Source organism: Rhodoluna sp. (genome assembly GCF_024639375.1).
Taxonomy (GTDB): domain Bacteria; phylum Actinomycetota; class Actinomycetes; order Actinomycetales; family Microbacteriaceae; genus Rhodoluna.
This window is the reverse complement of sequence record NZ_JAHEIM010000002.1, coordinates 1-111,691: the sequence shown is the minus strand read 5'-3', so window position 1 is coordinate 111,691 and position 111,691 is coordinate 1. Positions and strand designations below refer to the sequence as shown.

Here is a 111,691-nt window from a genome sequence, read left to right as displayed (position 1 = left end):
ACGAGGTGCACCGCTTCAACCACGTGCCGGCTTCAAACACCTCGGTGGGCCACCTGATTCTTACTCCGAAAGATAACTAATGACTGTGAACATCGCTGTGGTAGGCCTAGGCGCTTTTGGTATCAAGCACCTTGATGCTTTGGCAAACATTGAAGATGCAAACATAAAGTACGTTGCGCACTCGAAGCTGCCGGTAGCCGAAGAAGTGGCTGCTAAGTACGGCGCCGAGCGTGCATTCACTGACTACGCAGAGTTGCTGGCGCAGCCAGATCTAGACGGCGTGATTCTTGCTACCCCAACGCAGATGCACCACAGCCAGACCCTGCAGGCCCTGAATGCCGGCAAGCACGTTGAAGTTGAAATTCCAATGGCCGACAACCTGGCCGGGGTTCAAGAAATTGTTGATCTGCAGCAGAAGACCGGTTTGATTGCAATGGCGGGGCACACACGTCGCTTCAACCCATCACACCAATACCTGCACAAGATGATTCAAAAAGGTGAGTTCAACATTCAGCAGATGGATGTTCAGACTTACTTCTTTAGACGCACCAACATGAATGCTCTCGGTCAGCCACGCTCTTGGACAGACCACCTGTTGTGGCACCACGCCGCGCACACCGTTGACCTGTTTGCCTACCAAACCGGTTCAAAGATCGTGAAGGCAAATGCGGTGCAGGGGCCAAAGCACCCAGAGCTCGGCATCGCCATGGATATGTCGATTCAGTTGCAGGCCGAGAATGGCGCAATCTGCACACTGTCACTTTCGTTCAACAACGATGGGCCGCTTGGTACCTTCTTTAGATACATCGGTGACAACGGCACATACATTGCTCGTTATGACGACCTAGTCACCGGCAAAGAAGAGCCAATTGATGTTTCCATGGTTGATGTATCAATGAATGGAATCGAACTCCAAGACCGCGAATTCGTTGCTGCAATCAAAGAAGGCCGCGAGCCGAATTCATCCGTGGCGCAGGTTTTGCCTTGCTACATCGTGCTTGACCAGCTTCAGAAACAGCTGGCTTACTAACAAAAAAGCTTAAAAAATTAGCGGGGTCAACGAAAAAGTTGACCCCGCTAATTTGTTTTTGACTAGAACGGGTACGGTGCAATCTCGGCGCGAACTGTCAACCACTGAGTTTCGGTGAAGGCTTCGATGTTAGCCTCGCCACCGAATCGTGAACCGTTGCCTGAGGCACCCACACCACCGAACGGAATGTTGGCTTCGTCGGCAACAGTCTGCTCGTTGATGTGGATGATGCCTGAAGGAACTGAGTCAGCAATCTTCATTGCCAAACCAACTTCACCAAGAATCGCAAGAGACAAACCGTACTCGTTGTCTGAAGCGATTTCGATGGCCTCATCGATAGTGCTGAACTTGATGACTGGAGCCACCGGGCCAAACACTTCTTGAGAGTAGGCAGCCATTTCCTTGGTGACGTTTGCCAACACGGTTGGGCGGTAGAACAGACCTTCGTAGGTACCGCCGGCAACAAGTGTTGCTCCTTCGGCAACCGACTCCTGGATGATTCCGTCGATGCGCTTTAGCTGCTTCTCATCGATGATTGGGCCCAGGGCAACCTGCTCGGTTGCTGGGTTACCAACTGGCAAGTGCGATGCCTTTTCGCCAAGCACCTTAACGAACTCGTCGTGCAGTGATTCGTGAACAATCACGCGACCAGTAGCCATGCAAATTTGACCTTGGTGCAAGAATGCACCGAATGCTGCTGCGCTGGCTGCCTTCTGAATGTCGGCACCAGGCAAAACGATAAGTGCGTTGTTGCCACCGAGCTCTAGGTGAACTCGCTTTAGGTGCTTTGAAGCCAACTCACCAACGTGACGACCAGCCTGGGTTGAGCCGGTGAAAGAGATGATGCGAACCTCTGGTGCAGTCACAACAGCCTGGCCAATGTCGGCACCACCAGGGATGACGTGTAGCAAGCCCTTAGGTAGGCCGGCTTCTTCGAATACGCGGGCAATTGCATAGCCGCCCGAAACAACGGTGCGTGGGTCTGGCTTAAGAATTACCGCGTTGCCCAAAGCTAGGGCAGGTGCAACTGATCTGATCGACAATATCAACGGAAAGTTGAATGGAGAGATGATTGAAACCACACCTGCTGGCATGCGACGAGCAAAGCTCCAGTGCTCTTCATTAGAAGGAAGCACTGAACCCATTGCGTGGCCAGGAAGACCTGAGGCAGTGAAGCAAATCTCTGCAGCCATGTGCTGTTCGAGGCCAGCCTTTGGGGGAATAGCGCCAGTCTCACGAATAACCCAGTGAGTGACTTCGTCGGCGTACTTGTACCATAGGTCGCCAGCCTTGCGCAGAATTGCAGCACGTTCTTCAGGCTTTGTTTTAGCCCAGGCTTTTTGAGCTTCGGCCGCTTCTTTTGAAGCACGAAGCACATCGCCTACTGAGCCCATACCAACGGTGGTTAGCACTTCACCGGTTGCCGGTTCGTGAACATCAATGTTCTCGCCGCCACCAGCTACCCAGTCACCATTAAAGATCTTGCCCGTCCACACCGACGTATTTAGCAGCTCCATTTTGTTTCTCCTTTTATCTTTTATTTCATAAACGGCTGGTGACCGTTTGAATCCTATTTATTTCTTCTTCAGCTTGATGCCAGGAAAAAGGGGCTGAACCTGGTGACCAACTGGAAAGACTTTGAAATTGAATCGGTGCGAGATTTCGCCCCAAACGCCACGAGGCAAGAACAGCATGATGAGAATCGCCAACACACCCAAGACAACCATGTACCAAAGTCCCATTTGGCTGAAGTAGTAATCCATCAAGAAGTAAATGATTGCGCCAATGATTGGGCCTTCAATTGTTCCGATGCCACCAATTAGAACCATGAAGATCATGAACGCTGAGTAGTTGACACCGAAGATAGTGTTTGGCGATGCAACGCCTAGGCCCTGGAGGCAAATAATTCCGCCGGCAGCAGCTGCACCCATGGCAGCAACGACAAATACGATGCGCTTGGTTTGGCTAACTTTGATGCCCATCGATTTTGCCGCAACTTCGTTGTCGCGAATGCTCTGCAAAGCCACACCCAAACGGCTGCGTAGCAAATAGAAAGTCGCGACAATTGCAAGGCCCATAATCGCCAGAGCAACCCAATAGGTAAACAGGTTTCGATAAATCGCATCTTCGGTATAGGTGGTGATGCTGCGGCCACGACCTGAACCAAGCGAATCAAAACGAATCACAATTTGGCGAGTTGCTTCTGCAATCACCCAGGTGCCGATTGCGAAGTAGCCGCCTCGCAAGCGGAAAGCTACGTATGAAATTGGAAATGCGATTATTCCCACAGCAACCGATGCAACCAACACGCTCGAATAAGGGTCAAGGCCCATGTCATTGAAAACAAATATGCCATAGGCGCCCAAACCGATATATGCCTGTTGACCAACCGAAACCATGCCTGCATAACCAGCAAGCAGGTTCCAGGTGGTTGCCAAGCTAATCAAATAGAAGAGCTTGATCCACGCCGAAGTTACATCCGTAGCAAAGATGTAAGGAGCAACGGCTGCGAATAGAAAGACCGCTGCACCGACTAGGCCAACAACGGTGGCTTTCTTTTGAAAGTGGTCAACTTTGTAATCAGCACTCAATTGTGAAGTCATCAGCTTGCAACCTTGCTCTTAACGATTCCTGTTGGGCGAAGCACTAGTACCAATAGGAACACTAGATTGCCCACAAGCAGTGGAAGTTCTGGGCCAAACAGACCCGCAACAGTTTGGGCCAGACCCAAAACAATGCCGCCGGCCAACGTGCCCCAAGGTGAACCCAAGCCACCAATGATCACGGCTTCAAAGGCGAACAACACGGTTAGTTGGCCGTCAAACGGGGTCACGCCGCCTTGGCGAATTCCAAAGAACACACCGGCTAGGGCAGCAAGGGCAAAAGCCAGACCCATGGCCATGGCATAAACGTTGCGGTAGTTCACGCCCATCAAACTCAAAGTTTGTGGGTCGTCGGCTGCAGCACGCATGTTTCGACCAGGTCGGGTGCGAGCCAAGAATAGCTGCAACAGCACAATAAGAATCACGGCGATTGCCAGGGTTAGCAATGGCATTACACCGATGCTGATGCTGTCACTCACTTGGATGCTGGCCACGGCTAGGTCACCGATTGGAATCTGCAATTTGTTGTTTGTGAACACGCTGATCAGCACGTTTGGAATGATCACCGAGAAACCGAAGGTGATCATCAAAGGCGCAAGTTCACCCATTCGAAGTGCGCGCTGCAACATGGTGCGCTGCACCACATAACCAATTGCAAACATTGCTGGCACAACAATCAAAATGCTGAGCCAAACATCCATGCCAAGCGATGTCAAAGTCATCACCGAGAAGTAAGCACCAAGAGTCATGATTTGACCGTGTGCCAAGTTCACAACTTTTAGAACACCAAAAGCCAATGACAAGCCAAGTGCCGAGATAGCAAATAAGCCACCAAGCAAAACTCCCTGAATTAACGCATTAACAATGTTCACTTTGTTGCGCCGCCTTTCTTAGTTGCGTCATCAAAGCTCTCAATCGAGTGACCAAAGTACGCTGCGGTGATTGACTCGCGGCTAAGTTTTGCAGCCGCACCTTCAAGAACGTTGTGACCCTCAAGCATGCAAACGATGTAGTCGGCAACTTTGATTGTGCGGCTTAGGTCTTGTTCAACCAAAACTACGCCAAGCCCAGATTTGCGAACAGTGCTTAGCGATTCATAAATTTCATCAACGATGATTGGTGCCAAACCTAGTGACACTTCGTCGAGCAAAAGCAACTCTGGGTTCGACATCAGGGCACGGCCAATTGCTACAGCCTGTTGTTGACCACCAGAAAGTCTCGAAGCGTTTCGTGAAAGCAGTGGCTTGATCATCGGTAGGGCTTCAACCACGGAGTCAAGGTTCCAAAGCCCAGGGCGACGCGCAGCCGCACCCATGTTTAGGTTCTCTTTCACTGTGAGGCTGGCGAATAGTCGGCGACCTTCGGGCACCAACGAGATGCCTTGACGAGCGCGCTCAAAATCTTGCGTTGCGGTTATGTCTTGGTCGTGAAAGCTGACAGAGCCGCCCCAAATTTTGTGGGCACCAGCAATAACGCGCAACAGGGTTGATTTGCCGGCACCGTTGGCGCCAACCAGGGCAACCAGCTGGCCAGGCTCAACCGAAAAACTTACCCCGCTCACTGCGGGTGCATCGCCATAGCCGGCGCTGATGCTTTCAATCTTCAAAAGGCTCATTTGATGCCTCCACCTAGGTAGACCTCTAGAACCTCTGGGCTCTGCATTACTGTCTTTGGGTCGCCGTCGGCAATCAAGGTTCCAGAGGCTAAACAAACTAAACGGCTAACCACCGCGGTCAAGGCTTGCACTACGTGCTCAATCCAAACGATCGTGATTCCTGAATCACGAAGTTGGCTAATGGTCTGCACCAAGCTGTCGCATTCTGCCTCTGTCAGTCCACCGGCGATTTCATCCAAGAGCAAAATGCTTGGGTTTGTTGCGAGTGCTCGAGCAAGTTCTAGACGCTTGCGAGCTAGCAACGGCAACTGGCCGGCCGGTGTGTTTGCGTATTGCATCATTTCAGCAATTTCAAGTGCTTCAAGTGCTTTGTCTTCGGCGGCTTTGCGCTTTAGGCCAGCACCAAAGGTCGCACCCGAAAGTGCGTTTTCAAAAACTGTGAGGTTGGTGAATGGGCGAGGAATCTGAAAGGTTCGACCGATTCCCATTCTGGTGCGATCTTCTGAACCAACCGAGGTTACGTCGCGGCCATTTATAAGAACAGTGCCCGCGGATGCCTTTTCGGTTCCACTGATAACGCTTAGCAAGGTTGACTTGCCGGCCCCGTTTGGACCGACGATGCCAATCGCTTGGCCGGCAGGAACAGTGAATGTCACTTCTTCAAGAACTCGCAAACTCGCGTACGACTTTGCAATTCCTTTTATTTCTAATGCGTTACTCACTGTTCCTGCCCATCCAAACTATTTGGTGATTACTTCAGCGGCAAAAGCTTGCGCGCTACCGGAACCGCTGGGTAGTTGGTGTTGTCTACAACAACCCACTCCCACTTTCCGTTGGTGATCTGCCACTGACCAACAACTGTTGGAATTGTAGCGATACCAGGGAATGGCCCACCAGTGAAGTCAATCTGACCGGCAAGTGTCATGATGTTGACGCTGTCGAACGCCTTGGTAACTTCTGCCTTGTTGAATGGGTCAGTTACCTTGGCTAGCGCTGCGTCTACAAGCTCAAACATTGCATAGTTTTCTGCAGTTGCCTGGTTCCAAATCAAACCCTTACCTTCTGGGCTTGCTTCGAAGTTCTTGATCCACTGGTCAGGAGTTGTGCCATCCCAGCTTGACTTGAATGGGAAGGTTGGACCCCACCAGGTGCCGAAGGCTAGACCTTGACCAATGTTGTTTGGAAGTGAAGGAACAAGCTGAGGGAAGAACAATGCCTTACCAACAGTGGCTACCTTAGGAGTGAAGCCCTGCTGCTTTGCCTGAGTCCAGAAAGTTGCGAAGTCAGGTGGAATTGGAACACCAGCGATGATCTGAACGTCTGCTGCCTTGAACTTCGAAATGATCGAAGTGAAGTCCTGGTTGCCATCTTCAAATGGTCCTGGGTCTACAACTGTGTAGCCATACTTCTTAACCAACTGGGCATAGCCAGTCTTTGCATCGCGGAATGCCTGACCGTCAGCGTCGTTTGGCCAAAGTACGCCAACCTTCTTGTTGGTTGCGATTTGATCCCAAGCGTGTGGGTCGGTGTCGCCGAAGCCTTCGATGCCAAAGAAGAAGTGGTGTGACCACTTCATTGGCTTTTCAGCGCTAAAGCCGCCACCGAATACAACTGCTTGCCAAGGGGCAATAGCTGAAAGACATGGAACCTGGTTAGCCTCGCACTGAGCGATAACTGGGTTTGTAGTCTCTGGGGTAGAGGTTGACAGCAATAGGTCAACCTTGTCTTGGGTAATTAGTTGCTGAGCAAGCTCGCCTGCTTTGGCAGGGTCTGAACCAGAGTCGCGGTCAAGAATCTCGACCTTGTAAGTTTTGCCCCCAATGGTGATGCCATCGGCGTAGTGCTCACGAACAACCTTGAGCATGTAAGGGTCACCGTCGGTGAAGCCTGCATAGGCACCAGTCGCTGGGTGAACATAGCCAATTTTGATTGTTTCTGAAGTGCTGCCACCACTGCCGGCAGGAGCACAACCGCTGAGCGCAAGAGCCGCAGCTGAAACCATAGCTGCGACAAACGCAACCTTGGCTAGCTTTGACTTCTTAGCTCCGTTGCTAAAAAGGTTTTCCATTTGTCTCAATCTTTCTTTTCAAAGCTTTTTGAGTTGGTGCACTCCAGAACGGAGTTGTTGATGAGTTTAGGCATTATTTTCAAGAGATGAAATAAATATGTCGATTCGTTATCTATCTGAGACATTTATGCGTTGTAATAGTTTGCAACGGCCTAAACAACAAAGGAGTTGGCATGAAGGTAACAGCAGCAGTACTTAATTCATACAATGAACCATTCGGCATCGAAAGCCTGGAACTGGGCGAACCCGGCCCAGGCGAAGTGGTTATCAAGATCGTTGCAGCGGGCATTTGCCACACCGATGGCCTTGCCCAGCATGCCGACCTGCCGTTTCCGACTCCTGGCGTTCTAGGCCATGAGGGCTCAGGCATAGTTCATTCAGTAGCCTCGGATGTGACTGACTTCAAGCCAGGCGACGCAGTAATCATTGGTTGGCCTTGGTGTGGCGAGTGCGAGCATTGCCTAAGCGGCCAGCCTCGTTACTGCGACCAACTTGGCCCACTTTTGGCTGGCGGTGGCCGTGCCGATGGTTCGACTGCCCTTTCTCGCAACGGCGAAAAGATTCACTCGCACTTCTTTGGTCAGTCATCATTTGCCACCTACGCAGTGGCTCGAGCTGCCAGCCTGGTGCGTGCCCCCGAAGGCGCTGACGTTCGCAAATTGGGGCCGTTGGCCTGCGGCATTTCAACCGGCGCTGGTGCAATCTTCAACGCTCTAAAGCCTGAGCTTGGTTCAACGATCGTTATTTATGGCACCGGCGCTGTTGGTCTGGCAGCCATCATGGCGGCAAAAAATACGGGAGCCAAGGCAATTATTGGAGTTGACCTAAATGACTCTCGCCTAGCGCTTGCCCGCAAATTTGGTGCAACCCACACCATCAATGCCGGCACCAGCAATCCGGTTGAAGAGATCAAAAAGATTCTTGGCGGCCTGGCTGACTACGCCGTTGAATGCACCGGCAATATCAAAGTGGTTCGCCAGGCAATCGACAGCGTTGGCATGTTGGGCACCACTTGCTTGATTGGTGGGGCACCGGCAGGCGCCGAATTTACCGCTGATCACATCACTACCCTTTGGGGCAAGCGCATCATCGGCATCCTCGGTGGCGAAGGCACCAGCAAAAAACTAATCTCCGGATTACTTGCGCTAAATGCCCAGGGTCGATTCCCTTACGACGAATTGGTGGTTGAGTTCCCTCTCGACCAAATCAACGAGGCATTGGCCGCTTCTTATTCAGGGGATGTTTTGAAGCCTGTTTTGATCATGCCTCACGAAGGCTAGTTGAGGATTTTCAAGTGACGAACCTAATGTGGGATGCTTTCTCAATGGGTTCTCAGGATAATCAGTTTCGCTCTCCAGCAAGAGTCGACGGCGCTGATCTTCGTGAGCGCAACCTTGCGGTGGTTTTGCATGACTTGCTGTTTGCGCAGCCAACTTCGCGCTCCGAAATCGCTGACCGCACCGGCCTAGCCAAAGCAAGTTTGACCGGCTTGATTCCAGAGCTTGAGGCTCTGGGGTTAGCGGTTGAGGCTTCAACTTCAAAGCCTGCCGCTGGTCGGCCTAGCAAGTTGCTCACCTTCGACGGCAAACAATTAGCGGTTGTAATTTGCGAGGTTAGCGAAACAGAAATCATCACAGAAAGCCTTGATCTAACCGGTCGAATCTTGCGTGTTGATCGCGAACCGCACAAGGCCAAACTTGGCGATGTCGAAACCGTTGTAAAGGTGATGGCAAACACCATTCAGCAACACCGCGAAAGCATTGCCAATAACGGCAGCCGGCCAATTCACATGGTGCTAGTTGTGGGCGCTGCGGTTCGAGGCGAGAAGCCAATTGTTTTGCAGTCTAAAGAATTGGGTTGGAACGGACCAGTTGACCTAGTTGGTCTCATGGAGGCTCGCATTCCACAAATGCGCGATTCCATTTCTTTGGTCTCTGGCGTCAACGTTGCTGCAAAAGCCGAGTTTGAAGCGCTCAAGCGTTTGCGCCTTGGTTATCCGAAGTCTGTGGTTTATCTGAAGCCCGACACCGGCATCAGCTCGGCAATTATTCTTGACGGCAATTTGCTGGTTGGCGCTCAGGGCATGAGCCCAATCTTGGCTCACATTGAAGTTGATTCAAATGGTGAAATTTGTGACTGTGGTCGCAGGGGCTGTTTGGTGGCGCAGGTTGGGCCAAGGAAGGTGCTTGAACTTGCTGGCCTCGGCAGCCAAATCACCGAGAGCGGATTGCAAGGTGCGTTGCAGGTATTTGTGGACAATCTCAAAAATGGCGATGAAGCCGCTGTTGAAGCCAGTCGCAAAATACGAAAGCAACTCAACAAATTTGCCGAGACTTTGGCTCTTCTTTATGATCCAGACTTCATTGTTCTCGGAGGCTATTGGGCAGAGATCTTCGAGATTCTCGAGCTCAACTCTGAAGACCTAACCCGTCGCCCAAATTTCTTTCAAACCGTTGAAGGCTATGTTGAACAAGACGGCCGCTCGGTGTTTCGCCCGGCTGCATTCGGGGCTCGCGCTGCTCGCGTTGGTGCCCTTCAAGAAGTGTTCATTCGAGTTCTAAACAGGCCGCTCATGTTGAAGGATAACGGCATGGTGCCTGCGCTTGGCCCAATTGCCGAGGGCCCGACCTACATTTGGTAACTACTTATTCTTGATCGCTGAACGGCACCTTTTTTAGGTGGTAGATCTTGTTGTAAATCAGTTGATTCGGTGCTGCAAAAAGACTTTGGTAATTCACGCCTTCAAGCATTTCAACCACATCCATCATTTCGATTTCGCGGCGCTTGGCATGTTTCACTGTGTCAACAAGGTGACCCTTGGCGGTTGCTGCAGTCATTGAGTCAAACTCTTGTTGAAGTTCTTCGAATGCCCAATCCTGCAAGCCCAGTTGTTCTGCCGCCCACATGTAATCAATAACGGCACCGGCAATATTTTTCGCCAGCATGTTGCTCAACAAATTGCGAGCGGCGGCTTCGCCGGGCACATCCGAAACATACGTGAGATTCATATCTAGGCTTTTGAAAAGTGCCATGAACTTTTCTGCGCCTGAGCCTGCAAACGAAAGAGGCACCTTTTCGGCTAGCCCAGCAACTGGCTTCATCACGGCCACATCGACGAATGAGCCTTCAGGAAACATCTCGCTAAGTTTGCGCTTTAGCGCGGGAGTGCTGACGTTCAGGTCGCAATACAAAGCACCTGCCATTAGGTGGCTCGCAACCTGCTCGGCATACTTGGTTGCCAAGGTGGACGAGTTGAGTGAAAGCACGACGTCGGCATCGGAAACGGCATCCGCAGCGTCGTCAATTTGAGGCACCACTGGGTTGTCTTTTTGGGCAAAGTCAAAGGCCACGACTTCAACGCCCTGTTCGGCTAAACCTTTTGCAATTAGCGAACTGGCCTCGCCGAGCCCTAGCACCGTAACCTTCATGGCTAAAGTTTAGGTGCCATGCGCTCGGATGCCCTTTCCCATTGAATGGGAATGCTGATACTCTTTCGGCATGAAACAGCCCAAGCAAGGTGCGGTTGCGGTCACCGATCGATTGCTAAGTGTTCTGGCTGCCTTTGAGGGCACATCGTTTCCGCTCACAATTTCTGAGATTTCGAAAAAGACAATGATTCCGTTGTCGACCACATACCGCATAGTTGGTGACCTTGAGCTTTGGGGTGCGTTGTCTAAAAACCAAGACGGCACTTACCAAGTGGGTGTGCGAATTTGGGAGCTGGGGCAGTTGGCCGGCATCAGCCAGCGCGAGCATGTGGTTCGCCCTTTTTTGCAGGATCTATTTGAGTTGGTTCACGAAAACGTTCACCTCGCCATTCGCCAAGGAGCAACCGCGCTCTATGTCGACAAGATCTATGGTTCAAAGAAGATGCCAACAGCAACCAGGGTTGGCTCCAAGATTCCGTTGCACGCAACCGCGGTTGGTCGTGTTTTATTGGCTGCCGAGCCTGAATGGTTTGTCGGCGCCTACCTTGATAAAAAGCTGGCGGCTCCAACCCAAAAGACCACGCTAAACCGTGAGAGTTTGGTGGTTGAACTGCGGATGGTCGCGCGCCAGGGCTTCTCGATTACGGTTGAGCAGCTGCGCCTGGGTGCCTCTTCAATCGCTGTGCCCATTGTGATTGGCGGCGAGACGATTGCCTCTGTTGGAATCGTTGTGGAGTCATCCAGAGCGGCTGAACTTCAGTCTTTGCTGCCTTATTTGAAAGGCACCGCCGAGCGCATTCAAAACGCCTTAAAGCCCCAGCACAAGCGGTTTTCCAGGGTTAACCTTCGCTAGGCGTTTATAACGCATTGGCAACTTCATCTCACTCAGTGAGAATACGTTTCCGGTTCACCTCGCGGTGAGAAAGTATTCCAATAAGCGAAATACTTTTGAGGAGACATAGATGTCAGACGCAGTTTGCCCAGCTGGATACCACGGGTTCGAACCGTTCGATATGAACAACCCTTTTCCTTCATACGAAGAGTTGCGCAAAGAGCAGCCGGTTATGTTTGATGACCGTGTTGGCTACTACGTAGTCACTCGCTATGACGACGTGAAGTCGGTTTTTGAAAACTGGCAAACCTTCTCATCTGAAAATGCCCAGGCTCCGGTGCGCCCAATTAGTGCGGCAGCCAAGAAGGTGATGGATGACGGTGGCTTTACTGCCTACTCAGGTCTTTCAGCGCGCATTCCGCCAGAGCACACTCGCATTCGCGCAGTTGCTTCAAAGGCTTTTACTCCTCGCCGCTACAAAGTGCTTGAGCCTTTCATTCGCGACAACACAAACATCATGATTGGCGAAATGTTGGCCAAGGGAGATGCCGGTGGCGACATCCTTGCAGACATCGCTTACGAACTTCCGGCAATCACAATTCTTACCTTGCTTGGTGTGCCAGTTGAAAAGATTCCAGAGGTTAAGGCGTGGGCTACTAGCCGTGCGGTTATCACCTGGGGTGAGCTAACTGACGAAGAGCAGATTCCTCACGCTCACAACTTGGTTAAGTATTGGTCATTCTGTCAGGAGCTTGTAGCGAATGCTCATGCCAACCCAGGTGACAACTTGGTTTCAGACATGGTTGCTTTGCAGCAGGCCGGCGATGAAATCAGCGACCACGAAATTGCATCTGTGCTTTACAGCATGCTTTTTGCAGGTCACGAAACCACCACAACTTTGATCTCAAACGCCGTTCGTGTTTTGCTTCAGCACCGCGTGGCATACGAAGCGTTGGTTGCCGACCCAGAAAAGATCCCTGGTGCAATCGATGAAGTTTTGCGCTACTCACCAAGCATCGTGGCTTGGCGCCGCAAGGCAGTTCAAGACGGCGAAATCGGTGGCGTGAAGATTCCAAAGGGATCTGAGATTTTGCTAGTCATGGGCTCTGCAAACCGCGACGAGAACGTGTTTGATCAACCAGATGCTTTTAACATCGACCGCGAGAACTCACGCAACCACCTGGCCTTTGGCTATGGCATTCACTACTGCCTTGGCAACATGTTGGCCAAGTTGCAGGCAAAAGTAGCACTTGAGGAGATCACCAAGAATGTGCCTTCACTGCGCCTCAAACCAGAAACTGAAATCAAGTTTGGAGAAAATCTCTCCTTCCGAGTACCAACAGCAGTACCAGTGGAATGGAACTAATCCTTCGGGGTTAGTCAACACAATCAGCTCAACCAAAAGGAAACCTACAACGATGTATACATTCCCTTTCGACAGTGCAGAGACACCTCAGCACGAGCGTCTAGGCGGCAAGTGCACCAGCCTCGCCATCATGACCAAAGCAGGCGCGCCTGTTCCTCCTGGTTTTGCAGTCACCACGGATGCCTACGACGAGGTGATGCGCGGAACCGATTTGTTCGAAAACATTGAGGCTCTTCTGGCCAACATTGACATCAATGATGTTGCGGCAGTAGACCAGGCATCGGCCAAAATTCGCGACATGATCATGCAGCAGCCTGTTCCTTCAGATGTGCACGAGGAAACACACAAGGCCTACGACGAACTCATGCAGTTGTGTGGTGGCGAGGTACCTGTAGCGGTTCGTTCAAGCGCTACCGCCGAAGACCTTCCAGATGCATCATTTGCCGGTCAGCAAGACACTTACCTATGGATTATCGGTCGCGACAATGTGATGCAAAAGATTCGCGAGTGCTGGGCCAGCCTTTACACATCTCGTGCAATCACCTACCGCAAGGCAAACAACATTGCCGATGAAGGTTTGTCCATGGCTGTTGCCGTTCAAAAAATGGTGAACTCACGCACCTCTGGTGTTGCCATGACCATCGACCCAAGCAACGGTGACCGCTCAAAGATTGTTATCGACTCAAGCTGGGGCCTAGGCGAAATGGTGGTTTCTGGTGAAGTCACTCCAGACAACTTCGTTATCGACAAGATCATGTTGCACCCGGTAAAGACCATCATTAGCGACAAGCACGAAGAACTTATCCCAGATGGCAAGGGCGGCATCATCAAGCAAGAAGTTGATGAAGCTCGCCGAAACAAGCCATCACTTAGCAGCGAAGAAATCATTGCTGTAGCCCGCCTAGCCAAGAGTGCCGAAAAGCACTACGGATGTGTGCAAGACATCGAATGGGCAATCGATGCAGATCTTCCAGACGGTCAAAACGTGTTGCTACTGCAATCACGCCCTGAAACCGTTTGGTCGCAAAAACCAGCAGAGGTGAAGTACACCTCAATGGGGTCGGGAATTGAAGCGATCACAACTTCGCTCATGGCTCAGATATCCACCGACCGCGCCGGCAAAACCGGTAGCTAGCACTTATCGCGTCACAACACTCTGCAACTCCTCAACGAAGAGAACTAAGAAAGTGATTAGACATGTCTCAAAAGCGCAAAAGTTTTGACTCCCCATATGATCTAGCTGCACCGGCTGGCGCTGAGGGTTGGCAAGAGCTTTACCCCTACAACATGGTCTTTCGCGACAACCTGCGCGAAAAAGAAGACCAGAAATTTTGGTTCTGTGACAGCCAGCACTGGCCTAACGTATTCAAGCCATTCGAAACCATTGGTGTTGAATACGCAGTTCGCTGTCTAGGTGCCTACAACACCCGTCACTACATCATCCCGCCAGCCAACGGAATTGAGTTCCGCATTCACAACGGCTTCTGCTACATGAGCCCGGTTGGTGTTGCGCCAGAACTTATTGCAGATCGCGTGCCTCACTTCTTGCAGCGCGCCGGTCACTACTTCCAAAACTGGGAGAGCTTGCTTGAGAACTGGAAGAAGAAGGTTCACGCAACCATCGAAGAGATGGACGCCATCGAATTCAAGGCACTGCCAGAGATGGTGGATTGGGCCGACATCGAGTCAGGTGCGGGCATTGACCCAACTGCAAAGATGATGGCTGACTACGATCGCCTAATTCAGCTTTGTTACCGCAACTGGGAATACCACTTCGAGTTCCTAAACCTCGGCTACGTTGCTTACCTTGACTTCTTTAGCTTCTGTAAAGAATCGTTCCCAAACATTCCTGACTTGGCAGTTGCCAAGATGGTTATGGGTGTGGACTCTGTTCTATTCCGTCCAGACGATGAACTCAAGAGCTTGGCAATGTTGGCGAGCAACCTTGGTCTTGGCGATGTATTTGCTACCAAGAACGGCGCGGATGACATTCTTGCTGAGCTTGCTAAGACCGAAAAGGGTCGCGAGTGGGTTACCGCTTGGAACAACGCACAGGACCCTTGGTTCAACTACACCTCGGGCAATGGTTTCTACGGTTCAGACGTCTACTGGCGCGATCACCTAGACCTGCCTATGGGATACATCCAGGACTACGTAGCGCGTGCGGTTAAGGGTGAGCAGCTACACCGCCCTAAGGATGCCCTAATCGTTGAGCGTGACCGAATCGTCTCTGAATACGGCGAACTGTTGAGCCCAGAGGCTTTGGCAACATTCGAAGGCAAGCTTGGTCTTGCTCGCATTGTTTATCCATACGTTGAAGACCACAACTTCTACATCGAGCACTGGACAATGGGTGTGTTCTGGCGCAAGGTTCGCCAACTATCCCGAGTGCTTCATGGCTACGGATTCTGGAACAACCCAGATGACATGTTGTACCTAACCCGCGATGAAGTTCGACCAGTGTTGTTCGACCTTGCCACCGGTTGGGGAGTGGGCGCAGACTGCATCGCGCCAAGCTACTGGCCAGAAGAGATCGAACGCCGCCGCAAGATCGTTGATGCTTTGGCAACCGCTCGTCCGGTTCCGGCATTCAACGAGCCACCTGCAGAAATCAACGAGCCATTCACCATCATGCTTTGGGGTATCACCACCGAGCAGGTGGCGCAGTGGTTGGGCAGCGACGACGATGACCCGAACCAATTGAAGGGCATGGCCGCATCACCAGGTGTTGTCGAGGGCATCGCCCGCATTATCACCGGCCCAGAACAGTTAGACCAGTTGCAGCAGGGCGAAATCCTCGTTGCGCCAGTTACTGCACCGTCATGGGGTCCGGTATTCGGCAAGATCAAGGCAACTGTTACCGACATCGGCGGCATGATGAGCCACGCAGCCATCGTTTGTCGCGAATACGGCCTGCCAGCCGTGACCGGAACCGGTTCTGCGTCAACAAAGATTAAGACAGGCATGATGCTTCGCGTTGACGGATCATCAGGCACAGTCGAAATCATTGGTTAATTTCTAGAAAGCAGCAGACAAATGGCAGCATCTCGCGAAGTAGTTAATTACTTAGGTCGTGAAGTCACGGCTAAATTGCCAGCACCAGAAATGGTGCCTGGGCTAATTCAACTCACCGATCGTGATGCTGCCATTTGGCAGCTTGCCAAGGATTACCTAAAGACTCGCGATAATGACGCACACTGCCTGTATGCCTATGGCATTGCAAATGCTTTGCTGTCGCAGATTCCAGAAGCACAAGAAAACATTGTGTTGCCAGCAATTCTGATTCACGACATCGGTTGGTCAACCGTTGACGAGCGCGAAAACCTTGAGGCCATCGCGCCAGACAAAGACGGCTCACGAGCTCACCTGATCATTCAGCACGAAAAAGAAGGCGCCAAGATTGCTCGACGCATTCTTACCGAGGTTGGTTTGCCTGCCTCAGACATTGATGAGATTTGTGACATCATCGACGGTCACGATTCGCGCTTGCAACCGATCAGCTTGAATGACTCGCTAGTGAAAGACGCCGACAAAATTTGGCGAGTCACCCCGCACGGCCGTCGCGTTGTAAACGACTGGTTCGGCCTCAACGATGAGCAGTCATTACGACTCTGCGCTTTTCGCGCTTACAACGAGCTTTTTACCGATGCTGGTCGCGCCATGAGCCGAGTGCTCGTGAGCCTGGCTTGCATTGATCAGACCCCGCAGCTTTCTAAAACGTATCGACCAAAGGAATAGAGATGGCAGTCGGATTCGAACTGAACGACAAAGTAGTCATCATCACCGGCGCGGCCGGTGGCTTGGGTCGCGAATTTGCCCTGGGCTTTGCGGCCGAGGGCGCCAAGATAATTGCGGCTGACCTGCAAGAGGCTGGCCTAGCAGAAACCGTTAAGTTGGTTGAAGCTGCAGGTGGTCAGGCTAAAGCTATTCAGGTTGATGTCACTAAGAAGCAGTCAACCGACAACCTTGCCGAAGAGGCAATCAAAGCTTTTGGTCGCATCGATGTGCTGGTGAACAACGCAGCAATCTACGCAACCATCAAGCGAGAGAAATTCACCGACATCGACCCAGACGACTGGGATCGCGTGATGGCCGTGAACGTCAAGGGTGCTTGGCTATGTTCTGCTTCGGTCTACCCAAAGATGACTCAACCGGGTGGACGCATTGTGAACATCGCTTCGGCCACTGTGTTCAGTGGTTCACCTCTTTGGATGCACTACGTTGCGTCGAAATCCGCGGTGATTGGTTTGACCCGCGTGATGGCCAAAGAAGTTGGCGCAAGCGGTGTGACCGTGAACGCAATTGCCCCGGGGTTCACTTTGACCGATGCCAGTCTCTCACTCATTGAGAATGCCGAGAATTACGGAGTAGACCGTGGTGCACTTAAACGAGCAAGTCAACCAGAAGACATCGTTGGCGCAGCAATCTTTTTAGCTTCAACCAAAGCCGATTTCATCACGGGTCAAACCCTGGTGGTCGACGGCGGCAAGCAATTCATCTAACCAAACAGAAGCACAACAGAAAGTAGCCATAATGCCAAAAGTCACATACATCCTTCCGGATGGTTCAGAAACTACTCTGGACGCTCGCGATGGCGATTCAGTAATGGAGACTGCAGTTAAGAATGGTGTTCGCGGAATCGTTGCCGAGTGTGGCGGCGCTTGCGCCTGTGCCACCTGCCATGTTTTTGTAGCGGATGAATTTGCAGACGTAGTTGGTGGCCCGGGTGAAGTCGAAGATGACATGCTCGATGGCGCAGTAACCGATCGTCGTGAACACTCACGCCTAAGCTGCCAAATCAAGATGTGTGCAGATTTTGATGGCCTTCGAGTAACGATTGCACCGAAGCAGGTCTAATCATGACAAACAAAATTCTCATCATTGGTGCCGGCCAAGCCGGCATGCAGATTGCCGACAGCCTTCGTGAAGAAGGATTCACTGGTTCAATCACGATGATTGGCGACGAGAGTCAACTTCCATATCAGCGACCTCCGCTGTCGAAGGCATTTCTTTATGGCGAGGCCGATGAAGAGAGTCTTGAGTTTAGAAACCAAAAGTTCTATGCCGACAACAACATCGAGTTGGTTTTGGGTGATGCCGTGGTTAACATCAGCACCACTGAAAACGGCGGTGTTGCCACCACCGCTTCGGGCAAGACCATTGAGTTTGATCGCATGGCGCTAACCCCAGGGTCGGTCCCACGCAAGCTGGAGATCGCAGGCTCAGACCTTGATGGTGTGCTCTACATGCGTTCGTTGGCAGATGCCCGCAAACTAAAAGAGCGTTGGGAAGCTGCCAAAAACGTCGTGGTTATCGGTGGTGGTTTCATTGGTCTTGAGGTTGCTGCAGTGGCCACCAAGGCTGGCAAAAATGTGACAGTGCTTGAAGGCGCAGATCGCATGATGGCCCGCGCAGTTTGCCCATTCACCAGTGAATACTTCAAGAACGCCCACGAGCGTCGCGGCGCGAAGATCACACTAAACGCGCGAATCAGTCACTTCGAAGGTGCCAACGGCAAAGTCAGTGGTGTTGCCCTCGAAGATGGCTCAGTGATTCCAGCTGAAATCGTGATGGTTGGCATTGGTGTGCTGGCTCGCACCGAAGTGGCTAACCTACTTGGTCTCGAGTTGGCAAATGGCGCAATTCTGGTTGATGAATTTGCTCAGACTTCGAACCCACTTGTTGTTGCAGCCGGCGATGCCGTGATGTTGCCAAACCCAACTGGCTCAGAAGGCTTGGTTCGACTCGAGTCGGTGCAGAATGCGGTTGACCAGGCTCACGTTGCAGCCAAGACTCTGTTGGGCAAGCGCGAGAGCTACCACGCGTTGCCATGGTTCTGGAGTGACCAGGCCGACATCAAACTTCAGATTGCTGGCCTTTCTACCGGTTATGACCAAACGGTTGTACGTGGCAATCCAGATGAAGATTCATTCAGTGTTTTGTATTACAAAAACGGTCGACTCATCGCTGTTGATGCGGTCAACCACGTTTCCGATTACATGGCAGTTCGCAAATGCCTCACCAATGCTCAAACAATTCCAGCGGATGCCGCTGCGGATTCTTCGGTAGCTCTAAAAACCCTAGTCACCGCTTAACGAAAGTTGAACAAGATGTCTTACACGATCGAAACTGTCGCCACTGTTGCCGGCGGTAAAAACCCAAGTGGCACCTGGACAAACTTGGATGACCTGTGGCGCGCAGTGGAGCAGCCGTTGCGTTCTCGCGGCAATGACATTCACACTCCGCTTTCGGTGATGTTTGCCGAGTTTCTTCTGGATGCACACCCAGAAGCTGACCCGCTGGTCACTCGCACCGCAATTCTGTTGCACGACACCGGTTGGTCTCGTTGCGATGAATCGAAGATTTTCACCGAGGGTTTTCAAGGTGATTGGCGCAAGAGTGACATTCGTCGACTTCACGAACTAGAGGGCTGCAACATCGCCCGGGAAGTGTTGCCTGGCTTGGGATACGACGAAGAAACCATCAAGCGCGTCACCGACATTATCGATGGTCACGACACACGCATGGAGTCTTACAGCATCGAAGACTCACTGGTGCGTGACGCAGACCGACTCTGGCGCTTTACTCCTGCTGGCATTGCTTTGGCCAGCGGTTGGTTCAAAAAGACTCCAAGCCAGTACCGCATTCAACTTCAGGAAACCACTTATCCAGAGTTGATCACCGAAACCGCGCGTGCACTTGCCTCAGCGGAGTTGGCGCGTTCTATCGAACTTCTAAAGCTCGACGTTATTTAGGACTAAGCATGAAACTTCAAGAGTTCCACGATGACCTCTTTATTGGAGGTCAGTGGGTAAAGGCTCACTCGACCGAACGAAACCGAGTTGCCAACCCAGCCACCGAAGAAATCTGGGGCGAGGTTCCAGTTGGCGATGAGGCCGATGCCGATGCTGCGGTAAAAGCTGCACGTGCGGCTTTTAAGAGTGGCGTGTGGAGCGAAATCGGCGCAGCCAAGCGTGCCGAAATTATGTTGAAGTTTGCCGACGAACTTACTGCTCGTGGTGATGCAATGGGTCGCATGATCACCACAGAAAACGGAACACCTATTTCTGAAAGCTCGTCGGCTGCCTCGCACTCGGCTGGCATTTTGCGCTACTACGCATCGCTGGCTGATTATGTCGACCAAGATGATCGTCGTGACTTTCCGGGTTCGCCAAATAAATACACGGTAGTTCGTCGCGAACCGCGCGGCGTTTGTGTGTTGATTGCTCCTTGGAACTTTCCGCTAACACTTGTGATGGTGAAGCTTGCGCCGGCACTGATTGCTGGTTGCACAGTGGTCATCAAGCCAGCTTCCGAAACTCCACTTGACTTGCGCGTTCTCATTGAAGCATCAGTTGCTGCAGGTATTCCAGCAGGCGTAATCAACCTAGTCACTGGTAATGCAAAAACCGGTGGTCTACTGGTGCAGCACCCGTTGGTTGCCAAGGTTGCCTTCACCGGTTCAACCGGGGCCGGCCGCACGATTGCCGAACAGGCTGCAAGATTGCTTCGCCCAGTCACTCTCGAACTTGGCGGTAAGTCAGCGAGCATCATTCTGCCTGATGCCAAGCTCGAAGATTTTGCCAGCATTTTGAATCGCACCTGTTTGCGCAACACTGGCCAAACTTGCTACAACTCAACCCGCATCCTGGCACCAAAAAGCATCTACAAAGATGTCGTCGATGCAGTGGCTGCAACTGTGGCAGCAACCAAAATTGGCGACCCGTTTGACCCGGCCACCGTTTATGGCCCGTCAGCCTCGAGTCGCCAGCGCGACACCGTTGCTGAGTACATTCGCATTGGCATTGCCGAAGGCGCTCAGGTAGCCGTTGGCGGCGAGGGAATGCCGGAAGGCATTGAGCGCGGTTTCTATGTGAAGCCAACCGTGTTTGCCAACGTCGACAACAGCATGCGCATTGCTCAAGAAGAAATCTTTGGCCCGGTATTGGTGGTCATTCCTTTTGAAGACGAAGACGATGCAGTGCGAATTGCTAACGACTCAGCCTTCGGACTCGGCGGTTCGATTTTCACCAGCGACCCAGATCGCGCCGAAAAGTTGGCGCACCGAATCGAAACTGGTTCGGTTGGCATCAACTTCTACGGTTCAAACCTGGCCGCACCGTTTGGTGGCTGGAAAGACAGCGGCATGGGCATGGAATATGGCCCAGAGGCCATTGGCGCGTATGTGCGCATGAAGTCAATTCACCGCGAGCGTTAAAAAAGAAAACCTCATCGTGGAGGATGAGGTTCTCGTAGGCCCCGTCGGGATCGAACCGACGACCCACGGATTAAAAGTCCGTTGCTCTAACCAACTGAGCTAGAGGCCCATGCTGCCAAAAGGCAACGCCTATTAGTCTAACAAGCGCGGCTGGATAAGTTCTTCCCGCACCTCTTTTGTTGGCCACTCCACAATCAACATGGCAGCGATCATGATGGCACCGCCAATCACGGTCTTGAAAGCTAGGGATTCCTGGCCAATCATCACAGCGATAACTGCCGCCCAAACCACTTCACTGGTTAGCAGAATCGCCACTCGCGAGGCATCCATAATGGATTGCGACCAGGTCTGCACCAAGAAGGCAATTGCCGTTGAGAACACAGCGGTGAACAGAACCGCGAACCAGCCGGCGCCATCCGGGGGAGATTGGTAAGCACCATCGGTGAATGCCCCGACCCAACTAACCGCGCCAACCACCAAAAGCTGAACCAGGGTGAGTGCGTAAACATCTTTGCCAGGGCTCCAAACACCTAGGCCAACAATGTGGGCGGCAAATAGCACGGCACACAAAACAACCCACAGCTGCCCTATTTCAAAACTCACGCCATTGATAGAAATGAGTGCCAGGGCCACTGTTGCCAGGGCAACGCCCCAGATAAGTTGCTTGCCAACTTTTTGCTGAAAAATGAGCCAACCAAAAAGGGGAGTCAAAACCACGTAAAGGCCGGTGATGAAACCGGTGATGGCTGCAGTAGAAAGTTCAAGACCAATTGTTTGAGTGATGTATCCCGACGCCAAAAGTAATCCCAGGGGAATGCCGTGCTTAAGCATGGTTTTGTCGATGGCTTTGAAAACACGAGGGCGAAAAGCAATCATCACCGCTGCTGCGATTGTGAATCGAATCGCAAGAAAGTCATAAAACGGCTGCGCGTTGATTGCGTCTTTCATTAGAACGAATGCTGCGCCCCAAGAAACTGCAACCGCTGTAAGCGCAATTGCGGCCCAAGTGGTTTTCTTCATCAAGCCAGTCTATTTAGAGAAAGGTTTTATTTCTTGCCTTGTGCGCAGTAGCGAGCCATTGAAGGAAATACCAAACCGTGCATTGGCCAGACTGCCCACCAATAGGCGTGCCCCAGCAATCCGCGCGGAGCATAGATTGCCACCTGGGTGAGAATCGAACCACTTGTCTCAGGGTCTGGTTCAACTGCAAATTCCAACCAGGCTAGACCTGGCATTTTCATTTCGGCACGCAAGCGAAGCAACTGATTCTTGTTGAGTGCTTCCACACGCCAAAAATCCACGGCGTCACCAACCTGCAAATGATTTGGATCACGTCGACCGCGGCGCAAACCAACGCCACCAATCATGCGGTCGGCAAGGCCGCGCAATTCCCAAGCCCAAGTGGCAGTTGAATAACCGTGATCGCCACCAATGCTCTCGATGCGTTTCCAAACTTCTGCAACTGAGTCGCTGGTGTGCACCACGCGAACATCTTTATAGAGCGTGCCACCGGCCCAGTCGGGGTCAGTAGGTAGCGGCTCAGATGGTGTGCCCGGCACCGAAGCGTCACTCCAACGAGTTTCAACTCGTGCGTCTTTGATCTTGGTGAGCGCCAATCGCACTGCGCGCTTAAAAGGGGTTAGGCCATCAGCTGGGTCTGCAATTAAACCTCGGATGCGATCATCCGCAGCAACCACTTCGTTCTTAAGGCTCGCCACCAATCGCTTGGCCAGCGTGTAAGGCACGGGTGTCACAAGACCAACCCAGCCACTTGAAAGTCGCGGTGTCAACACCGGCACCGGAATGATGATTCGACGACGCAGACCAGCGGCTTCGGCGTATTGCTGCATCATCTCTTTGTAAGTGAAAACCTGTGGCCCACCGATATCGAATGCGTCTGAAATTTCTGGCGGCAACGCTGCGGCACCAACTAGGTAACGCAACACATCGCGAATGGCGATCGGCTGAATGCGCACGTTTACCCATTTTGGAACAGTCATGATTGGCAAACGCTCAGTCAAGTAGCGCAACATTTCAAACGATGCTGAACCCGAGCCAATCACAACGCCGGCGCGCAACTCGATGGTTGGCACACCTGACTTGCGCAAAATTTCACCGGTGTCGGCGCGCGCCTGCAGGTGAGGTGACATGGTTTGGTTTGGCGCAATGATTCCACCTAGATAAACAATGCGACGCACTTTGTTTTGCAACGCAACACGACTGAAAAGTTCAGCCATTTCGTGCTCTTGTTCTTCAAAGTTGTCTTTCGACATCAGTGCATGAAGCAGGTAATAGGCGACGTCAACGCCGGTCAACGCATCTTTGAGGGCGAGTTCATTCATGGCGTCGCCTTCAACTACTTCAACCTGGTCAATCCACGGATGTGTTTTGAGGCGGGACGCATTTCTAGCCAGCACACGAACTCGATAGCCGTGCTTCAGCAGCTCGATAATCAGACGGCCGCCAATATATCCGGTGGCACCGGTGACAAGGCACAGGGCAGGTTTGCCATCGGCACTGCGCAAGAGTGGAAGGCCAGCGCTCGCTGAATCGTTCATGCCTTCACCCTACGGCTAAATCTTGTCTGGCGGGGTCTCGGTGGTGTGACGTTCAACCGACACAATTTTGCGCTTGTCGCCCTTTTTAGCGATGTGAACTACGAGCATCTCGGCTGGCTTCAAATCGGTAGCCTCTTTGATTGCAGCGACATGTTGCCATTCGCCATGAGGCACAAAAGTTTCGAGAATGGTTGGCAGTGCTGGGCGGTGCGAGCACACAACCGCCGAACAATTTTTAGCAATCAGATCTTTGACCACCTTTTGGGTGCGCTTCGGGCCTTTTTTGTTGCCGAGTTCACTTAGCTGTGAGCGCTCAACAATTGTGAGATTGCGGAATTTGGCATATGGGTAAACCGTGGTGAAGCAGCGCTCCCAGGGGCTGGTGACTACTCGGGTTGGGCCGAAGGCAGAAATCAATGGAACAAGTTTTTTTGCCTGATCAAAACCGGCCGGAAGCAGCGGACGCATTCCGTCTTCAACGTTTTTGCCACCCTTCCAATCAGATCGTGGGGTTGCCTTAGCATGGCGCAAAATAATAATCGGTTTGGTCCTGTGCAGTTCAGCTGCGTGCAACACTAAAAATTTATCCAAAACGTTGTGATCCACCGAATAGGTAAGCAGCGCGCGCGCTTCTTCGGGAGTTTTCCATTCCACCTTGGCCACTTCTTCGCCCGGCTCAAACGTTGAGCGCCTCAGCGCAGCGTCGGTTACGCGCGCAGACCAATAGTGAACTTCTTTTGGTTGGCCAGATGGAACGTGGTACTTCATCACATCTAGAAACGGGCCGAGTTTGATTTTCAAACCAGTTTCTTCGTGAATTTCGCGCACAGCAGTTTGAGGCAGAGTTTCACCCGGGTCAAGTTTGCCCTTAGGCCAGCTCCAGTCGTTGCGACGGGCGCGGTGAATCATTGCAACAAGAAGTTCCCCATTTACTTCGCGCCACAGCAGAGCTCCAGCAGCATAAATCGGCATTAGCTACGTTGCTTCCTCTTCGCATACACGTCAGCCATGATCTTGTCTTGCACGTCAACCAGGTTGGCGCCATCACGGTCGTACTTGAATCTACTCCACTTGCCATCTGGGCCAAGGTGCCAAGAAGCCGAACCGTCATCCATTGCTAGATCAAACATAGAGTTCATTTCGCGAATGTGGTCTGGCTGCGACAAACGAACCAAAGCTTCAACTCGGCGGTCTAGGTTGCGGTGCATCATGTCGGCAGAACCGATAAACACTGCTGGGTCGCCGCCACCCAAGAAGGTGAACACGCGTGAGTGCTCAAGGTAGCGACCAAGAATTGAACGCACGGTGATGTTTTCACTTAGACCAGGCACGCCTGGGCGAAGTGCACACATGCCGCGCACCAAAACCTCAACCTTTACGCCCGCCTTTGAAGCCTTGTAAAGCGCATCGATAACTTGCTCATCAACCAGCGAGTTAACCTTCACGCGAACGCGTGCATCTTTGCCGGCTTTCTTAAATTCAATCTCGCGATCAACGCGTTCAAGCAAGCCATCGCGCACACCGTTTGGTGAAACCAGCAGTGATTTGAACTCGGCTTCAGGCGCATAGCCAGAAAGCTGGTTGAACAACTTGGTTAGGTCTTCGCCAACCGATTCGCGAGCGGTAAGTAGGCCGTAGTCCTCATAGAAACGAGCGGTCTTCGGGTTGTAGTTTCCGGTGCCAACGTGGCAGTAGCGACGCAACTGGCCAGCCTCTTGACGAATAACCAAGGCCAACTTGCAGTGAGTCTTCAAACCCACGATGCCGTAAACCACGTGCACGCCGGCCTGCTCAAGCTTTCGAGCCCAAGCGATGTTGTTCTGCTCGTCGAAACGTGCCTTGATTTCAACCAATGCCAGAACCTGCTTGCCAGCCTCTGCGGCAGCAATCAAAGCGTCAACAATTGGTGAGTCACCCGAGGTGCGGTAAAGGGTCTGCTTGATTGCCAGAACCTTAGGGTCGGCAGCAGCCTGCTGAACGAACGCCTGCACCGAAGTTGAGAATGACTCGTATGGGTGGTGCAGCAGAATGTCGCGCTGACGCATCGCCGAAAAGATGCTTACGTCTTTGTCTTCAACCGGTTGCAAGAAGCGGTTGGTGATTACCTGGTGCGCTGGGTAGTGCAACTCAGGGCGCTTGATGCCAGAGATTTCAAAAAGCCCGCGAAGGTCAAGCGGTGAAGGCAAGTTGTAAACGTCTTCTTCAGAGATGTCTAGCTCACGAACCAATAACTCAAGAATTTGTGGGTTGATGTCGTTTGCAACTTCTAGACGAACCGGTGGGCCAAAGCGACGGCGAAGCAATTCTTTTTCTAGAGCAAGAAGCAGGTTCTCACCTTCGTCTTCGTCAACCTCAAGGTCTTCGTTGCGAGTCACTCTAAAGGTGTGGTGTTGCAGCACCTGCATGCCAGGGAACAGCAATGACAAGAATTCGCCAATTACATCTTCTAGTGGAACAAAGCGCACATCGTTGACGCCAGTGTTGCCTGGGATGCGAACAAAGCGAGGAAGAAGTGGCGGAACCTTTACACGAGCAAAGTGCTCCTTGCCGGTTTCAGGGTTCTGCACTACAACTGCAAGGTTTAGTGACAATCCAGAGATGTAAGGGAACGGGTGAGCCGGGTCAACTGCAAGTGGAGTTAGCACCGGGAAGATTTGGTTTTGGAAGTAATCGTGCAAAGCCGATTTTTCGGTTGCATCTAGCTCAGCCCAACGCACCAAACGAATTCCCTGCGCCTCAAGCGCCGGCTTTACATCTTTGATGAATAGGTTTGCGTGACGCTCTTGCAGTGCGTGCGCCTCGCGGCTAATTTCGCTAAGCACTTCTTGAGGTGAAAGACCAGAGCTTGACTCAACTGCCAAACCAGTTGCAATGCGGCGCTTTAGGCCGGCAACGCGAACCATGAAGAACTCGTCGAGGTTTGAGGCAAAGATCGCCAAGAAGTTAACGCGCTCTAGCAAATAAAGCTTTGGATCCTCGGCCAGTTCAAGCACGCGCTGGTTAAAAGCCAACCAACTGAGCTCGCGGTCTAGAAAACGGTCGGCTGGGTACTCGAGGCTTGATTCGGGCACAGAGATGGCCATGGTTTCTTCAGAAGACATGTGAGCAATCTTGTCATCTTATGGTTGCCACAAGGTAAACGAATTAATACCCGGCGTCGGCCATTTCGGCGTCTTCTTCAGACAAATTGAAGCGGTAGCCCACGTTTCGAACGGTGCCAATCAAGGTATCCAGGTCTTCGAGCTTCGCTCTTAGGCGACGGATGTGGACATCCACAGTGCGGGTGCCACCAAAGTAGTCGTAGCCCCAAACCTCGCTGAGCAACTGCTCGCGGGTGAATACGCGGCCTGGGTGCTGGGCCAAAAAGCGCAAAAGCTCAAACTCTTTATATGTGAGGTCAAGTGAGCGGCCATGCACTTTGGCCGAGTAGCTGGCCTCGTCAATCACAACGCCCGAGGCGTGAATCTTGTCTTGGCCCTCAGCAATTAGGCGGCGGCTAAGCGCCAAGCGAATGCGGGCATCGATTTCACCAGGGCCGGCGTTCTCAAGAATTACGTCGTGCACGCCCCAGTCACCCGAGACTGCAGCCAGGCCGCCTTCGCGAAGCACCAAGATGAGCGGTGCGGTTAGGCCGGTGGTCACCAGAATTTTGGCTAGGGATTTTGCGCCGGCGAGATCGCTGCGGCCATCCAAGAAAATGAGGTCGTGGCCAGGGGCGCTAACCAGGTTGGCTGGTTCGGCGGCCATGTAGCGAATGCGGTGGCTCAGAAACCCGAGCGCAGGCAAAACTTCTTTGTCGGTCGATGCCGACAGAACTAGAAGCTGGGCCATGTCTCTCTCCAAACTGGTGCTGTAAGTCTAAGCCAGTTGGCCTGAGGCGTAGGGCATGATGGTTTTGTGAACTCAAAGTGGACTGAGATCGTTTCGATCTGGATTTTGGTGGCAATTGTCACCGTGGCTCTGATTTGGCGCTTTCCGGCTGAGGGCCATCTGATTGAAGTCTCTTTTGGGGCCATCTTGGCTGGTTCAACCGCCTTGGTTTCAGTGATTCACCTCTTCAAAGCCGATGTTGAAGGCTTTGTGCGCAAGTTGATTTATGTGGGCGGCGGCAGCACCTTGATTCTGGCAATTGCCACGGCCTACATTTTTTTGAGCCGATAGACTTTTTGCATGATTAGTCTTCTAGCTCTCGAGATTTTCTTCACCGGCCTCTTGGTTTTGGCTTCATTGGCCATCGCTGCTGTTTCAGCCCTCGTGCTTTACAAGTTGTTCAAGGGTCAGAAATAAGTTGTTCGTACTTCCAGAAGGTCTTCCTCTGGAGCTCACCCCATTCGCCTTTCTAGTTGGCAAATGGGAGGGGACCGGAGTCATCAGCTATAAGTTGAATGATTCTGACGAGGCCCCAATTGAACAAGAGTTCAAACAGCGCATGGAATTTGCGCACGACGGCTCGAATGCCCTCACCTATGTTTCTTCGGCCGAACTAATCGCCGACTCCAGCACTCCGTTGCCAAGTGAACTTGGCTACTGGCGCTTGGCTAGACCAGCCGAACCTGCCGATCACGGCCCAGGCCTTTTGGTAGGCACCGGCACTCCAAGTTTGCAAACCCACGAAGACCTCGAAAAGTTGCGCAATAAAGAAGGTGGCTTCGACATTCAGGTTTCAATGTTGCACCCGGGTGGAATGGCCGAGCTTTACAACGGAAAAATCAAGGGTGCTCGCATCGACCTTGCCTCAGCACACGGTGCTGCATTCGAAGGTGCAAAAACTTATCGACACTCAACCAGACTTTTCGGTTTGGTTGAAGGTGCACTGTTGTGGGTTTGGGAAATCGCGTTACCCGGCGGCGACCTAAAGCCGCATGCATCTGCACGCCTTGAACGAGTTGAGTAAACATGAGTGTTGCCGCACATTTTGGTAACCCAATGATTGAGCAACGCAATTTAGTTGCCGGCACAGCAATTGTTGAACTCGGCCCTCGGGGCATCATCACCGTGAGTGGCGAAGATCGCCTAACTTGGTTGCACTCTTTGCTCTCGCAAAATCTTTCAAACCTGGCGCCTGGAGTTTCTGCCGAAACATTGTTGCTAGACCCGAACGGTCACGTCGAACAGGTAATCCACTTCTTAGATGACGGTCAAACTTCTTGGTTGATTGTTGAAGCAGAAGGCCGCGAACCATTGTTGTCCTGGCTTAACAAAATGGTGTTTCGCAAAAAAGTTGAAATTCAAGACCGTTCGGATGACTTCGCAGTAGTTGGTCACCTAGGTGCGGCATTGACTGAGGCCGAGGTTTCTAATGGTGTGCCCTTGGTTTGGCAGGATCCGTGGCCGGGCGTAGTCGCCGGTGGAGTTCGTTATTCAATGGCTCGACCTGCAGTTTGGCCTTGGACCGAAAACCTAATTGCGGCTAGCAACATCGTTGCAGTTGCTGCAAATTACGAAGCCGCCGGACTAATGGCTTATGACGCGGTGCGCGTTGCAGCGCATCGCCCGCGCCAACTCACCGAAGTTGACGACAAGGCTCTGCCTCACGAATTTGATTGGCTTTCAACCGCGGTGCACATGAGCAAGGGTTGCTACCGCGGCCAAGAAACGATTGCCAAGGTGCACAACCTTGGTCACCCGCCTCGTCGCTTAACTTTCTTGCACCTCGATGGTTCGGGGCACGCAATTCCCGATGCGGGTGATGCGGTTCGAGTTGCTGGCGATGAAGCCATCCGAGGCAAGATCACCGTTGCGGCCAACCATTATGAGATGGGCCCGATTGCATTGGCGCTGTTGAGTCGAAGCGTGCCCGAGGCAGCTCACCTGGTTGTTGAAAGCAGTGTTGGGGCGATTGCCGCGAACCAAGAAGTAATCGTGCCGGCTAGCGCTGGCAAGGCCGCGGATTTGCCGAAGCGCAATTTGTTGATGGGCGGAAGGCACAAATGAAAACTCCAAAATTGCACTGGAGTTTGCGCGAATCAACATCACGCGTAATTCAATCGGTGCCACCGATTTTGCAAATTGTTCTGGGTGCCACCGCCGCTTTTTCGATTGCTCATTTTTTGCTTGGGCACACCAATCCAATCTTTGCGGTTACGGTCACCATTGCTTCGCTAGGTTTTTCGCGTGATGCCAGACCGAAGCGTGTGCTGCAAACAGCCTTTGGAATGATTCTGGGAATTGCACTCAGTGAAGTTTTGCTTTGGGTGATTGGCTCAGGTGTTTGGCAAATGGCACTCGTGCTGTTGATTTGTCTCACCGCTGCAAGATTTATCAACGGTTCTGCTGCGTTTGCACTCACGGTTGGCATTCAGGCGATGTTGGTTTACATCATGCCGGCGCCCGAGGGCGGTGCATTTATCCGTAGCCTTGATGGTTTGCTCGGTGGTGCAACTGCATTACTTTTCACCGCGTTGATTCCGCGTGACCCGCGCGGCTTGGCCAAGCACGACGGTGAAGCTTTGTTCTTTGTTTTTCTTGATTCACTAAAGGCACTCGAGATTGCAGTGCGCCGAGTTGATAACCGAGTTGCCGACGCGGCACTCGCGCAGATGCGCAAGTCTCAACCGCTGGTAGACAACTGGCGCCTCTCGCTCGACAGTGCAATTGCCGTTTCGCGCATCTCGCCGTTTCTTCGCAAATATCGCGATGAACTTTCGGGACAAGTGCGCTTGATGCGTGGCATGGATCTTGCGACTCGCAATTTGCGCGTAGTGGTTCGTCGCGTTGACTTTTTAGTTGACGACGGCAAGGCCAGACCATACCTGGCTGACTTGTTCGATCAGATTGGAAGCGCAACCACGATGTTGCAGCGTGGTCTCGAGGACGAACAAGCTCGTGGCGATGCTCAAGAAATGTTCGTTGAAATTATTCACCAGCTTGACCCAAAGCGCTTCGGCATCGCCAACGAAATTCGCGAGGCAAGCGTTTTGCTGTTGCTGCGCCCGTTATTGGTCGACCTGTTGTGTGCCAGTGGCATGACTGAGGATGCCGCTCGCACCGAATTGCCGACTATCTAGGCAGCTCAAAATCTAGTTTGGCTGCACTGCTTTCCAATCCAAACTGATTTCACCCAAGCGCCAACGTTTGTGATCGCCAACAATTGGCCAACCCGCTTCAACCAACTGTTTGCAACTGGCAACCCAGCGTTGGGCTGCCCCAAATGCGCCAATGCCTGAATTCGTTTGCCACGCCATGTCGAGGGCACTCAAAAACTCGTGAATCTTTTCACCGGGTTGGTTGTGGTGAATCAAAATCTTGGGCAGACGCTCGGCAACTTTGCTCGGCATTTCCAGGCCACTCAGTCGAAGTGAAATTGTGAAACTAATCGGGCCGGTGGCATCCAAGGTGACCCAGCTGGCCAGTCGGCCAATTTCATCGCAGGTGCCTTCAACAATCACGCCACCCGGCGTAAGCCTCTTTTGCATTAGCGCCCAAGCCGCTGCCACTTCGCTCTCGTCATACTGACGCAACACATTGAAGGCGCGAATCACTGTGGCGCTGTTAGCCAGCGCAGCAGGCAAGGGCACTTCGAAGCCGCCGTGGGTGAAGTGCAGGTTGGGGCCGGCCACGGCAAGCCCTCGCTCAACTCGCTCGCGGTCAATCTCGATGCCAACCACGTGTGTGCCACGATTCACTTTTTGAAGGCGCTGCAGCAACTCGATCGCGGTTATTGGGCTGGCACCAAAGCCAAGGTCAACCACGATTGGCTCATCCGCGGTTCGAAGAATAGGCAGGGCAGCAATGTACCGATCGATTCGTCGAAGTCGGTTGGGGTTGGTGGTTCCCCGAGTGATTGTGCCAATTGGCTTTTTTGCTGCCACGAAACCAACCTAGTCGAACCTCTAAACTTGAGCGCATGACCGCTAAATACACATTGATCCTGTTGCGTCACGGAAACAGTGACTGGAACCAGAAGAACTTGTTTACCGGATGGGTAGACGTAGACCTAAGCGACCAAGGTCGCGAAGAAGCCAAGCGTGCAGGTGAACTGCTAGCCGAGTCAGGCCTAAAGCCAGACCTGCTTTACACATCACGCCTAAAGCGCGCAATCAACACCGCACACATTGCGTTGAGTGCCGCCGACCGCAGCTGGATCGACGTGAAGCGTGACTGGCGTTTGAACGAGCGTCACTATGGTGCGTTGCAAGGCAAAGACAAGGCACAGACTCTTGAAGAGTACGGTGCCGAGATGTTCCAAACCTGGCGCCGCAGCTATGACGTGCCACCACCGCCAATCGATGACAACGATAAGTATTCGCAAGCTCACGATGAGCGTTATGCAGACTTGGGTTCAGATGTGCCAAAGACCGAATGCCTCAAAGATGTTCTAGAGCGCATGTTGCCTTATTGGCTTTCAGACATTCAGCCTTCGCTAAAAGAGGGCAAGACCGTTTTGGTTACCGCACACGGCAACTCGCTACGTGCATTGGTAAAGCACCTCGACCACGTTTCAGATGATGAGATCGCCGAGCTAAACATTCCAACCGGAATTCCGTTGGTTTACAAGCTAGACGAAAACTTCAAGCCAATCGTTGAGGGCGGCGAATACCTTGACCCAGAGGCTGCTGCCGCTGGCGCTGCTGCAGTTGCGGCACAAGGCAACAAGAAGTAAAACCACAAGCTAATAAGAAAAGGCCTCCCAATCGGGAGGCCTTTTCTTATTGCTAAAAACTAAGCGGTTAGGTCTTCGTCTGACCAGTCACCGGTGGTTAGGTAGCTAACCTTCGATGAAATGTCTACTACGTGGTCTGCAAAACGCTCGTGGTAGCGGCTAGCTAGAGTCACGTCAACGGTGAACATTGCGTTCTCTTTCCAGCTGTCGCCAAGAACGGTGTCGAATACGCTGCGGTGCAATTCATCCACACGCTCATCCTCAGCCTGAATCTGGCGAGCGAAGTCTGCGTCGGTGTTCTTCAAAAGCTCAACAACCTGGTGAGCCAGCTTCACGTCAAGTGCGCCCATCTCTTCGAAGGTTGCCTTTAGTGCTTCAGGAACAGCTGCACCTGGAAAACGGTAGCGGGCGATTGCCGCGATGTGGCCAGCAAGAGCACCCATGCGCTCAAGCGAAGCTGAGATGCGAAGGGCTGACACCAGGATGCGCAGGTCGCGAGCAACCGGTGATTGCTTTGCCAAAATCTTGATTACTAGCTCGTCTAGAGCCAGCGCCTTATTGGTCATGGCGTCGGCAACGGCAATGGCCTCGTCGGCAAGAGTCACATCTGAGGTGGTGAAAGCCTTAGTGGCCTTCTCTGCCACACGTGCGGCGTCTTCGGCAATCTCGATTAGGCGAGTCTGAACCTCGTGCAGCTGAGACTGAAAAATTTCGCGCATGGTGCACCTTCCTTAAAACTGTGTATTAGCAAGAACCCTGACAGCCTTAGGTAAACAAAGGCGAAATAGTGCTTGAACTAAGGCCAAATTTCCTCGGATGCGTAAACCCTCCACTCGGGCGGGATGTCAGAATCGCCTAGTGTTAAGAATGTGAACGCATCCTTCGCCATACTACTAGCAGCAGTGCTGGGTTTCTTGGTTGGAGGCGTGCTGGTTTGGGTTCTGGCACTTCGAACCCGGAAGGCCGAATTGGAAGCCGTTGCGACCCAGCCAGTGCAGGAAACTGTGGCATACCTGCTGGATGTCTTGGCTACCGCTGGCGTTGTTGTGGATGGCTCAAATCACGTCGTTCGCGCTACCACCGGGGCTCAAGTTCTGGGTTTGGTTCAAAACCGCATCTTGATTCACAGCTCGTTGGTTGAGCTGGTCGAAAAGGCCCGCATCTCAGGCAACCCATGCGAAGGTGAGTTTGAGCTGTCAACTGGCCTGCGCAACGACAGCGTTTGGGTTCATGCTCGCGCCGCCTTGCTCAAAGATGGCAACGTGCTTTTGACTGTCGAAGACGAAACCGAGTCAAAGCGACTCGAAGACACTCGCCGCGATTTTGTGGCCAACATTTCACACGAACTTAAAACACCAATTGGGGCAATCAGCCTGCTATCCGAAGCATTGGTCGACGCCGCGGATGACGCAACCATGGTGAAGAAATTCGCCGGTGACCTGTTTCGCGAATCTCGTCGCCTAGCCAGCTTGGTTCAAGACATCATTCAGCTATCTCGCCTACAGAGTGCCGACATAGCCAAAAACGCGCATGTGATCGACCTATCCGGAGTTATCTCTGAAGGCGTCGAGCGCAATCAAGTTTTGGCCGAGCGTCGCCACGTGCGTATTAGCTCGGATGCCCCTGCCGGCGTGAAGGTTTTGGGCGATCACGAAATGCTCACCATGGCAGTCAAGAACCTCATCGAGAATGCAATTTTGTACTCGGATGAAGGCAGCCAAGTGGGCATCGGTTTGAGAATCGAACCAGACGATATTGCAGCAATCTCGGTTACCGACAACGGAGTTGGAATCGCGCCTGAGCACCAAGAACGAATCTTTGAACGTTTCTATCGCGCTGACCCATCTCGCTCACGTCAAACCGGAGGCACTGGCCTCGGGTTGTCGATCGTGAAGCATGTTGCCTTGAACCACCGCGGCGACATCCAAGTATTTTCTCGACCAGGTTTGGGTTCTACATTCACCCTGCGCCTGCCGATAGTAAATGAGCAAGACATTGAGGATGAAGAATGACCCGTGTTCTAGTTGTTGAAGATGAAAAGTCACTTCGTGAGCCTTTGGTTTACCTGTTGCAAAAAGAGGGTTACGACGTAGTCGAGGCCGAAGATGGCAGCCAGGCAGTTAGTGTCTTCGAAGACTTCGGTGCAGACATGATTCTGCTCGACCTGATGTTGCCAGGAATGAGCGGCAATGAAGTTTGCCGCCACATTCGCAACACCTCGCAGGTGCCAATCATCATGCTTACCGCAAAAGACTCTGAAATTGACAAAGTGGTTGGCCTAGAAATCGGTGCCGATGACTACGTGACCAAGCCTTATTCAACTCGTGAGCTATTGGCTCGCATGAAGGCAGTGCTTCGCCGCCAGGCTGAGTCACCGGTGGTTCACGAAACCCCCGGCATTCTCGAGGTTGGTTCAGTGCGCATGGATGTTGACCGCCACCTGGTGTTTGTGCACGGTGAAAAGGTTTCAATGCCGCTCAAAGAGTTTGAACTGCTGGAGCTTTTGCTTGAAAACGCCAACCGCGTGCTTACCCGTGGTCAAATCATTGACCGCGTGTGGGGTTCAAACTACTTTGGTGACACCAAGACTTTGGATGTTCACATCAAGCGCATTCGCTCAAAGATTGAAGATGACCCGGCCCGCCCAGAGCACCTGCTCACCGTTCGTGGTCTCGGCTATAAATACGAGGTCTAAGCCTTAAACCAAAAACCCTCCCAATCGGGAGGGTTTTTGCATTGAAAACTTATTCTGCGTGCTGGTCTGCTTCGCCGGCTGCAGGAGTGACGGTGCTCAAGGTGGCCACTAGCGGTGCATATTCGCTTAGGGTGCCGTCTAGAACAGGAACACGAATCTCGTTGCCAGTTGCTGAGTCTTGACCAACGAAGATGCTCACGATCTTGCCTGGAGTCTTGTCTAGGTCGATTCCTAGGGCTGGCTCGCCGTTGTAGCCAATGTCTAGCTTCTGGCCGGCCTTAACGATGAAGTGAACGTCTTTCTTCTCGTTCAAGGTGGCATCGGTGTACTGAATGTGAACTTCAGCGTCTTGCAGGCCTGAGTTGACTAGTGAGCCAAATAGCGCAGCCTGGGTGCCGTTGCTTAGGTAAATGAAGTTGCGGGCCTTGATGGTCTCTAGGTTTACCTGGGCACCGTCGCTCGGGCTGTAAGCCTGGCGGGTAGCCACTGGAGAGGTGAATGTGCAACCGGCAGTACCAAAAACTAGGGCTGCTGCGATAGCAACGGTTGCAAACTTACGAATAGTCATTATTTCCTCCCGAGAAACACTCAATAGCGCTATTAGTTTATCCCTTTGTTACAGTGCAACCCTGTGGTAAAATCGTGGTTTCTGAAGGGAATCACCTGCATGAAGTTTGAAGTCGGCGAAACAGTCGTTTATCCACACCACGGAGCAGCTCAAATCGTTGAGGTTGCTAACAAAACCATTCGTTCTGAAACCAAGTTGTACCTACAACTAAAGGTTGCCCAGGGGGACCTAACCATTTGGGTTCCTGCAGAGAACGTTGAGATGGTTGGCGTGCGAGACGTAATCAACAAGAAGGGCGTTGAGCAAGTTTTCAGCGTGCTTCGCGCCGAGTTCACCGAAGAGCCAACCAACTGGTCACGCCGCTACAAGGCAAACCTTGAGAAGCTGGCATCCGGAGACGTTGTAAAGGTTTCTGAGGTTGTTCGCGACCTATGGCGCCGCGACCAAGACCGCGGCTTGTCTGCTGGTGAAAAGCGCATGCTTGCCAAGGCTCGGCAAATCTTGGTTTCAGAACTTGCCCTTGCTCGCAAAGTTGATGAGGTTAAGGCTTCGGCAACTCTTGATGAAGTTCTAGCTTCTTAGGCCCCACATGACCAATCGCGATCTCGCGGTGGTTGTTGTGGCCGCAGGCCTTGGCACCCGTCTCGGTGCCAACAAACCAAAAGCATTCGTCTCGCTTGCCGAGAAGACTTTGCTTCAGCACACTCTTGAAAACATTGCGCCGCTTGCCTCTCTTGAGCAAGTAATCATCGCCGTGCCAGCTGGGCACGAACAGCAAACCGCCGAACTTGCCGATCTTGCGCTCGCAGGCAAATCAATTCGCTTCGACGTTGTGGTGGGCGGCGATTCTCGTCAGCAATCAATTGCCAATGCACTCGGTGTGCTCGATGAAACTTTGGATGTTGTTTTGGTGCACGATGCTGCGCGTGCGCTTGCCCCGGCAAGTTTGTTTCAGCGAGTAGCCAACGAAGTTCGTCGCTCTGGTTATGGCGTGGTGCCAGCACTAAAAATTGTTGACACCATCAAACGTGTTGACGGTGAAATTGTTCGTGAAACGGTTGATCGCAATTTGTTGCGTGTTGCTCAAACTCCGCAGGGTTTTAAAGTTGCCGATCTTGTTTCGGCCTATGCCGCTGCGGCTAATGAATTCACCGATGACGCTGCTCTATTTCAAGCGCATGGCGGTCAAATTGTTTCGGTCGAGGGTGAAGAAGCGGCCTTCAAAATTACAACCGCGGAAGACCTGGCTGCTGCCGAACTTCGTTTTGCAAATACTTTTAGAAGCGGCATCGGCTCCGATGTGCACCGCTTTAGTGAAGACGAAAACAAGCCGCTTTATTTGGGCACCATCATTTGGCCCGGGGAGCGCGGGCTTGAAGGGCACAGCGATGGCGATGCCGTGAGTCACGCAATTGTTGACGCACTTTTGTCGGCTGCCGGCCTTGGCGACATCGGCTCAAACTTTGGCGTTGACCGCCCTGAATACTCAGGCGCTAACGGTCGTGTCTTTCTCGAAGGCGCAATGAAACTTGTTGCCGAAAACGGTTTTTCAATTCAAAACGTTGCGGTGCAAATTATTGGCAACCGACCAAAGGTTGCACCCATGCGCGCCGCCGTCGAAGCTGAGTTGTCGGGCATCCTGGGTGCACCGGTAACTGTTGGTGCAACCACAACCGACGGCCTCGGATTCTTGGGCAACAGCGAGGGAGTAGCCGCAGTGGCTACAGCCCTGCTGGCAAGTGCCAAAGGTAGGCTTGCCTCGTGAGCCTAAGCCTGTTTGATTCGCGCGCCCAAGCGGTGCGCCCCTTCAGCCCATTGGTGGCTGGGCAGGTTGGCATCTATCTTTGTGGCCCAACCGTTCAAGGTGCCCCGCACGTTGGTCACTTGCGCTCGGCTCTGGTTTACGACCAGCTGCGTCGCTGGCTTGAGGTCAAAGGTATGCAGGTTACTTTGGTGCGCAACGTGACCGACATTGATGACAAAGTTCTAGACAACGCAAAACTTTCTGGTGAACAGTGGTGGGCACTTGCCTACAAGTTTGAAAATGAATTCAACCGTGCTTATTCGGCACTTGGAATTTTGCCGCCGACCTATGAGCCTCGCGCAACGGCAGCCGTGCCAGAGATGCTTGAGCTGATTGATCGACTGATTGAAGCGGGGTATGCCTACCCAGCTGACGACGGCTCGGGCAACGTTTATTTTGCGGCTGGCAAATGGGCCGATTACGGCGAGCTGACCAACCAAAAAATTAACGACATGGATGCCGATTCAGATGCTGACCCACGCGGCAAGCGTGAGCCTCACGACTTTGCACTTTGGAAAGCGCACAAGGCTGGCGAACCAGAATCAGCTGCCTGGCAAACCAAGTTTGGTGCCGGTCGCCCGGGTTGGCACATTGAATGCTCAGCTATGGCAACAAAATATTTGGGCACTAACTTTGACATTCACGGTGGTGGTCTTGATCTGCGATTCCCACACCACGAAAACGAGTTGGCGCAGTCTCGCGCCGCGGGTGATGAATTTGCAAACTACTGGTTGCACAACGGGCTCGTAAATGTTGGAGGTCAAAAGATGTCAAAGTCTTTGGGCAACTCGATTTTTGCAAGCGATCTTTTGAACTCGGCTCGTGAAGTTGTAGTTCGCTATTACTTGGGCTCGGCTCACTATCGCTCGGTGCTCGATTACCACGACGGTGTGCTCGACGAAGCCGAAGCGGCCTATTCAAGAATTGAAGCGTTCATTCAGCGTGCAACTCGTCGTCTTGAAGGCACCAAGCACACCACTTCAGTTCCTGCCGATTTGTTGGCTGCACTTCCTGCAGAATTTATCAACGCTATGGATGACGACCTTGCGATTCCTGCAGCGCTTGGTGTGCTGCACGAAACCGTGCGTGCCGGCAACGCGGCAGTAGACGGCGAAGACCTTGAGGCCGCGGCGGCATCCGTAGTTGCTGTTTTGGCAATGACCGAGGTGCTTGGCATTAACCCAATCTCAGCCACTTGGGCAAAGGCTGCATCAAACGACTCAGTGCTTGATGCGCTGGTGCAGAGTTTGATTGCCGAACGAAACGCAGCGCGCGCTGCAAAAGATTTTGCTCGATCAGATGCGATTCGAGATCAACTGACAGCCGCCGGAATCACAATTGAAGACGGCGCTAACGCAACAAATTGGAGTGTCAACTAATGGCAGGTAAACCAGGTCGCCCAGGAGCGGCAAAAAAGAGCAGCGGCAAAAAAGTTGGCACCGGTGGCCACGGCAAGCAGCGCCTAGAAGGCCGCGGCCCAACCCCTAAGGCTGAAGATCGCAAGGGTCACAAGGCATTTAAAGAACGCCAGCAAGCAGAGCGCAAGGCTGCCGCACTCGGCATCAAGATTGTTGGAAAGGGTGCAGGCAACTCAGGCACTGCTCGCAAGTTTGCTTCAGAGCTAGACCCAAAGATCGCTAGTGCTCGCACTGGCAAGGCGCTTCCGGCGCGCGGCGCTCGTGGCGCAACTGGTGCAGCGGCTGCAGGTGCTCGTGGCACCAAGGCAACGCGTGAAGGCGCTCGCCGGGGAGAGTTCTTGGCACCCAGTGCCCGCACCGCTGGTTCTGCAGGTGCAGCATCTCGTTCGAGTCAGCGCGTGGCCAAGGCCGCAGACGCATCCGAAGTTTTGTCAGGTCGCAACTCAGTGCTTGAGGCACTGCGTTCAAAGGTGCCGGCAACCGCAATGTTCATTGCACAGCGCATCGAGATGGATGACCGCGTAAAAGAGGCAATCAAGATTGCTTCAACTCGTGGCATTGCAGTGAACGAAATTACTCGCCCAGAGATTGACCGAATGACTGGTTATGACTCAGTGCACCAGGGCATCGCGCTTCAGGTTCCGCCATACAAATATCAGCACCCAATGGAATTGTTGGATTTGGTTTTGTCTCGTGGTCAGAAGCCATTGTTTGTTGCGCTTGACGGCATCACCGACCCACGTAACCTTGGTGCAATCATTCGTTCGGTTGCAGCGTTCGGTGGTCAAGGAGTTATCTTGCCTCAGCGTCGTTCAACCGGCGTGACAGCTGCTGCTTGGAAAACCTCTGCTGGTGCAGCGGCACGTGTGCCAGTTGCTCTTGCGGCAAACCTCAACGCGACGCTAAAAGATTTGAAGAAGCGTGGCGTATTTGTGGTTGGTCTTGATGGCGATGGCGAAATGGATTTGCCGAACTTTGAACTCGGCAGCGAACCAATTGTTCTTGTGGTTGGTTCGGAAGGAAAAGGTTTGTCACGTTTGGTTGCAGAAAACTGTGACGCAATTCTTTCAATTCCAATTGCTCGCGACACTGAATCGCTAAACGCAGGCATTGCGGCATCAGTCACGCTTTATGAAATTTCAAAGCGTCGCGCTGCAGCAATCTCAAAGCGCAAGTAATTTAAACCAGGTCGCGCCAGTCAGCTTCTTCGTCGTCTTCGGCAACCACAATGGTTCCCGATGGAATTGCAGTTGGCAAAGTAATCGACTCGGTTGGCGGGCTTAGGTAGGCCTCTTCTTCGCGACGGAATCTCAGAATGTCATTGATGTAAGCGTGCACCGCTTCTTCAATTGGAACATCGCGACCTTGCTCTTCTGACATGTACCAACGGTGTTCAAGCACCTGGTGGTAAATCTCGGCTTGCTCTAGGCGACCAGAAAGTTCTTTTGGAATCGAAGTTATTACTGGCTCAAAAGCATTGCTCAACCATTCGTGCGCCAGCACTTCTTCGTCGGCTCCAGGGCGAGGGTGATTCACTCGGTACTGGTCGAGGTCATTCAGCAGTCGGCGAGCTTGGTTTTCTTCAACATCCAAACCAGTCAGCCGAATGAGGCGGCGCTGGTGGTGGCCAGCATCAACAACCTTTGGCTGAATCTTCACGGTGGTGCCAGATTCGCTGGTCTTGATGGCGAGTTCTTCAATGTCGAAGCCAAGTTCGTTCAGTCGGTCAACGCGACGGTTAATCTTCCAGCGGTCGGCAACATTGAAAGTTTCAACTCCGGTGAGCTCGGCCCATAATTCGCGATATTTGGCTACGATTCGCTCGCTGGTTGCAACTGCGTCGACGCCAGGTTGTGCGTGACCGCTGGCAATTAGGTCCATCAATTCGCCAGCGATGTTTACGCGAGCAATTTCAAGATCGTTTTCGCGCTGGCCGTTTGAAAGGCCTGATTCATAAAGGTGGCCAGTTTCGGCATCAACCAGGTAGGCCGCGAATGCGCCGGCGTCGCGGCGAAACAGAGTGTTAGAAAGCGAAACATCGCCCCAGAAGAAACCGGCGATGTGCAAGCGAACCAGCAACAATGCCAGTGCATCAACCAAGCGCTTGGCGGTGTCCGGGCGCAAACCCTGAGACCACATTGCGCGGTAGGGAAGTGAGAACTTTAGGTGTCGCGTAATCAATACCGAAAGCAGCGGCTCACCATCTGTGGTGGCACGGTTGTTGATAATTGCGAATGGCTCAACGCAAGGCACATCGAGCTTGATCAAATTCTTGAGCATGTCATATTCGCGCTTTGCCAAATCGGGCAGTGTCTCTTTAATCGCGATTACGTTGTCGGCCAGGTGGGCAAAGCGAACTGTGTGACGGCTCAAACCTTTTGGCAGCGCAGCAATGTTTTCAGCTGGCCAGTCTTCTAATGGCAAATGCCACGGTAGATCCAGCAGTGCTGGCTCTACCGTGGCAGCCGTAATGTCTAGTGAACTCACTAGTTAAGACGCAAACCAGTTTCAACATCGAACAAGTGCACGATGCCGCCTTCAGCCTTTAGGTAAACAGTGTCGCCAGCCTTAGGGTGAACGCGACCGTCAACACGAGCAACTAGATCGTGGTTTGCACCATCGAAGTCTGAGTGACCGTATAGGTAGCCGTCTGCACCAAGTTCTTCAACAACGTCAACCTCAACCTTGAGGCCATCTTTAGTTGAAACAACCATGTTTTCTGGACGAACACCAACGGTGATGGTCTTCTGCTTGGTCTTAGCCAGAACATCTTTGCTGATCTTCAGAACGGTGGTGCCGAACTGCACGCCACCTTCAACGATTGGCAACTGCAATAGGTTCATGGCTGGTGAGCCAATGAAGCCAGCAACGAAAACGTTCTGTGGGGTGTCGTAAAGCTCCTGAGGGGTAGCAACCTGCTGAAGCAAGCCATCCTTTAGAACTGCAACGCGGTCACCCATGGTCATCGCTTCAACCTGGTCGTGAGTCACGTAAACAGTTGTGACACCAAGGCGACGCTGTAGCGAAGCAATCTGAGTGCGAGTCTGAACGCGAAGTTTTGCGTCAAGGTTTGAAAGAGGCTCGTCCATCAAGAACACCTGAGGCTTGCGAACAATCGCGCGACCCATTGCCACACGCTGACGCTGACCACCAGAAAGGGCCTTTGGCTTGCGAGCTAGGTATGGCTCAAGATCTAGAAGCTTGGCTGCTTCAAGAACGCGCTCGGCACGCTCTTCTTTGCTAACACCAGCAATCTTTAGAGCGAAGCCCATGTTCTCGGCAACGGTCATGTGTGGGTACAAAGCGTAGTTCTGGAAAACCATCGCAATGTCGCGGTCTTTTGGCGGAACGTCGGTGACGTCGCGGTCGCCAATGCGAATGTGGCCGCCGTTTACCTCTTCTAGGCCGGCAAGCATGCGCAGGGTGGTTGATTTACCGCAACCAGAAGGGCCAACCAAAACCAAGAATTCGCCATCCTTGATTTCTAGGTTGATTTTGTCTACTGCTGGGCGGGTTCCGCCTGGGTATAGGCGGGTTGCGTTATCGAATGTTACTGATGCCATTTTTTCTATTCCTTCACCGGCAGGTACGTGCCGGACGATCCGTTGTGAAAGGCCCAACAGCGGCGCTGCTGGGTAAAAGTCATTATTGCACCCCCAAAAGGTCATCTAAACTGGTGAGGTTCAACGTCACCAAATCGTGACAAACAGTTAGGTATCGAATGACCCCGAACGAACCAAAACTTACCCGCGCCGAGCAGCGCGAAGCAGCCCGCGCCAAGTCACGTGAGATGCGCGAAAACTTCAAACGCGGCCAAAAGCGCCGCAAGCTCATCACTCAGGTGAGTGTTGTTGCCGGTGCTCTAGGTGTAGTTGCCATCATCTTGGCGATTGTCCTCACCGGAATCAACAACCAGGCCAACAACAGCAAGGCGCCAGCAAACTTTCTTTTCGACGGTGGCATCAAGATTGGTGCCGGCGCAGAAGCCTTCACCAATACCTCAACCCCGACCCCTACTGCTTCTTCAAACAAGCACGTGCCTAACATCAAGATCTACCTAGATTTTGAGTGCCCGGCATGTGGAATGTTCGAGCAGGCAAACTCAGCTCAGATCACCAACTGGGTTGAGACTGGCGCAGCGACTCTAGAAGTTCACCCGATCTCAATCGTGAACGGCAATCACTCAAGCACCCCAAACTGGTCAGAAACCGCTGGCAATGCTGCACTTTGCGTTGCCAACTACGACCCAAACAACTTCTTGAAGGTTCACAACTGGCTTTACTCACTTCCGCCAACTAACCAGGATGAGTTGTTCAACTCAAAGTGGGCAGCCGTTGATGACGAGCAGTTGAAAACCCAGCTCAAGTCATTCGGAATTGCCAAGAGCAACAAGGTAACTGCCTGCATCGACAAGAAAACCTATGTTCCTTGGTTGCAGAACGAAACCAGTCGAGTGGTGCCGAGCATTGTTACCGGTACCCCGACGATCCTGATCGATGGCAAGCCATACACCGGCGACATTGACCCAGCCAGCTTTGCGCAGGCTGTTCTTGCCGCAATGAATGGCTAGAGGTTTAACGAATCTCTTTTTACTTTAGCTCGGCCGTTTTTTGTGCTGCTTTTCGAAGGAGCGCTCTACCTTCAGCCAGTGCCTCATTACCTTCAGCAATCTTGCTGACGTCTTGTTCTTTCAGCGCAGCTACTGCGAGAGTCATACCTTTGGATTGCAAGTTCCAGCCTGTCACAAGGTCGTTGTGAATCAGAGAAAGGGTTTCATCGCTTGGGGTGAGGGCTTCAAGTTCAGCTATAAAACTTTGCACTCTCGGTAGTAATGAAATGAGCGTGTTGTACATCGTCAAGTCGTCAGTGTAATTTTCGCCACTGACTGAATCGTAGGTATTCAGGATTGCCGATTCTTCCTGTCCTAGTGCAGCTAAATTGCCCAAGTATTCATTGATCAAAGCTTGGTCAGTGCCTTCATTTGTTTCTGAAGCCCCCGATTGGCTAGAGGATGAGTCAACAGCTCCGGCCCCACCGACATTTATCGTGCATGAGCAAAGGCAAACCGAAATCGCAATTCCAACGACCGTGCCAATAAGACTTCTGCGAGACATATTTAGTTTCCCCCTAATTCGCAATTCCCATTCCACGATAACAGGCAGCGTTGCCCACTTAGCCACTAGGATTGTCTCTTGGAATGCGGGGTAACCTGCCTTCCAGGTAGCTCTAGGGCTATCGGCCGACCTGGCGCAATTGGTAGCGCATCGCACTTGTAATGCGAGGGTTAGGGGTTCGAGTCCCCTGGTCGGCTCCACTAACAAAAATGCCTCCCGCAAGGGAGGCATTTTTCATTTAAGTATTTGAGCTACGCGACGCCAAGTTCTGCTGCCAGTTGCTTCACGCGAGCGTAAATGTCGTCGCGCACCAGGTTGGCTCGTTCGGCACCGTGAATACCTTGCTCAGCAGGTTCAACGGTTAGCCAAGTTTCAATCTCGGCTTTCATGCCCTCGACAGGAGCAACCTTTGCTTGGTCACCAAGAATTACAACTCGGTCAGCCTTGCGCAAAACTTCCGGGTCGATTGCCTTGGGGAATTGGCCTTCAACACCGATGCCAATTTCGGCAAGTGCAACCACGGCATCGCCGGCAAGATTTTCATCTGGGCCAGTGCCGCCTGAATAGATGTCAACTTTGTCGCCGGCAATGTGGCGCATCAAAGCTTCAGCAGTTTGTGACTTGCCTGCGTTGTGAACGCAAATAAAAAGTACCGATGGTTTAGACGACATTTGAAAACTTTCTTAGCCAAGCAATTTGTGCAGCACTTCATAAACCAAAAACGCCGGCCACACTAGGGCCTTTAGAAAACCAAGCACGCCATCCCAGAAGCCGTCGGCCTTTGAGATGAAGTAAACGGCGGCACCAATAAATGCCAAGAACATGAATGCACCAACGCCGCCATTGGTTACGTTGTTTCTATCTTTTTTGTAATCGCTCATCTTCGAAGCCTAAACGCTTTGGATGAATCCCAAGTTAATTGGCTGGTGCAAAGGTAATGCTCACCGAGTTGATGCAATAGCGATCGCCGGTTGGTGTTTGCGGGGCATCTTCAAAAACGTGACCCAGGTGTGAACCGCAGTTGGCGCAACGCACTTCGGTGCGCAGCATGCCGTGGCTGCGATCTTCGATTAGCTCTACCGCATCGCCGGCTTTGGGTTCATAAAAACTTGGCCAGCCGCAGTGTGAGTCGAATTTGGCATCACTTCTAAAAAGTTCAACTCCACAGGCCTTGCAAGAAAAGATGCCCGTTCGGTGTTCTTCGAGCAGCTCGCCGGTATAGGCACGCTCGGTGCCAGCCTCGCGAAGCACGTGGTACTCAAACTCGGTCAACTGGCTGCGCCAGTCATCCTCTGACTTTTGAATGGGGTATTTCATGATGCACCTGGCCTAATATTGAGAGCACCCCGCGTTTTGGGCGCTTGATAAAGATAAGCAGGATCATGGCAAAAAAGTTCCCAATCGATGAATTCGATTCGGCAACCCAGCATGGTGGCAGACACCGTGTGCGTCGCACTGCCAAAGACCGCGTCTATGAATGGGTTCGCATTTTTGTGGCAGCAGCCGTGATTGCAGTGATTGGCTATGGCGCGCTAAAGCTAGTTGAAAGCAGCACGGTTTTTGATGGCGTTCTGCCTCAGCCGAGTGCCAGCGCTTCGCAGTCAGCCCCAGGAGTAAAACTTCTGGATGGCACCGCAGTCGAGGCAAAAGTTACCAAAGCGTCTACTGCTTTGATCGACGGCAAGTTCAACTTTTTGGGTGCTGCCAAATTGCAAGACGCAGATGGCACGCAAATTTCGATTGAGAAAACTTTGATTGTGATCACTGACGAGGTTTTCCGCTCGCAGGCATCCGAAGTGGCTGCTCTTTTTGGCGATGCACCAATTCAGGTTTCAACTGAGTTTGCTGGCCCAATCACCGTGGTCTTAGGAAAAGATTTTAAATAAAACGCACTTTTAGAGTTATAACCGTTTTGTAACCGATTGCGTGGATTGTTGCGCAGCCCTACCTTATGAAGCAGCTAGGGGCTAGGGTTAGAACTGGTCGTAGCAGTATCCGTAGCACAAGCTCTTTTCTATGCGACTCAGCCCGGGGATTTTTCGGGTTGTTCGATTAGTAACAGGAGTAAAACATGGCACAAGGAACCGTCAAGTGGTTCAACGCTGAAAAGGGTTTTGGTTTCATTACCCAGGATGGCGGAGCGGATGTATTCGTACACTTCTCAGCAATCCAGTCAGAGGGCTACAAGGAGCTGAAGGAAAACCAGCGCGTTGAGTTCGAAGTTAAGAACGGCGACAAGGGCCCTCAGGCTGACGCAGTTCACGTTATCTAAGCGACCGCTAGATTTCATAGGAACCCATCCCTTCGGGGGTGGGTTTTTTATTGCCCTGATGCCCTGTGGATCATTTGCACTCTCGGGTCGAGAGTGCTAAAACTGTATTAGCACTCAAACCTACCGAGTGCTAACTACTTACAGGAGATTGAATCCCAATGGCAAAAATCATTCACTTCGATGAAGAGGCCCGTCGCGGACTAGAGCGCGGACTGAACATCCTTGCAGACACCGTAAAGGTGACCCTTGGCCCACGTGGACGCAACGTGGTTCTAGAGAAGAAGTGGGGCGCCCCAACCATCACTAACGATGGTGTTTCGATCGCTAAAGAGATCGAGCTAGACGACCCGCTAGAGAAGATTGGCGCGGAGCTAGTAAAGGAAGTTGCCAAGAAGACTGACGACGTTGCCGGTGACGGAACAACAACTGCAACCGTTCTTGCTCAGGCATTGGTTCGCGAAGGTCTTCGCAACGTTGCTGCTGGTGCAGACCCAATCAGCCTGAAGCGAGGAATCGACAAGGCAGTTGCCGCGGTTATCGCAGAGCTAATCAACAACGCAAAGCCAGTTGAGACTCAGGCACAGATTGCTGCAACCGCATCTATCTCTGCAGGCGACACTCAGATTGGTGAACTAATCGCCGAGGCAATCGAGAAGGTTGGCAAAGAGGGCGTTGTAACCGTTGAAGAGTCAAACACCTTTGGCATCACTCTTGAGCTAACCGAAGGTATGCGCTTCGACAAGGGCTACATCTCTGCTTACATGGTGACCGACCCAGAGCGTCAAGAGGCAGTTCTTGAAGACGCTTACGTTTTGATCGTCAACGGCAAGATTTCAAACATCAAGGATGTTCTGCCAGTTGTTGACAAGGTGATCCAGGCTAACAAGCCACTTTTGATTATTGCTGAGGATGTCGACGGCGAAGCGCTTGCGACTTTGATCGTCAACAAGATCCGTGGCATCTTCAAGTCAGTTGCTGTAAAGGCTCCTGGCTTTGGTGACCGTCGCAAGGCAATGTTGCAGGACATCGCAATCCTGACCGGTGGTCAGGTTATTTCTGAAGAAGTTGGTCTAAAGCTAGAGAACACCACTCTTGACCTATTGGGTCGCGTTCGCAAGGTTGTTATCACCAAGGACGAAACCACAATCGTTGAGGGCGCTGGAGACCAGGCTCAGATTGCTGGTCGTGTTGAGCAGATTCGTCGCGAGATGGAAAACACTGACAGCGACTACGACCGCGAGAAGTTGCAGGAGCGTTTGGCAAAGCTTGCTGGTGGTGTAGCAGTTATTAAGGCTGGTGCAGCAACCGAGGTTGAGCTAAAGGAGCGCAAGCACCGCATTGAAGACGCAGTTCGCAACGCGAAGGCTGCTGTTGAAGAAGGCATCGTTGCCGGTGGTGGTGTTGCATTGCTACAGGCAGGCAAGACTGCATTTGAGAAGCTAGAGCTAACTGGCGACGAGGCAACCGGTGCAAACATCGTGCGCGTTGCAATCTCGGCTCCGCTAAAGCAAATTGCCCTAAACGCGGGCCTAGAGCCAGGTGTTGTAGCCGAGAAGGTTGCTAACTTGCCTTCAGGCCAGGGTCTAAACGCTGCAACCAACGAGTACGTTGACATGCTTGAGGCTGGCATCAACGACCCAGTGAAGGTGACTCGCTCTGCATTGCAGAACGCAGCATCGATCGCTGGTTTGTTCTTGACCACCGAGGCTGTTGTTTCGGAGAAGCCAGAGCCGGCTGCGGCTCCTGCTGCTCCTCAGGGTGGCATGGACTTCTAAAGTTCGAAAACTTAAATGGGCGGTCACTTCGGTGGCCGCCCATTTGTTTTATCCGCTAAAGAAAAAGTCGTTGATTGGCGTATTCGATTTCGCTGTATTGCTGCGCCGCGATCGCAAGGGCATGGCCTAGTTCGCCCAGTTGTGAATCGACCGCCGTGGCGGTGCTGCGCCAACGCAACACCAGCTCTTGAAAACTGTTTGCGGCTACACCTTGCCAACTGCCCTCAAGAGATTGCAATTGCGAATGCAAGGTGTTGGCTTCGTGGTTAAGTCGACCGATGGTGTTTTGAATCGCGGCATTGGCCGCCATGACTTGTTCGCTGTCTACGCTGAAATGTGGCATGAATCAAGACTGCATAATTTGCAGCGAGTCACACAAATTTGAAACGAATCTGTGGATTACTAAGCCGGCACGTCGACGCGGAAGGTTGCGCCACCATCAGGAGTTTCAGTGGCCTCGATGGTTCCTCCGTGGCGAGCAACAATGCTTGAGACGATTGAGAGACCAAGCCCTGAACCGCCGGTCTCACTGTTGCGAGAGTTGTCGACGCGGTAAAAACGCTCAAATACTTTTTTGCGCAATTGTTCTGGAATGCCTTCACCGTGATCGCGCACTTCAATAATTAGTCGCTGCTCACCAGCTAGTTTTGCGTTTGCATCAATTGCAACTTCAATTTGTGCATCGGCAGGTGAAAAGCGCGCTGCGTTGGCAAGCAAATTGGTGAGCACCTGACGCATTGAATTTGCGTCAACATTTGCGCTGATTTCAACCTGACCTTCGAGCTCTTTGCCATTCATGTCGGTCACAACAATTTTGCGATTGCCATCGGCTACGGACGCATCCTTAGCGGCATCAACTGCGAGAGAAACAATGTTGGTGCGAGTCTTTTTGAGCTGCTGGGTTTCATCAAGGCGGGTGAGGGTAAGCAGGCTTTCAACCAGACCGGTCATTCGAACAGCTTCACTCTCGATGCGACTCATTGCCTCGGCAACCTTCTGTGGTTGGTCGAGAGCGCCCATTCGATAGAGCTCGGCATAACCGCGAACCGAAACCAGGGGAGTGCGAAGTTCGTGACTCGCATCGGCTACAAACCGGCGCATTTGGTCGAGAGTCTTGGCGCGGTCTTTCATGGCCGTCTCAACACCATCGAGCATTGAGTTAAGCGATCGGTTCAGGCGGGCCATTTCAGTTTGGCCAGGGTGTTCAACCAAGCGCTGAGAAATGTCACCGGCGCTGACTGCCTCGGCTGTGCGTTCCACTTCATTCAGGGGTTTTAGAGCGGAAGAAATAGTGAGCCAAATAGAAAGGCCACTTAGTAATAGCAGCAACAAGCCAAAGCCGCCACCGATGTAGCCATACTGCGCAAGCAAAGCGTTGTTTGCGCCGGTGGGCAGAGCCACCACAAGTGAGCCGGGCATGCTGGTTAGCGGCACGGCCACCATGCGCCAGCCGTGGTCGCTGGTGGTTCCGTTGATCACGCCATTGCTATCAACCTCGAACGGACGACCTTTGGTTGCCATCACATAAGAGGATGAGAAATTGCTTACGTTCGGAATTTCATTTTCATCGCTGGCTGATGAAACTAAGCCGATCAAAATGTCGCCATTGATGTCGACATAGGCAATGTAAAAATCGCTCGGCAAACTTGGCAACTGCAGTTGGTGGGTTGCCAATCGCATTTCAACCTGCGCCGGGTCTTCATGTGCAAGCGCGGCCGCTGTGGAACTCAGCAGAGTGTCAACGTTGGCTTGCAAATATGTGCGAAGCAACGAGATAGTGCCAAAGCTAGAAACCACAAGCAACAACCCAATCAGTGAAACCGATAGGGCGGTTAGCTTGGTGCGCAGCGAGACGCGCTCCCAAGCGGTTGCTAACTTTGAATTCAATTACTTGCCGTTCTTAGTTGACTTATACATGTAGCCAACACCACGTTTAGTTTGAATCAAAGGTTCTGTGGTCAGCGGGTCGAGCTTCTTGCGAAGGTATGAAACATAAGACTCGACGATTCCCATTTCGCCGTTGAAGTCGTATTCCCAGACGTGATCCAGAATCTGAGCCTTGGTAAGCACTCGGTTTGGGTTCGACATCAAGAAACGAAGCAGCTTGTATTCGGTCGGGCTCAAATCAACTACGGTGCCATTTACGAATACATCGTGAGCATCCTGGTTGATCTTGATTTCGCCAACCTCAAGAACCGACTCTTCTACCTCGGCGGCTTTGGTGCGACGCAGAATCGCGTTGATTCGAGCAACAATCTCATCCAAGCTAAATGGCTTGGTCATGTAGTCATCGCCACCAACGGTTAGTCCAGTGATTTTGTCTTCGGTTTCGTCGCGAGCGGTCAAAAACAGAATCGGAGCGTTGATGCCCATTGAACGAAGTTTCTTGGTGACGCTAAAGCCGTTCATGTCGGGCAGCATCACATCTAGCAAGATGATGTCTGGCTCGCCCTTTTCGGCGGCGGCTACTGCATCGGCGCCGTTGGCAACTGCATAAACACTGAAGCCGGCGAAGCGGAGGCTAGTTGAAAGAAGGTCGCGGATGTTGGGTTCGTCATCGACGACTAATACCTTGATGTTTTCCATGGGTTCAGTTTCAGGGAATTTGCTGTGAGAAACCTGAAAGACACCAGCGTGTTGCCTGTGACGTTTTACAGACTGTGAGCGTCGAGAATTTCGTAGCTGTAGCCCTGCTCAGCAAGGAAGCGCTGGCGGTTCTGGGCAAAGTCCTGATCTACGGTGTCACGACTGATGAGGGTGTAGAAGCTCGCTGTGCGCCCGTCGGCCTTGGGGCGAAGCAAGCGGCCCAGGCGCTGGGCTTCTTCTTGGCGGCTGCCATAAGAACCAGAGATTTGAATTGCCACGGATGCCTCGGGTAAGTCCACCGAGAAGTTAGCCACCTTTGAAACCACCAAGGTGTTTAGCTGACCGGTGCGGAATGCCTCGAACAAAGTTTCGCGTTCGCTGATTGGAGTTTCGCCCGTAATCTCGGGCACATCAAGCGCCGCTGAAACTTCGTGAATTTGGTCTAGGTATTGGCCAATGATGAGCGTTGGCTCACCCTTGTGCTTCGCAATCAATTCTTTGATCACTGGAATTTTGGTGGTTGAAGTTGCTGCAATTCGGTAGCGCTCGTCTTGGCTAGCAATTGCATAATTCAATCGCTCGGATTCCGGCAGATCGATGCGAACTTCATAACAGGCAGCCGGAGCGATGTATCCCTGCGATTCAATTTCTTTCCAGGGTGCATCAAAACGCTTTGGGCCAATTAGTGAGAACACATCGCCCTCTTTGCCATCCTCGCGAACCAAAGTTGCGGTGAGGCCCAGTCGACGACGAGCTTGAAGATCAGCGGTCATCTTGAAAATCGGTGCCGGCAAAAGGTGAACCTCGTCATAAACGATTAGCCCCCAGTCGTTTGCATTTAGCAAAGCCAGGTGTGCGTATTCGTTTTTGCGCTTGGTGGTAAGAATTTGGTAGGTGGCAATTGTGATTGGCTTCACTTCTTTGAGAGAGCCGCTGTACTCGCCAATTTCATCTTCGGTAAGAGTGGTGCGACGAAGCAATTCACTCTTCCACTGACGAGCTGAAACAGTGTTGGTTACCAAAATCAGGGTGTTGGTTTTTGCAACCGACATTGCCGCCGCGCCAACAATAGTCTTGCCGGCACCACAAGGCAGCACCACAACGCCCGACCCGCCTTCCCAAAACTTAGCCACGGCTTGGTTTTGGTAATCGCGAATCTTCCACTCGGTTTGCTCTAATGCAATTTGGTGCGGGGTGCCCTCGGTATAGCCGGCGAAGTCTTCGGCCGGCCATCCGAGTTTTAGAAGTTCTTGTTTTACCTGACCGCGGGCCCACGGCTGAATGCGAAAAGCTTCATTTGAAATTGGGCCATCGAGCAACTCTGCAATTTTTCGGTGACGGCTTGCCTCGGTAAGAATGGCGCGGTCGGTGGAGAACAATTCAAGTTCGCCATCGGCGCTTCGTTGAATTACAAGTCGGCCATAGCGGGACATGGTTTCTGCAATGTCTGAACGCACAGAACCTGGCACCGCAAACTTTGAATACTTATCGAGCACACCCAAAACGAAATCTGAGTCGTGGCCGGCAGCGCGAGCATTCCAAAGACCGAGACGAGTAATTCGGTAGGTGTGGATGTGCTCGGGCGCGCGCTCGAGTTCAGCGAAGATTGCCAAATCATGGCGGGCATCGGCGGCCTGAGGGTGGTCCACTTCGAGCAACGCAGTTTTGTCGCTCTGAACAATTAGCGGGCCCTCAGTCATCCTTAAAGCCTAACTCTCGCTGCCAACCCCAAGGTTGCCTAATCGAGAACAACTTTCAAAATGCTGGTCAATGGCAAAGTGCGTTCGATGTCTGCCTTGCGGTCTTTGGCGCGCAGGCGGCCGTTAGCTAGGCCAATCGGTTCGAGGGTGAACTCAATTTCGGCGCCGCTGTTGCTCTTCACAGTGGTGCGCATGCGGGCCTTGTTCTTGATGGCTAGCTGAATCTGTCTAAATACCTGAGACTCTGATTGGTCGTCGGCGCCTGGGTCACCCTGGCGAATGCGCTCGAGATCACGAACTACGGTGCTCACTTGGGCCGGCAATTCGGTTTCTGAGGATGCGTTGAGTGGTGAAATCACGTTGCCGGCTGAGTCAACTCGAACGGCAGCAAAACCCAGCTCCCGAAGGCCGAAATACAAAAGTTCTGGCTCGAATCGACTGGCCAAGGTGCCATCGGGTAGCGCGCGCAACGAGAACGGTTTCAACTTCTGCTCGTTGTTGATTTCGGTAATCAAAATTGGGTCGGTCGAGCGCAAGACGCTGCGAAGTGTTTCATCACCTTCAACAATCGTTAGGCGCTTGAATCGCTTTTCTGACTCATTGATTAGGTAATCAATCGGTTGGGGCAGAGCTTTACCAGAGAGCTCTTCGAGTGCCGTACGAATTTGTGTTGCGGTTAATCCAGTTTCAAGACCATGACTCATACTCAGCGCAGAGAGTCGATAGGTCGACGCCATACCAATTTGTTCGGTGTCGGCAAAGCGACGAATCAAAATTTCTACGTCGGTTGGCAGCGGGCCAGGTGCAATCAGCGTGAGGTCGGCTTGGCAAATAATTTTGCGCTGTGGTTCTGGCAGACGAGAGAGTGCAGCTTTTGATGCCTCGGATGCGTTGCCCAAAATTACCGCACGGCCCCACGAGCTGAGCCAGCCGTTTGCCGAGATGCCGATCAATGAAGCAAGGGTCGCTAACTTTACGATTTTTGATGCAACCGCGCCGTCGGCAAAAGGGTAAGTGAGACTCAACTGTTTTTCGAGCGAAACGGTTTGGTCGGTATTGCCAAGTGACGCAATCAATTCAATCGATGATGCATCGCCCAGAATGTTGCGCCAAGTTTTTGCAAGGTGTTCGAAGCGTTGTTTTTGACTCCAGTCCAACCAGTGTTTCGCAAGTGGGGTCAGGTGCCAACGCCCAGCCGAAACTGACATTAGATCGGCTAGATAGGCAAGTTCATATATTGCTTTGGCGTAGTCGTTGTTCTTTTTGAGGTGACTTGCCAATCGCTTAATTGCTGGCAGGCCAACGCTCTTTTTGCCCACCTCGGTAACCAGGCGCTGTTCCAAATCAAAAATCAATTCAGTGATAGCCTGCAGCGTTTCAAAAATCTCGATGCCGCAGTCGCGATCAATGTCGTTTTGATGTGGCGCAAAAGATTCTTGGTCAACCAAAGCTAGAGATTCGAGTTTTGCAAAATTGCCAAACGCTTCAACGGTTGATTCAAACGGTTTGTGCTCGGCATCGATTAGCAGCAAGCGTTGCAAACACGCGGCGGCGTCGCTATCCGCAGTTTGATTTTGAACCAACTGAGCAAGGGCTCGTGCCTGACGAAGTGGCAAACCAGAGATTGCCTGAGCCACATTATTTGGCTTGGTGATTGCCTCGGCCAGGTCGAAAAAGTCATTTAGCGAACTGGTGTTGATTATTCGTTCGGCTATGAGAGTTTGAAGCTGCTGGTCAGATAACTGACGCAGAGCAGCTGCAACCCCCAACAACTCGCTCATCGCTCTAAGTTTCTAATGCGCGATTACTTGCGGTTCTCGCGGGTGCGGCGTCGAATGCCAACAACCAGCAACAAAATGATGCAAATAGCGCCGGCCGCGAGGCCAAACTGCGGATAGAAAACCAAGATTGGAGGCAATACGGTTTTGCCAACTGTAGGGGTGGCTGAGCCGGTGGCTGCCATAACCAAGGCCACCAACATGGCCAAGATTGAGGTGCCGATTAGCCCAACGGCCATGTAGGCCAGGATGTTTTCGATGCGTGGGTTTGCTTGTTTAGCCATCCTTCTAGATTACCTTGGCCAGATGGCCAAACTCCCTTGTAAAATAAAGGTTTGAACTACGAAAGAGGTTTTTCATGCCAACCGGCAAAGTCAAATTTTTTGATGAAGACAAGGGCTTTGGTTTCATCGCATCCGACGAGGGTAGCGAGGTATTCCTTCACATCAGCGCCTTGCCTGCTGGCACAACCTCAGTAAAGCCTGGCACCCGCGTTGAATTCAGCGTGGCCGATGGCAAGCGGGGCGCACAGGCAATGACCGTGCGCGTTCTTGACGCACCACCAAGCTTGGTGAAGCTTTCTCGCAAGCCAGCCGATGAAATGGCTGTAATCGTGGAAGACCTAATTCGTTTGCTAGACAACATCGGTGGCGGCTTCAAGCACGGCAAGTACCCTGAGTCTTCAAATGGCAAAAAGGTTGCCGCGTTGTTGCGCAAGGTGGCAGAAGAGCTGGATGCCTAAATCAATTTCTGAAACAAGCAAGAGCGCTGCGCTTGCTGCAGCAGTTGCAGCGGCACCTCGAGCAACCGTCGGTTCGTTCATTGAAACAATCGACGAAGGCGACAACACAACTACATTCCTTTTCGAAAGCAAGCAAAAGGGTTACATCGGTTGGCGCTGGTCGGTAACTCTGTTTCAGAGCGACGATCAAACCGAGCCGACAATTTCAGAAGTTTTGTTGATGCCTGGCCCAGATTCACTCGTGGCACCAAAGTGGGTTCCATGGTCAGAGCGCTTGGCAGATTACAAAGCGTTGCAGGCAGAACTCGAAGCACAAGCGGCGCTTGATGCAGAAGACGAAGATGACGAAACCGACATCGAAGCCGAAGTTGTCGAAGACATGGTTGAAGAACTTGAACAAGTAGTTGACGGCAGTGAAGCTAGTGAAGCCAGCGAAGAATCAACTTCGGATGACCTAGCGGCCGCGAACTCGGAAGAGGGCCAAGACGCCCAGAGCGATGCCGAAGACACAGGTAAGAAGAAACCAAGATTTTTGCGACGCCGCAAGCGCTTCGGCAAAGGTAAGACAAAGAACTAGGGCAACTGTCCAAAACGCCAAGCCGATCAAGATAGCGCGCTTGGCGTTTGTCTTAACCGGAGCCGGGTCGGGCTTTCGCTCGGAATCTTTTACATAAAAGCGCATGTCATCAATCTAAGACAGTTCGCTAACAACAAAGTCAATTGCTTTGGTGAGCACCTTTACATCTTCAATTTCGGTTGCAGTGAATGTTGCAATGCGAAGTTGGTTGCGGCCCAACTTGCGATATGAATCAACGTCAACAATGCCGTTTGCACGCAACACCTTTGAAATGTCGGTTGCTTGGATCGCATCGTCAAAGTCGATGGTGACTACCACCTGTGAGCGGTGGTCTGGGTTCGAAACGAATGGAGTTGCGAAAGATGAGTTCTCAGCCCACTCGTATAGGTGCTTTGAGGCAGCCTTAGTGCGAGCATCGGCCCAAGCCAAGCCACCGTTCGCATTCATCCAGTCGATCTGTTCGGCCAAGAAGAACAAGGTTGCAATCGCGGGTGTGTTTAGTGTCTGGTTCAATCGAGAATTATCGATTGCAGTTTTGACACTTAGAAATTCCGGAATGTAGCGGTCGCTTGCAGCAATCTTTTCGGTGCGAGCAATAGCCTCCGGTGACATCAAGGCAAACCACAGGCCGCCATCCGAAGCGAAGTTTTTTTGCGGAGCAAAGTAATACACGTCGGTTTGTGTTGCGTCGAAGTCAATGCCACCAGCCGCAGACGTTGCATCGGTAAACATCAGCGAACCAAAGTCAGCACCGGCAACGCGTTGCACCGGGGTAACTACGCCGGTTGAAGTTTCATTCTGCGCGTAGGCGTAAGAATCAACGCCAGCCTCTGCCTGAAGTTCAAGGCGTGAGCCAGGTGTTCCATTAATCACGGTTGGCTTTTCTAGCCACGGATTAGTTAGTGCGGTTGCAAACTTGGCACCGAATTCACCGTGCACCAGGTTCTGCGCTTTTTTCTCGACCATCGAAAATGCTGCGGCATCCCAGAATGCAGTCGAGCCACCATTGCCCAAAACAATTTCGTAGCCCGCTGGGTTGTGAAACAACTCCATGAGGCCTTCTTGAACGCGCTTCACCAAGTTCTTCACCGGGGCCTGGCGGTGCGAGGTTCCCATGAGTTTTGCACCCTCGGATGCGAAGGCGGCGATTTGAGCTGGGCGAACCTTTGATGGCCCACAGCCAAAACGGCCGTCGGTTGGCAAGAAGTCACTAGGGATATTGATTTCAGACATGATTCGAGTTTACTTCGACCAATCAGATGCCCCGCTCTGCAACAATTGCTCAGGTAATCTGATTGCTGACCAAGGAAAAAAGGGGGCGATGTGACCGATCTGATTGATACCACCGAAATGTATCTACGCACCATTTTGGAATTGGAAGAAGAGGGCCAAATTCCACTTCGTGCCCGTATTGCCGAGAGACTAGATCAGTCAGGCCCCACAGTTTCGCAAACCGTTTCCCGCATGGAGCGTGACGGCCTCGTTGTAGTTAGCGGAGACCGTCACCTCGAGTTGACCAACGAAGGTCGACGCGAGGCAGTTGCAGTAATGCGCAAGCACCGTTTGGCTGAGCGCTTGCTTGCCGATGTGATTGGCCTGGAGTGGGAGTTAGTGCACGACGAAGCTTGTCGCTGGGAGCATGTGATGAGCGAGCAGGTTGAGCGCAAGATTTTGGCTCTTATTTCTTCGCCAGACATCTCCCCGTATGGCAATCCAATCCCCGGCTTAGATGAGCTTGGTCTCAAAATCAACCCAACCTTTAAAGAGGGTGTAATTTCGCTGGTTGACCTGCCTCGAGCATTAGCTGGGCAGAGCACCTACATTTTGCGCCGAATTGGCGAGCCTTTGCAGGTAGATATTGGCCTGCTGACCCAGATGAAGGACCTGGGCCTCGTTCCGGGGTCTGAAATCACCCTTGAATACAGCGAAAAAGCCGTATTTGTGGCCCAAAAAGGCCAAGAAGAGGGCCTTTCAGTGGATTTGGAGCTTGCCCTTCACCTTTTCGTTGAAGCTTAGGGTTGTTACCCTTTCGTAATAAATAACAGCGGATTCGGTAAACCTTAGGTAAACTGAACAGGTTGTTGTCCATGAACCTGGTTGGCAATGGATCGTTCACGATAGTGAATGAAACTTCGGAGGTTTCAATTTGGCAGAAAAAGCCACCGGCAAGCACCGCGCCGACGTTCAGATCAATGTTCTTGAATCATTCGAATTGCGCAGTCGCCGTTCGATTCGAGAGTCAGAGAAGAATCGTCTATCGCGCGCCGAGCGTCGCCTAGCTAAGAAGTTAGCTAAAGAAGACGCCAAGTTCTTTGCCGCACAAAAAGCAGCGCAGGCCAATGGCTCAGCGTTTGTCGTGCCTTCTGCAAAACCGGTGGCCTTTCACGCTCGCCGCTCAGTAAGAAACACCATCACAATGTCTATCGCGGCTGGCCTATTTGCCACCTTTGCGCTTCCGGCTTATGCCTACAACCCAGACGTTGCCGCTAGATCTCGCTTCACAACTACTAATGCTGAAGTAATTGCTTCGGCACAAGACACTCAAAATCTCACAGTTGCAGCAGTCAACACCGTGCGATTTGCTCGTGGCAAATACGAATCTGCGGATGCTGCCGAAATTGCCCGCCAAGAAATCGTGAACAACTACCGCACCTACAGTGGCCCAACTGCCGAAGACTTCGTGGCTAACCCGCCATACAGCACTTTGGATGGTGCCACCATCCTGAAGGTTGCTGCAAGCTATGTGGGCACTCCTTATGTATTCGGTGGTGCGACCCCTCGTGGCTTTGACTGCTCTGGTTACACCGCATTCGTCTTTGCTCAGTTTGGAATCGCTATGCCTCACAGCGTGCACGGCCAGGCTCGCATGGGAATTCTGATTAAGCCTGAGGATGCCTTGCCTGGTGACTTGGTAATCATGAATGACTTGAGCCACGATGGCATCTATGCAGGAAATGGCAACTTCTACCACGCGCCTCGCCCAGGTGACACCGTGAAGCTAGCCCCAATCTTCACCAGCAACGTGCACTTTGTGCGTTTGGCAACCAACTAATAATTCACCAAATCGTCATAAAAACACGCGGCTCACGCTGTGGCGTTTTTTGGCTAGCGGGTCTAATCTGACCGTAGGTATTAACTAATAATTGATTAGGTGATCTTAATGACTATGAATTTCGTGCCCGCCAAGCATGAATCTCATCCATGTCAATTTGATCAACCGAGTCAACAACTCGAAAAGTAATTTTGCGCCGTCATTTTTGACGGCGCTTTTTTATTGCCCGAAGCAGTTAGTGCCTAACCGAAAGCCCAGAATCCGTCTGGGCGTCTTCGAAAGGAAAACGGATGCGCACTTTGGTATTGAACGCAGGCTATGAGCCACTAGCTGTGGTGTCTTTTAAACGCGCCTTGATTTTGGTGCTGAATAACAAGGCCACCATTCTTGCCGGGGCAGCCAATCAGGCCGTGCACAGTTCAAGCCGTGAATATGCCTTGCCTTCGGTGATTTTGCTTTCACGTTATGTGCGAATCCCGGGAACCCGTTTGATTCCGGTCTCACGTCGTGGTGTGCTTCGCCGCGACAACCACCGTTGCGCATATTGTTCCCGCAGTGCCAACACCGTTGATCACGTGCAACCAAAATCTCGAGGTGGCCGTGACACCTGGGAGAACTTGGTGGCCTGTTGCCTAAAGTGCAACAACGTGAAAGGCGACAAGACGCCCGCCGAAATGGGTTGGCAATTGAATTTCACACCCCGCATGCCACAGGGCACCACTTGGATGGTGCGCGGCGCCGAAAGATTCGAACCTGAATGGAATCCATACTTGGCATTCGCCCAAGCGGCCTAGACGCAAAGGTGCCCCCGAGAACGCATCGCTAATTTTCGGTTTCCTCGGCCTTCGGCCGAGTGCCCCCGAGAAGAATCGAACTTCCGCACAAGGTTTAGGAAACCTCTGCTCTATCCACTGAGCTACGGGGGCAAACTCGCTCAAATATACCGCGGGCATTGCTGAGTGCTCGGGCAAGCCTAAGCCCATAAGCAGGGCTCAAAAGTTAGGCTCTTTGCATGTCTGACAACAATGAATCTGCAAGCGAAATTTCGCAGGCTCAGTGGCATGCCTGGAGGACAGAACTTCAATCGATTGGTGCAACCAATCCGCTGCTCAATTTTGAAGCCAACAGCTTCGGTCAGATTGATCTAGAGCGAAGCCATCCGGGTGGCTTTTCACAATTTGTGACAGGCGGTCAAACACTTCTTTCAAATTTGGTTCGAGACCCGTTAGCTTTTTCACGAGCCCTATCGGCCGCGCGCAGAATCAAAGCTAAAGGCGATCGCCTTTCAAATCACTTTGGTATTGAATCGCTACACCTGGTTGGCGGCATTGCAGATTTCACTGCCGACGGTTTCGATCTTCAAACCCCGATTTTGATGTGGCCTGTGTCGCTAAACAAACGTGGCGACGATTATGAAATTGGAATTGCTGGCAAACCGAGTGTGAACCCAAGTTTTGTGGAAGCACTAGCGAATTGTTATTCCATTCGGTTGAACGAAGCTGAGTTGTTGGCTCGCCAAAATGAAAGTTCAGACCTGGTTCCGGTTACGGTTTTGAACTACTTAGCTAACCTCACCGCTGCTAACTCAAAACTTGATTTACGACGCATTTTGGTGATTTCAAATTTCACAACCGCGCCTTCAGCAATGCTTGCTGATTTTGAGACAACCGACACTGCTTTGTTGCAGCGTTTGGTTGGAGCACCTGGAGATGGATTGCCAGAGGTAGCGATTCCTCAGTTGAATTTGGTGGTTGACGCCGACGCCACCCAGATGCGAATTGTTGCCCGTGCTCTGGCGGGTCAAAGCTTTGCGGTTGAGACGTTGCCAGGTTGTGGCTACTTGCAGACGGCTATCAACGTGCTGACCGGTTTGGTTTTGGAAGGCAACCGCGTTTTACTGGTCGCTCCAAGAAGGCAAACCATTGATGAACTCACCGATCGCTTATCGTCAATAGGTTTAGCCGGTCTCGCGGTTCGCTCTCACTCAACCTGGGTGGATGTCATCTCGGCTATCTCGAGAAATGAAAAAGCCCAACCTGCAGATGCCCTGGCACCTAGAGAAAATCGAATTATCGCCGAGCAGAAACTTGACGAGTATTTTGTTGCGCTAAATCAAACTGATGAAGAACTTGGTGTGTCGATTGCTCGAGTTTTTCGCGAACTATCATCGCTCAGTGCAATGCCTCACCCGCCACTAACCAACGCTCGAATTCCAAAAGATCACTTGCTGCGTCACCTTGATCGCGCTGAAGCCTTGGCCATGGTCAGCGAGGCAGAGGAGCTGGGTGAGTTCAGGTTTGGTCCACAAGATACCGCTTGGTATCAGGCACGGTTTGAATCTCCCGCCCAAGTTGAGCATGCAATTAATTTGGCTAAAAAACTTCGTGATGAAAAGTTCCCGTCGCTGTCAAACGCTTTGGCTGAATTCACACAGAAGGTTAATTTCAAACCCGCCGACTCGGTTGAAGACTGGGGCGTCTACCTAGAACTATTTGTTGGCATTCGGGAGACGCTAGACAAATTTGTTGCAGATGTCTTTGATCGCCCATTGACTGAACTTATTGCTGCAACTGCCGGCCGTCGCGGGGTCGACAAGAGCGAGCGCAGCAGCATGTCTGGCGCAAATCGCCGCCGGTTGAAGAAATTGGCAAAAGAATATTTGCGCCCGGGAATGCACACCTCAGACATGCACGCTTCGCTTATTGCAATTCAAGAGCAACGTGAACAGTGGAAACTGTTTTGCCAGGTTGCGACGGCACCTCAAGTGCCATTAGGTATTGCCGATGCGCAGGTTGAATACCAGGCATTCGTTGCCGACCTCGAAACATTGCAAGGTCACCTCGACGCAGAATCAGACGAACCTGCGTTGGTTAAATTGCCACTGAATTTGCTCAAGTCAAAACTGAATTCTCTTGCCGAACATTCAGATGCCCTAGAGAATCTTGGCGAGCGATCGATGCTGGTTGCTCGACTGCGCGAGGCTGGCCTTGGCGGGCTTGCGCGCGACCTGGCCAAATTGCACGTTGCCAAACAAAACATTGCTGTCGAGTTGGAGCAGGCCTGGTGGCAATCTGCCCTCGAAGTTTTGGTTTCACGCGATGAAGCCATCTTGGGTTTCTCTGCTGAACAGTTAGAGGCGAATGAAGAGAACTTCAGAAATGCCTATGACTCTCAAATTCAAATTGGTGCGTCGGTGTTGGCAGCCGAATTGGCAAACCGATGGCACGCAGCGTTGAAGCAGTCGCCAAGCGAGGCCGCGTCATTGAAAGTTTTGCTCAAATCAGGAAAAGCTTCTTTTGCTGATGCCAAGTTGGCGGCGCCAAACATCTGGCCAATAATTGCTCCGGCGCTAATCGCTTCTCCATACGAAGTGCCAAGCAGTTTCGACAAGTCACAAACTTTCGACGTTGTGATGGTGCTCGATGCAGCCGGTTCAACCATCGCTGAGAACCTGTCTGCAATTCGTCGGGCTAAGCAGTTGATTGCATTTGGTGACGACGCCATCGCAATGCCTACCGGTTTTGAAATCGAACCGAAGCCAAGCGCCCTGCAAAAGCCTGACCCTGCAAGCTCGGTATTCGATGAAACACGCAAAGTTTTTGGCACCGAGGTGCTGCGCCGAAGCTACCGCACCACCAGCCAAACGCTTGCCGCTTTGATTAATCGAGAGTTCTATCAAAACCGCATCGGATACCTGCCTTCGGCTGCAGAGTATTTTGGCGAGTCAAATTTCTTGCTAGATGTTGTGAGCGAAGGCAACCGCGCTAAGACAACCATCGAAGGTGCCACAGAGAGCCTTGATGCCGAAGTTGATCGCGTTGTCGAATTAGTTTTCAACCATGCGCTGTGGCACCCCGAGCAGTCTTTGTTGGTGGCAAGTGCGTCGGCAGTACACGCTGAACGAATTCGCGCGGCAGTTGCCAACGGATTGCAACAACGCCCACAGTTGGCAGAGTTCTTCGAAGCTCACGGTCGCGAAAAGTTCGAAGTGTCTCCGATTTCAGACCTCACTCACCGAGTTGCTGATCGTGTGATTTTTTCTATCGGTTTTGGGCGAACTTCCCATGGTGCGGTTCTTTCAAATTTTGGTCAATTGAGCGAAGCCGATGGTCGTCGCAATCTAGCGAATTTGTTAGTTAGCTCGAAGCGACAAATCACTGTGGTTAGCTGCTTTGGCCCAGAAGATGTGCCTACTGACCGCCTTAGCAACGGGGCAGTATTGCTTGCTGATTTGCTCACCGCAGCAACTGCAACCGCTTCGAACAGTGCATCAACCAGTGATCCAATGCTTGCCGACTTAGGTCTGCGCCTAAAGAAATTGGGTGCCAGGGTAGAAGAGGGCTATTCAAAAGAACTGCCGCTAATCGCAGCCTTCGCTAAAACTGCAATCGTGATTGAACCTGATTGGTCAATTCCAGGTGAGAATCGCACTGAGCGATTCAAGATTCGTCCAGGACTGATTCAATCTTTGGGATGGAAGTATCAACGAGTATTTAGTTTTGAACTTTTCTCAGATCCGCAGGCTTTGGCAATCAGAATTGCTGAGGGTCTGGGCATGCAGGTTTCTAAGCGGCCACTGCCATTATTTGACGCGGCTGACCGCGCCTTTGAAGACACAGATGCTGCTTGGGGTGACCGCACCGAATCGAATGATTCACGCTTGCGACAAGACAAGCCGCCACACTGGGGCTAGTCGCTTTTTGGGCTACTGCTCGATGAAGGGCCAGAGCCGGATGCAGAATCGGTGCGGTAAAAACCGCTGCCTTTGAAGGTGACCCCGAGTGAACCATAAACCTTGCGCAATTCGCCCCCACATTTTGGGCACACTTTCAAAGCGTCATCGCTAAATGACTGCTGAATGTCGAAGGTGTGCTCGCAGGCCTTGCAAGCATATGAATAAGTGGGCACGAATCTATTTTAACCGCTGATTGAACCGCACGGTTTGGCTTGGAGTCACCACGGCATCAATCGGCTTATCGTGTGGCTCTGCCGGAATGCTTTCAAGCAGTTCTTCGTCGTAGACCACAGCCACTAGAGGGGGTGTGCTGGTCAGTGTTGCCAGATAACGGTCGTAGAAACCTTTGCCCTTGCCAATGCGGTTGCCCTTTTGATCGATGGCAAGCGCAGGGACAATCATGAGGTCAACGTCAGAGGCGTCGACGATTTCGCCTACTGGTTCGTGGAATCCAAATATTCCAGGTGCTGTTACGCCATCGAAACGAATCCACTCAAGTTCGCCTGACTCTTTTGAGACTGGCGCAAGAACCTCGATTTGCTGGTCGAGTGCCCAATCGATGAACAGCTCAGTGTCGGGCTCGTTGCCGAATGCTAAATAGCAAGAAATTTTCTTCGCACCATTGATTAGGCACAACTCGGCAAGTTCTGCATTTAGGCCAGCCGAAAGTTCTGGGTCAAAACTCAATGCATCGCGGCGTTGTTTTAGGCTCGCACGAAGTTCTGCCTTGCCGCTTGCTGCGGTGAATTCATTCATGGCACTAATCTTGCCATCGTGGCCAACTCTTTCGCACTAGCTCATGGCAGTGTGCTGCTTCGCATCTTGCGCATGAAAGATGTGAAGCAATTAGAAAAACTAATTCTTGGCAATCGCGAATGGTTGAGGCCGTGGGAAGCCACAAATCCCTATGGCCCGTCTTCTTTTGACATCAAATCACAAGCACGCGGCCTGCTGAAGCAAATGGATAACGATGAAGGACTCCCGTTTGTGATTGAGTACGACGGAATCGTTGTGGGGCAACTAAATGTTGCGAATATTCTTTGGGGTTCAGTAAGTAGTGCAGTTATTGGCTATTGGTTAGCCCCTGAGGTAGCTGGGCGTCAGGTGGCCCCAACTGCAGTGGCGTTAGTTATGGATTACCTATTCAATGTTGTTGGTTTGCATCGAATTGAAATAGACATTCGCCCCGAAAACGAAGCTTCAATTCGCGTGGTTGAAAAATTGGGCCTTCGCTATGAGGGGCTCAAGGAGCGCTACATACATATCAACGGCGCATGGCGAGATCACTATGTATTTGCACTCACCCACGATGAAGTTCGAGGTGGAGTTTTAAACCGATGGCAGCGCAAAGAAGTGCCTGCAATCGAGTACCCTTTCAGAAAAACCAGCTGGGGTTAAACACGCCCCTTTAAATCACCGGATAACTGCTGCCCGGCACCTAACTTTGAAGCATGAACTTCAACGGATCTGGTGGCTTGTTGTTTTTGATCATCGCCGGACTCTGGCTTTGGGTGTTCGTGCCAACCTGGTTCAAGAGAAGCCATGAACGCCAAATCGAGAAATCGGTGGTCAAGAACATCAAAACCGAAATAAATTCGGTCAAATCCCAAAAAAATATTTCAAGGTCAATCACCCAAAATGCAGAGCGGTTTTACCGACTCAACACAACCAAGCGCATCTTTTCTTCGTTGGTTGCAATCGCAACAGTGGTTGCTTTCTGCACTGCATACTTAGCAACAACTTCACCTCTCTATTGGGTGGCGTTTGCCGCCAGCCTTGCAGTTGCCGCAGTTGCAATGCTTGTTGCAGGGGCTGCTCGCAAGCAGATTGCTGTGCTGGTAACACGCTCAAACAGGGCTAGAAGCGCTATTTTTAGCGAAATTTCCCATGTTGAAAGCAGCGAGACTCAAAACGAACTTGCATTCGAAGTTGATCCTCGTGCTTGGTCGCGAAACCCGTTGCCTGCACCGCGTGAGCGCATCGGTGAAATTTCAAAAACAGTTTTGGCTGATGTAGTTGCAATTGAAAAAGTTGAAACGAAAAAGAAAACCTTGTCTCAAGATGAGCTTGATGACATTCTTAAGCGCAGACGCGCGAACGGTTAGAAAAAAAATAATCACGACACGCTGACATAAATAAACACCTATTGTCGGTAGTGTTTTTATTGCACTGAGAAAAAACAGGAGCTAAGTATGGGGATTCTTGACAACGCAAAGAAAATCTTTGCTAAGAACGCAAACAATATCGCTAAAGATGCAGGAAAACTTGCAGCTGAAGTTGCTGATGAAGCAGCCAAGGCAGCAGTCGACCTCGAGAAGAAAGTAGATGAAACTGTGGCACTAGTAGAAAAGAAGGTCGCAAAGACCGCTAAGACAGCAACACGCGCAACCAAGACTGCAGGCACTGCAGTTAAGAAGGCTGCCGGCACCGCACGCAAGACAGTTGTAAAGGCCGCTGCAAAGCCAGCTGCTAAGAAGACTGTTGCGCGCAAGCCTGCAGTTAAGAAGGCAGTTGCTGCTAAGAAGCCAGCTGTTCGCAAGACTGCTGCTAAGCCAGCAGCTAAGCCAGCTGTTCGCAAGACTGCTGCTGCAAAGCCAGCTGCTAAGAAGACTGTTGCGCGCAAGCCTGCAGTTAAGAAGGCAGTTGCTGCTAAGAAGCCAGTAGTTCGCAAGACTGCTGCAAAGCCAGCGGCTAAGCCAGCTGTTCGCAAGCCTGCAGTTAAGAAGGCAGTTGCTGCTAAGAAGCCAGTAGCTCGCAAGACTGCTGCAAAGCCAGCTGCAAAGAAGACCGTTGCTCGCAAGCCTGCCGTTCGCAAGACCACTGCAGCTCGCAAGCCAGCTGTTCGCAAGACTGCTGCAAAGAAGTAATAGCGCTTAACTAAAAACCCCGCCGGGCAACCGGCGGGGTTTTTATTTGTCTAAATATTTATTTAGCCGTGACCCAGGCGGCAGCCGACTTTAAGTCTGGGTGCGCAAATGTAAAACCAGTCTTCAGCAATTTTTGTGCTGACATGTTTTGACTGGTTAGCAATAGTTCAGTTGCAGCTTCACCCAGTAACAGTCGAAGAGCCCAACCAGGAACATTCAGCAGGGTTGGTCGCTTTAGGTTTTTGCCTAACGCGCGAACGATCTGCTTGCAGGTTGCTGGTTCAGGCGCGGTCAAGTTGAATGGCCCAAATGCACTTTCGGTATTGATTAGATGAATGATTGCCGCAGCCTCATCAACAACCGTGATCCAAGCCCAAAATTGCTTGCCTGAACCCAAGGCTCCTCCAATGCCAAGTTTGATCAGGGGCAGCAACCGGCCAAGTGCCCCTAACTTTCGAGACATCACCATGGTGGTGCGCACCAAAACTACGCGAACATCCTTTGGTGCCTTTTGTGCCTCGCGCTCCCAATTTGCTGCAAGGTCACTCAAAAAGCCGGTGCCTTTGGTTGCCGATTCACCTAAGAGTTCAGCACCTCGGTCGCCATAAAAACCTGAAGCTGAACCGCTGATGAAAACGGCTGGTCGCTTAGTTGCTTTTGCCATTGCTTTCACAAGAGTTCGCGTTGAGTTGATTCGGGAGTCAACAATTTCTTTTTTGTATTTGCGGGTCCAAGGGATTCGCCCGGTTGTTGCTCCGGCCAAGTTGACAACCGCATCTACGTTCTCGATGACATCATCTGGTAAAAACAGTTCGTCTGGATTCCACTGCACTTCGTTGGGTGCTTTGGCAATTCGACGAACAAGCTTGATTGGCTCGTGACCCTGATCGGTGAGTTGTTTCGCAAGTTCAGTTGCAATCAGTCCACTTGCTCCAGAAATTAAAACACGCATTCGATTATCCAAACTCGTCAGGGTTCATGCCGGTGCGCATGCCTGAATCTAGGCCTGCGATTGTTGCCATTTGTTCTTCAGTTAGCGCGAAGTCAAAGACGTCGATGTTTTCAGCCAAGCGAGTTGAGCTGGTTGTTTTTGGAATAACCAGGTTGCCCAGCTGAATGTGCCAGCGCACGATGATTTGAGTCACGCTTTTGTTGTGTGCCGCGGCCAACGACTGAAGCGCTTCGTTGTCTGCAAACTTTCCTCTAGCCAATGGGCTCCAGGCTTCAGTTGCAATCGCATGCTTTGAGTCAAATTCGCGCACTTCTCTTTGTTGCAAGCCGGGGTGCATCTCTACCTGGTTTAGGGCAGGCACGGTTCCGCCGGCGGCAATTAGTTTTTGCAGATGAGCAGGTTGAAAATTTGAAACTCCAATGCCACGGATTTTGCCGCCCTTTTGTGCCTCTTGAAAAGCGGCCCAAGTTTCGACAAACAAATTTTGAGTTGGGCAAGGCCAGTGAATCAACAACATGTCAACGTAATCGATGTTCAGTCGGTCAAGACTTTCATCAATTGCAACGAGCGCCTCGTCGTATCCTTGGCGGTCATTCCAAATTTTCGTCGTGACAAAGAGTTCTTCACGGGCCAGCCCGCTTTCACGAACTGCCTGACCAACTTCGGCTTCGTTTCCATAAAGCGCGGCAGTGTCGATTCGGCGGTAGCCGGCATCCACAGCGTTCTTAATTAAGTCAACGGCGATGTCTTGCGTGACTTTGTAAACGCCAAGGCCAAGTTGTGGAATTTGCTGACCGTTGTTGAGTGTCAGCAGCGGCATTTGCTCTGGTGAGAAGGTCATGTTAACTCCAAGGCCCAAACAGCGGATTCCATTCCTCGATTACGCGTTCTTCGATGACACCAGCGATGTCAAACGGGTCGCGGTCAAGGAGTCGAGCGAGTTCGTCGAGTTGATCGACCCTAAAAATCAGTAGTGCACCGGGCACTGAAACCTTTGGTCCGCTGGCAAGCAGAACACCTTCTTCAAGCAACTGGCTCAACCATTCGCGGTGCATTGGGCGAATTTCGGCGATTACCTCAGGTTCATTGGCGTAAGTGTAGGTGACGGCATAAGTAGGCATGCCCTAAGCCTAAATCCAAGAAGGTAACCACATGTGAACAAGCCAATAAGGGTAGGGAATCCAAGTGCCAATCCAAATGGGCAAGAAGAACACGGTGAGTGCGCTGGCTAGAACTACGAAGCCAAGCAGCCACACCTTCGCGCGAGCTGCTCGTTCTGGGTCGGGTTGGTAAACATAAATTCGCCACACATAAAGCAGAGACAAAATCATCCAAGGCAAAAATGCGATGCCATAAAACTGAAACACGGTTCGACCCATGAAGAAAAGCCAAGGCACATAGCCAGCCACAAGTCCTGTGGCAATTAGCGCTGCGGTGCGATCGCGGGTTCGAATAAACCAAACCACTAAATAGACCACAGCAACCGCACTTGCCCACCAGATCAGTGGATTGCCCAGTGCGGTGATTGCCGATGAACAGCCCGCTTGAAATTCGCAGCCGTTTTCGCCCACCGCGGCACCTTCATAGAAGAAACTGGTCGGTCGAATCGCCAACAACCAAGTGAGGGGGTTGGAGGCGTAAGAGTGAGGAGTGTGCAACCCGACGTGAAATCCGTAGGCACTCTGGTGGTAAGTCCAAAGGGCGACCAGCCAATTAGATGAGTTGTTGCGGTCGTAACCGTCGCTGCCAATAATCCAACCAAGCCAACTCGCCAGGTAAACAATTAGCACTGCCGGCAAAGTAATTAGCAGCGAGATTAGTCCTTGGCCAAAAATACCCTTGCGTGCCCAATGCTCTTGATCGGCGGCTCGTCGGTCGAGCACATCGGTGAGCACAACATAAATGCCGAAGACCGCAACAAAGTAAAGGCCCGACCACTTGACTGCGGTGGCCGCTCCCAGGGCCAGGGCCATCGCCAGCAACCACGGCTGGCGCCAGCTAACTACGGATGTGTCTCGCGAATTGATATGCCGCAGCATGAAGTAGAAAGCCAGCAGGGCAAAGAACATCAAAATGTTGTCAAGCAAAGCAGTGCGCGAGAGCACAATGGCGTGCCCATCGATTGCAAAAATCAACCCGGCGGTAATCGCCCAGGTGTGCGACTTGAAAACCAGCTTGGCAATAATCATGAGCAGTGCCACTGCCGCGATGCCTAGAACTGCAGTTGCGATTCGCCAACTGAATGGATTCTCGGCACCGAAAACCCACATGCCAAAGCCGATGATCCATTTGCCTAGCGGCGGGTGAACTACAAAACTCGGATCAGTTAGAAAGTCATTTACGTGGCCGCTTTCGAATGCGGCATTTGCATCTGCGGGCCAAGCTCTTTCGGCACCCGTGTTCCAAAGTGTCCAGGCATCTTTGACGTAATAGGTTTCATCAAAAACTAATTTGCTCGGATACCCAAGATTCCAAAGCCTGAGCACAGCCGCAATGGCCAAAACAAACCAAAACCCAAATCGGTTGTATGCCCGGCGCAAGGTTGAATCAGCCATGGTTTTGGTCAGCAGAGCAATCACGACCCTAATGCTAGACAATAGAGCGTGCTTATTCTTGCGGCTACTCCCATCGGCAATCTGTCGGATGCCTCGCCGCGCCTGATTGAAAATTTGCAGCTGGCCAAGTTCATTGCCGCAGAAGACACCCGAAGCGTGTTGAAGTTGGCTAATTCATTGGGAATCAAGCTAAATGCCAAGATTTTTAGCCTGCACGAGCACAACGAGGGTGATCGTCTAGATCAAATTCTTGATATTGCTAAGGATGCTGACGTGCTGGTGGTTAGCGATGCTGGCATGCCAACCGTGAGTGACCCAGGCTTCTTATTGGTGCGCGCAGCGGTAGTGGCCGGCATTGATGTCACAGTTGTGCCGGGGCCATCCGCGGTTTTGAGTGCTTTGGCTGTTTCGGGCTTGCCCACCGACCGCTTCACCTTTGAGGGCTTTTTGCCACGAAAGCAGGGCGATCGCCGCAAAATGTTTCAGTCGCTGGCGCGTGAACCACGAACCATGGTGTTTTTTGAATCGCCACACCGCATTCTCGAGTCGCTGATAGATGCGGCTCAGGAGCTTGGAGCAGAGCGTCGCGCTTCGGTATCGCGCGAATTGACCAAGAAGTTTGAGCACACCGAGCGTGGCACATTGGCTCAATTGGTTGAATGGGCAAAAACTGAGCCAAAGGGCGAGATGGTTTTGGTGGTGGCTGGCGCAGAGGTAGTAGCTACATCGGTGGCCGATTTGGTTGACCAGGCACTGGGGCTGATTGCCGAGGGCACCAGCCTGAAGGATGCCGTAGCCGAGATTGCCGGGGCAAATGGCGCCAGCAAGAGCGAGCTTTATCAATTGGTGCTCGATGCTCGCAAGGCAGGCAAGCAGGCAATTGGTTAAGATGGAACCCATGTCTGCAAACAAGGGTCAATCGTTCTATGTAACGACACCCATTTTTTATGTCAACGATGCTCCTCACATCGGGCACGCCTATACCGAGGTAGCGGCAGACGTTTTGGCACGCTGGCACCGTCAACGTGGTGAGCGGTCTTTCTTGCTAACGGGCACCGATGAGCACGGTGAAAAGATTCTTCGCACCGCAGCAGCCAACAAGGTTTCACCACGGCAGTGGGCCGACAAGCTGGTTGAAGAGGCCTGGTTGCCACTTCTTGAAACCATTGACATTCAAAACCAAGATTTCATTCGCACCACTGAGCCGCGTCACGAAAAGAACGTGCAGAAGTTCTTGCAGCACCTTTATGACACCGGTTTTATTTACCGCGGTTCATACGAGGGCAACTACTGCGTTGGGTGTGAAGAATACAAAACCGATGCCGACCTGATTGATGGCGAAGGTGCGTTTGCCGGCCAGCCTGTTTGCGCCATTCACTCAAAGCCCGTTGAAAAACTGCAAGAGACCAACTACTTCTTTAAGCTCAGCGAATATGCCGACAAGCTTTTGGCTTTCTATGAAGCAAACCCAAAGTTCATTCAGCCAGATTCGGCACGCAACGAAGTTATGTCATTCGTTCGCCGTGGACTAGAAGATCTCTCAATTTCGAGGTCTAAAGAAAAGTTTGACTGGGGCATCGACATTCCTTGGGATGACAGCCACATCACCTATGTGTGGTTCGATGCTTTGTTGAACTACATCACCGCAATCGGTTATGGCGAAGACGAAGAGAAGTTTGCTTCGCTTTGGCCGGCATCGGTTCAGGTTGTTGGCAAAGACATCCTGCGCTTTCACGCAGTCATTTGGCCAGCGATGTTGATGGCTGCCGGCATCGAGCCACCTAAGCAGGTCTTTGGTCACGGCTGGTTGTTGGTTGGTGGCGAAAAAATGTCGAAGTCAAAGCTCACCGGTATTGCGCCAAGCCAAATCACCGACACCTTTGGTTCAGATGCATTCCGCTATTACTTCATGAAGGCGATTGCCTTTGGCCAAGATGGTTCATTCTCGTGGGAAGACCTATCGGCACGTTATCAAGCAGAGTTGGCCAACGGCCTAGGCAACCTGGCATCTCGCTCTATCGCAATGATTCACCGCTACTTTGATGGCGTGCTGCCAGCGGCGAGTGAATTCACCGATGAAGACAAAAAGGTTCAGCAGATTGCTACGGATGCCGTTGCCGCTGCCGATCAAGCAATTAGCGATGTCGCCATCCAAGACGCGCTCACTGCAATTTGGACATTGGTTGACGAACTCAACAACTACATCACCGTGCAAGAGCCGTGGGTGTTGGCTAAGGATGAATCGAAGCGCGACCGTTTGGCAACAGTGCTAAACACCACCGCTGAAGGCCTGCGAGTTCTTGCGGTTTTGATGAACTCGATTACACCAAAGGCTGCTGCCAAGTTGTGGTCTGCATTAGGCGCTGGTTTAGGTTCACTTGATGCTCAACCAATTGGTGACGCTGGTCGCTGGGGTCAGTTGCCGGCAGGTGCTGCACTTGCAGAGCTTGAGCCACTGTTTCCTCGCATTGAAACCGACGCAACCGAAGCGAAGTAAGCGTGTCTGAAGAGCAGTTCACTCGCAACAGCAAAGCGGGTAAACCAGCAGAAGCTAAAGAACGCAAAGCGCCAAGTTTCGCACCCAACCCAGAGCCACTCGAGGTGGCCGTTTATGATAATCACTGCCACCTTGAGTTTGTGTTTGACGAAGACCTTGGTGTTATGCCTTGGAAAGAAAACCTTGACCGCGCCGAATCGGTTGGCGTGAAAGGCATCGTTCAGGTTGGCGTAACACTCGAGAGTTCAAAGTGGTGTGCCGAGGTGGCAACCCAAGACTCGAGAATTCTGGCTGCGGTTGCATTGCACCCTAACGAGGCGCCACTTTATGAAACCCGCGCCGAGCTCGATGATGCCATTGCAGAAATCGCAGCTCTAGCCACTCAACCAAGGGTTCGAGCAATTGGTGAAACTGGTTTGGATTTCTTTCGCACCGAAGGTGATAAATCGATTGCGTTGCAGCAACATAGTTTTGAAGAGCACATTCGAATTGCCAAAGAGAACAACATAGCCCTGATGATTCACGATCGTGAAGCACATGACGAAGTGGTTAAAACATTGCACCGAGTGGGCGCACCAGAGAAAGTCGTTTTTCACTGCTATTCAGGTGACACCGACCTTGCCGAGATTTGCAACGAAAAGGGTTGGTACATGTCGTTTGCTGGAAACATCACAATCAAACGCAACCAGCACCTGCGCGATTCATTGGCCGTTGCTGACCCGCAGCTGATTTTGATTGAAACCGATGCTCCGTTCTTAGCGCCAGAGCCATACCGTGGTAGACCAAATGCGCCATACCTGGTGCCAATTACGGCGCGTGCGATGGCGGCTACTCGTGGTGCAGACTTGAATCAGCTTTGCGAGCAATTGGCTCGAAACACCGAGGCCGTTTTTGAAAGCTGGGCGATCTAATGGTTGACCTGCTGGGCGCTGCAGATGTGCGCGAGTTGGCTGCGCGTTTAGATGTGACCCCAACAAAGAAACTAGGTCAAAATTTTGTGACCGACCCAAACACCATCCGCAGAATTGTTGCTGCTGCAAAGCTCACCGGTAGCGTAACCGTGGTTGAAATTGGCCCGGGCCTTGGTTCGTTGACATTGGGTTTGCTCGAAGTAGCCCGCAAAGTTATTGCCGTTGAAATTGACCCAAAGATGGCGGCCGAGCTTGAAGCCACAATTGCAAAGCGAGCACCGGGCACCGATTTCACTTTGGTTCGCAATGATGCAATGAAGGTAACCGATTTGCCAGCGGCCCCGGATGCGTTGGTGGCCAACCTGCCCTACAACATCTCGGTGCCAGTGCTTTTGCACTTTCTGGAGCAATTCAGTTCGATTCAAACTGGTTTGATTTTGGTGCAGGCCGAAGTTGCTCACCGACTAGCAGCGGGGCCTGGCTCAAAGGTCTATGGGGTGCCGAGCGTGAAACTTGCTTGGTATGCCGAATCTGCTCTGGCTGGCAACGTTGGCCGAAGCATCTTTTGGCCAGTGCCCAATGTTGATTCGGCGTTGGTTTATTTCGCAAAGCGTCAGGTGCCACTGGGCGATGAAGAATTGCGACTCAAAGTGTTTGAAGTTGCCGACGCCGCTTTTGGTCAAAGACGCAAAACTCTTCGCCAAGCACTTAGCGTTTGGGCTGGCAGCGCAGCCGACGCAGAACGAATTTTGATTTCCGCTGGGGTTAGCCCGCAGGCACGTGGCGAGCAACTAGACGTGCATCAATTTGTAGCGATTGCAAAGGCCCGCTAATGGCAGTTGCTTTCAAGATTGAAGAAACCTTTCAGGTTGAACTAGCCCGCATGTACACGGTGCTGAGCGATGTTGCATCCTGGTCGGTGTTTGATAAGCCGCGTTTGGTTTCGGCCAAGAACGGCAAGATCACTCTGGCGTTTGTTGATGGCACTCGAGCATTTATTGATTTCATGATTGTTGATGCTGGCGTTGCCATTCGCGTTGTGCACGAATTGCTCAAAGATGAAAGCGCAATCAGCGCCTACCAAAAATATTGGAACGAAGTCTTTGTTGGCATCCGACGCCGATTGGAAATTGCCTGATGACTACTTATTCGGCGCCGGGCAAAATCAATATTTTCTTTGAAGTCGGTTCTCTGCTGCCCGATGGCTATCACGACGTGGCTAGCGTTTATCAGGCCGTTGATTTGCGCGAACAAGTGAGCGTGCAGGTGGCCGATCACTGGTCAGTAGCCGTCGAGGGCAACATTAGCGATTCCCACCTAAGCGATGTTCCAACCGATGAAAACAACCTGGTTGTCAAAGCCGCCAAAGTGGTCGCGAACTTAGCTGAGTTGCCAAATGTACATCCGGTGCACTTCAAAATTTCTAAGTCGGTGCCTGTTGCTGGCGGCATGGGTGGTGGCTCGGCTGACGCTGCAGCCGCGGTGATGGCTGTGAACGATTACTGGTGCACCGGAATCAGCGATGATGACCTTTTGCAAGGTGCCGCAGCCTTGGGTGCAGATGTGCCTTTTGCCATGATGGGCGGCACAGCATTCGGCTGGGGTCGTGGTGATCAACTCAAGGCAATCGACAACGTGCAAAAGCTCAACTGGGTTTTGGTCACCTGTGATCACGGCTTGAGCACGCCGGCGGTTTATAAACGCTTGGATGAATTGCGCGCAGCGCGTGGCGAAGATGCAACCGCAATGCCAGCCTTGGGCGAACCGAAAGAACTTTTTGCGGCGCTGGTGACCGGCGATGTGCTCCAAATTGCAAAGCTGATTCACAACGATTTGCAAGAAGCCGCTATCGATCTCATACCTTCGCTGCAAAACACTCTTGATGCTGGCCTCGCTGCGGGCGCACTCGCAGGTATGGTCTCTGGTTCGGGACCGACAATCGCATTTTTGGCAAGCTCGGTTGAGCAGGCGCACAGCATTGCAGCATCCCTAGCAAGTTCAGGCTTCAACGCATTGGCCACCTGGGGCCCAAGCGCTGGCGCAAAAGCAGAAAGCAACTAGTGGCACATTTATTAGGCGCCGAACAGGTCAGCCTCGAGTTTCCAACTAAAAAAGTCTTTGACTCAATCACGGTTGGTGTCAATGAGGGTGACCGCATTGGCATCGTTGGTCGCAATGGCGATGGCAAATCTACTCTGCTCAAATTGTTGTCGAAGCGCATGCAGCCAGACGACGGCAGAATCACACACCGCGGCAATATCACATTCGGTCTCTTAGATCAATCAGATGTGATTGACCCAGGGTTGACCATCGCGCAATCGGTAGTTGGTGAGACCCCTGAGTATGAGTGGGCTGGCAACGCGAAGGTTCGCGATGTAATTGGCGGACTGCTAAACGATCTTGATTGGCAGAAGCAAGTTGGTGAACTGAGCGGTGGTCAGCGCCGTCGCGTAGCGCTTGCCAAATTGCTGGTGCAAGACCTCGACATTGTGATGCTTGACGAGCCAACCAACCACCTAGACATCGAAGGTGTTGCCTGGCTGGCGCAGCATCTGAAGACTCGTTGGTCGAACAACGCAGGGGGACTGATTGTTGTAACTCACGACCGTTGGTTCTTGGATGAAGTTTGCAACCTCACCTGGGAAGTGCACGACGGTGTGATTGAGCCATTCGAGGGTGGCTACGCCGCGTACATCTTGCAACGAAATGAAAGAGACCGCAGCGCTGCCGCTTCTGAGTCCCGCCGTCAGAACCTGATGCGCAAGGAGCTTGCTTGGCTACGTCGTGGTGCGCCGGCGCGAACTACAAAACCAAAATTCCGCATGGATGCTGCAGCAGAGCTGATTGCTAACGAACCCGAGCCGCGTGACCGCGTGGCGCTTTCTAAATTGGCAACTCAGCGTCTTGGCAAAGATGTGCTCGACATTGAAGACATGAGTTATTCAATTGGTGATCGTGAATTGCTCCACGACATCACCTGGCGCCTTGGCCCTGGAGATCGAGTTGGTTTGGTTGGTGTTAACGGTGCCGGTAAAACCACATTGCTCAAATTGATTCAGGGAACTTTGCAACAGAACTCGGGAGTAATCAAACGAGGCAAGACAGTGAACATTGCCACCTTGAGCCAAGAAGTGCGCGAGCTGGATGAATTTGCCAACGAGCGAATCTTTAGTTTGATCGCTCGCGAAAAAGCGTTCTTTGTTGTCGACAAAAAAGAAGTGGGCATCGGGCAATTAGTTGAGCAGCTTGGGTTCACCCAAGCCCAGCTGCAAACTCCAATTGGCGAACTATCCGGTGGGCAAAAGCGCAGACTGCAATTTTTACGATTGTTGTTTGGCGAACCAAATGTGTTGATTTTGGATGAGCCAACCAACGACCTTGACACCGACATTCTGGCTGCGATGGAGGACCTGCTTGACGGCTGGCCTGGCACGCTGATAGTGGTTAGCCACGACCGTTATCTGCTTGAGCGAGTTACCGACAATCAATACGCGCTGCTTGGCGACGGCAGATTGCGCCACCTGACCGGTGGCGTTGATCAGTATCTAGAACTTCGCAAGCACAGTTTGAGCGCCGGGGCAAAGCCCGCAGCTGCCGCAGCGCCTGCCAAAAACGAAACCCCACGCCTAACTGGCGCCGCCCTGCGCGATGCCGAAAAGAACCTGGCACGCCTAAATCGAGCCTTAGAAAAGCTGGCTACGGATGAAGCCAAGCTGCATGAGCAGATGGCCGCCCACGATTCCAGCGATTATGCGGGTCTTGCCGAAATGGCAGCCAAGCAGGCTGAATACAACGGCAAGCGCGAGACTCTAGAGCTCGAATGGCTCGAAACTTCTGAGCTACTTCAAGGAAAATAGCCAATAGCAGCTCGCTTATCTGGCAGACTGTTCGGGTGGCCGCGAGGTCACGGTCCCCGATGGTGTAATGGCAACACTCCGCTCTTTGGAGGCGGCTTTCCAGGTTCGAGTCCTGGTCGGGGAGCACACTGCCAATTGACAGGAGCGCGATGGGCGAGAAGCACCTAGCGGTAGTTGTACTTGCCGCCGGCGAAGGCACTCGCATGCGTTCGAAAACTCCAAAGGTCATGCACGAACTAGCCGGCCTGCCACTGCTGGGCCACGTTTTGGCTACTGCAACTTCGTTGGGCGCATCTCACGTAATTCCAGTTATTCGTCACAAACGCGAATTGCTCACCGAATACATCAATGCCTATTTCCCAACCAGCAACATTGCCCACCAGGATGAAATCCCTGGCACCGGTCGCGCTGTTGAATGTGGCTTGGCGCAGTTGCCTGCCGATTTCGATGGGGCTGTAGTTGTCACGAGTGGCGATGTTCCTTTGTTGGATGTGCCAACTATTGAGGCGCTTCTGGATGCACACCTTGCTGGCGATTTTGCCGCCACCATTTTGACCTCATTTGCCGATGACCCAAGTGGCTATGGCCGCATCGTGCGCAAGGCAGACGGCAGCTTCGTGCAAATTGTTGAACACCGCGATGCAACCGATGAGCAGTTGGAAATTGCCGAAATCAATGCCGGCATTTATGTTTTTGACGCAGCCAAGTTGCGTGCCGCTCTGCAAAAAGTTGGAAGTCACAACGCCCAGGGTGAGAAGTACCTAACCGATGTGGCTTCGTTGTTGCTTGCCGACGGCGACTCAGTGCAGGCGTTGGCGATTGCCGACAACTGGTTGGTGGCTGGCATCAACGACCGAGTTCAACTGAGCGAAGTAGCAGCCGAGTTAAACCAGAGAATTTGTGAAGCCTGGCAAATGGCGGGTGTCACTATTCAAGACCCAGCGTCAACTTGGATTGACATCACCGTGCAGTTGGGTGAAGACGTGACCCTATTGCCAGGAACCCACCTGAAAGGATTCAGTTCGATTGGTGAGGGTGCCACCGTGGGCCCAGAAGTTGTGTTGATTGATTCACAGGTTGGCGAGCGCGCCACGGTAGTCAAGTCTCACGTCACCGCCTCAAAGATTGGCGCGGGGGCATCCGTAGGGCCGTTTTCCTACCTGCGACCTGGCACCGACCTAGGCGCCGATGGCAAGATTGGCACTTTTGTTGAAACCAAGAACGCCAAGATTGGCGCTGGCTCGAAGGTGCCTCACCTGAGCTACGTTGGCGATGCCGAAATTGGCGAGGGTTCAAACATTGGTGCCGGCACAATTTTTGCTAATTACGACGGCGTAGCCAAGCACTCGAGCAAAATTGGTTCGCATGTGCGCACTGGCTCGCACAACGTCTTCGTTGCACCTATTACGATTGGTGATGGAGCCTATACCGCAGCAGGCACCGTGGTTCGCAGAAGTGTGGCACCGGGTGAGTTGGCGATGAACGTGGCACCACAGCGTAATTTGGCTGACTGGGTAATTTCAAAACGCCCAGGAACCCAAGCTGCTGAAGCGGCCCAAAAAGCCAAAAACTAAAGATTCTTCAAGAGCGGGAGACCACATGGAAATCACAGCGAATAATTCAAAACGCCTAGTGATTGTTAGTGGACGTGCCCACCAAGCTCTAGCCGATGAAGTCGCTGAGATTCTGGGCACCAAGGTTGTGCCAACCACCGCTTATGACTTTGCCAATGGTGAGACCTTCGTTCGCTACGAAGAGTCGGTTCGTGGCGTAGACGCTTTCGTAATTCAGTCGCACGCTCAGGGCATTAACAACTGGGTGATGGAGCAGTTGCTGATGGTTGACGCTCTAAAGCGCGCAAGCGCAAAGCGCATCACAGTTGTTGCCCCATTCTTTCCTTATGCTCGCCAAGACAAGAAGCACAAAGGCCGTGAGCCAATTTCTGCTCGACTAATGACCGACCTGTTCAAGGTTGCCGGAGCGAACCGCTTGATGTCAGTTGACTTGCACACTCCACAAATTCAAGGTTTCTTTGATGGCCCGGTTGACCACCTTTGGGCATTGCCTATGTTGGCCGATCACTGCGCCGAGCGTTGGGGCAACGAAGATCTAACCGTTGTTTCACCAGACTCAGGTCGAGTTCGTGTTGCAGACATCTGGGCCGAGCGCCTAGGTGCACCTCTAGCCATCATTCACAAGCGTCGTGACCCAGATGTGCCAAACCAAGTTTCGTCACACGAACTTGTTGGTGATGTTTCGGGTCGCACCTGTTTGCTAGTCGACGACATGATTGACACCGCAGGCACCATCGTTGCCGCTGCTAAAACTTTGAAAGAGAAGGGTGCCAAGAAAGTTATCGTGGCCACCACTCACGCTGTTTTCTCACCACCGGCGGTTGAGCGTTTGTCTAGCGGCATCGTCGACCACGTCGTAGTCACCAACACTTTGCCAATTACTCCGGATAAGCAATTCGAGCAGCTAACCGTGCTTTCGATTGCACCACTAATTGCGGCGGCAATCAGCGCGGTATTCGGCGATGACTCAGTCAACAAACTCTTCCCAGGTCACGCCTAAACAGCAATTAGGTCTAGTCGGTGCAGTTGCAATCGGCTTGGCCTCAATGTTGGGCGCAGGAGTCTTTGTAGTTTTTCGCGATGTTGCTGCGGCGGCTGGCTCACTTCAAAACATTGCGCTCGCAATAGCAGCGTTGGTTGCCATTCTTAATGCCACCTCGATTTATCAGTTGGCTCGCGTGCAATCGCGAGCGGGCGGCGTTTATGCATACTCGCGTGTTTATGTTTCTAAGCCGGCTTCTTTTGTGGCGGGCTTTTCTTTTGTGTTTGGCAAGATCGGTTCGATTGCTGCAATCGCATTGGTGTTTGAAGAGTATGTTTTGCCAGGATGGCACGGGCTTGTTGCAGTTGCGGCAATCCTGGTTCTCACCGGAATTAATTTGCTCGGCATAAATCGAACTGCAGCGGTTGCCGCAGTGTTGGCAGTGGTTACAACGGCATTCTTGTTGCTTGCGATTTTTAGTGCTGCTGGCTCGTCAAACAGCGTTGCAATTGATGCCATGGCATTAGCCCCGGGTAATGCGCTTCAGGGTGCAGCGCTGATGTTTTTTGCATTTGCCGGTTATGCCCGTGTGGCAACTCTTGGTGACGAGGTTCAAAATCCAAACCGAAACATTCCGCGCGCGATTGCGATTTCACTCGGAGCTGTCTTGGTGCTCTATGTGTCAACCTCGTTGGCATTCAATTCAATTCTTGGGCCATCGTTGGTTTCAGCCGAGGCTCCGTTTGTGGCGGTCATGGCAATTGCCGCAGGCTGGTTGCCGAGCTGGGTAGTGGTTGCGGTTGCTTCGCTGGCGGCGCTCGGTTCAATGCTGGCGTTGCTGGCTGGGGTCTCTCGAACCGCTGCGGTCATGGCCGAAGATGGTGAGCTGCCAAAGATTTTCAAAATACGCAATTCTCAGGGCGCACCTTGGCTTGCCGAAATAGTGATTGCGGTGGTGGCCATCATCCTGGTGCAAATTGGCACTTTGGCCTGGGTCATCGGTTTTTCAAGCTTCTCGGTTTTGCTTTATTACGCGATTGGCCACCTGAGTTCGATGCGTCAACCTAAAGTCGAGCGATTTATGCCGAGATGGCTAAATGTGGTGGGCGGCCTGCTCTGTTTGATGCTGATTTCTGCTGTTCCGGGCCCTGCCGTTTCGGTGAGCCTAGGGTTATTGGTCTTGGCGGTTGCTGCCAGGCACCTGGCTCGTTAGACTGGCCAAAGAACAACGGCGAGGGCTTCGCAAGAGGCCGTGATCGACGGGGTGTCAAGAGTTACCACTTGTCCTCGCGTAGACGCTTGAGTTGACAGAAACAAAAACCTAAATCGGCGGTCATTTTGCACGCCATTACTGAAATGGATTAACCATGAACACAGCAGCAAAGCTAGTCGGCGAAGTTCGCGCCTCATTCGGCAAGGGCGCATCACGCAAGTTCCGTGCCGCCGGCCGCACCCCAGCAGTTATTTACGGCCACGGCTCAGAGCCTCGCCACATTACCCTTCCTGCCCACGAGGTTGCTCTTGTGCTTCGCCACAAGAACGCGGTTATCGACCTAACCATCGACGGCAAAGAAGAGGCAGTTCTAGTGAAGTCAGCTTCAAAGGACCCAATCACTCAGATCATCGAGCACATCGACCTAGTTGAGCTTGTTAAGGGTGAGCGCGTACACGTTGAGGTTCCTGTTCACCTTGTTGGTGAGTCAATGTCTGGAACCATCGTGGACATCGAGCACAAGACCGTGAAGCTAGAAGTTGCTGCAACCAGCATTCCTGACTTCGTAGAGATTCACGTCACCAAGGACAACGGTGCAGGTCACCACATTCTTGCCGGCGACATCAAGTTGCCAGAGGGCGCAAAGCTTGACCTTGCAGACACCGAGCTAGTTGCTTCGGTTGTCATGACCCAGGCAGGCCACGCAGACGAGACCCCAGCAGCTGCAGCTGCAGAAGCTCCAAAGGCTTAATCTGTCAAACTCAGCATTCCTAATAGTCGGGCTCGGTAATCCTGGGCCCGACTATTCTGCTAACCGGCACAATGTTGGTCAGATGGCGCTTTCGGTTTTAGCCGATCGCCTTAGTGCAAGTTTCAAAAGTCACAAATCTAATGCTGCAGTTGCCGAATCGCGCATTGGCATGGGCGGACCAAAGGTCATTTTGGCAAAGCCAGGCAGCTACATGAACACCACCGGCGGCCCAGTTTCTTCGCTGATGAAGTTTTACGACATCGACCTGGCGCACACAATCGTGCTGCATGACGAATTAGATATCGATGCCGAAACCATTCGCATTAAGCAGGGTGGCGGTCACGCCGGTCACAATGGGCTTCGCGACATCATCGCAGCCTGTGGTTCAAATGATTTCACTCGAGTGCGCATTGGCATTGGCCGCCCGCCGGGTCGAATGGACACCGCAGATTTTGTTCTAAAAGATTTCAACTCAACTGAGCGCAAAAATTTGCCGCTGACTCTCGAGTTAGCCGCTGACGCAGTAGAAGAGATTGTGCAGCGCGGTGTTCTTGAAGCGCAAAATCGTTTCAATCCAAAAGGCTAGGCATTTTCAAAGCCACTTAGCCGACTTACACTTGACCATGTGAGTGCAGAAAATCTCAAGGCCCTGTCGCGCCTTGGCGCACTCGTTTCCGAAGGATATGCCTTCGCGACCCTTCAATCAAAAATCAAAGCTGCTCGGCTAGATATAATTGCCCCACAGGGTGCACATGCCGCCGTGCTTTCGGTAATCAACGAATTTAGAGGCTCAGCCAACCTGGCGCCAATTTATTTAGTTGTCGTGGCCACCGGGCGCGAAGCTGAGGATACCGCTGCCGCTCTGCGCTCGCTAATTCCAGATGCCGAAATTCTAGAGTTTCCATCTTGGGAAACGCTGCCGCACGAAAGGTTAAGCCCGAGCCCCGAAACCGTGGGCAAGCGACTCAAAGTGCTGCACCGACTTAACGAATTGGCGGCAGCCAAAACCATCGACCACCCGGTTTTCGTCTTGGCTTCGGTGCGTGCCGTTCTTCAACCAGTGGTTGCCGGCCTGGCCAACCATCCGCCGATTCAATTAGTGCGCGGCAAGGAATACTCGCTGTTCGAACTGCCGCTGAAATTGATTGAGATTGCCTATTCCCGAGTTGACATGGTTACTCGTCGTGGAGAGTTTGCCGTTCGCGGTGGAATCTTGGATATTTTCCCGACCACCGCAGAGCACGCAGTGCGATTGGAATTCTTCGGTGACGAGCTTGATGACATTCGCGAATTTAGTGTTGGCGACCAGCGCTCATTAGAGGGAAACGTCAACGAGGTTGAAATTTATCCGGCGCGCGAAATCATCATCACACCTCTGGTTGCATCACGCGCACGCGAAATGGTTCACGAATTTCCAAACATCTCAACCATGCTTGAAAAAATCTCACAGGGCATTCCTGTGGATGGCATGGAGTCGTTGGCGCCCGTGTTGGTTGACAAACTTGTGCCGTTCACTGACTACCTGCCAGCTCAATCACTTGTAGTGCTGCTGTCGCCAGAAAAGGCAGCTGCCCGAGCGCAGAGTTTGGTAGAGACCAACGAAGAATTTTTACATGCTGCTTGGGATGCCGCTACCGAGGGTGCAAATGCTCCAATCGATTTGAGCTCTGGCGGCTTTGTTGAGCTTTCGCAATTCAAAGATGCTCTCGCGGGCAAAGCAATGTTTACCATTTCGCAATTTGGAGCCGATGACGACACCTTGGTGCACCTGGGTCTGTTTGAGATTCCAAATTTCAAAGGGCTCGATCAAACCTCAGTCGAGTGGCTTGACGATCAAGCCAAGCAAGGTCAGCAAATTATCTTGGTGGCCGAAGGTCATGGCACCGTTGAGCGCTTGAACGAACAAATGGTTTCTGCGGGAATAAAAGCCACCGTTGCCCAAGGAAATTTGCGCAAGGGCTTCACTGCTCCAGAAGCAAAACTGATTGTGATTACCGAGGGCGAGTTCTATGGCAAGTCCTCGGCATATGTGAGCCCTCAGGTGCGCAGGCTTGCTACCAAGCGCGGCCAGGCGGTCGACCCGCTGAGTTTGAAATCCGGCGACTATGTTGTGCACGAAATTCACGGCATCGGTCGGTTCGTTGAATTGGTTCAGCGCCAAACCGGCATTGGTCGCGCGCAGCACGAGCGTGAATATCTGTTGATTGAATACGCACCATCCAAGCGCGGTTATCCGGGGGATACCTTGTTTGTGCCTACCGATCAGCTCGACCTGCTTACTCGTTATGTAGGCGGCGAGGCGCCTGTGCTCAGCAAAATGGGCGGCGGCGATTGGGCCCGTGTCAAAGGCAACGCCCGCAAGGCTATTCGCAAGATTGCCATCGACTTGGTCAAGCTTTATTCAGCACGCATGAAATCAAAGGGATATGCGTTTGGGCCAGACACCCCTTGGCAGCATGAACTTGAAGAGGCCTTCGCCTTTGTTGAGACTCCTGATCAGCTCACTACCATTGAAGAAGTGAAGCGCGACATGGAGCGCGAGATTCCGATGGACCGTTTGCTCGCCGGTGACGTTGGTTATGGCAAGACCGAGGTTGCTGTTCGTGCAGCTTTCAAAGCCATTCAAGACGGCAAGCAAGTTGCCATGTTGGTGCCAACCACGTTGTTGGTTCGCCAGCACACCGACACCTTTGAGGCACGCTTTGCTGGTTTCCCTGTGACTGTGCGATCACTCTCGCGCTTTCAAACCGCAAAAGAAGTTCGCGAAACTATCGAAGGTCTCGAAAACGGGTCGGTCGACTTAGTGATCGGCACCCACCGTTTGCTTTCAAACAGTGTGAAATTTAGAAACCTCGGATTGATCATCATCGATGAGGAGCAGCGCTTCGGTGTTGAGCACAAAGAGAAGCTCAAGGAGATGAAAACTAACGTCGACATTCTGTCTATGTCGGCCACGCCAATTCCTCGCACGCTTGAGATGGCAATCACTGGAATTCGTGAGATGTCAACGCTCGCAACTCCACCTGAAGATCGCCACCCGATTCTTACCTACATTGGTGCTTACAGTGAGAAGCAGGTTGCTGCCGCAATTCGCCGCGAACTAATTCGTGAAGGTCAAGTTTTCTTTGTTCACAATCGAGTCAGCAGCATTCAGGCAATTGCAAATCAAATTGCCGAGTTGGTGCCCGAGGCACGAATTGCGGTGGCGCACGGTCAGATGTCTGAGGGCGCTCTAGAGCAAGTGGTTGTCGATTTCTGGGAGCGCAAGTTTGACGTTCTGGTGTCAACCACAATCATCGAAACTGGAATTGACATTCCAAATGCCAACACTTTGATTGTTGACAGCGCCGAAAACTTTGGGTTGAGCCAATTGCACCAGATTCGTGGACGCGTTGGTCGCAGCCGCGAACGTGCCTATGCCTATTTCTTTTACTCACCAGATCGACCACTAACCGAAACCGCGCACGATCGTCTTGCCACAATTGCAACCAATAATGAGCTTGGCGGCGGCATGCAGATCGCGCTCAAAGACCTAGAAATCCGTGGTGCTGGAAACTTGCTCGGTGGCGAACAGTCAGGCCACATTGCCGGTGTTGGTTTCGATTTGTATTTGCGAATGATTGGCGAGGCAGTTGCCGACTTCAAGGGTGAGAAACACGATTCACCAGCCGAGCTAAAACTTGAGCTTCCAGTTGATGCACACATCCCGGCAACCTATGTGGATAGTGAGCGACTGCGCCTAGAGGCGTATCACAAGCTCTCGGCAGCCAGTGGCGTGATGGGAACTCGCAAACAACTCGAATCGATTTTGGCTGAGCTGGAAGACCGATATGGCAAAGCCCCGCAGGCGGTGCTCAACCTGATTGATGTGACAGAGTTGCGTCAGCAGGCCAACAGACTTGGCCTCAAAGATTTCAATGTGCTTGGGTTGCAAGCCAAGCTTCAGCCGGTGGACCTATCCGAGGCTCAACAAGTTCAACTTACGAACTTATTTGACGGTGCAAAATACCTGCAGAGCTCGCAAACATTAACAATTCCCGCACCCCGCGATTCAAACTTTGAACCACTACGTGATAAGGCAATAATCGATTGGGCTTGGGCGTTCTTGGCTCGAGTATTTCCACCGGAAGCACAAAACGAAGAGGGCAGCAAATGACCAAACTTGATGAGCTAATTGCCGTTGCGCACAAATTGCGTCAGCCTGGCGGTTGCCCTTGGGATGCCGAGCAGACTCACGACTCACTAACCAAATACCTCATCGAAGAGGCCTACGAACTCGTAGACGCAATCGAGTCGGGCAATCGTGATGAAGTTCTTGAAGAACTTGGAGACGTGCTTTATCAGGTGATTTTTCACAGTGACCTAGCTGCCACCGGCTCACTCGGCGAGAAGTTCGACATCGAAGACGTTGCCGAGTTGTCAGCGAAGAAAATGATGGGGCGTCACCCACATGTGTTTGGCAATGAAGAAGAATTACAAAAGTTTGCTGCCACCACCGGTGACGAAGTGATGGCCAACTGGGACGATCACAAAAAGAAAGAGAAGCCTCACCGCGAAAGCATCCTCGACGGCATTCCTCAGGGCATGCCGGCACTTGCTCTTGCCGACAAGATTTTGGGCAAAGCCGAAAAAATCGGTTTGCTTGACGCCGACGCACCCGGCCCATTCAGCGTGACCAGCGAGGAGGAGCTTGGCGCAATTCTTTTGGCAATTGTTTCTTCGGGTCGCGCTGCCGGGCTCGACTCTGAGAGAGCACTTCGTTCAGCGCTCAAGGCACTGCAGGTAGAAATTCGCGAGGTAGAACTTGCGGATGCCTCGAATGCTGGCGTGATTGCTATTCCAACTGAGGAATAACTGGCAGGCTGCTCTAAGCCCTTTTGCAGGCTTTTCACAGATTAGAGGAGTGTTCTGTTTGTGGAGAGACAAACCAAACCAGGGGGCTTCAAATGTCTGAGCAAAACGATTCGTCACCTTACGTTTACGACGAGCCTAAAAAACTAAACCCGGCGGCAAAGTACTTCATCGGCGGAATCGCTACTGCCGCTGTTGCACTCGTTGGCGCACAGATTGTTTTACCGGCAATTGCTCAAACATTCAACGCCACAAGCGAGTTACCCGGCGAGGCCGAGGCTGCAGCCGAAACCTTTGCTAATAATTCAATTCAAAACCAAGCCTCTGCGCCTGCTAGTTCTCACCCTGACCCTGTTCAAGCGAGCGCCGGAGCCAGTTTTGGCATTGCGTCGGTAAGCCCGGGAAATACATCAACTTCAACCTCGGTCAGTGCTGATCCAATTGCAGTGCCTGGTCTTTCTGATCCAGCGAGTCCAGCGCCAATTGCTCCCAAGCCAACACTGGTAGCGCCCGATTTTGCCGGCAACACAAATTATGGCAACGTGTCGAGTGCAACCCCAGCAGTGGGCGGCAGTTCAGGTTCAACTGCTGGCGGTGCAACCAACCCTGGCGCTCGCGTTTCAGCGTCACGAGAAGACCACGATGGAGATCGTGACGATCACGACGAACGCGATTCTGACGACGACTAGTCGCTAACCAATTTTTGCCAGGATGTCTGGCAAACTTGTCGCATGGCTAAAGACGTGCACCCACCTCGCGGCATGCGCGACTTCCTTCCACTTGAGCACGCAAAGCGCACCCAGATTTTGGGGATCATTCGATCTACTTATGCAACGCACGGTTTTCAAGAAATTGAAACACCAGCGATGGAAGACATTCAACGCTTAACCTCAGGTCAGGGCGGCGACAACGAGAAACTTGCATTCCGCGTAATGAAGCGTGGCGAAGAACTCGAGAAATCACTTGGCGGCGACCCAGATGCTCTTGCAGATCTCGGTTTGCGTTATGACCTCACTGTTCCACTAACGCGCTATTACGCAACCAACCGCGCAAAGTTGCCAAAGGTTTTCAAAGCAATTCAAACCGGCCCGGTATGGCGAGCCGAGCGCCCACAAAAAGGTCGGTACCGCCAATTCATTCAATGCGACATTGACGTGATTGGTGATTCAAGCATCCTTGCCGAAATCGATTTGCTCACTTCATCGCTGCACGCACTCGAAAACATCGGTCTCGAGGCAGCCACTATCCGAGTGAATCACCGAGTCTTGCTTTCGAACCTGCTTGAACAACTTGGCGTGCCCGAGGATGGCCGCGGCTCGGCAATGATCACAATCGACAAGCTCGACAAGATTGCTGCCGAGGGCGTGGTTGCCGAACTGACAGAAAAGTTTGATGCTCAAGTTGGTGCCCGCGCCGCCGATTGGCTAAAGGCCATCAGCGGCAACTTGCCGGTGCCTGCCGAACTAAAAGAAATCTTCGAAGTCGTTGCCGCTCAATTTGGCGAAGGTCGTTTGCGTTTTGACCCAACCCTGGTTCGAGGTATGGGCTATTACACTGGAACCATTTTTGAAATCGAACACCCAGAGTCGGGCTCATCAATCGGTGGCGGCGGCCGCTACGACGGCATGATCGGTCGTTGGACAGGCGAAGACGTGCCGGCGGTTGGAATCTCAATTGGTTTTGAGCGTGCAGTTGAACTGGCTAATGATGACCGTTTTCACGCAACCGCCAATAACTTGGTGCTGGTGCTAGATAACGACAGCCCAGCCGTGATTGCCTCGGCGGTCAAGCTTCAGCCAGCGCTTTTCGAGCATGGCTACTCGGTTCGCCTTGAATTGCTCCCTAAAAAGCTCAATAATCTGCTGGATTCCTTGGCAGAACAGGGCTTTACTCACTTTGCAACGGTTGGTGAAGATTCAGTAAACATGGACTCGCTAGTCATCAAGCCAATTGGCAACTGAGTAAACTAGTACCCATTACAACGGCGTTTAGTGCCGTTCTGGCGCGCTCTGAAAAACACCACAAACTAGGAGACATTTTGTCAATTATTGAAGCCATTGGCGCTCGCGAGATTCTTGATTCACGTGGCAACCCAACCGTAGAAGTTGAAGTACTGCTAGAAGACGACAGCTTTGGTCGTGCAGCAGTTCCATCAGGTGCATCAACCGGCGCATTCGAAGCTCACGAAAGCCGCGATGGCGACAAGTCTCGCTACTTGGGCAAGGGTGTTCAGAACGCAGTTAAGGCTGTTGTTGAAGTTGTAGACGAAGCACTTGTTGGCTTCGACGCGCTAGACCAGCGTCTAGTTGATGCAGCACTTATTTCTTTGGATGGCACCGCAACCAAGTCAAACTTGGGTGCGAACGCAATTCTTGGTGTTTCACTTGCAACCGCGCGCGCAGCAGCAGAGACCACCGGCCAGCCTCTTTACCGCTACCTTGGCGGACCAAACGCCTACACACTTCCAGTGCCACTAATGAACATCATCAACGGTGGCGCACACGCTGACACCGGTGTTGACATCCAAGAGTTCATGATTGTGCCTTTGGGTGCCGAGACTTTTAGCGAAGCAATTCGTTGGGGTGTTGAGGTTTACCACGCACTAAAGAGCTTGCTGCACAGCAAAGGTCTTTCAACTGGTCTTGGCGACGAGGGTGGTTTTGCTCCAGAGTTGCCAACCAACGCTGCGGCACTTGACCTAATTGCAGAAGCAATTGCTAAGGCTGGCTACAAGCTGGGCACTGACATTGCACTTGCACTAGACGTTGCAGCAACTGAGTTCTACTCAGAAGAAACCAAGAAGTACACCTTCGAAGGTCAAGAGCGCACCGGCGACGAAATGATCGCTTACTACGCAGACCTAGTTGCACGCTTCCCACTAGTTTCAATCGAAGACCCACTAGCCGAGGATGACTGGGCTTCATGGACCAAGATGACCGCTGAGCTAGGCTCAAAGGTTCAGCTAGTTGGCGACGACTTGTATGTAACCAACCCTGCTCGTTTGCAGAAGGGCATCGACGAGGCTGCGGGTAACGCAATCTTGGTGAAGGTAAACCAGATTGGTACTTTGACCGAGACTCTTGATGCAGTTTCTTTGGCACAGCGTCATGGCATGAAGGCAATCATTTCTCACCGTTCAGGCGAGACCGAAGACACCTTCATTGCTGACCTAGCCGTTGCAACTAACGCAGGACAGATCAAGACTGGTGCTCCTGCACGTTCAGAGCGTGTTGCAAAGTACAACCAGTTGCTACGCATTGAAGAAGAACTGTCAGACGCAGCGTTCTACGCTGGTCGTTCGGCGTTTCCTCGCTTCAAGGCTTAGTTTCTAGCGCACACTTAAAGCATGAAATCACCCCGCAAAGCTGCACCCGTTCAGGTTGCTGCAGCTCTGCGGGGTTTTCGCTTTAATGCCTACACGCTAACCGTGCTGGCGGTGATGATTTTTGGAGTTGTCACACTTGCTCCCCGAGTTCAAACCTGGTTTGTGCAGCGTCAGCAAATTGCCGAAGCTCAGGCCTCACTCGAGCAAGCCAAAAAAGATGTGATCAGCATGCAAGAAGAGCGCAAGCGTTGGGAAGACCCGGTTTACATTCGCGCTCAGGCACGCAACCGTCTTTACTACGTGATGCCCGGAGAGGTCTCTTATCTGGTGATGGATGCCGCTGGCGTTGACACCTCGGATAAATCTGGAACCGTTGGCGCAATGCTGGCCGACCGCGCCAACACCAGTGAGATCTCAACAACTATTCGTGAAACAAAAAACAACTGGGTTGATTCTTTGATGGAGTCTGTGATTCGCGCCGGCGTAGAACAACCAGCCGATGCCCAAAAAGTGAGTGCCGCCAAGTGACCCGACTAACCCCAGCCACCGAAGCCGATATCGCTGAGGTGTCGAGACAACTGGGTCGCCCAGCCCGAGACATCGTAGCGATTGCCGCCAGATGCATCTGTGGCAAACCAACCGTGGTGCACACGGCACCGCGCTTGGCCGATGGCACGCCTTTTCCGACCACTTATTACCTGACCCACCGAGGCGCTACCGCTGCGGTATCTACCCTTGAAGCCAGCGGATTCATGGCCGGATTGCAGGCACGCTTGGCCGAAGAACCAGACCTTGCGGCCGCCTATCAGGCAGCTCATGAGGCATACATTGCCGATCGAGACAAAACCGCCCATGAACTTTCTTTGGATGTTCCCGAGATTGCGGGAATCTCAGCCGGCGGAATGCCATCCCGAGTTAAATGCCTTCATGCACTTATTGGCCACTCGCTGGCCGCGGGCCCAGGGGTCAACCCAATTGGCGATCTTGCTTTGGCGGCTTGCAGCTGGTCGCCAACCAAATGCGTGTGCGAAAGCCACTAAAATAAACCCTATTGTCCTTACAAAAGAACGGTTTTCACGTGCCTAAAATTCTTATCGTCGGTGGCGGTTACGCTGGCTTCTACACTGCTTTCAAGCTAGAGAAGTTGCTCGCCAAAAACGAAGCAGAAGTAACCCTGGTTGACCCACTTCCTTACCTGACCTACCAGCCATTCTTGCCTGAGGTTGTTGCGGGTTCAATCGAGGCACGTCACGCTGTGACCTCACACCGCCGTCACCTAAAGACCACCAACATTGTTGCTGGCAAGGTAACCAACATTGACCACGCAAATAAGACCGCAACCATCGAAGTTGCCGGCCTAAAGCCTTACCAGCAGCAATACGACCAAATCGTCGTTACCGCTGGTGCAGTTTCTCGCACATTCCCGATTCCGGGTGTTGCCGATGAAGCAATCGGACTTAAGACAATTGAAGAGGCTGTTGAAATTCGCAACCGCATCATCACCAACCTAGACAAGGCAGCAAACTTGCCTCTTGGCGCAGCACGCACTCGCTTGCTTACCTTCGTTGTTGTTGGTGGCGGTTTTGCTGGCATCGAAGTGTTCGCAGAAATGCGTTCATTGGTTAGCTACTTGCTTCGCTATTACCCAAACATCACTTTTGAAGACACTCAGTTCCACCTGATTGAGGCAATGGGCCGCATCATGCCTGAGGTTGCTCTTGACACCAGCGAATGGGTAATCAAGAACCTAGACGCACGTGGCGCAAAGATTCACCTAAACACTCAGCTTCAGTCTGCAGTGAAGGGCAAGATCGAACTTTCAACTGGCGAGAGCTTCGAGTCAGATGTAATCGTTTGGACTGCTGGCGTTATGGCTCACCCATTCGTGCGCAACACTGACCTGCCTTTGGATGAGCGTGGCCGCATCACGGCATTCCCAACCCTTCAGGTTAAGAACGGCGAAGACGTTGTTGCTGACGCATGGACCGCCGGTGACGTATCTGCAGTTCCTGACCTTTCAGGTGGTGGCGTTGGTGGTTTCTGTGTTCCAAACGCACAGCACGCTGTTCGCCAGGCAAAGCTTTTGGCTCGCAACATCGTTGCATCGCTTCGCGGTGAAGGCATCGTTGAGTACTTCCACAAGAACATGGGTGCGGTTGCCGGTCTAGGTGTTGGCACTGGCGTGTTCCAATACAAGAAGTTGGCAATCAAGGGCTTCATCGCTTGGTGCATGCACCGCGGTTACCACGGCCTAGCAATGCCTATGTGGGAGCGCAAGATTCGTGTATTCGCTGGCTGGTTCTGGAACTGGGCACTTCGTCGCGACATCGTTGCGATTGGTGCAACCAAGGACCCACGTTTAGCATTCTCAACTTTTGCTTCGCGTCCAGCTAAGTAATTAGAGATTCACAAAAAGGGCGCCCACTGGGTGCCCTTTTTGCTTTCGCCCCTATAGCCCAATGGCAGAGGCAGACGACTTAAAATCGTCACAGTGTGGGTTCGAGTCCCACTAGGGGCACTAAAAAACCTCCTTCGGGAGGTTTTTTATTTACTGTCCGTGGCTGCGAGACCCACGCTTGGGGCCCCGGCCGAAGGCTGGGGAGGGGTGAGAGTCTCCGCTCTAGTTGAGGACCCGAAGGTCACCTGAGCTCCAATGTTGTGAGTTTCTTGTGAATTACCTGAAAGCCATAGGCGCAGCCCATCCGCAGATTTACCATTGACCCATGAACTACACACTCATCATTGTGATCGCCGTAGTTGCGATCGTTGGCATTTTTCTTTGGGCTACCTACAACGGCCTTGTTCGTCTAAACGTTCGCGTTGACGAGGCTTGGAGCGACATCACCGTGCAACTAAAGCGCCGTGCGGACCTTATTCCAAACTTGATTGAGACCGTTAAGGGCTATGCCACTCACGAGAAGGCCGTCTTCGAAAACGTAACCAAGGCTCGTGCCGCAACTGTGAACCCGGAGGTTCTTGCTCACCCGGCGGCGGCGGCTAAGGCCGAGGGCGATTTCTCAAACGCCATGAAGAGCCTGTTTGCTGTTGCCGAGGCTTACCCTCAGTTGCAGGCCAATCAGAACTTCTTGAGCTTGCAGGCTGAGCTGACCGACACCGAAGACAAGATCATGGCAGCTCGCCGTTTTTACAACGGCGGCGTGCGCGAGCTAAACACCAAAATCAAGCAGTTCCCTCAGGTTTTGTTTGTGCGCGGTCTAGGCTTCAAGGAGCGCGAATTCTTCGAGGTTGCTGACTCAGCAGCTATCGCCGATGCTCCTGCGGTTAAGTTCTAACTCAAACTTCTTCACGCTTTTTTTCAAGGGGATAGATGTATTCCGCAATCGCGGCTAATAAGCGCAACACGTTCATCATCATTGGTTTGTTCGTTGCCCTAATCGGCGGGCTTTCTTATTGGTGGGGTTATTCAACCGGCAATGGTTCAAGTGCGCTTTGGATAATTGCGTTCGTCTTCGGTTACGCACTGATTCAATATTTTGTGGCAAGTTCACTAGCTATTGCAATGAGTGGCGCGCACCAGATTCAAAAAGCCGACAACCCAAGACTGTGGCGCACGGTTGAGAACCTTGCCATCTCTCAGGGAATGCCGATGCCAAAGGTTTACATAATCAACGACCCCGCGCCGAATGCCTTTGCAACTGGCCGTGACCCTAAGCACGCCGTGGTTGCAGCTACAACGGGTTTGCTCGAAATCATGGATGACCGTGAACTTGAAGGCGTGATGGCTCACGAATTGGGCCACGTAAAGAATTACGACATTCGAGTTTCAACAATTGTTTTTGGTTTGGTTAGTGCAATTGGCATCATTGCCGACATGGCGATTCGCATGTCATTCTTTGCCGGTGGCGATCGTCGCGACAGCAAAGACAATGGCCTTGGTGCCGTGTTGCTTTTGGTGGGTATTGCCGCCAGCATCATTGCATGGTTCATTGGTCCGATTGTTTCGGCGGCGGTGTCGCGTCAGCGTGAATATCTCGCCGACGCCAGTGGCGCCGAAACAACAAGATTCCCGGAGGGTCTAGCCAGCGCACTCGAGAAGCTTGGTCAATATGGTCGCCCACTTCGTCGTGCCAGCGCATCAATGGCTCACATGTATATTGCCGACCCAATCAAGCCTGGTCTGATTGAGCGCGTATTTTCGACCCACCCGCCGATTCCAAAGCGAATCGCACGACTGCGAGAAATCGGCTCTAAGTTCTAGGCAAACTAGACTGCTAGAAGCACAAATTTCTAGTGAGGTCTAAATGCCAGCGCCAGCCGTGAAAGCACCAACTCTTGCCGAGTTTGAACTCGCCCACGATGTGGTTGCTCAGGTTGCAATTGAGACGCCGGTGCTTCACAGCAACTACCTCTCACAAATTGTTGGCCACGAGGTTTTTCTAAAGTGTGAAAACCTTCAGCGCACCGGTGCCTACAAACTTCGCGGCGCCTATAACCGCATGTCAAAGCTATCCGCAGCAGAACGCCGCAAGGGCGTTGTTGCAGCCAGCGCAGGCAACCACGCCCAGGGCGTTGCTCTAGCTGCCAAAAAACTTGGCATCAAGGCCACAATCTTTATGCCGGTTGGCGCTTCATTGCCTAAGTTTCAGGCAACCCAAAACTATGGCGCAAATGTAGTTCTCGAAGGTTCGGTGTTTGCCGAAACTCTCGCAGCTGCACAGGCTTATGCCACTAAAAAGGGTGCAATCTTTATTCCGCCTTATGACCACATTGATGTTATTCAGGGTCAGGGCACGGTTGGTCTTGAAATCATGGATCAAGTGGACGACGTTGACACCATCCTGGTTGCGATTGGCGGTGGCGGTCTTGCCGCTGGTGTTGCCGTGGCTGCAAAACTTCGTGCTGCCGAGGCTGGCCGCAAAATCAAAGTTATTGGTGTGCAATCTGAGCACGCGGCCTCTTATGTGCCTTCACTTAAAGCAGGCAAGGTTGTTGAGATTCACGCAACACCAACCATCGCCGATGGCATCGCGGTAAACAAACCGGGCCGCATTCCTTTTGAACTAATCAAGAAGCACATCGACAAAGTTGTAACTGTGAGCGACGACGAAATTGCGAAGGCAATTGTGGTTTTGCTTGAACGCGCCAAACAGGTTGTCGAACCGGCAGGTGCTGTTGCTGTTGCTGCGCTGATGTCTGGTGTTGTGAAACCAAAAGGCACAACTGTTGCGGTGCTAAGTGGCGGCAACATCGACCCGTTGCTAATGCAAAAAGTTATTGGCCACGGATTAGCCGCCTCAGAGCGCTACACAACAATTTCGGTATTGCTGCCAGACCGCCCAGGTCAATTGGTAAAGACTGCACAAGCAATTGCTGCTGCGCACGGAAACGTGGTTGAGGTTTTGCACACTCGCCACGGCAAGGGTCTAGAAGTTACTGAAGTTGAATTGCGCATGAGCATTGAGACCACTGGCCACGAACACCGCCAGCGAGTTTTGAAGGCTCTGCAAGATGCGGGACTAAAAGCTCGCATCGAAGCCGAAACTCTTTAGCCTAAAAAGTTTTTGACTTCGAGAATTTCAATTACTCGTTCGCGGCCGTTTGGCGCAAAGAACTTAACCTTGTCGCCAACTTTGGCTCCCATGATTGCTGCACCGATTGGTGAGTCTGGGCTGTAAACCTCAATGTCGCTGCCTTCGGCAATCTCGGCGCTGCCAAGCAAGAATTCAAGTTCACTGCCGTTCATTTCGAGGCGCACAACAGTGCCTTGCTCGACGATGCCGTTCGACTCACGAGCTTCGCCAACCACTGCGTTAGCCAAGATGTTCTCTAGGCGAGCAGCGCGGGCTTCGATTTTGCCTTGCTCTTCTTTGGCAGCGTGGTAGCCACCGTTTTCTTTAAGGTCGCCTTCTTCACGAGCCTCTTGAATCTTCTTGGCAATGTCGGCGCGAGCGACGGTTAGCAAATACTCAAGTTCGCTGGCCAGACGATCGTAGGCCTCTTGGGTGAGCCAGGTTGCTTCTGCGTTTTCAGACATAATCCCTCTAGTTTATTTGCGCCAACATTTGTCGACTAATCCAGAGACGCCCAATTGGGTGGTGTTCACCAGAGTTTCAAACTGTTGCGGTTGCCCGGCCAGCGCCGAAACCGGCACCTCGCGATAACCCACCACGGCAAAGCTTTGGCTCAGAACCTTGATTGCGCAGGTGATTTCGGTATCATTGGGAGATTTCACTTCAAACTTCACCAAAGCCTGCTGGGGGCTGAGAATCTGGTATCCGAGGTCTTTGGTTTCAAGCTTGTTGGCCTCGGCAAAGGCCACGCTGAGCGCCAAGGCCAGAAAACCCAACAGCAGCACCACGGCAAGGGCAATTACGCCAAGGCGCTTGCGGCTAGCAGGCACGCGGCTGGTGCCGTAGCGGTCGGCTAAAAGGTCTGATTGAGAGGTCATTGCTTTAAGGCTACATACTTAAGCAATGAAGAATTTCTTTTTCAACCTGTTGGCCGCCACACCAAGCCCATCACCCTCTACCGACCCCTCGCAGACTTGGTACAGCCCGGGCACGATTGGCTTTTTGGCCACTTTCTTTGTGGCTGCAGGTGCCATCTTCATTATTTTTGACATGGTTCGCCGAGTTAGACGAGTTCGCTACCGCGCCGAAATTGCGGCGAAGTTAGAGGCCGAAGCTGCCAGCAGCGGGCGAAAGCGCAATAAGTAGCACTCCGGCCCAGTGGCTCATGAATGCCAACACCGTGAAGGTGTGAAAAATCTCATGAAAACCAAAATGACCCGGGATAGGGTTTGGCTTTTTTAGACCGTAAACCACAGCGCCAAGTGTGTAGCAAAGGCCACCGGCCAAAATCAAAATCATCATTGGCGCATTTGCGTTCATGAAATCCACCACATAGGCGATGGCCGCCCATCCCATGCCCACATAAATTGGCACATACAACCAGCGTGGTGCGCTGATCCAAAAAATTCTGAAGCCGATTCCCAGGAGTGCGGTGCCCCAAATAATAATCATCAGCATCAGAGCTTTTTCTTTAGGCAAAGCTAACCATGTGATTGGCGTGTAACTGCCGGCAATCAACAAGAAGATGTTTGCGTGGTCGATGCGCTTCAGCGCAACCTTGACCTTTGGCTTCCAGTTGAAGCGGTGATACAGAGCCGAGTTGCCGAACAACAAAATCGAAGTTGCAAAAAATATCGCCGAAGATATTTTGGCCGGCGTGCCATTGGCCAACACAATCAGCACGATTCCGCCGGCAATCACCAGTGGCAATACACCGGTGTGAATCCAGCCTCGCCAACTTGGTTTTTTCTCATCTGGCGCAGTGGCATAACCCTCGGATACCGGCAGGTAGCCGGGCAGGCCCTCGTCTTTGCGCCAATCGCTCATAAGGCAACTCTAGACCCCTCGTTCAAGTAGCCTTATCGAGTGCGAAACCTGATTTACCGGCTGTATGAGCGCTCACTCGAGCAGAGTCTCAATGCGGCCGACCTGCCCAAGCACGTTGCCGTGATGTTGGATGGCAACCGTCGCTGGGCCGAGCGTCGCGCGGGGGCCAAAGCCAAGCACGGTCATGCCGCAGGTGCACAAAAGATTTTTGAATTCCTCGGATGGTGTGACGAGATTGGCATCAAGGTAGTCACCCTCTACATGCTGTCGACCGACAACCTGGTAAAGCGCGAATCAGAAGAGCTAAAAGACTTACTTGCCATCATTGGTGCAGTTGCCACCGACCTAGCTCAAATCAAGAAGTTCAAGATTCAGTTGGTGGGCGATCGTGAATCGTTGCCGATTGATCTATTGCAGCAAATCGAAGCAGCCGAAAAAGCCACTGAGAAAATCCGAGGCTTGCATGTGAATTTGGCTGTGGGCTACGGTGGCCGCAAAGAGATTGCCGACGCAATGCGAGACATCTTGAAGACTCACGCCGGCCACGGCACCAGCGTTGAAGATTTGGCCGAAATGTTGACGCCCGAGTTGATTACCGAGCATCTTTATACCGGCGGCCAGCCAGACCCAGACCTAATCATTCGAACCTCGGGGGAGCAGCGCCTCTCGGGCTTCTTGCTGTGGCAAAGCAGCAACTCGGAGCTCTATTTTGAAGAGGCCCTGTGGCCCGATTTCCGACGGGTGGACTTCCTCCGAGCCATTCGCGCCTTTGAATCTAGGCACCGCCGTTTCGGGGCCTAATTTCACTTTGTGACCGCCAGGTGAACACAAAATAACAAATCCGCAGTCGGGCGTGTCATGCCGCCGAGCCGACCACTGGCGGGCGTAGTTTGACACCAAGCTGAAACGAAGGAGCTTAGGTGGCTAAAGCAGCAGCAACATCTAAATCAAAATCGGCAACAACAAGTCAGGCAACTAAGACTTATGTTTTAGACACCTCGGTTTTGCTTTCAGACCCAAAAGCTCTCTTCAAATTCAAAGAACAAGAAGTCGTAATTCCGATCATTGTTATTAACGAGCTAGAGAAAAAGCGTCACGACCCAGAAATCGGTTATTACGCACGCCAAGCTCTTCGTCACCTAGACGACCTGCGCATCGAACACGAGCGCCTAGATTTTCCTATGGAAGTTGGCGAGGGCGGTTTTCTTCGCGTTGAGCTAAACCACATTGACCAGTCAGTGTTGCCAGCAGGTTTTCAGTTGGGCGACAACGACAGCAGAATTCTTGCAGTTGCATTCAACCTGGCAAGCGAAGGCAAGAACGTCACTCTAGTTTCAAAAGACTTGCCCCTTCGTGTGAAGGCATCTGCACTTGGTATGAGTGCCGATGAATACCGCAACGACAACGCGGTTGATTCTGGTTGGACTGGCATTGCCGAATTGGCATTGTCGGCTGATGAGATGTCTGATCTTTATGACACCGAAGTGATCAAGCACAAAGATGTTGCACAGATGCCAATCAACACCGGATTAGTTATTTCATCTGAGCGCGGTCACGCACTTGGTCGCGTTGAAAAAGGCGGCAAAGTAAAACTTGTTCGCGGCGATCGCGATGTGTTTGGAGTTCACGGTCGTTCAGCTGAGCAGCGCTTGGCTATCGACGTATTGCTTGACCCTGAGATCGGCATTGTCTCTCTTGGTGGTCGCGCAGGAACCGGCAAGTCAGCAATGGCGCTTCTTGCTGGTCTTGAAGCAGTGCTTGAACGTCGCCAGCACAAAAAAATCATCGTGTTCCGCCCAATCTTTGCGGTTGGCGGGCAGGAGCTCGGCTACCTGCCAGGTTCTGAGAACGAAAAGATGAACCCATGGGGTCAGGCAATCTTTGACACCCTTGGCCCATTGGTTTCTAAAGAAGTTATCGATCACATCGTTGACCGTGGCTTGCTGGAGATTTTGCCGTTGACCCACATCCGCGGTCGTTCACTACACGATGCATTCGTAATTGTTGATGAGGCGCAATCACTTGAGCGCAACACCTTGCTCACCGTGCTTTCACGCATCGGTCAGAACGCCAAAGTTGTTTTGACTCACGACGTGGCACAGCGCGACAACCTTCGCGTTGGTCGTCACGACGGCATCGCGGCAGTTATTGAGTCCTTGAAGAACCACGAGTTGTTTGCCCACATGACTCTGCAGCGCGCAGAGCGTTCGGCAATTGCGGCATTGGTCACCGACCTACTCGACAACTAATTAGCTACTGGGGCGCCTCTGGGGATAACCCCGGGGGCGCTTTGGCTTAACTTTTAGCCTTTGGGTATGGATCACATTTTTGCCCTGCTTGGCCCGGCCTACTTGCTCGCCGTTGCTGTTCCGCTGGCGCGCATCGACGTCAGGGAACATCGCTTGCCTAACAAGCTGGTATTGCCGTTGATGCCAATTGCATTATTAGGTCAGTTGATTGCCGGGTTGGTGGGCGGTGATTGGCTTCGGATGGGCATGGCCGCAATTGCTGCCATCGTTGCTTTTGTTGTTGGGCTGTTGGTGAATCGGTTCGCGGATTTAGGCATGGGTGATGTGAAGTTGATCACCGGCATGTCTTTAGCGCTCGGTTGGTTCAGCGCGCTTTCACCTTTGCTGGCGCTGGTTGCCGGATTTATGGCTGCAACAGTGTTTGTGTTGCTAATGCTTTTGCTTCGAAAAACAAGAATGGGCTCGAGCGTTGCGCTCGGCCCATACCTGTTGTTTGGTTTTGCTGCTGCCTTAGTGGGCAGCGTTTAGTTTTATAGCCCGGGGCTAGTCATCGACAAAACATCCAAAGCCTTGTCAAGTTGCTCCATGGTCAGCTTCTCGCCATCAACGTATCCGAGTTCGATTGTTGCCTCGCGCACGGTTAGGCCCTTGGCTACCGAGTGCTTGGCAATCTTTGCTGCTGCTTCGTAGCCGATGTACTTGTTGAGTGGGGTCACGATTGATGGGCTTGACTCTGCAAGAGCGCGAGCGCGAGTCTCATTTGCCTCAAGACCTTTCACAGTCTTGTCGGCAAGCAAACGCATTGAGTTGCTCAATAAACGAATCGACTCAAGCAGTGCATTGCCCATTACCGGAATTGCTACGTTCAATTCGAAGTTGCCAGTTGCGCCGGCCCAAGCAACAGTTGCATCGTTGCCGATGACTCGTGCGCAAACCATCATTACTGCTTCTGGAACAACAGGGTTTACCTTGCCCGGCATGATTGATGATCCAGGCTGAAGGTCTGGGATGTGAAGTTCGGCAAGACCAGCGTTTGGGCCCGAACCCATCCAGCGCAAGTCGTTGTTGATTTTGGTCAGTGAAACTGCAAGCACGCGCAGTGCACCAGAGGCTTCAACAAGTGCATCGCGGGCACCCTGAGCTTCAAAGTGGTCACGAGCTTCGGTGATTGGCAACTTGGTCTCTTCGGCAAGCAAGCGAATTACTTCTTGCGGGAAACCCTTAGGGGTGTTGATGCCCGTGCCAACCGCGGTGCCACCCAGTGGAACCTCGGCGGTGCGACCGATGGTTGATTGCACACGCTCAATTGCGTAGCGAATCTGTGCAGCGTAGCCACCAAACTCTTGACCAAGGGTAACCGGGGTTGCATCCATCAAGTGGGTGCGTCCAGCTTTAACAACTGTTTTCCACAGGTCACGCTTTTCTTCTAGCGCGGTCGCTAGGTGATCTAGCGCCGGCAGCAGGTCGTTGATCAGGGCGGCTGTCACAGCAACGTGAACCGAAGTAGGGAATACGTCGTTCGAGGACTGTGAGGCGTTTACGTGGTCGTTTGGGTGCACAGCTGAACCCAGGCCTGTGGTGGCCAAGGTGGCCAGCACCTCGTTCATGTTCATGTTTGAAGATGTGCCCGAACCGGTCTGAAAAATGTCAACCGGAAATTCGCCATCGTGCTTGCCTGAGATAACCGCATCCGCAGCATCGGCAATCGCTTTAGCGACGGCCGAATCAAGCACACCAAGTTTTGCGTTCGCTAGGGCAGCAGCCTTCTTGATCTGAGCCAGAGCTGCGATGTGAGCGCGCTCAAGCGTGGTGCCAGAGATTGGAAAGTTTTCTACTGCTCGCTGGGTCTGGGCACGGTAAAGCGCGTTTACCGGAACCTTTACCTCGCCCATGGTGTCGTGTTCGATGCGAAATTCCACGATGTTGACCTTTCGTAGTCTGTGGCTTGTTAGTTGATGTCGCCAAACATTACCAAGGGATGAACTTCACCGGCGGTGAGCTTGTAGTTGGCCCCCACAACGGCTAGTTTGCCCGAGGCAACGGCTTTGGCAATTAGTTTGCTTCTGGTTAGAAGCTCATTGATGGTGTCTTTGATGTGCAATGCGGTGACATCGTCGATGTCGTGAAATCCGGCAGCGTTTGCTTCAAGAACGGTAGGTCGAATTCGTTCGACTAGGTCGTGAATGAATTCACCTTCAGAATTAAGTTTGCCCTCGGTGGCATCGATCGTTGCGCGAATTGCACCGCACTCATCGTGACCGAGCACCAAAATCAATGGCACGCCAAGAACCTCTACCGAGTATTCAAGTGAGCCCAGAATTGTTTCGGCGATAACCTGGCCGGCATTTCGAACTACAAATAGATCGCCCAGACCAACATCAAAAATAATTTCCGCGGATAGGCGCGAGTCGGCACAACCAAAAAGTGCAGCGAACGGAATCTGCTTTGCTGCCAGCGATGAACGACGATCGATGTCTTGGCGAGGGTGCGCTGGAGTGCCACCAACAAAACGCTGGTTGCCTTCCTTCATTGCCAGCCAAGCTTGCTGCGGAGATGACGGTCGAACATCGGCCATTAGTTCGCTCCGTTCAAGTTGTTCTTCAAAAGGAGATCGATGTTGGTCGCAAACTGTGCAAAATCATCCGCAGAGGCCGTGCCATAAATAATGACGGCAACTTTTTCACCTTCTGTAAAATTCATCACCATGATGTAATCCTTAGTTTTCTTTGGATTGTGAACCTCAGGTGATTCGTAGATTGTCCAGTCGCGGTAGCCGCTGCTAAAGGTGCCGGTTTGCACTGCACCCTGAAGCTGTTGCACTAGCCAAGTTGGGTTCGGGTTTTGAGCTTGAGTCAAGCCGATGTACTGATTCTTTGGCCCAACGAAGCCCGCATAAAAAGTTGCAACGCCGTCGGCCGGGTTGCCAAGGTAGCGAGCCGAGTTTGCCCACCAGCCCTGAGGTAATTCGGGAGCCACAATGTAGTTGCCGCTGGCAGACTGCGCTTCGGCGGCCACACTTCGGAAGTCAACTGGTTGAATGCGGTTGCTATCGTCGCGAGGCACGATTAGCACCAACGCCAAAACGATTCCTAGGGATGCTCCGAGTGAAAGCAGCAGGTTGATTACCGTTTGACGGGCGCGACGTTTAGCTGCTGCATCATCTTCAGCCACAGTTATTCAGCCTTCTTCTTGGCTACGGCTGCATCAAGGCGCTTGCGGGCGCCTGAGAGCCAGGATTCACATTGGTTGGCAAGGGCTTCTCCGCGCTCCCACAGGGCCAGAGAGGCCTCTAGGGTGACTGCGCCTTGCTCGAGCTCGGCCACCACTTTTACCAACTGGTCGCGGGCCTCTTCATAGCTCAATTTGGCTACGTCGGCGTTGGCCTCGGCGGCGTTTTTGGCTTTAGATTCTGGGCTCATTATGGTCTCTAGTCTATTTCGTTGGCCTAGTCGGCAGTTACCGGCAGTTCGCCCTTTGCCAGGCGAACTCGAAGTTTTTGCCCAGATTTCACCTGGTCGACATCAACGACAACGTGGCCATCGGCGTCTCGCACCACAGAGTAGCCGCGGTCAAGGGTTGATTGAGGTGACAGGCTGCGCACCTGCTGGCGAAGGTGACTAACGTGCATTGCCTCACGGGTGAGCTTTTGGTCGATTCGGTCGCGAATCATGAAGACGGCTCGCTCGATCTCAACCGATTGCTCATCGATGAACGTGTATGGGTTGGCCAAAATTGGCCGACTGCGCAATTGGGCAATCATGTCTATTTGGTTTTGCACAAAAGTAGCCACGCGCATGAATGCGCGGTCACGAAGTTGCTGCAGTTTGTGCAACTCTTCAATCACGTCGGGTACCACACGCTTGGCCGCATCAGTAGGAGTTGATGCACGCAGGTCGGCAACATCATCGAGCACTGGTCGGTCGTTTTCATGACCGATCGCCGAAACAATAGGTGTCTTGGCATTTGCCGCGGTGCGAACTAACTGCTCGTCGCTGAAAACGAGTAGGTCCAAGAATGATCCGCCACCGCGAGCGATGATGATCACATCCACCTCGGGGTCTTGATCCAAAGTCTTAATGGCTTGGATAATTTCGGGTGCAGCTTTATCGCCCTGCACCAGGGTGTGAATTACACGAAACTGAACATCGGGCCAGCGCAGCTTGGCATTTTGCAGCACATCCTTTTCGGCGTCGGAATCTTTGCCGGTGATTAGGCCAATTTTGTTTGGCAAGAATGGCAGCGGTTGCTTGCGCTCGATCGAGGTAAGGCCTTCGAGAGTTAGTTGTGCACGCAAGCGTTCGATGCGCTCAAGCAATTCGCCAAGGCCAACCTTGCGAATTTCAAAAACCTGCATGGTGAGCTTGCCGCCCTTTGGCCAAAACGCGGGTTTGATCAGCGCAATCACGCGGTCACCCTGTTTTAGGTCATTTGGAATCTTGGCAACGTTCCAAGAGTGAATTGAAATGCTGTTTTCAATCTGCAAATCGCGCAATTCGCCAAACATGTTGGTTGGGCCGAGTTTGATCGAAGCCAGTTCGCCTTCAATCCAAAGCATTCCTAAACGGTCAATCCAGTCTTTTAGGGTTGCTGAAAGGCGCGATACCGGCCAAGGCGCTTGTTCTGAGCTAACTTTTGGGGCGCCAGCGAGTTCTTCGTCGCTCATCATGCCTCCAAAAAGTATCAGTCACCACAATCCATCGCCGTTTATCATTGAGGGGTGACTGACATCCAGAATACCCCCACCAACCAGGCCTCAAAAAAGGTCTTCTTGGCCTCACCGCGAGGGTATTGCGCTGGAGTTGACCGAGCCGTAATCGCCGTTGAGAAGGCCTTAGATCACTACGGTGCCCCGGTATATGTGCGCAAGCAGATCGTGCACAACAAGCATGTGGTTGCGTCACTCGAAAAGCGCGGCGCAATATTTGTTGAAGAAGTGGACGAAGCCCCAGAGGGCTCAGTCTTGGTGTTCTCTGCCCACGGTGTTTCACCTGCGGTTGTTGCAGCTGCCGAGGCTCGCAACCTAAACACAATCGATGCCACCTGCCCGCTGGTCACCAAGGTTCACCGCGAGGTGCAGCGCTTTGCATCCGAAGATTTCGACATTTTGCTGATTGGCCACGAGGGTCACGAAGAAGTAGAAGGCACTGCTGGCGAAGCCCCGGATGTTGTGCAGATTATCGACAAAGACGACAGCATTGCCGCTGCACGTGTGCGTGACCCTAAGAAATTGATTTGGCTTTCGCAGACCACACTTTCGGTTGATGAAACTATGCAGACCGTAGTGAAGCTTCGCGAGAAGTATCCAACGTTGCAGAACCCACCGAGCGATGACATTTGTTATGCCACCCAAAACCGTCAGGTAGCCATCAAGAAGGTTGGCGCTCAATCTGATTTGGTGATTGTGGTTGGCTCGGCAAACTCTTCAAACACTGTTCGCTTGGTTGAAGTTGCACTCGAAGCCGGCGCAAAGGCTGCTTACCGCGTTGACTTTGCATCTGAGATTGATGAAGCCTGGTTTGAAGGCGTGGAATCGGTTGGTGTTTCATCAGGTGCTTCGGTGCCCGAAGAACTTGTGTCAGATGTTCTTGATCACTTGGCAGCTCGCGGTTTTGGTGATGTGCGCAACGTGCAAACTGCCGAAGAAGATATTCAGTTCTCACTGCCTGCAGAATTGCGGAAAGAGCTAAAAGCTGCTGGCGAAGAAACCAGCAACAAAATCAAGCGCTAATTCTTAAAGTCAGTTTCTTTTACAAGCTTGCCTTCGCGATCGAAGGTTTTCCAAGTTCCAACTTGTTTGCCTAAATCAAAAGTTCCAGAGCGCATCAAGCTGCCGTCTTTGCGAAAGAACTCCCAAAAACCGTGCATCTCGCCGTTTGAGTATTGCCCCTTAAAACGAGGAAGCCCGTTGTCATACAACGGGCTTCGGTCGTTCATCTTTAAATTATGCAGACATTGATTTTGATGCTGAGCCAAGTTCGTTTGCTGCCTCAACAACGCGAGCTGACATGCCAGCTTCGGCAGCCTTGCCCCATGCGCGTGGGTCATAAACCTTCTTGTTGCCAACGTCTCCATCAACCTTTAGCACGCCGTCGTAGTTCTTCATCATCCAGTCAGCGATAGGGCGAGTGAATGCATACTGCAAGTCTGTGTCGATGTTCATCTTGATTACACCGTGACGAACTGACTCAGAAATTTCTTCTGGTGTTGAACCTGAACCACCGTGGAATACCAAGTCGAATGGCTTGTCTTTGCCGTATTTAGCGCCAACTGCTGCCTGAATTTCGCCAAGCAATTCTGGGCGCAGGTGAACGTTGCCTGGCTTGTAAACACCGTGCACGTTGCCAAAAGTAAGCGCAACCATGTAGCGACCGTTTTCGCCAAGGCCAAGCGCCTCGGCAGTCATAAGGCCATCTGCAGGTGTGGTGTAAAGGTGCTCATCGATTGCGCCTTCAACGCCATCTTCTTCGCCACCAACAACGCCAACTTCGATCTCAAGAACTGCACCGATGCCGCTGGTTAGCTTAAGCATTTCTTTGGCAATCTCTAGGTTCTCGGTCATTGGAACTGCTGAGCCGTCCCACATGTGTGAGTTGAAAAGCGGGTCTTGGCCAGCCTTCACGCGCTCCTGAGAGATTGCGATTAGTGGGCGAACCAACTTGTCTAGCTGGTCTTTAGCGCAGTGGTCAGTGTGCAAGGCAATGGTGATGTCGTAGTTCTTAGCAACTTCGCGTGCGAAGGCAGCCATGGCTGCGGCACCCGATGCCATGTTCTTTACCGTTGGGCCAGACCAGTAGTCGCCGCCACCGGTGGTCACCTGAATGATGCCGTCAGAACCAGCAGCCTGCAATCCGGCAAGTGCTGCGTTCAAAGTTTGTGAGCTAGAAACGTTGATAGCTGGGTAAGCAAAACCCTGCTTCTTGGCGCGGTCAAGCATTTCTAGGTATTGGTCTGGTGATGCTACTGGCATGGTTTACTCCTAAGGCCATCGGTGGAATACCTATGATGTTAGCAAGGATGAGGGCCGGCCCTCTCGCGAAAGGTTTTGATGTTTCATAACGCCAACCAGCCCACTGTTGACATTATTTCGGCTACGGTTTCGGCTGCCGCCGGTTGCTGGCACCTGGTTGGTTCGGGTGACAAATTGGCTGTGGATGGCGCCGCGGTTGATGCCATGCGTGCCTCACTTCTCGGGGCAAACTTCGGCGGAATTGTTTCGATTGGCGAGGGCGAGAAAGACGAAGCCCCGATGCTTTACAACGGTGAAATCATTGGCGGCGGTCAGCCGGTTGAGTGGGACATCGCAGTTGACCCGGTTGATGGCACGGCTCTAGCTGCGGATGCGCGTGATGGCGCAGTGGCCGTGATGGCGGCTTCTGCGCGCGGATCAATGCTGGCGGCATCCGAGGTTTATTTCATGCAAAAGATTGTGAGCGGGCCAGCTGGCAGGGGAGTGTTGGATCTCGATGCTTCACCTACTGAAAACATTCGTCAATTGGCCGAGGCGCTTGACAAGCCGGCCACCGACATTCGCGTGGCGATTATTAATAAAGAGCGCAACTTTGGTCTGATTAAAGAGGTTGAGGCAGCTGGGGCAACCTGGGTGCGCTTTGATGAAGGCGATGTGGCGATGGCCGTTGCTGCGGCTGTGCCCGACAGCGGAGTTGATTTGTTGATTGGCCTTGGTGGTTCACCCGAAGGCGTGCTGACCGCGGTTGCAATTCAGATTTTGGGTGGCTTTATGCAAACCCGTTTTGCCCCGCAGGATGTCGATCAGATTGAGCGCGCCCTTGCTGCTAACTACGACTTGGAGCGCAAATTTGAACTCGATGAATTGGTATCGGGTGACGACTTTGTTTTTGTGCTCACTGGAATCACTCCAGGAATTTTGACCGAGGGCATTCGCGAAGAAGGCGAAGACCTGTTGGTTTCAAGTTTTGTGCTGGATAGCAAACTCGGTGTTGCTCACACCGTTGAAGCGCGAGTGAGCAAACTCTAATTAAATGTGAGCTGGCTCTTTAAGCGGAAGTTCGCGTGAAGGGTTCTCAATCACAGTTGCCTCAGGCATGCCATCAAGGTTCTGCAAACCAGAAGTTGGCTGTTGCACCTTTACTGCACCCCACTGCACTGCCATCTTTAGGCCAGCTGGAACATCGAAACCAACAAAGTAGTTTGCTTCGGTTGGGCCATTGGTTGACTCGGCAACTGCAGACAAGAACCCAGCGATGGTTGAGTCACCGGCACCAACAGTGTTGATTACCTTGATTGGTGGAGTCTTTGCGTGCCATGAGTGCTTTGCAGTGACGGCGATCATGCCGTCTGAACCAAGGCTTGCAAGAACACATTCAACGCCGCGGCCGATGAGCTCACGAGCTGCATCGATAACGTCGCCGTTGGTGAGCAATGAGCGACCAACTGCAGATGCAAGTTCTTCGGCGTTTGGCTTCATCACACTTGCTGCGCCTTGCTTGGCCCAGAACTGAAGTGGTTCGCCTGAGGTGTCTAGAACAACTCGAACGCCAAGTGCCTTCATCTTGTTGAAGATTGGCTGAAGGTCAACATAGCTACCGGTGGCAAGGTTGATTGGCAATGCGCCAGCCATAACCAGCCACTTGGCACCAGCTTCGATAACAGTTTTTTCGGTCAGGCGAATTACTTCTTGCCAGTCGTTCTCGCTAAGTGGGCGAGGGGCTTCGTTGACTTTGGTGGTTGGGCCATCCTTGATAACGATGGTGGTTGAAACGCGAAGATTTCCGTCAACCCAAAGTGGAACAAGTGCATCGCTGTGACCAGTGCGCAAAAGCACGCTTGGGTCTTCGTTGCCGATTGGAACAACACCTGGTGCTGCCATGCCAACTAGGCGCAGACCTTTTGAAACGTTAATGCCCTTGCCGGCAAGTTCTTCGGCTACGCCGTCTGCGCGGTTTACGCCACCCTCGATGAGGTCGTGAACGTAGTAGGTGCGGTCAAGTGTTGGTGCCGGTGTCAAAGTGACAACGGGTGACTTGATTGCAGACATGAAGTGCTCCTTGGATTACTAATAATCGGGCTGCCAACTTCATTGTCGAACGCTTCGAAAAGTATACCCAAGCCTGTCAAAACCTAGACTTTGTTCTAACTTATTTGTCGTCGGTTTGGGTCAATTCGCTGGCGGTTAGCGGCTGTGGCGAGGCATCCAGCTCTTTTGGCGCCTGAATTTGCTCGGTGCCCAGCGAGTTTTCGTCTAGGTCGTTGAGTTTGCGGGCAGTGACCAAAACGCGACTCTCAAGGCTCGAAACGAACACGTTGTAATCCTTGACGGTTGCCGTAATTGAGCGGCCGAGCTTGTCGGCATATTCAGCAACTTTGCCAATTCGGTCATAAAGCTCTTTGCCAAGTTTGATCATGGTGCGCACCGAAGTTTCATCGGCATTTTGACGCCAAATGTAGTTAATGGTCTTGAGCACCGAGAACAAGCTAACAGGTGAAGCGAGGGCCACGTTCTTTTTGAATGCATATTCGAGCAGACCAGAATCTTGATCGAGTGCAGCTGATAGCAATGACTCGGATGGCACGAACGCAATCACAAAATCTGGGCTTGCTTGCAAGCCGGTCCAGTAGCCCTTGCTTGAGAGAGCATCGATGTGAGACTTCACGGCTTTGACATGCTCGTCGAGCAGCTTTGATCGACGGGCTAGTTCTTCACCAGAGGCTAGCTCTGAAATTGTTGACGCCTCTTGATAGGCGTTGAAAGGAACCTTTGAATCGATGGCGAGCGACTTGCCACCCGGCAAATTAATCACCATGTCGGCACGGCCAGAACCGGTGTCTGTTTTGAAACTTGCTTGTTCGTCGAAGTCGGCGTGTTTGATGAGGCCAGCTAGCTCAACCAACTTGCGCAATTGCGCTTCACCCCAAACCCCGCGGATGTTGTTTGACGACAGTGCGCGAGAAAGTGACTCGGTTTGGCGACGCAGTTGTTCGTCTGACTCGATTGCCGATTTGAGCTGCTCCTGAATTGAGCCGAACTGCTCGGTGCGCTCTTTTTCTAGGCGAGTGACCACGGCTTGCATTTGCTCTAAGTGAAACTTGACCGGGCCCATGGCCTCTTGCATTTTGTTTTCTTCGCTGGCGCGCTCTTTAGCTCGCGACTGTGAACGGGCTTCGGCAAATAGGTAGCCCACGATAATGCCAAGCAAAAGGCCTAGGCCAAGAAAAATGTATGCATCCATGCCCCGAGTATTTCATTAGCCTCAGACAATACGTAGCAACCCGGCTGGCCCCACGCGTGCAGGTTCGCTTTTAGAGGTCCTTGAGAACCTGCTTGGTTGCCGCCAGCAGGTCATCCAAAGTTTCAACACCATGGCGATCTGCGGCATGCAACACAATTCGGGCACAGGCGTCGCTATCGGCCAGGGCATCGTGGTGAGCAAACTCTTCGTGACCAATGGCATAAGCCACCGCGTTTAGTCGGTAGCTCTCGAGATTGTAGGTTTTGCGCGAGATAGCCAGCGAGCAGGTGTATTTGAGAGCTGGCAATGTGGTTTCGATTGCCGCAGCCGAAGCGCGAAGCACTCCCATGTCAAAAGGTGCGTTGTGGGCAATCAGAGTGTCATCGCCAATGAATTGCAGCATCTCGCCGAGTGCTTCATGCCAGCTTGGGGCGTCGAGCACATCCGCGGGTTGAATGCCATGCACTCGGATGTTGCCCTCGTGAAACCAGTTGTTGGGTGCCGGTGGCTGAATGAGCGTAACAAAGGTGTCAACAATTTGGCCATCGCGCACTTTTACCAAGCCAACCGCGCACGGGCTGGCCGGCGAACCGTTGGCGGTTTCAAAGTCGAGGGCGGTGAAATTTATGGGCACTCACACAGTCTGCCAGTGGCCACCGACCTCGCCGATAGACTTGACCCTCGTGGCTCTAACAATCGGAATCGTGGGACTGCCTAACGTAGGCAAGTCGACCCTCTTTAATGCACTCACCAAGAACAACGTTCTGGCGGCGAACTACCCGTTTGCAACCATCGAACCAAACGTTGGTGTGGTGAACCTGCCTGACCCTCGTTTGCAGAAGCTTGCCGACATGTATGGATCAGAGCGTTTGCTGCCGGCACCGGTGTCTTTCGTAGATATCGCCGGCATCGTGCGCGGTGCGTCGGTGGGTGAAGGTTTGGGCAACAAGTTCTTGGCCAACATCCGCGAGGCTGATGCAATTGCACAGGTTGTTCGTGGCTTTGTTGACGGTGACGTGGTTCACGTTGACGGCAAGGTTGATGCTGCAAGTGACATCGAGACCATTAACACCGAATTGATTTTGGCCGACATGGAGACCTTGGATAAGGCTCGCCCGCGCATCGAAAAAGAAGTCAAGGGCAAGAAGATGGAGCCGGCGGCGCTTGAGGCAATCGACGCTGCTAAGGCTGTGCTCGACGGTGGCAAGCCACTTTCAGCCAGCGATGTTGACCTCGAGCCAATCAAAGAGCTTGGGCTGTTGACTTCGAAGCCAATCATTTATGTTTTCAACGTTGACGAGAGCATATTGACCGACGCAGCCAAAAAGAAGGCGCTTGCCGATTTGGTCGCTCCTGCCGAGGCGGTTTTTCTAGACGCCAAAGTTGAGTCAGAACTAATCGACTTGGATGCCGCCGAGGCAGCTGAACTTTTGGCTTCACTGGGTCAAGACGAATCAGGTCTAGACCAGTTGGCGCGCATTGGTTTTGACACTCTTGGTTTGCAAACCTATTTGACCGTTGGCCCTAAAGAGGCTCGCGCCTGGACAATTCACAAGGGTTGGACTGCCCCGCAGGCAGCCGGCGTAATCCACACCGATTTTCAGCGCGGATTCATCAAGGCTGAAATTGTTTCGTTCGATGATTTGATGGCTGCCGGTTCAATGGCCGATGCTAAGTCTGCGGGCAAGGTGCGCATGGAAGGCAAGGACTACGTCATGAAAGATGGCGACGTAGTGGAATTTAGATTCAACGTTTAAGTTTTAGGAGCAAATCATCAAGCACGATTTTCTTTATGCCGTTGAAGGTGAATACCCGGTTTCGATCGAGCGCCTGTGGTCTGCCTGGACCGACAGCGCACAACTTGAGCAGTGGTACCACCCAACTGACTTGACAGTGGTGCCTGGCAGCGCGACATCCGAAGCAAATGTTGGTGGTTTGTGGACTGTTGCAATCGACGTGCCGCAGTACGACATGGTGGCTTACTTCTTTGGTTGGTATTCAACTGTTGAGCCGTTGAAGCGCCTCGAGCACAGCATGTCTTATACCCAGAATGCCGCCGAATTCAAAGCGCAGGATCGAAACGCGCCTCACCACAAAATCGTGATTGAGTTTGAAGACCGTAGCGATAAGTCATGGGTGAAGTTCTCACAGTTTGGTGAAATGCCTGCCGAGCAAATTGAAGCCACAACTGTTGGGATGCAAAGCTACTTTGCTTCGCTAAAAGATTTCTTGGCTTAGAGCGTCAACTTAGCTCGGTTTACTAAAGCCTTAACTTTCTGGCACGCAACGTTAACCTTGCATTCTTATTCGGTTCACAGCACGGCCCTACTTTGGCAACATGTTGAACATTTCAAAAACACTTTCGCGCACTCTGCTTGGAGCCGCTGCTGCGGTTGCCATTGCCG

Annotated in this window: 115 protein-coding genes, 5 tRNA genes and 1 pseudogene (1 of these 121 cut by a window edge); 72 read left to right on the top strand and 49 right to left on the bottom strand. The window is 52.3% G+C overall.

Annotated elements, in window-relative coordinates:
- Both Q0L28_RS01390 and Q0L28_RS01385 read left to right on the top strand, forming a co-directional pair.
- On the top strand, positions 1–80 hold the final stretch of the coding sequence (locus tag Q0L28_RS01390) for a class III extradiol dioxygenase subunit beta (RefSeq protein ID WP_296630520.1). 766 nt of this gene lie to the left of the window's left edge; 80 of the gene's 846 nt are visible here — the last part of the coding sequence; its start codon lies beyond the left edge, outside the window; its stop codon occupies positions 78–80.
- Entirely contained in the window at positions 80–1,030 is a 951-nt protein-coding gene (locus tag Q0L28_RS01385) for a Gfo/Idh/MocA family oxidoreductase (RefSeq protein WP_296630518.1), read from the top strand. Before Q0L28_RS01390 ends, Q0L28_RS01385 begins: the two co-directional genes overlap by 1 nt.
- A 62-nt stretch (positions 1,031–1,092) precedes the next feature.
- Here the strand turns inward: Q0L28_RS01385 and Q0L28_RS01380 are convergent, their stop codons facing one another.
- From Q0L28_RS01380 to Q0L28_RS01355, 6 genes are read right to left on the bottom strand one after another with little or no spacing between them, the layout of a single operon-like run.
- Positions 1,093–2,547, bottom strand: a complete 1,455-nt coding sequence (locus Q0L28_RS01380) for a benzaldehyde dehydrogenase (RefSeq protein WP_296630515.1) — start codon at positions 2,545–2,547, stop codon at positions 1,093–1,095.
- Positions 2,548–2,604: 57 nt separating this feature from the next.
- Positions 2,605–3,633 (bottom strand): branched-chain amino acid ABC transporter permease, encoded by a 1,029-nt coding sequence (locus Q0L28_RS01375; protein WP_296630512.1) that lies wholly within the window; start codon positions 3,631–3,633, stop codon positions 2,605–2,607.
- Positions 3,633–4,505, bottom strand: a complete 873-nt coding sequence (locus Q0L28_RS01370) for a branched-chain amino acid ABC transporter permease (RefSeq protein ID WP_296630510.1) — start codon at positions 4,503–4,505, stop codon at positions 3,633–3,635. Before Q0L28_RS01370 ends, Q0L28_RS01375 begins: the two co-directional genes overlap by 1 nt.
- Positions 4,502–5,248, bottom strand: coding sequence for an ABC transporter ATP-binding protein (locus tag Q0L28_RS01365; protein ID WP_296630507.1), 747 nt, complete (start codon positions 5,246–5,248; stop codon positions 4,502–4,504). The genes Q0L28_RS01370 and Q0L28_RS01365 overlap by 4 nt, the downstream gene beginning before the upstream one ends.
- The gene (locus Q0L28_RS01360) at positions 5,245–5,970 is read right to left on the bottom strand and encodes an ABC transporter ATP-binding protein (protein WP_296630504.1); all 726 of its coding nucleotides are present in this window, start codon (positions 5,968–5,970) and stop codon (positions 5,245–5,247) included. Before Q0L28_RS01360 ends, Q0L28_RS01365 begins: the two co-directional genes overlap by 4 nt.
- Before the next feature lie 29 nt (positions 5,971–5,999).
- Positions 6,000–7,316 (bottom strand): ABC transporter substrate-binding protein, encoded by a 1,317-nt coding sequence (locus Q0L28_RS01355; RefSeq protein ID WP_296630501.1) that lies wholly within the window; start codon positions 7,314–7,316, stop codon positions 6,000–6,002.
- A 173-nt stretch (positions 7,317–7,489) separates the two neighbouring features.
- On the opposite strand from Q0L28_RS01355, the gene Q0L28_RS01350 reads away from it, so the two are divergent.
- Positions 7,490–8,596, top strand: a complete 1,107-nt coding sequence (locus Q0L28_RS01350; RefSeq protein WP_296630498.1) for an NAD(P)-dependent alcohol dehydrogenase — start codon at positions 7,490–7,492, stop codon at positions 8,594–8,596.
- Positions 8,597–8,610: 14 nt separating this feature from the next.
- The gene (locus Q0L28_RS01345) at positions 8,611–9,957 is read left to right on the top strand and encodes an ROK family transcriptional regulator (protein ID WP_296630495.1); all 1,347 of its coding nucleotides are present in this window, start codon (positions 8,611–8,613) and stop codon (positions 9,955–9,957) included.
- A 4-nt stretch (positions 9,958–9,961) separates the two neighbouring features.
- Here Q0L28_RS01345 and Q0L28_RS01340 read toward each other — a convergent pair whose 3' ends face one another.
- Positions 9,962–10,744: an NAD(P)-dependent oxidoreductase gene (locus tag Q0L28_RS01340; RefSeq protein WP_296630492.1), complete on the bottom strand. Its 783-nt coding sequence runs from the start codon at positions 10,742–10,744 to the stop codon at positions 9,962–9,964.
- Between the two features lie 70 nt (positions 10,745–10,814).
- Between Q0L28_RS01340 and Q0L28_RS01335 the strand changes: the two genes are divergently transcribed.
- The 10 genes from Q0L28_RS01335 to Q0L28_RS01290 all read left to right on the top strand — a co-directional run bounded on the left by Q0L28_RS01335 (position 10,815) and on the right by Q0L28_RS01290 (position 21,160).
- Positions 10,815–11,597 (top strand): IclR family transcriptional regulator, encoded by a 783-nt coding sequence (locus tag Q0L28_RS01335; protein ID WP_296630489.1) that lies wholly within the window; start codon positions 10,815–10,817, stop codon positions 11,595–11,597.
- Between the two features lie 109 nt (positions 11,598–11,706).
- Positions 11,707–12,942, top strand: coding sequence for a cytochrome P450 (locus tag Q0L28_RS01330; RefSeq protein ID WP_296630487.1), 1,236 nt, complete (start codon positions 11,707–11,709; stop codon positions 12,940–12,942).
- Positions 12,943–12,994: 52 nt separating this feature from the next.
- Positions 12,995–14,077 carry a PEP/pyruvate-binding domain-containing protein gene (locus Q0L28_RS01325; protein ID WP_296630485.1) on the top strand — a complete coding sequence of 361 codons (1,083 nt, stop codon included), beginning with the start codon at positions 12,995–12,997 and terminating at the stop codon, positions 14,075–14,077.
- Positions 14,078–14,139: 62 nt separating this feature from the next.
- The gene (locus tag Q0L28_RS01320) at positions 14,140–15,957 is read left to right on the top strand and encodes a PEP-utilizing enzyme (protein ID WP_296630482.1); all 1,818 of its coding nucleotides are present in this window, start codon (positions 14,140–14,142) and stop codon (positions 15,955–15,957) included.
- Between the two features lie 21 nt (positions 15,958–15,978).
- Positions 15,979–16,680 carry an HD domain-containing protein gene (locus tag Q0L28_RS01315; RefSeq protein ID WP_296630480.1) on the top strand — a complete coding sequence of 234 codons (702 nt, stop codon included), beginning with the start codon at positions 15,979–15,981 and terminating at the stop codon, positions 16,678–16,680.
- Positions 16,681–16,682: 2 nt separating this feature from the next.
- Positions 16,683–17,444, top strand: coding sequence for a 3-oxoacyl-ACP reductase family protein (locus tag Q0L28_RS01310; protein ID WP_296630477.1), 762 nt, complete (start codon positions 16,683–16,685; stop codon positions 17,442–17,444).
- 31 nt (positions 17,445–17,475) lie between these two features.
- A complete protein-coding gene (locus Q0L28_RS01305) occupies positions 17,476–17,799 on the top strand; it encodes a 2Fe-2S iron-sulfur cluster-binding protein (protein ID WP_296630474.1) in 324 nt (107 codons plus the stop codon).
- A 2-nt stretch (positions 17,800–17,801) separates the two neighbouring features.
- Entirely contained in the window at positions 17,802–19,037 is a 1,236-nt protein-coding gene (locus tag Q0L28_RS01300; RefSeq protein ID WP_296630471.1) for an FAD-dependent oxidoreductase, read from the top strand.
- 15 nt (positions 19,038–19,052) lie between these two features.
- Positions 19,053–19,697, top strand: a complete 645-nt coding sequence (locus Q0L28_RS01295; RefSeq protein ID WP_296630469.1) for an HD domain-containing protein — start codon at positions 19,053–19,055, stop codon at positions 19,695–19,697.
- Between the two features lie 8 nt (positions 19,698–19,705).
- On the top strand, positions 19,706–21,160 hold the full coding sequence (locus tag Q0L28_RS01290) for an aldehyde dehydrogenase family protein (RefSeq protein WP_296630466.1): 1,455 nt from the start codon (positions 19,706–19,708) through the stop codon (positions 21,158–21,160).
- A 35-nt stretch (positions 21,161–21,195) separates the two neighbouring features.
- Here Q0L28_RS01290 and Q0L28_RS01285 read toward each other — a convergent pair.
- The 6 genes from Q0L28_RS01285 to Q0L28_RS01260 form a co-directional block, all read right to left on the bottom strand.
- A tRNA-Lys gene (locus tag Q0L28_RS01285) sits at positions 21,196–21,269 on the bottom strand.
- Positions 21,270–21,292: 23 nt separating this feature from the next.
- On the bottom strand, positions 21,293–22,180 hold the full coding sequence (locus tag Q0L28_RS01280; protein WP_296630463.1) for a DMT family transporter: 888 nt from the start codon (positions 22,178–22,180) through the stop codon (positions 21,293–21,295).
- A 26-nt stretch (positions 22,181–22,206) separates the two neighbouring features.
- Positions 22,207–23,718: an SDR family oxidoreductase gene (locus Q0L28_RS01275; protein WP_296630461.1), complete on the bottom strand. Its 1,512-nt coding sequence runs from the start codon at positions 23,716–23,718 to the stop codon at positions 22,207–22,209.
- Between the two features lie 15 nt (positions 23,719–23,733).
- On the bottom strand, positions 23,734–24,690 hold the full coding sequence (locus tag Q0L28_RS01270) for an NUDIX hydrolase (protein ID WP_296630458.1): 957 nt from the start codon (positions 24,688–24,690) through the stop codon (positions 23,734–23,736).
- On the bottom strand, positions 24,690–26,819 hold the full coding sequence (locus tag Q0L28_RS01265; protein ID WP_296630456.1) for an RNA degradosome polyphosphate kinase: 2,130 nt from the start codon (positions 26,817–26,819) through the stop codon (positions 24,690–24,692). Before Q0L28_RS01265 ends, Q0L28_RS01270 begins: the two co-directional genes overlap by 1 nt.
- Positions 26,820–26,862: 43 nt before the next feature.
- Positions 26,863–27,549, bottom strand: a complete 687-nt coding sequence (locus Q0L28_RS01260) for a response regulator transcription factor (protein ID WP_296630453.1) — start codon at positions 27,547–27,549, stop codon at positions 26,863–26,865.
- Between the two features lie 66 nt (positions 27,550–27,615).
- On the opposite strand from Q0L28_RS01260, the gene Q0L28_RS01255 reads away from it, so the two are divergent.
- The 4 genes from Q0L28_RS01255 (at position 27,616) to Q0L28_RS01240 (ending at position 30,725) form a co-directional block, all read left to right on the top strand.
- Positions 27,616–27,879, top strand: coding sequence for a hypothetical protein (locus Q0L28_RS01255; protein WP_296630451.1), 264 nt, complete (start codon positions 27,616–27,618; stop codon positions 27,877–27,879).
- Between the two features lie 127 nt (positions 27,880–28,006).
- A complete protein-coding gene (locus tag Q0L28_RS01250; RefSeq protein ID WP_296630449.1) occupies positions 28,007–28,612 on the top strand; it encodes an FABP family protein in 606 nt (201 codons plus the stop codon).
- A 2-nt stretch (positions 28,613–28,614) separates the two neighbouring features.
- The gene (locus Q0L28_RS01245) at positions 28,615–29,652 is read left to right on the top strand and encodes a folate-binding protein (protein ID WP_296630446.1); all 1,038 of its coding nucleotides are present in this window, start codon (positions 28,615–28,617) and stop codon (positions 29,650–29,652) included.
- Positions 29,649–30,725, top strand: a complete 1,077-nt coding sequence (locus tag Q0L28_RS01240; protein WP_296630442.1) for an FUSC family protein — start codon at positions 29,649–29,651, stop codon at positions 30,723–30,725. The genes Q0L28_RS01245 and Q0L28_RS01240 overlap by 4 nt, the downstream gene beginning before the upstream one ends.
- Positions 30,726–30,737: 12 nt before the next feature.
- Here Q0L28_RS01240 and Q0L28_RS01235 read toward each other — a convergent pair whose 3' ends face one another.
- Positions 30,738–31,529 (bottom strand): class I SAM-dependent methyltransferase, encoded by a 792-nt coding sequence (locus tag Q0L28_RS01235; RefSeq protein WP_296630438.1) that lies wholly within the window; start codon positions 31,527–31,529, stop codon positions 30,738–30,740.
- A 35-nt stretch (positions 31,530–31,564) separates the two neighbouring features.
- Here Q0L28_RS01235 and Q0L28_RS01230 point away from each other — a divergent pair, with 35 nt between their 5' ends.
- Complete coding sequence (locus Q0L28_RS01230) at positions 31,565–32,320, top strand: phosphoglyceromutase (RefSeq protein ID WP_296630437.1); 756 nt, start codon at positions 31,565–31,567, stop codon at positions 32,318–32,320.
- A 59-nt stretch (positions 32,321–32,379) separates the two neighbouring features.
- Here the strand turns inward: Q0L28_RS01230 and phoU are convergent, their stop codons facing one another.
- Positions 32,380–33,039: a phosphate signaling complex protein PhoU gene (phoU, locus tag Q0L28_RS01225; RefSeq protein ID WP_296630435.1), complete on the bottom strand. Its 660-nt coding sequence runs from the start codon at positions 33,037–33,039 to the stop codon at positions 32,380–32,382.
- Positions 33,040–33,162: 123 nt separating this feature from the next.
- On the opposite strand from phoU, the gene Q0L28_RS01220 reads away from it, so the two are divergent.
- Together Q0L28_RS01220 and Q0L28_RS01215 are read left to right on the top strand one after the other, a co-directional pair.
- Complete coding sequence (locus Q0L28_RS01220) at positions 33,163–34,332, top strand: ATP-binding protein (protein WP_296630433.1); 1,170 nt, start codon at positions 33,163–33,165, stop codon at positions 34,330–34,332.
- Positions 34,329–35,015 (top strand): response regulator transcription factor, encoded by a 687-nt coding sequence (locus Q0L28_RS01215; protein WP_296630432.1) that lies wholly within the window; start codon positions 34,329–34,331, stop codon positions 35,013–35,015. Before Q0L28_RS01220 ends, Q0L28_RS01215 begins: the two co-directional genes overlap by 4 nt.
- A gap of 49 nt (positions 35,016–35,064) precedes the next feature.
- Here Q0L28_RS01215 and Q0L28_RS01210 read toward each other — a convergent pair whose 3' ends face one another.
- The gene (locus Q0L28_RS01210) at positions 35,065–35,583 is read right to left on the bottom strand and encodes a hypothetical protein (protein ID WP_296630430.1); all 519 of its coding nucleotides are present in this window, start codon (positions 35,581–35,583) and stop codon (positions 35,065–35,067) included.
- 99 nt (positions 35,584–35,682) lie between these two features.
- Between Q0L28_RS01210 and Q0L28_RS01205 the strand changes: the two genes are divergently transcribed.
- From Q0L28_RS01205 to rlmB, 4 genes are read left to right on the top strand one after another with little or no spacing between them, the layout of a single operon-like run.
- Complete coding sequence (locus Q0L28_RS01205; protein WP_296630428.1) at positions 35,683–36,165, top strand: CarD family transcriptional regulator; 483 nt, start codon at positions 35,683–35,685, stop codon at positions 36,163–36,165.
- A gap of 7 nt (positions 36,166–36,172) precedes the next feature.
- Positions 36,173–37,348, top strand: a complete 1,176-nt coding sequence (gene ispD / locus Q0L28_RS01200; RefSeq protein ID WP_296630426.1) for a 2-C-methyl-D-erythritol 4-phosphate cytidylyltransferase — start codon at positions 36,173–36,175, stop codon at positions 37,346–37,348.
- Positions 37,345–38,766 carry a cysteine--tRNA ligase gene (gene cysS / locus Q0L28_RS01195; protein WP_296630424.1) on the top strand — a complete coding sequence of 474 codons (1,422 nt, stop codon included), beginning with the start codon at positions 37,345–37,347 and terminating at the stop codon, positions 38,764–38,766. Before ispD ends, cysS begins: the two co-directional genes overlap by 4 nt.
- A complete protein-coding gene (gene rlmB / locus Q0L28_RS01190; protein WP_296630422.1) occupies positions 38,766–39,983 on the top strand; it encodes a 23S rRNA (guanosine(2251)-2'-O)-methyltransferase RlmB in 1,218 nt (405 codons plus the stop codon). The genes cysS and rlmB overlap by 1 nt, the downstream gene beginning before the upstream one ends.
- Position 39,984: 1 nt before the next feature.
- On the opposite strand, the gene Q0L28_RS01185 is transcribed toward rlmB, so the two are convergent.
- Positions 39,985–41,292, bottom strand: a complete 1,308-nt coding sequence (locus Q0L28_RS01185; protein ID WP_296630421.1) for a DUF4032 domain-containing protein — start codon at positions 41,290–41,292, stop codon at positions 39,985–39,987.
- The gene (gene ugpC / locus Q0L28_RS01180; protein WP_296630419.1) at positions 41,292–42,368 is read right to left on the bottom strand and encodes a sn-glycerol-3-phosphate ABC transporter ATP-binding protein UgpC; all 1,077 of its coding nucleotides are present in this window, start codon (positions 42,366–42,368) and stop codon (positions 41,292–41,294) included. The genes Q0L28_RS01185 and ugpC overlap by 1 nt, the downstream gene beginning before the upstream one ends.
- 158 nt (positions 42,369–42,526) lie before the next feature.
- Here ugpC and Q0L28_RS01175 point away from each other — a divergent pair, with 158 nt between their 5' ends.
- The gene (locus Q0L28_RS01175; protein WP_296630417.1) at positions 42,527–43,375 is read left to right on the top strand and encodes a thioredoxin domain-containing protein; all 849 of its coding nucleotides are present in this window, start codon (positions 42,527–42,529) and stop codon (positions 43,373–43,375) included.
- A 19-nt stretch (positions 43,376–43,394) separates the two neighbouring features.
- Here the strand turns inward: Q0L28_RS01175 and Q0L28_RS01170 are convergent, their stop codons facing one another.
- Positions 43,395–43,985 (bottom strand): hypothetical protein, encoded by a 591-nt coding sequence (locus Q0L28_RS01170; RefSeq protein WP_296630416.1) that lies wholly within the window; start codon positions 43,983–43,985, stop codon positions 43,395–43,397.
- A 58-nt stretch (positions 43,986–44,043) separates the two neighbouring features.
- On the opposite strand from Q0L28_RS01170, the gene Q0L28_RS01165 reads away from it, so the two are divergent.
- Positions 44,044–44,119 (top strand) — tRNA-Thr (locus Q0L28_RS01165).
- Between the two features lie 51 nt (positions 44,120–44,170).
- Here the strand turns inward: Q0L28_RS01165 and Q0L28_RS01160 are convergent.
- The 3 genes from Q0L28_RS01160 to msrB are packed head-to-tail and all read right to left on the bottom strand — an operon-like array spanning position 44,171 to position 45,236.
- Entirely contained in the window at positions 44,171–44,590 is a 420-nt protein-coding gene (locus Q0L28_RS01160; RefSeq protein ID WP_296630414.1) for a low molecular weight phosphatase family protein, read from the bottom strand.
- A 12-nt stretch (positions 44,591–44,602) separates the two neighbouring features.
- Positions 44,603–44,800 (bottom strand): hypothetical protein, encoded by a 198-nt coding sequence (locus Q0L28_RS01155; RefSeq protein ID WP_296630411.1) that lies wholly within the window; start codon positions 44,798–44,800, stop codon positions 44,603–44,605.
- Positions 44,801–44,834: 34 nt separating this feature from the next.
- A complete protein-coding gene (msrB, locus tag Q0L28_RS01150; RefSeq protein WP_296630409.1) occupies positions 44,835–45,236 on the bottom strand; it encodes a peptide-methionine (R)-S-oxide reductase MsrB in 402 nt (133 codons plus the stop codon).
- 65 nt (positions 45,237–45,301) lie between these two features.
- Here msrB and Q0L28_RS01145 point away from each other — a divergent pair, with 65 nt between their 5' ends.
- The 3 genes from Q0L28_RS01145 to groL all read left to right on the top strand — a co-directional run bounded on the left by Q0L28_RS01145 (position 45,302) and on the right by groL (position 47,966).
- On the top strand, positions 45,302–45,805 hold the full coding sequence (locus tag Q0L28_RS01145) for a LytR C-terminal domain-containing protein (RefSeq protein ID WP_296630407.1): 504 nt from the start codon (positions 45,302–45,304) through the stop codon (positions 45,803–45,805).
- 185 nt (positions 45,806–45,990) lie between these two features.
- Complete coding sequence (locus Q0L28_RS01140) at positions 45,991–46,191, top strand: cold-shock protein (protein ID WP_296630404.1); 201 nt, start codon at positions 45,991–45,993, stop codon at positions 46,189–46,191.
- A gap of 158 nt (positions 46,192–46,349) precedes the next feature.
- Positions 46,350–47,966 carry a chaperonin GroEL gene (groL, locus tag Q0L28_RS01135; RefSeq protein WP_296630399.1) on the top strand — a complete coding sequence of 539 codons (1,617 nt, stop codon included), beginning with the start codon at positions 46,350–46,352 and terminating at the stop codon, positions 47,964–47,966.
- A gap of 55 nt (positions 47,967–48,021) precedes the next feature.
- Here the strand turns inward: groL and Q0L28_RS01130 are convergent, their stop codons facing one another.
- From Q0L28_RS01130 to Q0L28_RS01105, 6 genes are all read right to left on the bottom strand, one after another.
- Positions 48,022–48,309, bottom strand: coding sequence for a WXG100 family type VII secretion target (locus tag Q0L28_RS01130; protein WP_296630397.1), 288 nt, complete (start codon positions 48,307–48,309; stop codon positions 48,022–48,024).
- Positions 48,310–48,368: 59 nt separating this feature from the next.
- Entirely contained in the window at positions 48,369–49,853 is a 1,485-nt protein-coding gene (locus tag Q0L28_RS01125; protein ID WP_296630395.1) for an ATP-binding protein, read from the bottom strand.
- Positions 49,854–50,552, bottom strand: a complete 699-nt coding sequence (locus tag Q0L28_RS01120) for a response regulator transcription factor (RefSeq protein WP_296630393.1) — start codon at positions 50,550–50,552, stop codon at positions 49,854–49,856.
- A gap of 65 nt (positions 50,553–50,617) precedes the next feature.
- Positions 50,618–52,252, bottom strand: coding sequence for a DNA repair helicase XPB (locus Q0L28_RS01115; protein WP_296630390.1), 1,635 nt, complete (start codon positions 52,250–52,252; stop codon positions 50,618–50,620).
- A gap of 38 nt (positions 52,253–52,290) precedes the next feature.
- Positions 52,291–54,033: a helicase-associated domain-containing protein gene (locus Q0L28_RS01110; protein ID WP_296630386.1), complete on the bottom strand. Its 1,743-nt coding sequence runs from the start codon at positions 54,031–54,033 to the stop codon at positions 52,291–52,293.
- A 23-nt stretch (positions 54,034–54,056) separates the two neighbouring features.
- Entirely contained in the window at positions 54,057–54,314 is a 258-nt protein-coding gene (locus Q0L28_RS01105) for a hypothetical protein (RefSeq protein ID WP_296630382.1), read from the bottom strand.
- Between the two features lie 74 nt (positions 54,315–54,388).
- Between Q0L28_RS01105 and Q0L28_RS01100 the strand changes: the two genes are divergently transcribed.
- Positions 54,389–54,772 (top strand): cold-shock protein, encoded by a 384-nt coding sequence (locus Q0L28_RS01100; protein WP_296630380.1) that lies wholly within the window; start codon positions 54,389–54,391, stop codon positions 54,770–54,772.
- Positions 54,765–55,349, top strand: coding sequence for a DUF3027 domain-containing protein (locus Q0L28_RS01095; RefSeq protein WP_296630375.1), 585 nt, complete (start codon positions 54,765–54,767; stop codon positions 55,347–55,349). Before Q0L28_RS01100 ends, Q0L28_RS01095 begins: the two co-directional genes overlap by 8 nt.
- 114 nt (positions 55,350–55,463) lie before the next feature.
- Here the strand turns inward: Q0L28_RS01095 and serC are convergent, their stop codons facing one another.
- A complete protein-coding gene (gene serC / locus Q0L28_RS01090; RefSeq protein ID WP_296630372.1) occupies positions 55,464–56,582 on the bottom strand; it encodes a phosphoserine transaminase in 1,119 nt (372 codons plus the stop codon).
- Positions 56,583–56,672: 90 nt separating this feature from the next.
- Here serC and Q0L28_RS01085 point away from each other — a divergent pair, with 90 nt between their 5' ends.
- The 3 genes from Q0L28_RS01085 to Q0L28_RS01075 all read left to right on the top strand — a co-directional run bounded on the left by Q0L28_RS01085 (position 56,673) and on the right by Q0L28_RS01075 (position 59,195).
- Complete coding sequence (locus Q0L28_RS01085) at positions 56,673–57,365, top strand: metal-dependent transcriptional regulator (RefSeq protein WP_296630370.1); 693 nt, start codon at positions 56,673–56,675, stop codon at positions 57,363–57,365.
- 130 nt (positions 57,366–57,495) lie between these two features.
- Positions 57,496–58,401, top strand: a complete 906-nt coding sequence (locus Q0L28_RS01080; protein WP_296630369.1) for a C40 family peptidase — start codon at positions 57,496–57,498, stop codon at positions 58,399–58,401.
- 290 nt (positions 58,402–58,691) lie between these two features.
- Positions 58,692–59,195, top strand: coding sequence for an HNH endonuclease (locus tag Q0L28_RS01075; RefSeq protein WP_296630368.1), 504 nt, complete (start codon positions 58,692–58,694; stop codon positions 59,193–59,195).
- A 60-nt stretch (positions 59,196–59,255) separates the two neighbouring features.
- On the opposite strand, the gene Q0L28_RS01070 is transcribed toward Q0L28_RS01075, so the two are convergent.
- Positions 59,256–59,327, bottom strand: a tRNA-Arg gene (locus Q0L28_RS01070).
- An 86-nt stretch (positions 59,328–59,413) separates the two neighbouring features.
- On the opposite strand from Q0L28_RS01070, the gene Q0L28_RS01065 reads away from it, so the two are divergent.
- On the top strand, positions 59,414–63,094 hold the full coding sequence (locus Q0L28_RS01065; protein WP_296630366.1) for a hypothetical protein: 3,681 nt from the start codon (positions 59,414–59,416) through the stop codon (positions 63,092–63,094).
- An 11-nt stretch (positions 63,095–63,105) separates the two neighbouring features.
- Here Q0L28_RS01065 and Q0L28_RS01060 read toward each other — a convergent pair.
- Positions 63,106–63,309: pseudogene (locus tag Q0L28_RS01060) on the bottom strand (FmdB family zinc ribbon protein); the annotation flags it as partial.
- Between the two features lie 4 nt (positions 63,310–63,313).
- Positions 63,314–63,892, bottom strand: coding sequence for a 5-formyltetrahydrofolate cyclo-ligase (locus Q0L28_RS01055; protein WP_296630364.1), 579 nt, complete (start codon positions 63,890–63,892; stop codon positions 63,314–63,316).
- 18 nt (positions 63,893–63,910) lie between these two features.
- On the opposite strand from Q0L28_RS01055, the gene Q0L28_RS01050 reads away from it, so the two are divergent.
- The 3 genes from Q0L28_RS01050 to Q0L28_RS01040 all read left to right on the top strand — a co-directional run bounded on the left by Q0L28_RS01050 (position 63,911) and on the right by Q0L28_RS01040 (position 66,003).
- Positions 63,911–64,534 (top strand): GNAT family protein, encoded by a 624-nt coding sequence (locus Q0L28_RS01050; protein ID WP_296630362.1) that lies wholly within the window; start codon positions 63,911–63,913, stop codon positions 64,532–64,534.
- A gap of 53 nt (positions 64,535–64,587) precedes the next feature.
- On the top strand, positions 64,588–65,241 hold the full coding sequence (locus Q0L28_RS01045) for a hypothetical protein (protein ID WP_296630357.1): 654 nt from the start codon (positions 64,588–64,590) through the stop codon (positions 65,239–65,241).
- 87 nt (positions 65,242–65,328) lie between these two features.
- Positions 65,329–66,003: a histone H1-like repetitive region-containing protein gene (locus tag Q0L28_RS01040; protein WP_296630355.1), complete on the top strand. Its 675-nt coding sequence runs from the start codon at positions 65,329–65,331 to the stop codon at positions 66,001–66,003.
- Positions 66,004–66,061: 58 nt separating this feature from the next.
- On the opposite strand, the gene Q0L28_RS01035 is transcribed toward Q0L28_RS01040, so the two are convergent.
- From Q0L28_RS01035 to Q0L28_RS01020, 4 genes are read right to left on the bottom strand one after another with little or no spacing between them, the layout of a single operon-like run.
- On the bottom strand, positions 66,062–66,955 hold the full coding sequence (locus Q0L28_RS01035) for a TIGR01777 family oxidoreductase (RefSeq protein ID WP_296630353.1): 894 nt from the start codon (positions 66,953–66,955) through the stop codon (positions 66,062–66,064).
- A 4-nt stretch (positions 66,956–66,959) separates the two neighbouring features.
- Positions 66,960–67,796 carry an aldo/keto reductase gene (locus Q0L28_RS01030; protein ID WP_296630349.1) on the bottom strand — a complete coding sequence of 279 codons (837 nt, stop codon included), beginning with the start codon at positions 67,794–67,796 and terminating at the stop codon, positions 66,960–66,962.
- A 1-nt stretch (position 67,797) separates the two neighbouring features.
- A complete protein-coding gene (locus Q0L28_RS01025) occupies positions 67,798–68,076 on the bottom strand; it encodes a YciI family protein (protein ID WP_296630348.1) in 279 nt (92 codons plus the stop codon).
- Between the two features lie 9 nt (positions 68,077–68,085).
- Complete coding sequence (locus Q0L28_RS01020; protein WP_296630345.1) at positions 68,086–69,534, bottom strand: phospholipid carrier-dependent glycosyltransferase; 1,449 nt, start codon at positions 69,532–69,534, stop codon at positions 68,086–68,088.
- Positions 69,535–69,558: 24 nt separating this feature from the next.
- Here Q0L28_RS01020 and rsmI point away from each other — a divergent pair, with 24 nt between their 5' ends.
- The 25 genes from rsmI (at position 69,559) to ilvA (ending at position 94,981) form a co-directional block, all read left to right on the top strand.
- The gene (gene rsmI / locus Q0L28_RS01015) at positions 69,559–70,398 is read left to right on the top strand and encodes a 16S rRNA (cytidine(1402)-2'-O)-methyltransferase (protein WP_296630340.1); all 840 of its coding nucleotides are present in this window, start codon (positions 69,559–69,561) and stop codon (positions 70,396–70,398) included.
- A 1-nt stretch (position 70,399) separates the two neighbouring features.
- A complete protein-coding gene (gene metG / locus Q0L28_RS01010) occupies positions 70,400–72,007 on the top strand; it encodes a methionine--tRNA ligase (protein ID WP_296630337.1) in 1,608 nt (535 codons plus the stop codon).
- A gap of 2 nt (positions 72,008–72,009) precedes the next feature.
- On the top strand, positions 72,010–72,918 hold the full coding sequence (locus tag Q0L28_RS01005; RefSeq protein WP_296630334.1) for a TatD family hydrolase: 909 nt from the start codon (positions 72,010–72,012) through the stop codon (positions 72,916–72,918).
- Complete coding sequence (gene rsmA / locus Q0L28_RS01000; RefSeq protein WP_296630331.1) at positions 72,918–73,751, top strand: 16S rRNA (adenine(1518)-N(6)/adenine(1519)-N(6))-dimethyltransferase RsmA; 834 nt, start codon at positions 72,918–72,920, stop codon at positions 73,749–73,751. Before Q0L28_RS01005 ends, rsmA begins: the two co-directional genes overlap by 1 nt.
- Positions 73,751–74,056 carry a hypothetical protein gene (locus Q0L28_RS00995; RefSeq protein ID WP_296630329.1) on the top strand — a complete coding sequence of 102 codons (306 nt, stop codon included), beginning with the start codon at positions 73,751–73,753 and terminating at the stop codon, positions 74,054–74,056. Before rsmA ends, Q0L28_RS00995 begins: the two co-directional genes overlap by 1 nt.
- Positions 74,056–74,979, top strand: a complete 924-nt coding sequence (locus tag Q0L28_RS00990; protein WP_296630324.1) for a 4-(cytidine 5'-diphospho)-2-C-methyl-D-erythritol kinase — start codon at positions 74,056–74,058, stop codon at positions 74,977–74,979. Before Q0L28_RS00995 ends, Q0L28_RS00990 begins: the two co-directional genes overlap by 1 nt.
- Positions 74,979–76,775, top strand: a complete 1,797-nt coding sequence (locus tag Q0L28_RS00985; RefSeq protein WP_296630321.1) for an ABC-F family ATP-binding cassette domain-containing protein — start codon at positions 74,979–74,981, stop codon at positions 76,773–76,775. The genes Q0L28_RS00990 and Q0L28_RS00985 overlap by 1 nt, the downstream gene beginning before the upstream one ends.
- Before the next feature lie 53 nt (positions 76,776–76,828).
- Positions 76,829–76,899 (top strand) — tRNA-Gln (locus tag Q0L28_RS00980).
- 25 nt (positions 76,900–76,924) lie between these two features.
- Positions 76,925–78,349 (top strand): bifunctional UDP-N-acetylglucosamine diphosphorylase/glucosamine-1-phosphate N-acetyltransferase GlmU, encoded by a 1,425-nt coding sequence (gene glmU, locus Q0L28_RS00975; protein ID WP_296630317.1) that lies wholly within the window; start codon positions 76,925–76,927, stop codon positions 78,347–78,349.
- 25 nt (positions 78,350–78,374) lie between these two features.
- Positions 78,375–79,349: a ribose-phosphate diphosphokinase gene (locus Q0L28_RS00970; protein WP_296630314.1), complete on the top strand. Its 975-nt coding sequence runs from the start codon at positions 78,375–78,377 to the stop codon at positions 79,347–79,349.
- Positions 79,312–80,544, top strand: coding sequence for an APC family permease (locus tag Q0L28_RS00965; protein WP_296630311.1), 1,233 nt, complete (start codon positions 79,312–79,314; stop codon positions 80,542–80,544). The genes Q0L28_RS00970 and Q0L28_RS00965 overlap by 38 nt, the downstream gene beginning before the upstream one ends.
- A gap of 154 nt (positions 80,545–80,698) precedes the next feature.
- The gene (locus Q0L28_RS00960; protein ID WP_296630308.1) at positions 80,699–81,295 is read left to right on the top strand and encodes a 50S ribosomal protein L25/general stress protein Ctc; all 597 of its coding nucleotides are present in this window, start codon (positions 80,699–80,701) and stop codon (positions 81,293–81,295) included.
- A gap of 1 nt (position 81,296) precedes the next feature.
- Complete coding sequence (pth, locus tag Q0L28_RS00955) at positions 81,297–81,881, top strand: aminoacyl-tRNA hydrolase (protein WP_296630596.1); 585 nt, start codon at positions 81,297–81,299, stop codon at positions 81,879–81,881.
- Between the two features lie 174 nt (positions 81,882–82,055).
- Positions 82,056–85,451 (top strand): transcription-repair coupling factor, encoded by a 3,396-nt coding sequence (gene mfd, locus Q0L28_RS00950; RefSeq protein WP_296630589.1) that lies wholly within the window; start codon positions 82,056–82,058, stop codon positions 85,449–85,451.
- Complete coding sequence (locus tag Q0L28_RS00945; protein ID WP_296630305.1) at positions 85,448–86,149, top strand: MazG family protein; 702 nt, start codon at positions 85,448–85,450, stop codon at positions 86,147–86,149. Before mfd ends, Q0L28_RS00945 begins: the two co-directional genes overlap by 4 nt.
- Positions 86,150–86,241: 92 nt before the next feature.
- Entirely contained in the window at positions 86,242–86,835 is a 594-nt protein-coding gene (locus Q0L28_RS00940; protein WP_296630303.1) for a hypothetical protein, read from the top strand.
- A 42-nt stretch (positions 86,836–86,877) separates the two neighbouring features.
- Complete coding sequence (gene hisS, locus Q0L28_RS00935; protein ID WP_296630300.1) at positions 86,878–88,107, top strand: histidine--tRNA ligase; 1,230 nt, start codon at positions 86,878–86,880, stop codon at positions 88,105–88,107.
- Positions 88,108–88,184: 77 nt separating this feature from the next.
- The gene (gene eno, locus Q0L28_RS00930; RefSeq protein ID WP_296630298.1) at positions 88,185–89,471 is read left to right on the top strand and encodes a phosphopyruvate hydratase; all 1,287 of its coding nucleotides are present in this window, start codon (positions 88,185–88,187) and stop codon (positions 89,469–89,471) included.
- Between the two features lie 21 nt (positions 89,472–89,492).
- On the top strand, positions 89,493–89,999 hold the full coding sequence (locus Q0L28_RS00925) for a septum formation initiator family protein (RefSeq protein WP_296630295.1): 507 nt from the start codon (positions 89,493–89,495) through the stop codon (positions 89,997–89,999).
- Positions 89,996–90,511, top strand: coding sequence for a DUF501 domain-containing protein (locus Q0L28_RS00920; RefSeq protein ID WP_296630291.1), 516 nt, complete (start codon positions 89,996–89,998; stop codon positions 90,509–90,511). Before Q0L28_RS00925 ends, Q0L28_RS00920 begins: the two co-directional genes overlap by 4 nt.
- A 38-nt stretch (positions 90,512–90,549) precedes the next feature.
- Positions 90,550–91,869, top strand: a complete 1,320-nt coding sequence (locus tag Q0L28_RS00915) for an FAD-dependent oxidoreductase (protein WP_296630289.1) — start codon at positions 90,550–90,552, stop codon at positions 91,867–91,869.
- 47 nt (positions 91,870–91,916) lie between these two features.
- Positions 91,917–91,989 (top strand) — tRNA-Leu (locus Q0L28_RS00910).
- 205 nt (positions 91,990–92,194) lie between these two features.
- A complete protein-coding gene (locus Q0L28_RS00905) occupies positions 92,195–92,764 on the top strand; it encodes a LemA family protein (RefSeq protein WP_296630284.1) in 570 nt (189 codons plus the stop codon).
- A 35-nt stretch (positions 92,765–92,799) separates the two neighbouring features.
- A complete protein-coding gene (locus Q0L28_RS00900; protein ID WP_296630281.1) occupies positions 92,800–93,690 on the top strand; it encodes a M48 family metalloprotease in 891 nt (296 codons plus the stop codon).
- 43 nt (positions 93,691–93,733) lie between these two features.
- A complete protein-coding gene (ilvA, locus tag Q0L28_RS00895) occupies positions 93,734–94,981 on the top strand; it encodes a threonine ammonia-lyase (RefSeq protein ID WP_296630279.1) in 1,248 nt (415 codons plus the stop codon).
- On the opposite strand, the gene greA is transcribed toward ilvA, so the two are convergent.
- Entirely contained in the window at positions 94,978–95,466 is a 489-nt protein-coding gene (greA, locus tag Q0L28_RS00890; protein WP_296630277.1) for a transcription elongation factor GreA, read from the bottom strand. The two genes, ilvA and greA, sit on opposite strands and share 4 nt — an antisense overlap.
- A 12-nt stretch (positions 95,467–95,478) precedes the next feature.
- Positions 95,479–95,880, bottom strand: coding sequence for a DUF4307 domain-containing protein (locus Q0L28_RS00885; RefSeq protein ID WP_296630274.1), 402 nt, complete (start codon positions 95,878–95,880; stop codon positions 95,479–95,481).
- Positions 95,881–95,905: 25 nt separating this feature from the next.
- Between Q0L28_RS00885 and Q0L28_RS00880 the strand changes: the two genes are divergently transcribed.
- Positions 95,906–96,148, top strand: a complete 243-nt coding sequence (locus Q0L28_RS00880) for a hypothetical protein (protein ID WP_296630272.1) — start codon at positions 95,906–95,908, stop codon at positions 96,146–96,148.
- On the opposite strand, the gene Q0L28_RS00875 is transcribed toward Q0L28_RS00880, so the two are convergent.
- Positions 96,104–96,829, bottom strand: a complete 726-nt coding sequence (locus Q0L28_RS00875) for a hemolysin III family protein (RefSeq protein WP_296630269.1) — start codon at positions 96,827–96,829, stop codon at positions 96,104–96,106. The genes Q0L28_RS00880 and Q0L28_RS00875 overlap by 45 nt on opposite strands.
- 39 nt (positions 96,830–96,868) lie before the next feature.
- On the opposite strand from Q0L28_RS00875, the gene Q0L28_RS00870 reads away from it, so the two are divergent.
- The 3 genes from Q0L28_RS00870 to Q0L28_RS00860 all read left to right on the top strand — a co-directional run bounded on the left by Q0L28_RS00870 (position 96,869) and on the right by Q0L28_RS00860 (position 99,606).
- A complete protein-coding gene (locus tag Q0L28_RS00870) occupies positions 96,869–97,630 on the top strand; it encodes an isoprenyl transferase (RefSeq protein ID WP_296630268.1) in 762 nt (253 codons plus the stop codon).
- A gap of 119 nt (positions 97,631–97,749) precedes the next feature.
- The gene (locus Q0L28_RS00865; protein ID WP_296630265.1) at positions 97,750–99,078 is read left to right on the top strand and encodes a PhoH family protein; all 1,329 of its coding nucleotides are present in this window, start codon (positions 97,750–97,752) and stop codon (positions 99,076–99,078) included.
- A 66-nt stretch (positions 99,079–99,144) separates the two neighbouring features.
- On the top strand, positions 99,145–99,606 hold the full coding sequence (locus tag Q0L28_RS00860) for a prepilin peptidase (protein WP_296630263.1): 462 nt from the start codon (positions 99,145–99,147) through the stop codon (positions 99,604–99,606).
- 2 nt (positions 99,607–99,608) lie between these two features.
- Here the strand turns inward: Q0L28_RS00860 and Q0L28_RS00855 are convergent, their stop codons facing one another.
- The 5 genes from Q0L28_RS00855 to xseA are packed head-to-tail and all read right to left on the bottom strand — an operon-like array spanning position 99,609 to position 103,741.
- Positions 99,609–100,997, bottom strand: a complete 1,389-nt coding sequence (locus Q0L28_RS00855) for a class II fumarate hydratase (protein WP_296630261.1) — start codon at positions 100,995–100,997, stop codon at positions 99,609–99,611.
- Between the two features lie 29 nt (positions 100,998–101,026).
- Positions 101,027–101,653, bottom strand: coding sequence for a carbonic anhydrase (locus tag Q0L28_RS00850; RefSeq protein ID WP_296630259.1), 627 nt, complete (start codon positions 101,651–101,653; stop codon positions 101,027–101,029).
- Positions 101,653–102,249: a DUF4245 domain-containing protein gene (locus Q0L28_RS00845; RefSeq protein WP_296630256.1), complete on the bottom strand. Its 597-nt coding sequence runs from the start codon at positions 102,247–102,249 to the stop codon at positions 101,653–101,655. The genes Q0L28_RS00850 and Q0L28_RS00845 overlap by 1 nt, the downstream gene beginning before the upstream one ends.
- Positions 102,250–102,251: 2 nt before the next feature.
- Positions 102,252–102,497 carry an exodeoxyribonuclease VII small subunit gene (locus Q0L28_RS00840; RefSeq protein ID WP_296630253.1) on the bottom strand — a complete coding sequence of 82 codons (246 nt, stop codon included), beginning with the start codon at positions 102,495–102,497 and terminating at the stop codon, positions 102,252–102,254.
- Between the two features lie 26 nt (positions 102,498–102,523).
- Positions 102,524–103,741 (bottom strand): exodeoxyribonuclease VII large subunit, encoded by a 1,218-nt coding sequence (gene xseA, locus Q0L28_RS00835; protein WP_296630250.1) that lies wholly within the window; start codon positions 103,739–103,741, stop codon positions 102,524–102,526.
- A gap of 54 nt (positions 103,742–103,795) precedes the next feature.
- Here xseA and Q0L28_RS00830 point away from each other — a divergent pair, with 54 nt between their 5' ends.
- Positions 103,796–104,806, top strand: coding sequence for a 4-hydroxy-3-methylbut-2-enyl diphosphate reductase (locus tag Q0L28_RS00830; RefSeq protein ID WP_296630247.1), 1,011 nt, complete (start codon positions 103,796–103,798; stop codon positions 104,804–104,806).
- Here Q0L28_RS00830 and Q0L28_RS00825 read toward each other — a convergent pair.
- Together Q0L28_RS00825 and fbaA are read right to left on the bottom strand one after the other, a co-directional pair.
- Positions 104,803–105,012 (bottom strand): hypothetical protein, encoded by a 210-nt coding sequence (locus tag Q0L28_RS00825; RefSeq protein ID WP_296630244.1) that lies wholly within the window; start codon positions 105,010–105,012, stop codon positions 104,803–104,805. The two genes, Q0L28_RS00830 and Q0L28_RS00825, sit on opposite strands and share 4 nt — an antisense overlap.
- 7 nt (positions 105,013–105,019) lie before the next feature.
- A complete protein-coding gene (fbaA, locus tag Q0L28_RS00820) occupies positions 105,020–106,045 on the bottom strand; it encodes a class II fructose-bisphosphate aldolase (RefSeq protein ID WP_296630242.1) in 1,026 nt (341 codons plus the stop codon).
- A 78-nt stretch (positions 106,046–106,123) separates the two neighbouring features.
- On the opposite strand from fbaA, the gene Q0L28_RS00815 reads away from it, so the two are divergent.
- Positions 106,124–107,074, top strand: a complete 951-nt coding sequence (locus Q0L28_RS00815) for a fructose-bisphosphatase class II (protein ID WP_296630240.1) — start codon at positions 106,124–106,126, stop codon at positions 107,072–107,074.
- Here the strand turns inward: Q0L28_RS00815 and Q0L28_RS00810 are convergent, their stop codons facing one another.
- The 3 genes from Q0L28_RS00810 to Q0L28_RS00800 all read right to left on the bottom strand — a co-directional run bounded on the left by Q0L28_RS00810 (position 107,075) and on the right by Q0L28_RS00800 (position 109,920).
- A complete protein-coding gene (locus tag Q0L28_RS00810) occupies positions 107,075–108,094 on the bottom strand; it encodes a PfkB family carbohydrate kinase (RefSeq protein WP_296630238.1) in 1,020 nt (339 codons plus the stop codon). It abuts the gene before it with no gap.
- Positions 108,095–108,194: 100 nt separating this feature from the next.
- A complete protein-coding gene (locus Q0L28_RS00805) occupies positions 108,195–109,286 on the bottom strand; it encodes a DNA recombination protein RmuC (protein WP_296630235.1) in 1,092 nt (363 codons plus the stop codon).
- A gap of 70 nt (positions 109,287–109,356) precedes the next feature.
- Entirely contained in the window at positions 109,357–109,920 is a 564-nt protein-coding gene (locus Q0L28_RS00800) for a 3'-5' exonuclease (RefSeq protein WP_296630233.1), read from the bottom strand.
- Positions 109,921–109,969: 49 nt separating this feature from the next.
- On the opposite strand from Q0L28_RS00800, the gene ychF reads away from it, so the two are divergent.
- A complete protein-coding gene (gene ychF / locus Q0L28_RS00795; protein ID WP_296630230.1) occupies positions 109,970–111,043 on the top strand; it encodes a redox-regulated ATPase YchF in 1,074 nt (357 codons plus the stop codon).
- Between the two features lie 13 nt (positions 111,044–111,056).
- A complete protein-coding gene (locus tag Q0L28_RS00790) occupies positions 111,057–111,524 on the top strand; it encodes an SRPBCC domain-containing protein (RefSeq protein WP_366843373.1) in 468 nt (155 codons plus the stop codon).
- Positions 111,525–111,691 lie beyond the last annotated feature (167 nt).

What these genes read in the sequence shown, in the direction of transcription:
- Q0L28_RS01115 (WP_296630390.1), bottom strand. Translation starts at nt 52,252, where the DNA reads ATGACTGAGGGCCCGCTAATTGTTCAGAGCGACAAAACTGCGTTGCTC.
- Q0L28_RS00825 (WP_296630244.1), bottom strand. Translation starts at nt 105,012, where the DNA reads ATGAACGACCGAAGCCCGTTGTATGACAACGGGCTTCCTCGTTTTAAG.
- Q0L28_RS01045 (WP_296630357.1), top strand. Translation starts at nt 64,588, where the DNA reads ATGAACTTCAACGGATCTGGTGGCTTGTTGTTTTTGATCATCGCCGGA.
- ilvA (WP_296630279.1), top strand. Translation starts at nt 93,734, where the DNA reads ATGCCAGCGCCAGCCGTGAAAGCACCAACTCTTGCCGAGTTTGAACTC.
- Q0L28_RS01380 (WP_296630515.1), bottom strand. Translation starts at nt 2,547, where the DNA reads ATGGAGCTGCTAAATACGTCGGTGTGGACGGGCAAGATCTTTAATGGT.
- Q0L28_RS01375 (WP_296630512.1), bottom strand. Translation starts at nt 3,633, where the DNA reads ATGACTTCACAATTGAGTGCTGATTACAAAGTTGACCACTTTCAAAAG.
- Q0L28_RS01205 (WP_296630428.1), top strand. Translation starts at nt 35,683, where the DNA reads ATGAAGTTTGAAGTCGGCGAAACAGTCGTTTATCCACACCACGGAGCA.
- Q0L28_RS00875 (WP_296630269.1), bottom strand. Translation starts at nt 96,829, where the DNA reads ATGAGCGATTGGCGCAAAGACGAGGGCCTGCCCGGCTACCTGCCGGTA.
- greA (WP_296630277.1), bottom strand. Translation starts at nt 95,466, where the DNA reads ATGTCTGAAAACGCAGAAGCAACCTGGCTCACCCAAGAGGCCTACGAT.
- metG (WP_296630337.1), top strand. Translation starts at nt 70,400, where the DNA reads ATGGAACCCATGTCTGCAAACAAGGGTCAATCGTTCTATGTAACGACA.
- Q0L28_RS01340 (WP_296630492.1), bottom strand. Translation starts at nt 10,744, where the DNA reads ATGAAGGTTACGGTGCTAGGGCTCGGCGAGGCCAGTTCGCTAATTGCA.
- Q0L28_RS01025 (WP_296630348.1), bottom strand. Translation starts at nt 68,076, where the DNA reads ATGCCTACTTATGCCGTCACCTACACTTACGCCAATGAACCTGAGGTA.
- Q0L28_RS01145 (WP_296630407.1), top strand. Translation starts at nt 45,302, where the DNA reads ATGGCAAAAAAGTTCCCAATCGATGAATTCGATTCGGCAACCCAGCAT.
- fbaA (WP_296630242.1), bottom strand. Translation starts at nt 106,045, where the DNA reads ATGCCAGTAGCATCACCAGACCAATACCTAGAAATGCTTGACCGCGCC.
- Q0L28_RS00815 (WP_296630240.1), top strand. Translation starts at nt 106,124, where the DNA reads ATGTTTCATAACGCCAACCAGCCCACTGTTGACATTATTTCGGCTACG.
- Q0L28_RS01245 (WP_296630446.1), top strand. Translation starts at nt 28,615, where the DNA reads ATGAGTGTTGCCGCACATTTTGGTAACCCAATGATTGAGCAACGCAAT.
- Q0L28_RS01290 (WP_296630466.1), top strand. Translation starts at nt 19,706, where the DNA reads ATGAAACTTCAAGAGTTCCACGATGACCTCTTTATTGGAGGTCAGTGG.
- hisS (WP_296630300.1), top strand. Translation starts at nt 86,878, where the DNA reads ATGGCTAAAGACGTGCACCCACCTCGCGGCATGCGCGACTTCCTTCCA.
- Q0L28_RS01280 (WP_296630463.1), bottom strand. Translation starts at nt 22,180, where the DNA reads ATGAAGAAAACCACTTGGGCCGCAATTGCGCTTACAGCGGTTGCAGTT.
- Q0L28_RS01120 (WP_296630393.1), bottom strand. Translation starts at nt 50,552, where the DNA reads ATGGAAAACATCAAGGTATTAGTCGTCGATGACGAACCCAACATCCGC.
- Q0L28_RS01260 (WP_296630453.1), bottom strand. Translation starts at nt 27,549, where the DNA reads ATGGCCCAGCTTCTAGTTCTGTCGGCATCGACCGACAAAGAAGTTTTG.
- Q0L28_RS00995 (WP_296630329.1), top strand. Translation starts at nt 73,751, where the DNA reads ATGGCAGTTGCTTTCAAGATTGAAGAAACCTTTCAGGTTGAACTAGCC.
- Q0L28_RS01095 (WP_296630375.1), top strand. Translation starts at nt 54,765, where the DNA reads ATGCCTAAATCAATTTCTGAAACAAGCAAGAGCGCTGCGCTTGCTGCA.
- Q0L28_RS01065 (WP_296630366.1), top strand. Translation starts at nt 59,414, where the DNA reads ATGTCTGACAACAATGAATCTGCAAGCGAAATTTCGCAGGCTCAGTGG.
- Q0L28_RS01100 (WP_296630380.1), top strand. Translation starts at nt 54,389, where the DNA reads ATGCCAACCGGCAAAGTCAAATTTTTTGATGAAGACAAGGGCTTTGGT.
- serC (WP_296630372.1), bottom strand. Translation starts at nt 56,582, where the DNA reads ATGTCTGAAATCAATATCCCTAGTGACTTCTTGCCAACCGACGGCCGT.
- Q0L28_RS01265 (WP_296630456.1), bottom strand. Translation starts at nt 26,819, where the DNA reads ATGTCTTCTGAAGAAACCATGGCCATCTCTGTGCCCGAATCAAGCCTC.
- ugpC (WP_296630419.1), bottom strand. Translation starts at nt 42,368, where the DNA reads ATGGCATCAGTAACATTCGATAACGCAACCCGCCTATACCCAGGCGGA.
- Q0L28_RS00850 (WP_296630259.1), bottom strand. Translation starts at nt 101,653, where the DNA reads ATGGCCGATGTTCGACCGTCATCTCCGCAGCAAGCTTGGCTGGCAATG.
- Q0L28_RS01315 (WP_296630480.1), top strand. Translation starts at nt 15,979, where the DNA reads ATGGCAGCATCTCGCGAAGTAGTTAATTACTTAGGTCGTGAAGTCACG.
- Q0L28_RS00990 (WP_296630324.1), top strand. Translation starts at nt 74,056, where the DNA reads ATGACTACTTATTCGGCGCCGGGCAAAATCAATATTTTCTTTGAAGTC.
- Q0L28_RS01310 (WP_296630477.1), top strand. Translation starts at nt 16,683, where the DNA reads ATGGCAGTCGGATTCGAACTGAACGACAAAGTAGTCATCATCACCGGC.
- Q0L28_RS01220 (WP_296630433.1), top strand. Translation starts at nt 33,163, where the DNA reads ATGTCAGAATCGCCTAGTGTTAAGAATGTGAACGCATCCTTCGCCATA.
- Q0L28_RS01335 (WP_296630489.1), top strand. Translation starts at nt 10,815, where the DNA reads ATGAAACAGCCCAAGCAAGGTGCGGTTGCGGTCACCGATCGATTGCTA.
- phoU (WP_296630435.1), bottom strand. Translation starts at nt 33,039, where the DNA reads ATGCGCGAAATTTTTCAGTCTCAGCTGCACGAGGTTCAGACTCGCCTA.
- Q0L28_RS00805 (WP_296630235.1), bottom strand. Translation starts at nt 109,286, where the DNA reads ATGGATGCATACATTTTTCTTGGCCTAGGCCTTTTGCTTGGCATTATC.
- Q0L28_RS01075 (WP_296630368.1), top strand. Translation starts at nt 58,692, where the DNA reads ATGCGCACTTTGGTATTGAACGCAGGCTATGAGCCACTAGCTGTGGTG.
- Q0L28_RS00925 (WP_296630295.1), top strand. Translation starts at nt 89,493, where the DNA reads ATGAAATCACCCCGCAAAGCTGCACCCGTTCAGGTTGCTGCAGCTCTG.
- msrB (WP_296630409.1), bottom strand. Translation starts at nt 45,236, where the DNA reads ATGAAATACCCCATTCAAAAGTCAGAGGATGACTGGCGCAGCCAGTTG.
- Q0L28_RS01230 (WP_296630437.1), top strand. Translation starts at nt 31,565, where the DNA reads ATGACCGCTAAATACACATTGATCCTGTTGCGTCACGGAAACAGTGAC.
- Q0L28_RS01300 (WP_296630471.1), top strand. Translation starts at nt 17,802, where the DNA reads ATGACAAACAAAATTCTCATCATTGGTGCCGGCCAAGCCGGCATGCAG.
- Q0L28_RS00970 (WP_296630314.1), top strand. Translation starts at nt 78,375, where the DNA reads ATGGAAATCACAGCGAATAATTCAAAACGCCTAGTGATTGTTAGTGGA.
- xseA (WP_296630250.1), bottom strand. Translation starts at nt 103,741, where the DNA reads ATGAGCGACGAAGAACTCGCTGGCGCCCCAAAAGTTAGCTCAGAACAA.
- Q0L28_RS01330 (WP_296630487.1), top strand. Translation starts at nt 11,707, where the DNA reads ATGTCAGACGCAGTTTGCCCAGCTGGATACCACGGGTTCGAACCGTTC.
- Q0L28_RS01365 (WP_296630507.1), bottom strand. Translation starts at nt 5,248, where the DNA reads ATGAGCCTTTTGAAGATTGAAAGCATCAGCGCCGGCTATGGCGATGCA.
- Q0L28_RS01215 (WP_296630432.1), top strand. Translation starts at nt 34,329, where the DNA reads ATGACCCGTGTTCTAGTTGTTGAAGATGAAAAGTCACTTCGTGAGCCT.
- Q0L28_RS01325 (WP_296630485.1), top strand. Translation starts at nt 12,995, where the DNA reads ATGTATACATTCCCTTTCGACAGTGCAGAGACACCTCAGCACGAGCGT.
- glmU (WP_296630317.1), top strand. Translation starts at nt 76,925, where the DNA reads ATGGGCGAGAAGCACCTAGCGGTAGTTGTACTTGCCGCCGGCGAAGGC.
- Q0L28_RS01275 (WP_296630461.1), bottom strand. Translation starts at nt 23,718, where the DNA reads ATGAACGATTCAGCGAGCGCTGGCCTTCCACTCTTGCGCAGTGCCGAT.
- Q0L28_RS01320 (WP_296630482.1), top strand. Translation starts at nt 14,140, where the DNA reads ATGTCTCAAAAGCGCAAAAGTTTTGACTCCCCATATGATCTAGCTGCA.
- rlmB (WP_296630422.1), top strand. Translation starts at nt 38,766, where the DNA reads ATGGCAGGTAAACCAGGTCGCCCAGGAGCGGCAAAAAAGAGCAGCGGC.
- Q0L28_RS00960 (WP_296630308.1), top strand. Translation starts at nt 80,699, where the DNA reads ATGAACACAGCAGCAAAGCTAGTCGGCGAAGTTCGCGCCTCATTCGGC.
- Q0L28_RS01160 (WP_296630414.1), bottom strand. Translation starts at nt 44,590, where the DNA reads ATGTCGTCTAAACCATCGGTACTTTTTATTTGCGTTCACAACGCAGGC.
- Q0L28_RS01240 (WP_296630442.1), top strand. Translation starts at nt 29,649, where the DNA reads ATGAAAACTCCAAAATTGCACTGGAGTTTGCGCGAATCAACATCACGC.
- ispD (WP_296630426.1), top strand. Translation starts at nt 36,173, where the DNA reads ATGACCAATCGCGATCTCGCGGTGGTTGTTGTGGCCGCAGGCCTTGGC.
- Q0L28_RS01355 (WP_296630501.1), bottom strand. Translation starts at nt 7,316, where the DNA reads ATGGAAAACCTTTTTAGCAACGGAGCTAAGAAGTCAAAGCTAGCCAAG.
- Q0L28_RS00810 (WP_296630238.1), bottom strand. Translation starts at nt 108,094, where the DNA reads ATGTCTGCAATCAAGTCACCCGTTGTCACTTTGACACCGGCACCAACA.
- Q0L28_RS00965 (WP_296630311.1), top strand. Translation starts at nt 79,312, where the DNA reads ATGACTCAGTCAACAAACTCTTCCCAGGTCACGCCTAAACAGCAATTA.
- Q0L28_RS00840 (WP_296630253.1), bottom strand. Translation starts at nt 102,497, where the DNA reads ATGAGCCCAGAATCTAAAGCCAAAAACGCCGCCGAGGCCAACGCCGAC.
- Q0L28_RS01055 (WP_296630364.1), bottom strand. Translation starts at nt 63,892, where the DNA reads ATGAATGAATTCACCGCAGCAAGCGGCAAGGCAGAACTTCGTGCGAGC.
- Q0L28_RS01035 (WP_296630353.1), bottom strand. Translation starts at nt 66,955, where the DNA reads ATGCGTGTTTTAATTTCTGGAGCAAGTGGACTGATTGCAACTGAACTT.
- Q0L28_RS00860 (WP_296630263.1), top strand. Translation starts at nt 99,145, where the DNA reads ATGGATCACATTTTTGCCCTGCTTGGCCCGGCCTACTTGCTCGCCGTT.
- Q0L28_RS01110 (WP_296630386.1), bottom strand. Translation starts at nt 54,033, where the DNA reads ATGAGCGAGTTGTTGGGGGTTGCAGCTGCTCTGCGTCAGTTATCTGAC.
- Q0L28_RS01350 (WP_296630498.1), top strand. Translation starts at nt 7,490, where the DNA reads ATGAAGGTAACAGCAGCAGTACTTAATTCATACAATGAACCATTCGGC.
- Q0L28_RS01385 (WP_296630518.1), top strand. Translation starts at nt 80, where the DNA reads ATGACTGTGAACATCGCTGTGGTAGGCCTAGGCGCTTTTGGTATCAAG.
- Q0L28_RS01105 (WP_296630382.1), bottom strand. Translation starts at nt 54,314, where the DNA reads ATGGCTAAACAAGCAAACCCACGCATCGAAAACATCCTGGCCTACATG.
- Q0L28_RS01130 (WP_296630397.1), bottom strand. Translation starts at nt 48,309, where the DNA reads ATGCCACATTTCAGCGTAGACAGCGAACAAGTCATGGCGGCCAATGCC.
- groL (WP_296630399.1), top strand. Translation starts at nt 46,350, where the DNA reads ATGGCAAAAATCATTCACTTCGATGAAGAGGCCCGTCGCGGACTAGAG.
- Q0L28_RS01270 (WP_296630458.1), bottom strand. Translation starts at nt 24,690, where the DNA reads ATGCCGATTTATGCTGCTGGAGCTCTGCTGTGGCGCGAAGTAAATGGG.
- Q0L28_RS01040 (WP_296630355.1), top strand. Translation starts at nt 65,329, where the DNA reads ATGGGGATTCTTGACAACGCAAAGAAAATCTTTGCTAAGAACGCAAAC.
- Q0L28_RS01210 (WP_296630430.1), bottom strand. Translation starts at nt 35,583, where the DNA reads ATGACTATTCGTAAGTTTGCAACCGTTGCTATCGCAGCAGCCCTAGTT.
- Q0L28_RS01030 (WP_296630349.1), bottom strand. Translation starts at nt 67,796, where the DNA reads ATGACCTTCTCACCAGAGCAAATGCCGCTGCTGACACTCAACAACGGT.
- rsmA (WP_296630331.1), top strand. Translation starts at nt 72,918, where the DNA reads ATGGTTGACCTGCTGGGCGCTGCAGATGTGCGCGAGTTGGCTGCGCGT.
- Q0L28_RS00940 (WP_296630303.1), top strand. Translation starts at nt 86,242, where the DNA reads ATGTCTGAGCAAAACGATTCGTCACCTTACGTTTACGACGAGCCTAAA.
- Q0L28_RS01155 (WP_296630411.1), bottom strand. Translation starts at nt 44,800, where the DNA reads ATGAGCGATTACAAAAAAGATAGAAACAACGTAACCAATGGCGGCGTT.
- Q0L28_RS00945 (WP_296630305.1), top strand. Translation starts at nt 85,448, where the DNA reads ATGACCAAACTTGATGAGCTAATTGCCGTTGCGCACAAATTGCGTCAG.
- Q0L28_RS01175 (WP_296630417.1), top strand. Translation starts at nt 42,527, where the DNA reads ATGACCCCGAACGAACCAAAACTTACCCGCGCCGAGCAGCGCGAAGCA.
- Q0L28_RS00880 (WP_296630272.1), top strand. Translation starts at nt 95,906, where the DNA reads ATGAAGAATTTCTTTTTCAACCTGTTGGCCGCCACACCAAGCCCATCA.
- Q0L28_RS00905 (WP_296630284.1), top strand. Translation starts at nt 92,195, where the DNA reads ATGAACTACACACTCATCATTGTGATCGCCGTAGTTGCGATCGTTGGC.
- Q0L28_RS00885 (WP_296630274.1), bottom strand. Translation starts at nt 95,880, where the DNA reads ATGACCTCTCAATCAGACCTTTTAGCCGACCGCTACGGCACCAGCCGC.
- Q0L28_RS01295 (WP_296630469.1), top strand. Translation starts at nt 19,053, where the DNA reads ATGTCTTACACGATCGAAACTGTCGCCACTGTTGCCGGCGGTAAAAAC.
- Q0L28_RS01305 (WP_296630474.1), top strand. Translation starts at nt 17,476, where the DNA reads ATGCCAAAAGTCACATACATCCTTCCGGATGGTTCAGAAACTACTCTG.
- Q0L28_RS01140 (WP_296630404.1), top strand. Translation starts at nt 45,991, where the DNA reads ATGGCACAAGGAACCGTCAAGTGGTTCAACGCTGAAAAGGGTTTTGGT.
- Q0L28_RS00900 (WP_296630281.1), top strand. Translation starts at nt 92,800, where the DNA reads ATGTATTCCGCAATCGCGGCTAATAAGCGCAACACGTTCATCATCATT.